49 protein-coding genes (2 of these 49 cut by a window edge) are annotated in these 115,343 nt (G+C 66.5%); 15 read left to right on the forward strand and 34 right to left on the reverse strand.

What is annotated here, in order from left to right:
• From ACQPYR_RS34725 to ACQPYR_RS34755, 7 genes are all read right to left on the reverse strand, one after another.
• Window positions 1-67,513, reverse strand: partial view of a LacI family DNA-binding transcriptional regulator gene (locus tag ACQPYR_RS34725; protein ID WP_433635445.1) — the 5' portion only. Its footprint begins 50,687 nt before the window's first position; the window shows 67,513 of its 118,200 coding nt (coding positions 1-67,513); its start codon is at window positions 67,511-67,513; its stop codon lies beyond the left edge, outside the window.
• Window positions 67,514-67,522: 9 nt separating this feature from the next.
• A complete protein-coding gene (locus tag ACQPYR_RS34730; RefSeq protein ID WP_433623127.1) occupies window positions 67,523-68,002 on the reverse strand; it encodes a YbaB/EbfC family nucleoid-associated protein in 480 nt (159 codons plus the stop codon).
• A complete protein-coding gene (locus ACQPYR_RS34735; RefSeq protein WP_433623129.1) occupies window positions 67,999-68,352 on the reverse strand; it encodes a hypothetical protein in 354 nt (117 codons plus the stop codon). The genes ACQPYR_RS34730 and ACQPYR_RS34735 overlap by 4 nt, the downstream gene beginning before the upstream one ends.
• A gap of 42 nt (window positions 68,353-68,394) precedes the next feature.
• Window positions 68,395-69,909 carry a hypothetical protein gene (locus ACQPYR_RS34740; protein ID WP_433623131.1) on the reverse strand — a complete coding sequence of 505 codons (1,515 nt, stop codon included), beginning with the start codon at window positions 69,907-69,909 and terminating at the stop codon, window positions 68,395-68,397.
• A 472-nt stretch (window positions 69,910-70,381) separates the two neighbouring features.
• Window positions 70,382-71,224: a transglutaminase family protein gene (locus tag ACQPYR_RS34745; protein WP_433623133.1), complete on the reverse strand. Its 843-nt coding sequence runs from the start codon at window positions 71,222-71,224 to the stop codon at window positions 70,382-70,384.
• Complete coding sequence (locus ACQPYR_RS34750; RefSeq protein ID WP_063046805.1) at window positions 71,221-72,195, reverse strand: alpha-E domain-containing protein; 975 nt, start codon at window positions 72,193-72,195, stop codon at window positions 71,221-71,223. Before ACQPYR_RS34750 ends, ACQPYR_RS34745 begins: the two co-directional genes overlap by 4 nt.
• Window positions 72,195-73,781 carry a circularly permuted type 2 ATP-grasp protein gene (locus tag ACQPYR_RS34755; RefSeq protein WP_433635320.1) on the reverse strand — a complete coding sequence of 529 codons (1,587 nt, stop codon included), beginning with the start codon at window positions 73,779-73,781 and terminating at the stop codon, window positions 72,195-72,197. The genes ACQPYR_RS34750 and ACQPYR_RS34755 overlap by 1 nt, the downstream gene beginning before the upstream one ends.
• A 432-nt stretch (window positions 73,782-74,213) precedes the next feature.
• Here ACQPYR_RS34755 and rpsT point away from each other — a divergent pair, with 432 nt between their 5' ends.
• Both rpsT and ACQPYR_RS34765 read left to right on the forward strand, forming a co-directional pair.
• Window positions 74,214-74,474 carry a 30S ribosomal protein S20 gene (gene rpsT / locus ACQPYR_RS34760; protein WP_040687883.1) on the forward strand — a complete coding sequence of 87 codons (261 nt, stop codon included), beginning with the start codon at window positions 74,214-74,216 and terminating at the stop codon, window positions 74,472-74,474.
• Window positions 74,475-74,835: 361 nt separating this feature from the next.
• Complete coding sequence (locus tag ACQPYR_RS34765) at window positions 74,836-75,081, forward strand: hypothetical protein (protein WP_040687907.1); 246 nt, start codon at window positions 74,836-74,838, stop codon at window positions 75,079-75,081.
• 49 nt (window positions 75,082-75,130) lie between these two features.
• Here ACQPYR_RS34765 and ACQPYR_RS34770 read toward each other — a convergent pair whose 3' ends face one another.
• The gene (locus ACQPYR_RS34770) at window positions 75,131-75,985 is read right to left on the reverse strand and encodes a helix-turn-helix domain-containing protein (RefSeq protein ID WP_433623135.1); all 855 of its coding nucleotides are present in this window, start codon (window positions 75,983-75,985) and stop codon (window positions 75,131-75,133) included.
• Between the two features lie 180 nt (window positions 75,986-76,165).
• On the opposite strand from ACQPYR_RS34770, the gene ACQPYR_RS34775 reads away from it, so the two are divergent.
• Both ACQPYR_RS34775 and ACQPYR_RS34780 read left to right on the forward strand, forming a co-directional pair.
• Window positions 76,166-77,236 carry an aldo/keto reductase gene (locus ACQPYR_RS34775; protein WP_433623137.1) on the forward strand — a complete coding sequence of 357 codons (1,071 nt, stop codon included), beginning with the start codon at window positions 76,166-76,168 and terminating at the stop codon, window positions 77,234-77,236.
• 351 nt (window positions 77,237-77,587) lie between these two features.
• A complete protein-coding gene (locus ACQPYR_RS34780; protein ID WP_433623139.1) occupies window positions 77,588-77,695 on the forward strand; it encodes a toxin-antitoxin system HicB family antitoxin in 108 nt (35 codons plus the stop codon).
• Window positions 77,696-77,787: 92 nt separating this feature from the next.
• Here ACQPYR_RS34780 and holA read toward each other — a convergent pair whose 3' ends face one another.
• The 4 genes from holA to ACQPYR_RS34800 form a co-directional block, all read right to left on the reverse strand.
• Window positions 77,788-78,759, reverse strand: coding sequence for a DNA polymerase III subunit delta (holA, locus tag ACQPYR_RS34785; protein WP_433623141.1), 972 nt, complete (start codon window positions 78,757-78,759; stop codon window positions 77,788-77,790).
• Between the two features lie 236 nt (window positions 78,760-78,995).
• Window positions 78,996-81,572 carry a ComEC/Rec2 family competence protein gene (locus ACQPYR_RS34790; RefSeq protein WP_433623143.1) on the reverse strand — a complete coding sequence of 859 codons (2,577 nt, stop codon included), beginning with the start codon at window positions 81,570-81,572 and terminating at the stop codon, window positions 78,996-78,998.
• Complete coding sequence (locus tag ACQPYR_RS34795; RefSeq protein ID WP_433623145.1) at window positions 81,569-82,657, reverse strand: helix-hairpin-helix domain-containing protein; 1,089 nt, start codon at window positions 82,655-82,657, stop codon at window positions 81,569-81,571. The genes ACQPYR_RS34790 and ACQPYR_RS34795 overlap by 4 nt, the downstream gene beginning before the upstream one ends.
• Before the next feature lie 280 nt (window positions 82,658-82,937).
• Complete coding sequence (locus tag ACQPYR_RS34800; RefSeq protein ID WP_433623147.1) at window positions 82,938-83,753, reverse strand: class I SAM-dependent methyltransferase; 816 nt, start codon at window positions 83,751-83,753, stop codon at window positions 82,938-82,940.
• 61 nt (window positions 83,754-83,814) lie between these two features.
• On the opposite strand from ACQPYR_RS34800, the gene ACQPYR_RS34805 reads away from it, so the two are divergent.
• The gene (locus ACQPYR_RS34805; protein ID WP_433623149.1) at window positions 83,815-84,402 is read left to right on the forward strand and encodes a TetR/AcrR family transcriptional regulator; all 588 of its coding nucleotides are present in this window, start codon (window positions 83,815-83,817) and stop codon (window positions 84,400-84,402) included.
• On the opposite strand, the gene ACQPYR_RS34810 is transcribed toward ACQPYR_RS34805, so the two are convergent.
• On the reverse strand, window positions 84,395-84,775 hold the full coding sequence (locus ACQPYR_RS34810) for a histidine phosphatase family protein (protein WP_433623150.1): 381 nt from the start codon (window positions 84,773-84,775) through the stop codon (window positions 84,395-84,397). The two genes, ACQPYR_RS34805 and ACQPYR_RS34810, sit on opposite strands and share 8 nt — an antisense overlap.
• A 193-nt stretch (window positions 84,776-84,968) precedes the next feature.
• Here ACQPYR_RS34810 and ligD point away from each other — a divergent pair, with 193 nt between their 5' ends.
• Genes ligD through ACQPYR_RS34825 form a run of 3 tightly spaced genes read left to right on the forward strand, consistent with a single transcriptional unit; the run spans window position 84,969 to window position 86,776 of the window.
• Window positions 84,969-85,919, forward strand: a complete 951-nt coding sequence (gene ligD, locus ACQPYR_RS34815) for a non-homologous end-joining DNA ligase (protein WP_433623152.1) — start codon at window positions 84,969-84,971, stop codon at window positions 85,917-85,919.
• A 33-nt stretch (window positions 85,920-85,952) separates the two neighbouring features.
• A complete protein-coding gene (locus ACQPYR_RS34820) occupies window positions 85,953-86,270 on the forward strand; it encodes an ArsR/SmtB family transcription factor (RefSeq protein ID WP_433623154.1) in 318 nt (105 codons plus the stop codon).
• On the forward strand, window positions 86,267-86,776 hold the full coding sequence (locus ACQPYR_RS34825; protein ID WP_433623156.1) for an SRPBCC domain-containing protein: 510 nt from the start codon (window positions 86,267-86,269) through the stop codon (window positions 86,774-86,776). The genes ACQPYR_RS34820 and ACQPYR_RS34825 overlap by 4 nt, the downstream gene beginning before the upstream one ends.
• Before the next feature lie 148 nt (window positions 86,777-86,924).
• Here ACQPYR_RS34825 and ACQPYR_RS34830 read toward each other — a convergent pair whose 3' ends face one another.
• Entirely contained in the window at window positions 86,925-87,416 is a 492-nt protein-coding gene (locus tag ACQPYR_RS34830) for an FBP domain-containing protein (RefSeq protein ID WP_433623158.1), read from the reverse strand.
• Window positions 87,417-87,500: 84 nt separating this feature from the next.
• On the reverse strand, window positions 87,501-88,160 hold the full coding sequence (gene lexA / locus ACQPYR_RS34835) for a transcriptional repressor LexA (RefSeq protein ID WP_433623160.1): 660 nt from the start codon (window positions 88,158-88,160) through the stop codon (window positions 87,501-87,503).
• A 106-nt stretch (window positions 88,161-88,266) separates the two neighbouring features.
• Between lexA and ACQPYR_RS34840 the strand changes: the two genes are divergently transcribed.
• Both ACQPYR_RS34840 and thrS read left to right on the forward strand, forming a co-directional pair.
• A complete protein-coding gene (locus tag ACQPYR_RS34840; RefSeq protein ID WP_433623162.1) occupies window positions 88,267-89,022 on the forward strand; it encodes an SDR family oxidoreductase in 756 nt (251 codons plus the stop codon).
• A 205-nt stretch (window positions 89,023-89,227) separates the two neighbouring features.
• Window positions 89,228-90,436, forward strand: a complete 1,209-nt coding sequence (thrS, locus tag ACQPYR_RS34845) for a threonine--tRNA ligase (RefSeq protein WP_433623164.1) — start codon at window positions 89,228-89,230, stop codon at window positions 90,434-90,436.
• A 3-nt stretch (window positions 90,437-90,439) separates the two neighbouring features.
• On the opposite strand, the gene ACQPYR_RS34850 is transcribed toward thrS, so the two are convergent.
• The 9 genes from ACQPYR_RS34850 to ACQPYR_RS34890 form a co-directional block, all read right to left on the reverse strand.
• Complete coding sequence (locus ACQPYR_RS34850; RefSeq protein WP_433623166.1) at window positions 90,440-90,886, reverse strand: HIT family protein; 447 nt, start codon at window positions 90,884-90,886, stop codon at window positions 90,440-90,442.
• A gap of 165 nt (window positions 90,887-91,051) precedes the next feature.
• Complete coding sequence (locus ACQPYR_RS34855; RefSeq protein ID WP_433623168.1) at window positions 91,052-91,537, reverse strand: GNAT family N-acetyltransferase; 486 nt, start codon at window positions 91,535-91,537, stop codon at window positions 91,052-91,054.
• A 121-nt stretch (window positions 91,538-91,658) separates the two neighbouring features.
• Window positions 91,659-92,501, reverse strand: coding sequence for a DegV family protein (locus ACQPYR_RS34860; protein WP_433623170.1), 843 nt, complete (start codon window positions 92,499-92,501; stop codon window positions 91,659-91,661).
• Between the two features lie 3 nt (window positions 92,502-92,504).
• Window positions 92,505-93,200: a diglucosylglycerate octanoyltransferase gene (gene octT, locus ACQPYR_RS34865; RefSeq protein ID WP_433635321.1), complete on the reverse strand. Its 696-nt coding sequence runs from the start codon at window positions 93,198-93,200 to the stop codon at window positions 92,505-92,507.
• Between the two features lie 496 nt (window positions 93,201-93,696).
• Window positions 93,697-94,356, reverse strand: coding sequence for a histidine phosphatase family protein (locus tag ACQPYR_RS34870; protein WP_433623172.1), 660 nt, complete (start codon window positions 94,354-94,356; stop codon window positions 93,697-93,699).
• Window positions 94,353-94,790, reverse strand: a complete 438-nt coding sequence (gene rsfS / locus ACQPYR_RS34875) for a ribosome silencing factor (RefSeq protein ID WP_433623174.1) — start codon at window positions 94,788-94,790, stop codon at window positions 94,353-94,355. The genes ACQPYR_RS34870 and rsfS overlap by 4 nt, the downstream gene beginning before the upstream one ends.
• 76 nt (window positions 94,791-94,866) lie before the next feature.
• Window positions 94,867-95,511: a nicotinate-nucleotide adenylyltransferase gene (gene nadD / locus ACQPYR_RS34880; protein WP_433623176.1), complete on the reverse strand. Its 645-nt coding sequence runs from the start codon at window positions 95,509-95,511 to the stop codon at window positions 94,867-94,869.
• A gap of 48 nt (window positions 95,512-95,559) precedes the next feature.
• Complete coding sequence (locus ACQPYR_RS34885) at window positions 95,560-96,246, reverse strand: RsiV family protein (protein ID WP_433623178.1); 687 nt, start codon at window positions 96,244-96,246, stop codon at window positions 95,560-95,562.
• 65 nt (window positions 96,247-96,311) lie between these two features.
• Entirely contained in the window at window positions 96,312-96,839 is a 528-nt protein-coding gene (locus ACQPYR_RS34890) for an RsiV family protein (protein ID WP_433623180.1), read from the reverse strand.
• A 52-nt stretch (window positions 96,840-96,891) separates the two neighbouring features.
• Between ACQPYR_RS34890 and ACQPYR_RS34895 the strand changes: the two genes are divergently transcribed.
• Window positions 96,892-97,170, forward strand: coding sequence for a hypothetical protein (locus tag ACQPYR_RS34895; RefSeq protein WP_433623182.1), 279 nt, complete (start codon window positions 96,892-96,894; stop codon window positions 97,168-97,170).
• Between the two features lie 47 nt (window positions 97,171-97,217).
• Here ACQPYR_RS34895 and ACQPYR_RS34900 read toward each other — a convergent pair whose 3' ends face one another.
• The 5 genes from ACQPYR_RS34900 to ACQPYR_RS34920 all read right to left on the reverse strand — a co-directional run bounded on the left by ACQPYR_RS34900 (window position 97,218) and on the right by ACQPYR_RS34920 (window position 104,767).
• Window positions 97,218-99,170: a hypothetical protein gene (locus ACQPYR_RS34900; RefSeq protein ID WP_433623184.1), complete on the reverse strand. Its 1,953-nt coding sequence runs from the start codon at window positions 99,168-99,170 to the stop codon at window positions 97,218-97,220.
• 1 nt (window position 99,171) lies between these two features.
• Window positions 99,172-101,025 carry an HSP90 family protein gene (locus tag ACQPYR_RS34905; protein WP_433623186.1) on the reverse strand — a complete coding sequence of 618 codons (1,854 nt, stop codon included), beginning with the start codon at window positions 101,023-101,025 and terminating at the stop codon, window positions 99,172-99,174.
• Between the two features lie 91 nt (window positions 101,026-101,116).
• Window positions 101,117-102,532, reverse strand: coding sequence for a vWA domain-containing protein (locus ACQPYR_RS34910; protein ID WP_433623188.1), 1,416 nt, complete (start codon window positions 102,530-102,532; stop codon window positions 101,117-101,119).
• 3 nt (window positions 102,533-102,535) lie between these two features.
• Window positions 102,536-103,417, reverse strand: coding sequence for an AAA family ATPase (locus ACQPYR_RS34915; RefSeq protein WP_433623190.1), 882 nt, complete (start codon window positions 103,415-103,417; stop codon window positions 102,536-102,538).
• A gap of 84 nt (window positions 103,418-103,501) precedes the next feature.
• Window positions 103,502-104,767, reverse strand: coding sequence for a glutamate-5-semialdehyde dehydrogenase (locus ACQPYR_RS34920; RefSeq protein ID WP_433623192.1), 1,266 nt, complete (start codon window positions 104,765-104,767; stop codon window positions 103,502-103,504).
• A 464-nt stretch (window positions 104,768-105,231) separates the two neighbouring features.
• On the opposite strand from ACQPYR_RS34920, the gene ACQPYR_RS34925 reads away from it, so the two are divergent.
• Window positions 105,232-106,629 (forward strand): PQQ-binding-like beta-propeller repeat protein, encoded by a 1,398-nt coding sequence (locus tag ACQPYR_RS34925; protein WP_433623194.1) that lies wholly within the window; start codon window positions 105,232-105,234, stop codon window positions 106,627-106,629.
• A gap of 281 nt (window positions 106,630-106,910) precedes the next feature.
• Here the strand turns inward: ACQPYR_RS34925 and ACQPYR_RS34930 are convergent, their stop codons facing one another.
• From ACQPYR_RS34930 to ACQPYR_RS34940, 3 genes are read right to left on the reverse strand one after another with little or no spacing between them, the layout of a single operon-like run.
• Window positions 106,911-107,165 (reverse strand): hypothetical protein, encoded by a 255-nt coding sequence (locus tag ACQPYR_RS34930; protein ID WP_433623196.1) that lies wholly within the window; start codon window positions 107,163-107,165, stop codon window positions 106,911-106,913.
• Between the two features lie 10 nt (window positions 107,166-107,175).
• Window positions 107,176-107,505, reverse strand: a complete 330-nt coding sequence (locus tag ACQPYR_RS34935) for a hypothetical protein (protein ID WP_433623198.1) — start codon at window positions 107,503-107,505, stop codon at window positions 107,176-107,178.
• Window positions 107,505-107,873: a hypothetical protein gene (locus ACQPYR_RS34940; protein WP_433623200.1), complete on the reverse strand. Its 369-nt coding sequence runs from the start codon at window positions 107,871-107,873 to the stop codon at window positions 107,505-107,507. Before ACQPYR_RS34940 ends, ACQPYR_RS34935 begins: the two co-directional genes overlap by 1 nt.
• Before the next feature lie 225 nt (window positions 107,874-108,098).
• Here ACQPYR_RS34940 and ACQPYR_RS34945 point away from each other — a divergent pair, with 225 nt between their 5' ends.
• Both ACQPYR_RS34945 and ACQPYR_RS34950 read left to right on the forward strand, forming a co-directional pair.
• Window positions 108,099-109,007: a helix-turn-helix domain-containing protein gene (locus tag ACQPYR_RS34945; protein WP_433623202.1), complete on the forward strand. Its 909-nt coding sequence runs from the start codon at window positions 108,099-108,101 to the stop codon at window positions 109,005-109,007.
• Window positions 108,997-109,209 (forward strand): DUF397 domain-containing protein, encoded by a 213-nt coding sequence (locus ACQPYR_RS34950; protein WP_433623204.1) that lies wholly within the window; start codon window positions 108,997-108,999, stop codon window positions 109,207-109,209. Before ACQPYR_RS34945 ends, ACQPYR_RS34950 begins: the two co-directional genes overlap by 11 nt.
• A gap of 214 nt (window positions 109,210-109,423) precedes the next feature.
• On the opposite strand, the gene ACQPYR_RS34955 is transcribed toward ACQPYR_RS34950, so the two are convergent.
• Entirely contained in the window at window positions 109,424-110,458 is a 1,035-nt protein-coding gene (locus tag ACQPYR_RS34955; RefSeq protein WP_433623206.1) for an alpha/beta hydrolase, read from the reverse strand.
• 293 nt (window positions 110,459-110,751) lie between these two features.
• Window positions 110,752-114,180: a protein kinase domain-containing protein gene (locus tag ACQPYR_RS34960; RefSeq protein WP_433623208.1), complete on the reverse strand. Its 3,429-nt coding sequence runs from the start codon at window positions 114,178-114,180 to the stop codon at window positions 110,752-110,754.
• Window positions 114,181-114,419: 239 nt separating this feature from the next.
• Between ACQPYR_RS34960 and ACQPYR_RS34965 the strand changes: the two genes are divergently transcribed.
• Window positions 114,420-115,343: the 5' portion of a glutamine synthetase gene (locus tag ACQPYR_RS34965; protein WP_433623210.1), read on the forward strand. The gene runs 450 nt beyond the window's last position; the window shows 924 of its 1,374 coding nt (coding positions 1-924); it begins with the start codon at window positions 114,420-114,422; the stop codon falls past the right edge of the window.

Raw genomic sequence — 115,343 nt, forward strand, 5'->3', positions numbered from 1 at the left:
CGGCGGTCGGCTGCCACTCCGTCAAATCCAGATCCAGGAACTCCCGCATCAATTGCAGGATGTATCCGAATTCGGTGGTGGACTTCGTGCACTGCGCGAATTTCTGCAATTCGGCTTCGATATCACCGAAGCGGAAGTCCTCGATGCGTGGATAGGTCCGGGATCCTGGTAGCGGCTCCTTGCGCCCGAGAATCCGCATCAGATCCCGCTGCGAATCGTCGGCCCGAGAGAACTGGGCTCCGATCACATCGGTCTCGGTTCCGATGCGATATTCGTGCTCGATGCGATCCGCGATCCACTTCCCGAGCTGGTCCGGTCGGCCCATTGAGCGGATGAAGCTCCAATCCCGGAACTCGAACTGCCGCAACTGTTCACCGACGATCCACAGCGCCCGCCGCAACCGCTCCTGGGTGAACAGCTCCGCAATCCCACCGATCCGGCTGCGCAACGTCAGCGCCAGCGCCCGCGCCTGCGGATTGCGCTGTTCCGCGGTGTCGGGGAACGGGGAGTCGTCCGCGCGAGCCCCGATCACGGCACGCTCTTTCAACCCGACGGGCTTGCGGCCGCGCAGCGGGATCTCCGGATCGCGAGGGCTGTCGAAGACGATGGCATCCACATCACCGACACCGATACCGGCGGCTGCTACCCATGCGTCGATCGCGGTCTCGCCGATGATCCACCGGCCCTCGACCGCACCCGGGAAACCGTTGTCGTGCACCACGACATCACCGATCTCGACCAGACCGCTCTGGACCAGACCACGCAGGTCCGGATTCTCATCGAGCAACTTCTGCGTCACCCGCACCACGGCAAAGGCATGATGACCGGTGCCGCCGAGGTTCATCACACCCGCGATGGCGTGCTTACCGGACCGGACCTCCGCCACCGCAGCAGCCAGACCGGCGCGTCCCACCCCCAACGGCTCATCGCGGAAGTCAGCGTCCAGACCCGCGGCGAACGCCAGATCCGACATGCCATGCGCGCGAATGGTTTCATCATCGACCGAGGCCGGATTCATTCGCGCGGTGACGGTCTCGTCCACCACCGCACGAATCACTCCCTGCACCAACGGACCACAGATCTTCGGCCCGGTGGTCGTGCGATGGTCGGCCGGCACATACGGGCGTTGGTAATCGGCCGTATCGACAACGTCCACGGCTGGTTCGACCGCCGGCGCGGGGACACGCGCGGCCGCAGCCGCGGCGCGGCGCTGCTGTCGTGCCGTTGCATCGGACTGGGTTTTGACAATCCGCTGCACATCTGCACGGCGGGCCGCACGTTCGGCGAAGAAGCTTTCGCCGAGTAGGTCATGGAATTCGACACCGGGCTTCAGGACGCCGAATGCCTTGGCCCGGGCCATGATCAGCGATGCCCACGCCCCATGCGGCGGGCCTGCGATGCGGCCGCTGCCGCCGGCAGCCTCCCCCCTGTGCACTCCACCGCCACCGTCCACCTGACGGCCGAGCCGCTGCACGGCGGTCAGGTATTCCTCGTGGGACACCGCGGCCATGGCAAGTGCCACTCGGACTTGGTCGGGGTGGATGGCGCCCGTGGTGTGCATGCCATTGGCGATGCTGATGTCGTGCTCGTTGATCAGCCCTTCATGCAGTTCGGCAACGATGGCGCCGTAGTCCTTCGCGGTCTGCTCGATCTGAGGCTCAGGCGCCTTGTCGAAAAATTCCCAGCCCGGACCGCTGAGCAGATATTCGCGTTCGAAATGAATTTCCCCGTCGACCTCACGGCGCACCACCGCGCCGAGAATCGCCGCCATGTCCCTGACCGCATCACCGGCCATGGTGTCGTAGATGGTGCGATTCTTCGCCCGGTTGATGCCGAAAGCGGCGGACAGGTCGGCCGATCCGACCTCGAGCCACAGCACCAGGCCGGGGTACTCGTCCATCAACTCCTTGATTGCGGCATTGGCGCCCACCCGGGTTCGCGGATCCGCGAAATCACCGGTCTCGATGATCGGCACCGCATATTGGATCAGATTGTGCGCGGTGTTCAACTCTGCGATGGTGTCCAGGAATCGATGTGACATCGGGTCCAGGGTGGTGAATTTCGGCAGCACATAACCGGTGATCAGATTCGCGTGTTCGCCGAGTCGCTCGACCAATTCGATGATGTGCTCCGGGGTGCGTACCCGGACGAACACCAGCGGCCGCGGTCCTTTCCCGGTGCGCGCGTATAGCGTGAACTCTTCGACGAGGTTGTCCAAGCCTTCGCGGACTTTTTCGGCTGGAATGCTGTCTTCCAGGTCGTAAACCAGTGCCGGAACCCCGGTTCGGCCCCATTTCTCGATTTTCTTCGCGATATTCGATTGCGTCGACGGCCCGTACAGCGTGGTGCTTGCCGCATTGGCCAGCGCCCACCGCTGGGACTCCGGTCCGAATGGCTGCGGCAGCTGCTCGAACAGCTCTGCGAGCTGCTCCGGCGGAATGTGATTGAAGTGCGTGATGGTGTGCTCGTTCGACCCGGCGGAGTCCATCCTCGGGTGGCGGTACCGGACTGCTCTGGACTCCACAGCCTCCGGCACGGTCGGACGTCGACCGCCCGTATCCGGAGCCGGTGCGCTCGATCGCGCCCGATGCTCCGATGCGCCGTCGAGGATGCCACGCACCGCCCGGCCCGCCGTATTGCCGAGGGCGTCCACCGCGTCGGGTTCGATGCCCACGGTTCGCGCAACGACCTCCGTGTCGGACAGTCCCTGCAAGTACACCAGGTCGCAGTACATCTGCTGGTCCGACGGCAGCTGCGCAATCGCATCCAACAGTGATTCGAGATCACCAGCCATCGCATGACGGACCTCGTCGGGGACGCGCGACCCGACAGCGCCCAACAGGGCGACCCGCTCTATCTGCCGGAGGTCCTCGAGGCGATCCACACCCAGCCGGAACACCGGGGTCCCATCCTGCGCCGGGGGCTGTGCGGCATCGAAGTCGACGAACGCGTCCGCGAGCTGGGCAGTCAACTCGCCCAGTTCCCGACCGGCATCGAGGTGTCGGTGGACCAGATCCGCCACCAGATCGAGCTGTTGTCGATCGATCCCGGGCACCGCATGCAGCAGGTCGAGCAGATCCACGCTCACCGCGGGGGGACTGTGGTCGAAGTCCGTACCTGCGATCAGGATGGCAAATTCCTCACCGATCCGCTGCTGCAAGCCTTTCAGCACCGCACGCTGCTCACCGATACGCCGGACGAAAGCCTGCAGCAGCGCCCGCTTCGCTTCGGGCATCGAAACGCGAGCCTGCCCTGCGGCATCGAAAACAATGGCGGTGGTGGACAGCACCTTCGACTGACGTTGCGGCGGGAAGTCATGGACGACAACACCATTCCAGTCGATAACCACCGGGCTGTCGTTATCGAAGATGACCACGTAGGTGTGCGCATCCGGCAGACCGTCTTTCCCGACCAGGGTGTCGGTGACCACCATCAGACTGCCGGGGCCCAGATCGGTCAGGATGGGCTCGATGTCGGCGTGGTCGGCGAGATCCTCCAGCTCGGCGCCCAAAGCGACGGCCAGCTCGAGGCTCGATGTACCCTCACCGTTTCGCTCCAGCAAGCGAATCTTCGGGTTATTCGTCAGCGCCTTGACCACCATGGCCGCGGCCGGCATACAGAAACTCGGCAGATCGACCGCGAGCCCTTGGATGCGCTGCGCCACCGCGCCGGAGATCCGCCGATCCAGCCGCGCCACCAGCGCTTCGGCCTCGGCCAGGGCATCGGCGAGCTCCGACAACTCGGGCGGGCGCGCGATGATATCGGCTGTGTGCCACCCGAGTTCGGTGGATCGGCGCCGGAGATCCGAACGCAGCCGGTGGCGGTCGAGCAGTGCTCGCAGCCGTCGAACGTTCAACTCGTGCAACCGGTCCATCGCCTCGCTGAGACGGCGGTAATTTGTCAGCGCCACCCACAATGGGTGTTGCGGATGGGCCGCATCCACCGACGCGGCTTGGTCGATAACGCGCAATGTCTGCGCCCGGACCGCCGGATCCGACAGATCCACCTCGAGACCGATCCGCGCGGCCGCCGCTTGCGCGTCGGCGAGCTGCTGTCCGCGATCGAGCGAGAATAGATACATCCCCAGCGTGTCGTTGTATCGCCGCGACTCCGGCAGGCTCTCGCTCTGCGGGACACCGGGATTCGCGGCGTCGTTCGGGTAGACCGGGGTGCCGATCGAGTCGTAGACGACGGCATACATTCGGGTGTTGTCGAACACCGCACTGTAACTGGGTGAGCGGTAGTCGTTTTCGGCGTCGAACTCGGATACGTCACCGACGTGCCGGGCGATCTTGACGAGGATTCCGTCCTGATTGGTCACCGTGAAGCGGACGCGGGAGCCGTCGGGTTGTACTTCGACAACCAGCGCCGATGCCTTCGATCCCAACCCGGTCAGCGTCTCGGCCAAGGTTTTCGGCCCGGGCACCCGCAGCAGCCTGCCTCGTGCGCGCGTCTGCAACTCCGCGTCGGACAGGCGGGAAACCGTCAATTCTTCGACGACATCCACCGCGTCGTAGCCGTAGATATCGGCGAGCGACTGCAAAGCCGCCGTGCCGTCCGCGACACCGGGACGACGCGAGGCGGCGTCCGCCGCGGCGGGGTCGAGGACGACGCCGGGATCCTTCAGCCCGGCGGCCATTTCCTTCTCCAGCCTGCGCGCCTGTGCATCCGCCTCTCGATGAGCGGCCGCCGCGTCCACCAGTCGTCGCAATTGCCGAGCCGTCTCGATGTCGCCGTCGCGCTCCAGCCGGTCCGCCCTGGCGGTCATCCGCCGACCGCGCCGCTCGGTGTCGGGCACCTCGACGCCCAACTGCGCGGCCAACTGCCGGGCCTCGGCGCCCCGGGCCACCCGTGCCACCAATGCGGTGGTATGCCGGCTGCTCACCACCCCCAGCCGATGGCGAGCCTCGTCCGCATGGCTGAAGCGCCGAACCTGTTCGATCAGGCGGGACCGGCGAGCATGTGTGAGGACACTGCCCTCGACGCCCTCCAGTCGACGGATCACCTCGTCCGCCGGCAGCTCGCCCGCGTCGATCAACCGCACCGCGTCGAGATAATCGCGCCGCAGAGTGCCGAGTGCCAGCCGGGCGGCTCGCTGCCTTCGGGTCACCTCCGCCAGCCGCAGCGCTTCCGGCGGCGCGCCGATCATTCCGTCCAGGCCGATACTCGGGCGCTCGGCGAAATCGACTACCGCGTCGAGGTTTTCGTCGAACTCGATACCTCCGATCACGGCGTTGCTACCGGCGGTCACGCGTTGCATCCAGGCCGCGATCGCCGTGTCTCCGACGACCCAGCCACCATTGCGGGCCGCAACGGGATCGGCGTTGTCGAACACGACCACATCGCCTTCGCGCAGTTGCGAGTTCGCTGCGGCCAGTGCCTGGTTCACGCGCATGATGGCGAAGGCGTGCGCGCCGATGGCACCGTGATCGACCACGCCCGCGATGGCGGCCCGGTCTCCGGGGCGCACCTCGCCGTTACGCACCGCGTCCAGCGCCTTCTGCAACCCGGTTACGCCCCGGCCGAACGGCTGCTCCCGCCAGCCCGCGGCCAGACCGGCGGCGAAGGACCGGTCGGTCATGCCGTCCATTACCAGCTCGCCGGTCAAGGGTGCGGGAGTGATCCGAGATCCGTTGGCGCCCAGCAGTTGCTGGAATTTCAGCTCTACTTCGCGACCGCATACCTTGGCGTGTTCGGCCGGGGGGCCCATGCGCCTCGCGCCGCGCACCGTTACCGGCGCGCCCAGAAGATCGGCGAATCCGCTTGCGAAACTGGTTGTCCCGACCGGCTTTTCGGTACTCTCCTGATTCACCTGGGGCGGAGCCGTTGCCAGATCCGCATCCGCAACGACTCCGCCGGCTTCGGCCACCGTCACACCGGTGCGTCCCTGCGCGGTTCTGCTCCAGACGGTCAGGGTTCGCTCGCCCGGCGCACCCGATATCGACGCGTGCGCGTACGCGGCACCCGTGGCGACCGCGTCGCGGAGCTGACGGCCGAGAGCGGCCATTGCGGCGTCGGCTGCCTGGCGTGGTGTCACCCAGTCCTGAGTCAGACGGCGAATCACCTGTTCCAGTGCGGTGATACGCCTCGGGTGGCGGTCATCGAGCCGCGCCGATACTTCCAGCGTCGGCTGCTCGCCGCCCACTACCCGCAGGCTCATCCGGGCCGTGCCGGTCTCGGCCATATCCAGCAGATCCAGCCGGTACCCGGTGTACGCGGACTCGTTCTGTCCAGTGCCCGACGAGTCCGGGTCATTCGCGGTGTGCCCGGGCCGGTGCTGTTCGGTGCGCACTTCGCCGGCGGGGTACAGGTCGTAGCGGTAGAGACCGGAGCCGCGCGCCGTACCGGCGGTGACGTCGCGCTCGGCGCCGGTTGCGGGATCGCGCTCCACCTCGAATGCCGATGTCACCACCGCGGTGTCGACGGCAGCTGCCACCAAGGCCCGGGTATCAGGGTCGATATCGGTGTTCTCGGCCAGCAGCGCACGGGTTCCGTAGATGTCGGTGGGTACCGGCCGGAACGGATCGGCTACCGGGGACGTCTCCTGGGCCGGCGCGAAGATGCTGAACCACATCGCCTTGCGGTACGGGTGGTTCCGGCCGCGGACCAGTGCGTATCCGCCCAGCTGATCCATACTCACGGCGACTATGGCGCGGCCGCGGTTACGCTCCACCTTCGGGTCTTCGACCGGCTTCTCGCGTTCCGCTTCGGTGTCGGCGGCCGAGTCTTCGGCCTCGGCCGCCATGAGATCGTCGGCTGCCGACAGATCGAAACCTGACAGGTCGAAGTCGCCGCCTTCTTCGAAGTTTGCCAGGAACAGATCCGCCCGCTCACCGGACGAGGCATCGTCGGGGATGTCGTCGAGCTGTTTCTTCTCCGCCGATTTCCCGCCGCTCGGCATCGGTGGCGGGAAGTGGCCGCTGACATCGAGAACTTCCACCAACACACGCTTCGGAGCCGTCGCATTGCCCGGGGTCTCGATAATCGTCGCGCGTACCAGCACCGGCCCGTGGGTGTGGTCCAACGCATTGGAGCCCCATTCGGAGACCGCCAGCTCGGCCTTGTCTATCGAATCCTGCGGCCACCTGTCCTTTTCCAGGAACGCGACCAGCCAGGCCCGCACCTTCGAGAGGTCGGCACGCCGCGCACCGGTCCCCACACCGACGAGCAGCTGCTCGCGCTTGCGGCGGTCCTCCTCCAGGCCGGTCCCCGGACGCTCCATGAACACGATCCGGAAAGTGTCGGAGTCACTGTCGGATTCGAACCGCCACCGGTCGGGTAGCTCCCCGAGCGCCCGCGACGCCGCGATCATCGACTCGTCGGACAATGCCGCCCCGGTGAAGACGACATCTATCCGCATCTCCCGGCCACCCGCGCTGCCCTCCACACGCGGCCGCAGCGTCACCCGCGCCCCGGGGGTGTGAATGAGCACCATGTCCACGACGGTCGCCGCCAGCCCGAGTACCGCGGGTGGTTTCGGAATCGACTTCGCGGGCAGTCCGTTCGCCGGTTCCGTCGGCGGAAGCGCGGCCCGGGTATCGAGCGAGTCGTGCCAGCCGTACCAATTCATCACGTCGGCGCACTGTTCGAGTACCTCGTGGCGGCGCTGTTGCCAATCGGCGCGATCCAGTGCCGGTGGGGCCAGCGCTCGGATCGCGAGCTCGGCAGCGAGAAGGCTCTGCGCTCGGTCTGCGCTGTGCAGATCCTCGGCGACGGTCAGGCCCTCGAACGGCTGCAGCTGCTCGGGCGTCACATCAGGGTCGCGCTGCACGAAAACCTGCTCGTCGACCCATGTTTCGTGGATCTGCGCGGCGATCAACTCGAGCGCCGACGGTGTGGACAGCTCCACACCCGCCGCCTGTACCGCCAGCGCGATCCGCAATGCGGTCTCGGCCCGGCGCCGGTTCACCTCCTGGAAGTATTGCGGCAGTTTCTCGAAGGTCAGGTTCGCGATATCGACTTGAGCGCTCTTCGGTGTGCCGGCCGGGATCTTCGAACCGTCCGGCATCCGCATCTGTTTGAGGTAGGTCGTCTCGGTGTCGCGGAACAGCTCCCGGAAGCTCTCGTGCAGCTGGACGGCGACCTCGCCGGCCAATTGTTCGATCCGCGCTTCCATGTCGTGCGCGAGCCGGTCGTTATCGCTGTCCGCACCCTCGACCCGATCGACACTGCGCATCAACGCATTCGGGTCCGACAGCAACCGCGCCTCGGTGACGAACGCGCGCACCGCCCGGCGTTCCAGCTCCTCGAGCTCCGATACCGACCGCTGTGTGGCCGCGGCGAGGGTATCCAGATCATGCCGATGGACGTGGTGCTCCCACACGATCCAGCGCTCATCCGGCGATGCCAACGACGCGAGCGCGGCCTGCAGCACCTCGGGCGCGACGGCGGTCAGCGGACCGCCGGGGTGGGATCCCGAAGCCGCACCGGCGATCAGGCTCTCGTCGACCCCGGCCGCGCGCAGGAATGACGCCCACACCCGTTCGGCGAAGGCCTGGCGCGCCCGTTCTTCGGCCACCACCAGGCCGATCTGGCTCATGAACCAGATGTTGGATCGATGCCCCGGCGGCAGTGTCTTGGCGAAGACCAGATCGAAGACCCGCTCCCGCAGCCGGGCCGCTACCTCCTTGTCCGCCACCTCGAACTTCAGCCACTCCAGCAGCGCGGCGTCCTGCGCGGCGCGGAATTCGCGGAGGGCGTCGCGATCTCCGCTCTGCGCGGCGCGCAGCAATGCGGCTCGCCGGTCGTCGGAATCCGGGGCCGACGGCGTGGTGGCACCGTCCTGGGTGGTGCCTGCGGCCTGCTCACCGGCGATTTGCGTCGTCGCCCACTGCGGCAGCATGGCGGCGATCAATTCGACGAAACCGCGCGGACGGCCGGGCGACTCGCCCTCCGGTTGCCGCTGTCCGGGCAGCAGGCCATCCGTACGACCCGGCCCGGCCTCCGGTTCCCGCTGCCCCGGCACAGTGCGGTCCGCACCCGGTGTGCCCTCTGCCCGGCGCTGCCCCGGAACCAGCGGCCCGACGAGCCCGAGTGCATCACGAACGCGCTGTTCGACGGACTCGTTGTGCAACGGCTGACCGTTGCGCACCTTCATGACCGCGTTCACCGAGGTCCCGGCAATCCACGCGACCGCCTCCGGCGTCCGCGGGCGGGGCAGCCGAGACTCGATTCGGGTGGCGGCGCGCCGGATCCGTTGCGCGACACGCTCGTCGATTTCCAGACCTGCCAGCAGGTCCACGACGGTGACCTCGGCTACCCCGGCCTTGTCCGCCACCTTCTTTATGCGGGCATGCTCGGGTAGCTGCTCCAACGCGTCATAAGCGTCGAATTCACCTGCGGCCGAGGATGTTACGCCGTCTCCCACCCCTTCCGGTGGCTGCGCATCCGGCATTCTCCTCGGTGCTATCGCGTATGCCGGTGCCGAGGCGGAAATCAATCCCTCGACACCGCGCGCCGGCTGAGCCTCCCATTCGACCAGCTGCAATATGGTGTCGAAAACCTTCGCCCCGTACTCGGTTTCGACCGAGAGCCGCCCATCGAGCACCCAGACGACAACGTCCTCGTCGACGCGGGCAGCCGCAGCGATCGCCGCGGTTTGGCGCATGGCGGCATGCAGGCTGATCGGCAGGTCCGGGTAGCTCAGCTGCACGGCGGCGGCCAGCACGCGACGGTTCGACAGGTCGTGCACCGACGCACGCCGGGACACCACCTCTCGCACCGTCGCGGGCGAAACCCCCGCTGCCGCAGCCACATCCCACGACGTCGCCCATGGATCGGACTCGGTCTCCAATTCCGGGTCCGCCGACACCGGCGCGGTCAGCTCCAGGCCGTGCAGGTCCGCCGCCGCGGCGACCCGTGCGCCGATCGGGCCGGGTACCGGCATTCCCTTGACCACGGACAACACCGTCCGGACCGACACCGCGGCATCCACGGCCACAGCACGCCACAGCGGCAGTTGTGGTGGGTCTTCCCCACCGGAGTGTTCGTTCGGAGGCCCGGCCATTCGCACACCCACCGGTTCGGCGGGTCCAAGCAGCGACAACGGTTGCCGATCGCCCAATCTCCGCTTCGGTGCGCCGTCGTCACCGAACAGCAGGCGGTGCACCTTCCGCACATCCGGACCGGCGCGGTGTATCCACCGGGTGATCGCGACATCACCGATGATCCACCCATCGTCGGTCTCGTCGTACCCATTGTCGAACACCGCGACTCGACCGATCTGCCCCTCCAATTGCGGGAACTCGTCGATCAGCGCCTGATTCACCCGCACCACGGCGACCGCGTGCGCGAAACCCTGACCGCTGATATCCAGCACCGCCGCGGCCATGGACACATCGTTGTCGTCCAGACCGACCTGCCACACCAGCTCGGCCAGCGCCGCCGACCCCTTCAGTGGCGAATTCGACTCCCAGTTCGCATCCAGCCCCTTCGCGAACGCCGATCCGGTCATCCCCCCGGTGATGATCTTCCAGTCATCGACCGAAGCCGGCTTCATTCCGGCGGCCTGCTCGCCCGCACCGGCTACGATGACGGCCTGCACCATCGGGCCGCACACCAGCGCCGGACTGTGACGCTCCTCGAAATCGTATTCAGTCGTGGCCATCTCGGACTCCGGCACGACGCCCGACCGGATCGCGGGCGCAGCCGGTGGCCGCGGAGCCATTGCGGGCCGGTACTTTTCGGTGATCTCGGACAGCACCGTCACGAGCTGTTCATCCGCCCACACGTCCAGGTCGAGGCCGAGGCCGACGGCGAAACCGGCAACCTCGTCGTCGAGCGCGACATCCGCGTTGCGAGCGGCGGCCAGCAGCTCTGCTCGATGCACCAACCACCGCAACTTCTCATCGGCTTCGGAAAACCTCTTCGAGCTCTCCAGCAGTCCTTTCAGACCGCGGAGCCGACGTTCCAGCCCGGACAACTCGCCCACGCGCGGGTCATTCATGGATTTCAGGAACTCGATCGCGACGTGTATGCGACGCAGTTCCAGTTCTCGCTCGGATAGCCGCAACCGTTCACCGAGATCCCGGAGCAATTCGTCATACAGTCTGCTCACCCGATCGGGGTTGATGCCCGTGCCGGCGGGCACATTCAGGGCCCCGCACTGACCATCCAATCCCCGTCGCAGGGCAGCACGATACGTATAGGCCTCCGACACAGCATTTTCCAGAGTGCCCACACTCGACATCTCGACAGCGTCGCGGGTCCGGGAGCGCAGATAAGCGGCTTCGATATCGATAGCCGTCAATTCGGCTGCCAGGCCGATCAATTCGGTGACGCGATCCCGGTGCTCGGAGGTGTGCGCCGAGGCCGACAGTTCCGCCACCCAGTCCCGTATCCGGTCCAGGTTCAGCTCGTTCAGCGTTTCCAGCGTCCAGAGCTCGGAGGTCTCGTCCAGATCGATAGTGCTGTCGGACAACGCTCCCTGCACCAAATCAGCGATCCGAACCGCGAGCACCTGACGCCCGGCGAGCACACTCACCGCTTCCCGGACCTGCGGGCGGTTGTCCAGATCCGTCCAGAACTGTGCGTCACGTCCTGTTTGCCGATCCTTGCCGAGGTGGTTCCCCAGGACGACGGCCAGTCGCAATTGTGCTGCGAGCCGGACACATTCGCCGAGAATCTCGGCGTTGCCCGCAGCAGGACGTCTCGCGGCGGCCAGATCCTGCAAGGTGTCATCGATCCGGTCGAGTTCCAACGCCTGCGCGGGCAGCCGCGCAGCGGCACCGCCGAATCGCAGGTTTCCGATCAGTCGTTCGATCTCGCCGTGGATTTCGGCCACCTCTGCCCGAGCATCCGCCAGCAGCAGCGCAATGCTCCCGACGGGGTTCTCGGACCGGACGGGGGCCGAATCCCCGGACACCAGGTCGATCTCACCCCGCCGGTACAGCAGCCGCGCGGCGTGCAGTACCCCGGGCACACCGGCCGGCAGGCCGACAAGGTGGTTGTACGGGCGCTGTTCGTACGGGTGCAACGCGCGGCGGGCAGCATTGTCGGCCACGATCTCGAGTACGAACCGCTCCGCGGCCGATTCGGCGGCGGCCGTGGCCGATTCGGCCACCCGGCCCGAACCCGCAGACCGATCGGTGTCGGCCCCCTGGACGATGAAGACCAGTGCGGCATCGGGCGACGACTGGCGCAGCGTCCGGAACTGCGTGACTGCCAGCGAGATCGGCGTACTCGGACTGCCTGGCTTCGCGGCGCCCAGCACGAGCCTTTGCACTTTGCCCGCAGTACTGGGCCTTCCGAGGCCGATCATCAGTTCGAAATCGCCGTCCGGGGTGCGGGTGCGGGACAACAACTGAATCTCATCCTCGTCCAGTTCCCGCCGCAGGAGCTGTCGAGCCAGTTTCATCGCTCGGTCCGTGTCATTGACCTCCGCCAGTCGCTGCCGGTGTGCGGCGCCGGATGACTCCCCAGCGGCGTTTGCGGCGTCGACCGCGGCCATGTCGGCCGCCAATGTTGATTGGTTCGCTTTGTGACGTACCTCGTCGGGTAGACCGACGGCCTGGGCCAATACATCGGGATGGTGCTTGCTGAGCACTTCTTGCACGTAGCTCGGCCACCCGCGCCACCGCTTCGCGTTGGCCGCACCCATCTCGGCCGCATCGGCAAAGGTGGCACCGGCGGGCAGCACCATGTCCTGGATGCTCGACATCCCGGCCCACCGCAATGCGTCCCGGATGATGTTTTCCGGATCGTTCACCGGCAGCACCATCGCCTCGGGAATGGATGCGCTCGAGGAAACCTCATTGCGCTGCCTGCTCAAGTCGACGCGGTTCAGGCGACGTATCACCTGACGGGAAGCCTCGTCGTGCCCGATCACCGTGATATCGGAGTCCGACCGGCCGCTTATGCCGCGTGCGGGCGCCAGCCCCCGCACAAACGCCTCGAGTGCCGCCGCGTCCCGGCCGAACCACAGCGCCGCGCCCGGCGTCGCCCGCGAGGCGTGGTTCAGTACCGCGTTCAGACCGTCATCGGCTGCCGCGTCGGACTCGCTGTCATAGACGTGGATCTGGACCTCGGGCACCTGCGCGGATCGCAGGTCGCCGACGGTGAGCACCAACTGCCGCGAGTCACCGGAGTCCAAGCGCAGCAACCGAACCCGCGGATGACCAGGCAGGTGGGTTACCCACCGCTCCGCGATCCGCAATCGGTTGATCCAGTTGTCGACCTCGGCCAGGTCCCGCACATTCTCGGCAGTGGGCTGCTCGATACCCGCCAACTCCTGCCTGCGCCGGGCGAGCAGCATCCGGTTCAGCTCGTCGGCCATCGACTCCGGCAGCTGCTCGGCGGTCGGCAGAGGTGCACCAGCGGTTTCCGCCAACCACCGTTCCACCGGGTCACTCAGCAGCCCCACGATCTGCTGCTGGACCGCCGCGGGCAGATCCTTCCACCGCTGCTCCATCACCAACCGCAACAGATCCGCCGCCAGCGGGTTGAGGTCGTCGAAGCCCGTGCTGCCCGCCAGGTCCGCCTCGGCGATCACACCCGCCCAGAAGTTCTCCCACTGATGCGCCGAAACCTCACTCGGTATCGCCGGTACAGCGGGCCGCGGCTCCACATGATCATCCGGTTCCGGCGCGGGCACACCGACCCGAACATGCTCGAATACCCGTGCCGCAGCTGGCAATTCCCTACTGACCGGGACATCGTCGGCAGCCGAACCCGTCATCCGCATGGCCACGACCACCGGCTCCCCGTCGGCATCGCGGATCACGCCCGCCGGCGGCTCCCACTCCTCGAATGCCACACCCTCCCCGGTCATTCCCTCTTCGAACACCCGCACGACCCCATCGACGCCGCGCTTGATACTCACCGCATGCCCCCACTGCGGCGGCTGCCCATCGACACCCTCGAACACCAGCACCGCAACCACCGCGCCGCCGTCATGCGCCACCCGGTACCGCGCACCCGCCAACGAGGTGATGCTCTCGTCGAATCCGACGCCCACCACCCCGGGCGCATCCCGCAGCAACACACCGTTGGGCCCGGCGGTAAACCCGGCCAACCCGTCCGGCACCGGACGCCCGACCGCCGCCCACGCATTCCGTGCCGCGACGGGGAGACAGTTCTTGGGGCCGTCCGCATGGACATGGTCGGGTGACAACGGAACGGATGGAGTCACATCCGCAACCGCCGGGTCGCCGTCCCTCCGCGCAGCGGTCGGCCCGCCCATGGCGGCGACGCCGGCGCGGGTGGCGTAACCCGGTCCATCCACATCCAGCAGCGAGCTGGGCGAAGGTGCCGTCCCTCGCGGCCGCTCGAGATCGGCATCCCCGCGATACGGCGAGTACCAGTAGCCGATCCGATCGGCGGCAGCGAACACCCGTAGCGCGGTGTCGGTATCGGGTGAATCCGCCCCCGTCAGCACCTGGCTGACAACCCGCTTGCCACCGTCCACATTCGCGGCATCCGCCACGTCATCTTGGGTGGGCTGTTCACGGAATCGCCCGGGGACGAACTGTCCGTCGACGAACCTGGGCGCAATGAACCTGGTGCGGATGAATTCCGGGTCGATGGCGCGTTGAAGGCCCTCAGGAATGCGCACGCCGACCAGTGCCGCCGCGGCGAGTACCCGCTGTTCGGCTTCGGTGTAGACCGGGGTGCGGCGTCGAAGCACCCTGGACACGGTCGCGGGAGTCACTCCGGACAGACGTGAGATGTCGAGCTGGTTCGGCTTCCTGTTCACCTCGTCGCTCGTCACCGCCAGGAAGCATTGAGCAACCTCGATCACGTTCCCCGCCATCGGCACGGCTCGTTCGCCGGTATTCGGGGCGTTCAGCAGCTGCCATACCCGGCCACGGGTCACATTCGCCGGATCCATCTCCAGCAGCTCGGCCAGTTGCGTACGCAACGCCCATACCTGCTCGACATCGACGGGCTGTGCCGACGGCAGGTCCCCGGTGAAGACCGTTGGGAGCGAATCGTTTTCGGTGCCGGAGTCCGGGACTTGATCCATGTCCGCGGCGGCCGGATCTGCGCGACGAGCGACAGCCGCGAGCAACCGTTGCTGCGTTTGCCGGTCGGCCCGGTCACCCGAGAACGCGTCGCGCACCGCACTGGTGGTCCATTCCAGCTCCGTCGCGAGATCACCGACGAATTGCTCCGGCAGTTGAATACCGGACAGGACCTCCGGTGTCATCGGGAAGTCGAGGTCGATCGCTGCGGCCAGTACCGCCCGCAATCGTTGCGGCCCCACCCGGCGACCGTTGAAGACACTCGACACCGTCGCAACGCTGACCCCGGCCACCTGGGCGATCTGCGCGTAGGTCGGCCGTGGAGCAGACGGCAGGTCTGCCACCGCAGCCAGCAATTGCTGACGCAACTCCTCATGCCGGTTGTCCGCGTCCTGGCTCGAAAATGCGTCGCGCACCACATCTTCGGACACGTCGGCCGCCCGGGCCAGAGCCGCGACGAACGCGTCGTGCAGACGTATCCGGGACAACACCTCCCCAGATAGCGGAAAGCCGAGCCCAAACGCTGCGGCCAGCACCGCACGCAACCGTTCCGGACGCACCTCGCGACCATTGAAGACGTTGGCCACGGCCGCCTCGTTCACTCCGGCCAGCTCGGCGATCTGCCCGTAGGTCGGCCGATCGGGGGCCGGCGGCAGCTCGGTCACCGCAGCCAACAACCGCTCCCGCAACTGCACGTATCGAACGTCGATGGTCCGGCCCGCGAACACCGCACGCACAACGTCACCGGGTACATCGGCCGCCTCGGACAACGCCGCCACGAACTCATCGCGCAGATGAATCCGGGACAACACCTCGGGAGATAGCGGGAAGCCCAGCCGGATCGCGGCGGAAAGCACCGCTCGTGTCGTTTCCGCCGCCACCCAGACCCCGGTGAACGTCTCATGAGCCGCGCTGAGTGTGAGCCCCGCTTCCCGCGCCACCGACGAGTACGTCATACGGCGGGAGAGTTCCTGCCGGAGAGCGGATTCCGATAGCGATGAGCGATCGGTCATCCGTGCGGCCTGCAACACCCAGTGCCGCAGTTGCTCGTTCACATCCTGACCCGCGAACACCCGGCGCACGATCTCGTCGGATACCCCGACCTCGACCGCCAGGTCCGCGACACAGAGATCCGGCAGTTGGAACTGCGACAGGACACTCGCGGTCATCGGTACTCCGGCCCGGAAGGCTGCGGCAAGCACCACTCGCATCCTGTCCGGGAACACCGGTCTACCCGCGAAGGCGCTCCGCACCGTCCGGGTATCGACCCCAGCCAACCGAGCGACATCCGCAAACGACGGCTGCCTGGGCAGCAATCCGAGTCGCATGGCCGCATCACGCACCTGCATCCACGAGATCGCATCCACATCCCGGCCCGCGAACACCCGGTGCACGATCTCCGGCGGCACGCCGGCCGCATCGGCCAGATCTGCCGCGAACTGCTGCGGCAGTTGGATTTTGGCCAGCGCATCCGGGGTCAGCGGGTACCCGAGTATGGTCGCCGCTCGCAGCACCGACGTCATCGTCTCGGGCAGCACCCGTGCACCGTTGAACGCCTTGTGCACGACGCTGACGGCAACCCCCGCCTCCCGAGCCACCTCGGTCAGGGTGACCTTGCGTCGGGGCACGGGTCGGTTCCGGACCTCCTCGGGTACCGGGACACCGAGACGGTCTGCCGTCGCCAGTACACGCTGCCGCAGTTGCGGGTCCACATCCGCGTTCGCGAACACACGGACGACCGTGGAGTACGACACTCCGGCCTCCCGGGCGATATCGGCTTTGCCCAGCCGCCGCGGTGGTTGGGCCGGCGCAGGCGGAATCCGATCCACGAGTTCGGGTACGAGGGCGCGCATCGCCTCGATCACCCGAGCGCGCTGTTCCGGAGAAACCCACTGTCCGTTCCGCACACGGCGAACAGTGACCTTCGATGTCCCTGCCCTGCGCGCGATTTCACTGGTATTCCACCAAATCGGTGGTTGCAGAGCTGCTTCGGGAAGTTCGAAACCTATCCGCACAGCCGCATCGAGGACCGCGCGCCACGTGGCATGAGTGACACGATAGCCGTTGAGTACCCGGGCGACTTCCGTGGTGGATACGCCCGCCTCATCAGCCAATTGCGCTTGCGAGGGCGGCGACTGTGGCGGGGGCGCCAACAGCTCTGCCGGGAGCTCGATCCCGAGCCGGGCGGCCGCTGCGACGATCAACTCGTGAGTGCGTGCCGACACCCGCCCGCCCGCGAGCAGGTGACGCAGGGTGCCCCTTTCGACTCCGGCTTCCCGGGCAAGGGTCGTCCACTTGAACCTGGGCGTGAATGCGTATTTCGAGGCCACAGCACCGTCACGGAACTCGTATTCGAGCTCCCGCATCACAACCGATACACGCTCCCGCATCGTTTCGGGAACCGTTCCCGCACCGGAAACTTCGCGGGCCATCCGCCTTACGACGGTCACCGGCACTCGCGCACGACGTGACACCACAAACTCGGAAACCGGCTTCGGTAGTTGCTGTGGCTGCTCGACCTCCTCGGACAGTTCGAATCCGATGCGCTGCGCTGCCGCGACCACTTGCTCGTGCAGCCGCGGGCTGACCGCCTTCCTGTTCAGCACCAGAATGACGATGCTGAGCGGGACACCCGCAACACGTGCCACGTCTGTTGCCGTAGGCGGCGAACTCGGCGTGAAATCGATTGCGGTCGAACCGCTTTCATCGCCCTCTTCCATCGGTTCCCGCGGAACATCCGCGGCCGGACCCTGCTCCACGCCGGGCTCGGATGTCACAGTGCCGGGCCGGTCGCCGGCGAGCAGATCAACCAGCCGCGCCATCGCAACTCGCTTCACGCCGTACGCGGTATGCCGAGTCAGCATCAGTGCCCGGCTCGCGTCGAGAAGCGACTCATCATGCAAGATCGTCAGATAGCACATGGCCATCTGCTGCGGCCCGAGAAATGCGATGGCCTGCGCCAAAGTTGTGATATCGCCGGCAACGATCTGCGCGAGCTCCGGCGAGAGTCGCTCCATCACTTCTGCTACACGCCGGTCGTAATCCTGCCCCGGTTCGGGAAGCCGGCTCAGCCAGTCGTCGAAATCGACTACCGGCGGCTCGGGTGCCTCGAGGAGCGAAATCATCAAGTGGTCGCTAACGCGCGAGAGTAGCGATGCCTCGCCCGCATCTGCAAGGCCCAAGGTGTTCATAACCTGGCCTTGGGAAAGACCGCGCAAGAACCGGAGATTGCAATATTCGGCACTGCGGCCTGTCAGTCCCGCGACCGCATCTCGCAAACGAGCCAGGTCACCACCGATGGTATCCACTACTTCTGCAGGGAAACGATGGGTCACCAACAGGTTCAGTAATTCGTATTCCGGTGTGCCCGATGCCGGAAGGTCGTGCAGTGAGATCGGGAAGATCGCCATCAGGACATCTGCCAGTGCGCGCTTCGCGCTCTGGTCGAGCGCGGCCATGTCGGTGGCCCATCCGAGCTTCGCCACCAGAGGTTCCACCGTCTCCCGCGGAAGTGCCATGCCGACCCGTCGGCGCAGCCATTCCCGTTGTGGTCCACGGGAGATTCCGTTCAGTGCCTGCGTGATCAATGCTGGATGCGCCGACGCCACAGCCTGTGCGCGCATCGGTGCGTGGGCGGCGGTATCGGGATCGTCGCTCGACTCGTCTTCTCGCAGCCGGTCCAGAACCACGGCTCGAATGCGTTGGGCGATCCGGCGTTCCACCGCCATCGGCGCGATCTCGAGCAACCATTCACCGATGGCCTGCCCGGCGGGCGCGGTCCAGTTGTGCTGTGCCGCAGTGGCGAGCACGTCATCGGTGGCGGCACGCGCCAGGGGCGCTGCCTGCCGATCATTGAGCCGGCCCAGCACGTGCTGGAAGACCTGCTGTCCGAATATGCTCGCCAGACCTCGCAAAGCCTCTTGTCGCCGAGCGGGATCCGCAGCATCTCCAGCACGCACGACAGCCAGCAACTCGCCGACGTCGCCGCCGGACTTGCTGACGTAGAAGTCCTCGGTACTGGTGCGCACCACACCATCCGCATCCGCGAACTCCACCCGCTGACCACGGGCATCGAGGAACATACCGAACACCACATGCTCGTCTGCCTCCCGCGACGGCACGAAATTCGGCTGGAACACCCCCATACCCGGATCACGCTTCTCGATCCGAACCCGCCCATCCGCATCCACCCTGCGAACCAGCGAATACGCATGCCCCACATCGCCATGCGCACCGGTGCCATCGACATGCGTCGGATCGAGCACCAGCAGGACCACCTCGGCCTCGGGCACGACCATGTCACGGGGGTCGCCCTCCGGATCGATGCCCTTGCGCCACGCCCTGTCCGGATCGATGCCCTGGTTCGCGGCATCGACCCGCCAACCCCAGTCCGCCAACCGCGAAACAGCCTCACCGATATTCGCGAAAGCCTGCTTGGGCCCACCCAACTTCTCTTCGATAACGCTGACCCGCATACCCGCGAGCCCAGCGGTGAACCCACCCAGATCATCGCGGCCCGTCACCACACCGATGTCGCGCATCGTCAACGGACCACACTGATTATCCGCATGCGGCCGGCGCGGGTCCGGGTGCACGTAGGCCGTATCGCCTTCGTCGGCGGGCGCATCGCCGCGCACTTGCGCCAGCGACGGCTGGAGACCGGCCATGGTGTCCCGGTTGACCGCGTGCGCCAGTGCCCAGTCCGCCATCGTCCTGGCGTAATCGCCGCCGTCGAGGCCGTGCGAGAAGGCATACACGATCCTCGACGGATCGGTCAGCGGCAGCGAACGATCTCGTCCCCCGGTTGCGGCGCCTTCGGCAAATGCCTCCAGGTCGTTCAGCTTTCCGCGTTTACCTTTTTCGAAGGCATAACGCGGCAGCCGCTGCAGCCAAGTGGGGAAGTCCTCGTCCACGCGCAGGACCGGATGGCGCCGATAAACGTGGTAGGCGTTGCGGAGTTCCTTGCGGAGCGTGCCGCGGGCGGTCAGTTGGAGAGCCTGGTCGACGGCATGCAAGAACTCGTGGACCAGATAGCCGGTGATCGGCTTACCCGGCAACTTGCCCCACACACCCTTCGCTTGCGCCTCCCGCACGGCCTTCGCGGTCAATCTCCGCTCGGTGACGATTCGTCGATCGACAGAGATATCGGAGAAGACCTGCCCGCCCGCCGACATGAGACGCCACAGGGCGCGGGGGGCACGGTCCTCTTTGCTGCCGAAGACGGGGGTCCTGGCATCAACAGCACGCATGCCTTCCTCATCGAGGAGACGTATTTCAGTGAGGGTGTGTGTTCCGCGGTATTCCGCAAACAGCTCGCGCAGGGTGTGATCGAAGGTCACCAGGGCGTCGAGAGGAACATCCGAGTACTCCCAACCCGTCAACTGGACTCCGTGATCTTCCCGGAGCTTGATGACCACTGCTCGTTTTTCTCGGTAGTCGTGTGCGGCGAGGACTCGCGCCGCCTCACGCACCGAGTCACGATGCACCACAAAACGATCCACGGCCTCGGGTTGTGCGTCGGTTCCGAGGGCCTCGCGCAGGTTGCGCAGCGGCTCGCGCCGATTCTCCACCGCGACAGCATGATTCGTCAGCAACCGATGCTGTTCCGGCGCATCCTCCGGCCGCACGGCACCGAGCTCCTCGAGTCGGCGGATCATGGCACCGACCTCGTGGTAATGCATGGTCGTCGCCCAGAGCTCAGCCGAGAGGGCGGCGCCGGAGGCCCCCTGCATGTCCAGACGGCGCCGCACGGTTTCCAATGCCTGCTCGTATTGATGCGACTGCAGATACTTCACGGCGGCATTCGCCTTGCGCGCCGTCTCGGTCAACTCGACGAGCGCTTGGTCTTGTTCGGCGATCAACTCCTCATATGTCGTCCGGAACTCTGCCGGAATGACGACCAGTTCGCGGGGCTCCTCAGCGGGTGTCGACTGCTCCGATACCGGATCTGCGGTTCCGTCACCGACCCATGGCAGCGCCTGCCGCTGCTCGTCCGGCGCGCGGTTCTCCTCGGCAGCCCTGCTGGCACGTGCGGTGGCGAGTATGACCGCCACATCGTCGTCCATGCGGGCACCGATGCGGACGTTGCGGAAGTCCCGGCCCGCCACCGCAGCCGACTCACCGTTCGGGCCCAATGCCCGCGCGGCGACACCGCCGGGCAGCAGCTCCATACCACCCAGACGCGCGACCCGATCCGGCGGGATCCAGTTCTCGAACGCTGTCTCCGCACCGTTCTCGACCACCATCACCTGCCGGCGTTCGGCATCCCACTTCACACATACCGCGTGCGCGCCGACCTCGTTCTCGTTCGTGAAGCCCTCGAACGCCATAACAGCGACGATCGCGCCCTTGTTCGCGAGCACACGGTGGTAGAGCTCATCCCACGAGTAGAAGCCGTTGTCGTGCCAGTCCGCGCCGACAATTCCCGCCGCATCCGCCGCTGCCACACCGTCCGGGCCCGCGACAAGACCCGCCAAACCGGCAGGCATTGTCCCGCCTACCGCAGCCCACGCTGCCCGCGCTGCCTCCGGCAAGCAGTTCTTCGGCCCGTCGGCCAGCAGGTGTTCGAGCCCGCCCGGACGCTGGTAGTCCCCGGTGGCATCGGCGGTCGTTTCCTGCGGGTGCAGATCGGACAAACCGGCACGCAGCGCCGCGTCGAGCCGATCGATCTCGGCGAGCGCCGCGGCGTAATCGACTGCGGCATCGAGCATCTCGCCGGTCGTCAGGGCCTGCATGGCCAAGAACTCCAGCTCGACGTCGTGCTGTCCGGTTTCGGGATCGGTCAGCGGGCCCGTCCCACTGGGTTGATACACCATCTGGTGGATCAAGGCGATCGGCAGCGAGTGGTGCTCGTCGGTCTCCGGCGCCTCGATACCCATATCCCGAGCGATTTTCCGGTTCAGCTCACGGGCGAGGTCACGTTGGAGTTGGTACCGTCTCTTGCGCAGCTCCGTGGGTACCTCGGCGGTGAAATTCCAGTAACCGTGCTTGCCCTTGGACAGCTCTCGCAGCGTTAGTTCGGCCTTCTCGCTGCGGCTCGCCGCCGCGTGGCGACGGCGAGCCAAGTCCGTGAGCTCGCTCGCCTGCTGGTCCAGCGCAGCCGCCCGCGCGGCGTGACGCCGATAGTCGTAGGCAAGCTCGAACAACTTGCCGAGCGAGCCACGGCGACGGCCCCAGCTGCTTCTCCACGCGTCGAGCAGTGTGGACGACTCCTCCAATGCGGTGCTCAACACGTCTTCGTCACGCGGGTACCGGGCCAGATGCTCGGCCCGCCGAGCATCGAATACCGCTTCGGTTACCGCTGCCCGGGAATGGGCCCGGCGCTGTTCCGCCTGCAGTACGACGATGCCGCCAATCCGGGCGACTGCGTCCAGCAGCCTGGTGATATCCGTGATCGCCTTCGCCGGATCGGTGACATACGGCCGTATCCCCAACTCCATCAGCCGTGGGTCGGCCAGGCGTTCGCCCTCACGACGGAGCTCATCCACCGCGGCGGCGTCCAGGGTCTCCGCGTCGAGATCCCGAATCGCCATGTCGAGGCGGATTCGTACACCGTTATCCGACAGCGCCCCTGGTAGTTCGGCGCGATCTTCCGCCGCGATATCGGCGAGCCTGGCCAGCGAATCACTCAATACGACTCGGGCGCTCGGGTTCTCGGCGGCCGGTCCGAGCGCGGCCTCGATCGCTCGATCGAACTTGCTGGTGAGCTCCTGCAGTCGCGCATCCCGCTGTTCGACCGTCTCGGCATACGCGAGCACTGCCTGGCAGTCCTCGAATGCCACTGCGAGCTCGTACTTTTGCTGCTCTCGCTCCGGATCCCGGGTCCGCACTTTGTTCGACAACGGGTCCGGCGTCAGCGATTCCAGCTCGTCGACGCGCATGTTCGCCGGATCACTGCCCAGCAACTCCTGCAGCCGCTCACGGGTCTCGTCGTAGCGGGCCCGCACCTTCGCCAAGGTCTCCTGCGCTACCCGCATACTCGGGCGCATGCAATAGAAGTCCGTAATGTCCCGGTCCCGGACAATCTCCATTTCCGGGATCGTGTCTTCGGTCTTCTGGACAAGCCCCGCCAATTCGCCTAGGCCCGCAATCCGATCGGCCATCTCCCGCACCGAGGCAGCCGAATCCAGCCTCATTTCGTAGCGCGTATATGCGTCGGCAAGTTCGTCTTCCAACACATCGATACGGCGGGCCCTGAGGGTGTACCGATCGATTTCCGCGATCTTCTCCATCACCTCGAAAAGGCGGAAGAAATCGACCGCAAGGTCTTTCACCGTCTGGGTGAATTCGACGGACCCCAGCACTTTGCCGACCTCTTCATGCACCCGCGCCTGGTCGGTCAAATGCCGCTCGGCGATTTTCACCTGCTCGGCCAGCTCTTGCCGCAGGTTGGTGAGCTCTTGCTCGAATGCGCTCCGGGTCTCCGATTTCGGGTTCAGCAACTGCGAGCCCCGGTCACCGAATGGGGCTACCAGATCGCGGAACTCTTGATGCAGCTCGGCGAGCCGTTTGTCGTCGTGGCGGCGCAGTTCGACCAGAGCCGGTGTCAGCTGGGGAGCGACAACCGGTGTGGCCCTGATCTTTCCGCGCAACAACTGTGCCAGGCGTTCCCGGAAGCCTGGTTGAGGCGCGTCGGTGCGGAGCGATTGCGCCGGCGTTCCCGGTTCCGCAGTGCCGGACTTGCCGACATAGAAGTCCTCGGTGCTGGTACTTACCACACCATCGGCGTCGGCGACCACCACCCGCTGCCCACGCGGATCAAGGAACATGCCGTACACCGGATGCCCAGTCGACTCCGCCGACGGCACGAAATTGGGCTGGAACACACCCATACCCGGATCACGCTTCTCGATACGGACATCTCCATCCGCATCCACCCGACGCACCAACCAATACGCATGCCCGATATCACCATGCGCACCGCTGCCATCCGTATGCGTCGGATCGAATACCAGAAGCCCCACCTCGGCCTCGGGCTCAACCATGTACCGGGGGTCACCCGGCGCATCAATACCCTTGCGCCACGCCCTCTTCGGATCGATCCCCTGATTCTCCGCATCGGTCCGCCAACCGAAAGCCTCCAACCGCGCAACAGCCGTATCGATATCGGCGAAAGCCTGCTTGAGCCCGCCCATCTTCTCTTCGATGACGCTGACCCGCATACCGCCGAGCCCGGCAGTGAACCCGCCGAGATCATCCCGGCCGGTCTCCTCACCGATGTCCTGCATCGTCAACGGACCACACTGGTTGTCCGCATGCGGCCAGTGTGTTTGTGGACGTTGATAATCCGCGTAGCTCTCGCCGTGTAGACCGGACAGTTGGTCGCCTACCTCCGCGGCCGGCCGCAGGACTCCGCGGGCGGCGCGGTTGGCCTGGTGCGCTTGCTCCCAATTCGCCATGGTCTTCGCGAACACCGCCGGGTCGAGTCGATGCGACATTGCATACGCAACCCGTGACGGGTGCAGCAACGGCAGCGTCCGGTCGAGCGCACCGCCGGCACTGCCTTCCGCCAGCATCTCGAGCGGCTTGAACTCCTTGATCCAACTTCCATCGGCGATCTTGCGGAAGCGGGCATATTTCGGCGCTGCCTTCCGCAGCCAGCCAGCGATGTCGGGGTTCGGATGCACCAACGAGCGGTTTCGGTATTCAGTGAGGGCCGCTTCCAACCCTCTTGTCATGGCAGCGCCGTCCAGGTAATTGATCCCGTGGAACCGATCCACAGCATGGATGAATTCATGCCGCAGGAGGTGGGCTACCAAGGACCTTGCCGACCGGCTGAACCAGCCAACATTCTGATTCTTCCGCAGGGTTTTCTCGGACCATTCCCGATCGACCAACGCCCGGCGGTCGATCTCGATGACCGAATAGAAATCAGGGCTGTCCTTCTCGTGACTGGTCCCAGGGGAATACGTCACTGCCAAATCCCCGGCGAGCGTGCTTGCTTCAACGAAGCGAATCTCCCGAAGATTGTGCCTACCACCATATTCCGCGATCAGCGCACGCAATTCGCGATCGGCGTCGGCCAAAGCATCCAGATTCGCGTCTTCCCATCCGAGCAACCGAACATGCTGATCGTCATATAGTTTCTCGACGATCTTTCGGCAGGCTTCGAACGGCGATCCAGCCCCCTCGTCACCATCGACGAGGCCGCGGGTGGATTCATCCCGGTCGCGGGACTCTTCGAAATACGCCCAGACCTCGCCGTGCGACTCGACCCCCGACCTGGTAGCAGCCAGCAGTGACCGGTGCACCTCCTCACCCACCGCCGCAGCACTGTGCTGCGGAATTGCCCAAGCCCCATCCGCGTATTCGACTTGCCCAAGTGGACGGTACTGATCGCATTCGACGGACACCTGCAGCGATCGGACATCGGCATCTTCGGAGAATCGCACCTGCAATCGCATGGTCGGCCGAAGCAGAGCCTGGTTGTCCGGGACCGTCCGCTGTCCTTCGAGGCGAACGAATTCCTGAGTTCGAGTGAACTCGTCAGCGGCGCCCTCCTGCCAGATTTCCGATTCCTCAGGGAAGTCCGCGATGAACTGCAGCACTTCACGTCCAGCGCTGCGCGCTGTCTCCATTGCCGCCGCGATCTTGTCCTCGTCACGCCAGCCGAACGCCCGCAGCCTGGCCCCCAACCCGCGGACAGCCTTGTCCAGTAACTGCCCCTGCCCCCAGCCGAACAGCACTGTCTGGTCACGTTCGGCGAACAAGCCCTCGACAAGCGAGTCCCAGTCCACGCTCGGATCCAGAGTGTCGACGCGACTTTCCCGCACCGTGTCGTGCACGGCGATGGCGCGGTCGATCTCTCTGATCTCTGCCGTCAAACTGACGTATTGCGCGGCCGAGGAGTGCAGTTCGCCGTGAATGGACTCGGGAATTTCGCCCTGCAAGCGGGCAACTTCGGCGGTAAATCGTTCCTCCGACCGCAGCGCGGTCAGGTCGATCTCCGTGGCCCCCGCGGCTTCGGCGGCGGCAGCAGCAGCCTGTAGCTTCTGGTGCTGGCGCGTCCATTCAGCCACGCGCTCTGCGTGAGCATTCAGCAGTCGGTATCGCCACGGGGCCGTATGCGAGGAGCCAGCCAGTTCCTCGAGCCGGTGGACCACGGAGTTGAGCTCGTGATAACGAAGGGTCGCCGCGCGCAACTCGGTGTCATAGCGGGCGGAGTCGAGGACCCCCTGTTCGCCCATCCGGCGTCGTGAGGCCGTCAGCTCCTCGTCGAATCGATCCGACGACAAAGCATCGACGTTGGCGTCGATCCTGGCAGCCAGTTTCGCCAGATCCGCTGCGGCACCGGCACGTTCGGAAATCACCTGCCGATAGGTGGACAGGAATTTCTCCGGAATCGTGTCCAGCGCGCCGGCCTCCCCGGACGCGGCCGTTGCAGCTCTGCCCTTTCCTCGGAAGACTCGCGCCAGACGTCTGCGCCAACCGGGTTGAGATTCACCGTCGCCGACCGCTCCCGACTGCTCGCGCGCCGGCACGCCCGTGCCGTCGCCGACCTCGGGCAGCTCCTGCCCAGCCCGGCCCCGCCATTGCCGCCCGATCCGGGTCTTCGGCATGTCGCGGCCCGCGACCGCCGACCCCGGCACATGCTCGACCGCCGGGCGGCCGTCGCCGTGACGCAGGATGGCGTAGGTCTGCCGCACATCGGCCTTACGCTGCCCGCGGACGTGGTCGTAGGTGATGCCGATGGGTTCCGGGCGCTGAATCTTGTTGCGCTGCACCGGGTTTTCCCAGGTCCAGTCGCGGACCTTCACCGTCTTGCCGTCCTCGGCGACATACATTTCGTAGGTGTGCGAGCCCACGACGTCGGGGTTCTCGGGGTCGAAACCGAGGTATTCGTCGGTCACCGCGGCGGTCGCACCCGGTCCCATGGTGAGCAGTTCGTCGGCGATCTTGTCGTGTACGGTGCGGCCGCCGTCCGGGTCGGCGTGGAAACCGCCCGGATGCCAGCCGGCGCGAAGCAGCTCCGCGTATTCGTCGGCCGTGCGGCCGTGCAGGCCGGGCGCATCCACCGGCGCCGGAACCCGGTCCGGCCACCGACGATGTTGGGACCAGGCCACATTCGTGCTGCAGTTCGCCGGATTGCCCTCCAAGGCGTATTCGATCAGCGGCACCTCGAAGGAAGTGTCCGGAATCCGGTAGGCGGCCAGGTCCGCGCGGTCCACCTGCTCGAAATCGCCCCAGTCGATATCGACATCTGCGAACAGGGACCGTGCCAGCGTCCGATCCCGCGCGGTGTTGGTCAGATCCATGCCCTCGGGCAGTGCCAGGACCTCCACCCACGGCAGGGATACTTTCAGCGCCCTGCGAGTCTGCAACAGACTGTTGATGTCGTAGAGCAACCTCTGCGAGGTGGCAATGTCGACGCCGTCCGCACCGAAGTACACGACCGTCGCATGCCTGCGCTGGGAGTCGCTGTCGCGCGCGTTCTCATCGAAGTTGGCCGCGGCGTGGCGCAATCCGTCTGCCAGCGAGCCATTGGTGACATGTCCTGCCACCGTGACAGTGACGCGGGTGGCGGTGTCGACGTCACCGAACGCGACCATCAGCCGGCGGTCGGTCCCGGTCAAACCGAGTGAAAGCACATGGACCGGTGGGTGGCCGGGCAACGTGGCGGCCAGCTCTTCGGCTTGGATCAACTCCGCCAGCCGCTGCCGCAGCTCGATCAACATGGCGCTGTCGCTTGCGGACAGCCCGGAATCCGCCGCTGCCAACGACTCCAGCCGGAACAGCTCGCGCTGGAGCAACCTCCGATTGGCACGGTCGCGCCATCGCGCGGCGACTCCCCGCTCATACCGCGAATCGACGATCAGCTCCGGCTTCCCTTCGACCAGAGTCCAGCGGTCGTCCCAGGTCAGCTTCCGCCAGATCGTCGCTATTTCCTCCGGCCGCAGGCGCCAGCCGGGGGCGCCGAAATTCTGTTCCCAGATGAGATCGGACCGCGTCAGCGCTGTGGGATCCACCAGGTCATCCGGCAAAACCTGCCGTTGCGCAACGCTATTCGCGGTGTCGCCGCCCTGCGGTGGGGTTCGATCTGTCCGGCGCGGTACCTCCGGGCGCAGGTAACCCTCGACGCGCCGGTGTGTTTCCTGCTCGAATTCTGCACGGTAGCCGTCGAACCGCTCGTGCTCGAATGCGGCACGCGTCAGGGCCTTGTCGGCGTCATCCACCACGACGATGCGGATCTGCGGCTCGGCGGCATTCTCCCGGCCCGCACGAACCCTGGCGTCCTCGACCAGCGAAACCAGGTCGCGGGCCAGCCGTTGCGGGTCGGTTCCCTGCCACACCACCGCGGCACGCCGGAGATCCGGGCGACGCTGCGGCAAACCATCCTGCAGGCCGAGCTCATGAGTGGCGTGGCGCAGGCCGGTGCGCATCGCATCGGGCGTCGGATCCGCTGCCGTGACGAACACGGTGATCTCGTCGGCGGTGCCCACCTCGCCGATCGACACGAATGAGCGTTCCTCCGAGACACTTTCACCCAGCGGGAGCGCGATCGGCAGCAGCGGCCGTTCCGGTTCGGTCAGCCGGCCGCCCCGGTTCAATGCCGCCAGGAAAGCGCGCAGACGTGCCACCTGCGTCGACTCGAATGCGTCGAGCCGATCGTTCATCGCGCGCGCGAACAGCCGCATCACCGCATCGGCACGGAAGGTATCCAGGATGCCGTCGGTGCCGGCGACCAGGTCCGCGGCGGCCTGGGCGAGCGCGCGGCGTTGAGCCGATGGCAACTCCTGCCACAGTGCCGCCACCACATCCGCTGTGTCACTATGGCGTTCCAGCCCCACCCTCGCCAGATCGACCGGAGCGGCGTCGGCCGGGGCGTCTTCGTAGTCCGACAGTACGAACGCCGCAGGCGCCGGGTCCACGCCACGCGGCGCTTCCGCCACGGTGACGTTGCCGTCCAGCTGCGGCTCTGCCTCCCGCGTCACGACGGCCCCGTCACCGTCGCCGATCAGTACGATCTGCGGCTGCCGGTCACCGATGGCGGCGGTCAGGTGTGCTACCAGTGCGTCGGCGTCCAGGCCCACCAGATCCACGTCATGTGGCGCCCGGCCGTGATCGGCATGGTCGTGATCGATGGGCAGGGTCGCGATCATCGCCACCGACCCGCGCCACACCTGTTCGGCGGCAAAGAAATCGACGAGCGACCGGGTAATCGTGCCGATATCGCCATCGTTGTGCGCGGTGCGCGCCGCGTAGCCGAGGACGGTGTCCGCGGTGGCCGGGTCTCCGAATTGGAGCACGATCCGGCCGCGGCTACCGTCCTCAGTCGTGCCGTCATAGGACCGGACGTACACCGGCGTCGTCACGTGACTGGCGTCGAGACGCATTGTCAGCGCGCCGAAAGCCAGGAACGCCGCGCGCACCTCGACCCGGCGCTGCACCTCCTCGGGGGGTGCCGGTGTGCTCCTGGATTGCAGCTGCCGCAGGTCGCGATGGGTTCGGTCCAGGGCTGCGTCCAGCGCTTCGGGTTCCCTGGACCCCAGATTCCCACGCTTGCCGAAGCCACGCCTGAGCGCCACGACCGACTTCTCACCGTCGGCCAGCGGGGTTTGGGCGGTATGCCTCTCCTTCGTGACGACACCGTCCCCGGCCGTCGCGCGCTTCATGACGATGCCTTCAACGGCCTTCACATGCTGTGGCTGGTCCCACTCCTCGAAGGTGCAGTGGACGATTCCGTCCTTGCCCTTTTCGTAGACCATCACCTGGCCGTCGTCCGCCATGTACATGAGGAAGACGTGCCCGCCGACCGCACGCCGCCTGCGCCCGGCGTACTGCACCGCGCCATACACCGCGCCGCCATGATCGCGCACATGTTCGGCGATCGCGGCGACGGAATCGAATCCCTCTGCGCGCCAGTCCGCGTGCGCCGCCTCGGCGAACTCACCCCACCCCATGCCGGCGACCGCGATCCGCGGGTCGTCCAGGGCGGGCGGGCTCACCTGGTGCCCCAGCTGCTGCCGGCCGAAGTGCAGCACGGCCGGACCGCAGTTGAACGGCCCTTCGCCTGCCAGGTGGTGTTGCGCGGCAACGGTTCGCGGCTTGGCGACCACCTCGGAGTCGGCGCTAACGGAATCGATCGGCTGCTGCGGCACCCATCCGGCCAGCGGTCGTATCGACGGGCGCGGACCGTCGGCGCCCGCATGCGGCACGGTCGGATCGATGTAGACGATGTGGTGTGCCTGATCGATCACGATCAGCTCACGCAGGCCGCGGATCGGCTTGCGGCGCAACTGGTCACCGATCTGTTCCGCGCTGACGCTCGTATCGGAAAGGTTGACGATGATCCGGTCGGCCTGCTCCTCGTTCACCTTCTCCCACACCCGGTACATGACGTTGCGGAGTTTGCTGGTGGTGGGGGCGTAATGATCGAAGATCCGGCCCTCGATGCGGTAATCGGGGTTCTTGGGGCCGGGCACATCCGGGTTCTGCTCGACGTCGTAACCGAGCTGGGCGAGCAGCTGAGCGGCCTCGTTCTCCCGCTCCAATTGCTGACGGCCGATCGCATCGGTCGTGTTGACCTGGGTGCGCCGCCCGGTCGGCGCGCGCAATGGATCGGGTTCCGCGGATGGCAGGGTAACGGCCGGCCGATCTGCGGACGCACCGTCACCGACCCATGGAATGGCCCGCCGGTCCGGGTTCAGTGTGCCGCCGTCCTCGGCAGCATCCACGGCAAGCCCGATCCGAGTCTTCGGCTTGGGGACGCCGGTGGCTTCCGGGTCGTAGGCGACGGTCGGGGTGCCGTCGGGCAGGCGGAAGATGACGAAGGTTTCCTCGACGCCCTCCTTGGGGGTGCCGTCGGATGTATGGATCTGATCGAGCTCGTGGCGGATGGGACGTTGAACGACGTGGCGGTGGTCCGCCGGTTCGGTGTACTTCCAATCACGCACTCGCACAATACGATCGCGGTCGACATACATCTCGTATGTGTGCGCGCCGACCTTGTCGGGGCTGTTCGGGTCGAGGTGGGTGTTCTCGTCGACCACCACCGCGACTGCACCGGAGCCCAGCACCAGCAGCCTCGCCGCGATCCGGTCGTGCGCGGTCTGCCCGCCGATCACTTCGCTGGTGAACGACTCGGGATGCCAACCGGCCCGCAGGAGTTCGGTGAACTCGTCCGCCGATCGGCCGTCCGGACCGACATCTTCCGCGACCGGCAGATTCAGGTGCTGCCAGTCGGGGTTGCGGCGCTGGGAGTGGGATACGTAGGTGGTGCAATTGGCGTCGAAACCTTCCAGCACATCGTCCCACCGCGTGGGATCGAAGGTGTCCGGTCGCTGGTAGCCGCCCGACGAATCCCCGGTTTCGCGGCCGGACTGTTCCCACTCGAGCAGAGCCTTGGCTTCGTCCGACAACAGGTCCGCATACGTTTGCGCGGAGTCGGCGATACTCGCTCCAGCGGGCATCGCGCGCACCTCGACCCGGGCCAGACCGCTGGCCGGTCGGTGGTGGCGCTGAACCACCGTCATGTCTTCCAGGTCGAGAGCCAGCTCCGAACCTGCTTGCACCGCACCCACATTCGCACCGATGTAGGCAACCGAGGCCTGTGTTCCGCTCGGATCGAATGCCTCCGCGGCGGCCTCCATGGCGTCGATCGGCGACACCATGTCCCGGCGCGCCGGAACCGATGGCAACTCGCCCGCCACGGTGACCGTGATCCCACTCGCGGTATCCGGATCGTTGTAGGCCGCGATCATCCGGTGCGGACGCCCGCTACCGACCAGCCCCAGCGACGGGATATCCACACCCAGCGACAGCACATATACGTGAGGGTGGCCCGGCAGCATCGTGGCGTTCTCTGCAGCCACTTCCAAAGCGTCCAGACGGTTGCTCAGCTGCTCCAGTTCGATTATCCCGCCGGGGATTTCGTCGATCCGGCCCGCCGCCTGCAGGGTCGACAGGTAGTCGAGTCGCTGGGCGAGCAGCATCCGGTTGGCGCGGTCGCGCCACCGCACCGGGGCCCCCGGCTGCTCGGCGAGCTTCTCCGGTGCCCCCTCCACCAGCAACCACCGGTCGTCCCGGCTCACCTTCTCCCACCGCCCCTGGAAGGTGTCGCGATCGATCACCGTGGCATCGCCGAAAAGCGAGCGCCACAACACATGCGCTCGCTGGTCCACGCCGGGTTCGCTGGGCAATCGGGGCAGCGTGGGTCGCGGCTCAGCCCTGCCGCGGACCGGGTTGGCAGGCCGCTGGCCGGCCGGTGTGGAAGCAGGCTGCTCCGGATCGCCGGGGTCCTGATCCCGCACGACATCGGAGAAGTCAACGTCGACCAGCGGGGCCGCGTCGCTGTCGAATCGATCCTGGTACTGGACCATTCGGGCGTCGGTCATGGCCGCACGCACCAGCTCGAGGTCACCGGTTGTCGTGCTGATCAGCCGAATCGACACATTATCGGGATGAGCCGCAGCCACCTTGGCCAGGTCCTCGGCCAGTCTTTCCGAATCGGTGCCCTGCCACAGAGCTACCGACTGCGGCCCGAGTTCCCCACGCGCCACTTGTTTTTCGAACTCCCGGCGGGTGCGGTCCAACCCCGCGCGCAACGCCTCCGGAGTGGACCGGACGGCGTCGACGAATACCGTGATCTCTTCGATCTCTTCGGGGGCGGCCAGTCCGGTCGACACGAAGGACCGTGCGCGCGGCTCCTCTCGCACCGGCAGCGCCAACAGGCGGGTAGTGAACTCGAAATCGGGCGCCCAATTCTCCTGCAGTGCGCCGGTGAATCGGTTGAGCCTGTTCAGGCACTCCACCAACGCCTGCAGCCGGCTCAGCTCGGCGCGCTCACCGGTGGCCTGTTGCCGGGTCACCGTCGCCGCCAGCCACCGCATCCAGGCGTCGGCATATCCGGGTTCGGTGAAGCCGCCCAGTTCGGCATCCATTTCGGCACCGCGGATGACGGCGGCCAGATCCGCCAGTACGGCTTCGGTGATCTCCGTCGGCAGCCGCGGCTGATAGCTCGGTAGATCGAAGGCGTCCGTGGGCATTTCCCGCACGTTGCCGTCGAGCGCATCATCGGCCAGCTCGATGTAGCGCACACTGCCGCCGGGCGTGTTATCGGCGGGCCCGGCCAGCCGGGCATGCACCAGGCGCGCTACTTCGACACCGTCACCGATGCCGCCGATCTCGATCACAGGGAGATTCGCCCCACTGCGCGAGGACGCTGCGCGACGCTCATACAGCTGCGACAACTCCAGGGTCAGCGCGTCCGCATCGCTGCCGATCAGGTCGACCGTATGGTGGGCCCGGCCTTCGGGGAGCAGATCGTCGTCGTAGCGCAGCACCACAATGACCGCGACCGATCCGCGCGCTTGCTGGTCGGCGGTATACCCGACGAGCGATTCAGCGGTTTTCGCCAGCCGATACAGGTCATTTTCCGTATGCGCCACAAGACCGATCACGGTGTCCGCGGTGGCCGTGTCGCCGTATTCCAGCACGATGCGGCCCCGGCCATCGACCCGATCGCCACGGCTGTAGTCCAGCAGGAGTACCGGGTCGAATTCGCGCCGGATGGCCTCGCGATCGGCATCGCGCAGGACCTCGACCACCGCTTCGACCTCGGCCAGGCGCGACCGATCGTCGCTGCTGTCGAGCGCGAGGTCCTCTGTGTGGAGGTCCGTCCGGTTCTGGCGATCCCGTTCCACGGGGCCCGGCGGGCCACGGTCGTCGCGCGGCAGCCCGGTGAGGGCGACATTCGGTGTGTCGTCCTCGATCGCGAAGCGCGTTCCTTCCACGAACGGGATCACGGCATGGCCGTCGGCGTCGGCGACGATGCCGTGCACCCGCAAGACATTCAGCTTGTTGCGCTCGGTCAGCCACTCCCGCACCTCGCCGTCGCGGAAGACCTTGCGCTGCCCATCCACCCACTCGTGCACCAGCAGATGGCCGTCGTCGTCGACTTCGACCTCGAACATGTGCCCGCCGACCCGGCGGCCGTTGCGGTAGGTGACGGCACCCGCGATCGCACCACCATGGGCACTTACGTGGGCGATGAGTTCATTCAACGACGCGAACCGTTGCCAGTCGCCGTCGGCCTCCTTCGCCACCTCGTCCTCGTTCACCCCGGCGAGGCCGACATTCGGCAGCACAGACTCGGGTACCGCGAATGCACCGCCGTTGCGCCGGATACGCTCCGCGCGGAATTCCAGGAACCGCCGCACCGCCACCGGTGCGCAGATCGGCGGCGGCATGTGTTCCGGGAAGTCCGGCACGACCGCGGTGGGATCGCTCGACTCGACTTGCCCGATGATTTCCGCAGCGAGGACATGCATTTCGGCGTCAACGTCGGCACGCGCCTCATCGTCGAGATCCGCACCGAGTTTGCGGGCCAGCGTCTCGAGCCGTCCGGCCTGCTCGACCAGACGGTCGTAGCGGTGACCCGCACGCACGTACGCGTCGATCGCCGCGGTCACTTCCATCTGGTTCAGATATCGGCGGATCGCGGCTGCCGTGTACTGCTGCTCGAGCGCGGCCGCGGTGCCGTGTTGAGCAGAGGGCATCTGGAGCCCGCGAAGGTGCTTGCGCAGGTACCTCTCATTCAATGCCGACGTCGGTTTTTTCAGAAGAGCGGCCAGATCCCGCAGCAGCTCGGCGCGCCTGGCTCGCGCCTGCCGCACCGCGTCGGAATCCAAAGTGTCGGCATTGACGTCGTAGGCGGCAAGGTCAAGGCGCAGGAATGCCCGTTCGGTGTTGGCCTGGCTCACCTGGTCGGACAGGGAGGCGATACCTTCGCTGCCGGCCCACCACTTCAAGTGTGCGATTTCGGCATCCGCGATGACGAAATCCGGTATCTCCTCGATGAATTGGGCGATCCGCGCGACGTGGTCGGCGGACCGCGCCCGTCCGAGCAGGTTGGTCAGCACGTCGCGCAGCCGATCGGCGGACAGGTCCTCCATACTCAACGGCAGCCCCAGGGCCTCGGTCACCTGGGCGCGTTCTTCTGCGCCCAGGTGACCGGTCATCTCGGCGGCCAAACCCTCGACGCGGGCGAGGAACTGCATGCCCTGCACCAAATGCCGCGCCTGCGCGGCCGGTAGCTCCCATTCCACCTCGATCCCAGGCATCCGCTGCGGACCGGCGGCTTCGAGATACCGCTCGAATCGACGCACCTGCGCATCCGCGAGCACCAGTTTCGAGGCGTTGTCGAACAGATCGGCCAGGGTTGCCAAGTTGTCCAGATCGGTGGCGATCGTGGGCAGCGGACGAATCGTCTCGAGCACCCGGCCGGGTTCGAGGGCGGCCGGGTCCGGTTCCCTGTCGACCGGCAACTGGCTCATCGACTCGGCAACGCGCTCGGCGGCTGCGGCGCGGTCGATACGCGCGGCCCCGAGCTTCCCCCGGATCTCGAGTTGTGATCCAGTTGGGGCGGAAGCGATTTGGACCGTCGCGGCGCCCGCCATCCGCACCTGGGTGACCGCGCGTGACGTGCCGGTGAGGTGGTTTGCCGGTCCGAAGCCGTACGGATGCAGCGCTCGGCGCATGCCGTTGCGCTCGGCGATCGTGCGTTCCAACTGTTGCGCGGCCGCAGCGGCCCGTTCCTCGGGGGAGGTGACCGGGTTGTCCCCATGGCCACGAACCACCGCGATCAGCGCGGTATCGGGCCCCATGCCGGAGTCGGCGAAACCGTTGAACAGGTCGTTTGCCGCGCGCAATCCCGTCAGCAGCTCGGCATTGTCGAAGACCGCCCACTGGACCCGCGTCGCGGTGTCCGGATCACCGAACGCCACGGTGACTTCTACTTCTCCGGTGTCGGGGTCCACACGCTGCGACAGCGTCCGCGGTACCGCTTCGCGCTTCATCGTGTCCATCGCAATGTCGATGTCCCGATAGCCCTGGCGAACCGACCGCGGTTCGTCCGTATTCAGCGAAGCGACCCGCTTGGATCGGACCGACTCTTGGGCTATGTCGCAGGCCTCGAGGGGCAGTCCGGGAGCGTTGGCGATGATGTCCGGATGGTCTCTCACCAGGATGTAGTGCACGTACGGCGGCCAGGTGCGCCATAGCCGAGCGTTGGCCTCGGCGCGGCGGCCTATCTCGGCGAGATCGGCGCCTTCGGGCACCAGAAGTTCTTGCAGACTGCCCATTCCGGCCCACGCCAGGGCGGTTGAAACCACATCCGGTCGCGCGGCGGACCTGTTCGTGAGAGTGAACTCCACCGCCTCCGATGCGCTCAGCCCGCGCTGCTGGACAGGTGGCGGCGCGAAAACCTCGTCTACGGGCTCACTTGCGAACAAAGCACACGGAATCGATAACAACTCCCCGTAGCTGCCGGACAAGGGTGCGCTTGCGAATGGGTCGTCGGGGATTGCGAATGGGTCGTCGGGGATTGCGGGCGAGTCGTCGGCGGTTTCGAACGAATCATCGGGGGTTCCGAAAGTGCCGTGATCGGTTTCGAATACGCCGTCGTCGACTCCGGGGAGGTCGGCGGAGGGTGCGGTCAGTTCGAAGGCACGGAAGGCGAGGGTCAGGGCATCGTTGCTTTCGGCCCTCAGCAGGACATTCTGCAAGGGTTCGGCGGTTTCGTCCCTGGTCGCGATGAGGTCTGTGACTTGGCGGCGCAGGGTGGCGCCGTCACCGGCAGGGAAAGCCAGTACCACCGTGACGGGCTCGACTTCACCGGCGAAGCCGGTCAGCTCGTTGATCAGCAGCGCCAGTTCGGGATCCGTGATCGAGGGCCTTCTGCGCTCGATCAGTTGGAAGCCAGGTCCGAAGAAGAAATCCGCCCGGCGGACCGGCAGCTTCGGCGCCGTTATTGTCCTGTCGCGGACGTGTACGGACAGTTTCGGCGTCGTGGCCATGTTGCCGACCGACATCATCGGGATCCCCGGCTCACCCGGGCGCGGGAACACCAGCAGTCGCACCGCCAGGTCCCCGGATACGTGCGCGACCCAGCGTTCGGCGACGGTCAGCCGGTCGGCCCACACGTCGAGTTCCGCGAGCCGGGCCACATTCTCGGCAGTCGGTTCGGCGGTGCGCAACCGGTCGCGCTCGAATACCAAGCGCAGCCGATTCACCTTGTCGCGCAACATGTCCGGGATATCTTCACCGGCCATCTCATCGGCGATGGTATGCAGGATCGCGTCCTGTTCCGCGAAATCGAGTACGCTCCATCGCCATTCGATCTGCTTCAGGCGCATTCTGCGCCGTGCATGCACCCGCTCGCCGGGAGCCACCTCGTCGAATTCGCCATCGGCCTCGGCTCCGGCAACCGCGGCATCGGCTCGCCAGAGCAGACCCTGCCACCTCTCCCGTAACACGTCCGGACCCACGCGGATACCGAGTTCGACAGCGGCCCGGTCGATGGTCGGCAATCCCGGACGCGGCGGAACATACCCGGGTATCTCGCCCCTGCGAGCACCGATGCGGACATTCTTGAAGTCCAGGCCGGCGATCGCCCGCGAAGTACCGTCCGGACCGAGCGATATAGCCCCGGTTCCGTCGGCCTTCAGCGCCATACCGGCGAGGCTGTCCACGCCCCGCTGACGCGACGCCCATTCGTGGAACTCGGTCTCGGTATCCCCATCGATCACCATTACCGTATCGCCGTCCAGGTACACAGCGACCGCGTGCGAACCGATCTCCTCGGATTTGTCGAAACCGCGATAACCCAGCACCGCTACGACGACGTCCCCGGTGTCACGAACCCGGTCGTGCAGCGCCCGGAACGAGGCGAAACCGCCCTTTTCCCAATCGGATCCGACGAACTGCGGCGCCAGCCGGGCATCGGTTCCCGCCAGGCCGCTCAGGTCGACCGGTCGCTTCGGTGGCTGCTTGCCCAGTTTGCGATAGGCGGCATCGGTGGCGTCCGGCAGGCACATGCCCAGCCGCTCGCCGCCGGCGAGATCCGTTCCCCGGAGGTGGTTCCGGGTCGCGGTATCCGGATATTCGTAGGCCGACATGTCCCCGGGACGATCGCCGGTGCGCAGCGCGGTGAGCTGCGCGCCGAATCCGTCGTCCAGCGCCGCGTCGATGCGGGCCAGCTGCTCGGTGATGCTCTCCACCGAGATCGATGCCGTGAGTGCCTCGTCCAGTTGCCGGAAGCTCTCGAGTTGCGCGTCGAGCGCCGCCCGTTCCGCCGCAGTGCGACCGGCATCCAGCAGCGCGGCAGCCTGCACCACGGTGAGATGTTCGGCCGACAGCCCGTGGCGTGCCAGCACCGATGCACCGATCGTGGCGGCCAGGGTGGCCCGCACATCCGCATGAGCCCAGCGCAGCTGGTCGCTATGCGCGACTTGCACACGCTGCCAACCCATTTCCACACTCAACGGCGACGCAACCAGTGCAGCCTCGGCCGCGTGCAGCTGCTCGGCCACCCGCATCCGCTCAGCGGCGAGCGTCCCGAGCCGCTCGACATGCGTGCGTACCCGGCGCAGCTGAGCGACGGCGGCGTCCCGCTTCCCGGCCTTGCTGCCCGGCTGCTGTTCGTCGGCAACGTCGATCCGTGCCTGCGCTTGCGCCATGGCGGCGTGCAGGTTGCGCAGACGGGCCATTCTGTCGCCGATCGCGACGGACTGCTGCAGCATCGCGATGTCTTCGTCCGCGATCTGGCAATTCATCGCGTGAAATTCGCGCTGGCCCTCAGCATGTTGAGCGGTGAACCGACCGTACAGCTGCTCCACTCGGGCCGGGGTGAGCTGTGCCAGCGGTACACCGGATTCTCGCGCCAAACCCGCGGCGTGCGTGCGGCGGAGCTCGCGGCTGTGGTCCAGGCGTATCCGCTGCGAGTCGAGATCGGCGAAGGTGCGGTATTCACTTCCGGGGTGGGCGGTGTGCAGGTCGGTGCGCTGTTGTTCGAGCATCTCCCCCAGCAGCCGCATTCCGGGGCTGTCGGTGTCGGAGGGTGCAGTGTCTGCACCGAGCACCCCGAACTCCCGTGCCATCCGGGTCAACTGATCCAACTGGGTATCGAGTTCGGCGTCGAGCCGGGCCAGGTCGGCGGGGTCGCTGTCATCCGAGCTCGATACGCGGCGCTCATCGATCACCGCGGCCCGCTCACTCACCTCATTCAGTTCGCTCATCAAGAGCCGGTACCGGCGGCGAGTCAGCAATCCGAGCTCGACCTGCGCCGATGCACGGAATATGACGGATTCGACCAGGTCGATCTTCGCTGCGCGGGCACGCGATTCCGCACGCGTGGTCCGGCGTACCTCATCGAGGGGAGCACTCAGTTGTGGCTCGACGGTCCGCGGCGACGGCCCGCCGCGCAACATGCGATAGGTCTCGGCCGCCGTCGTCGCAGCCGCGACGATCCGGTTGGTGTGCCGAGTGGCACCGAGCGGTACCGGCCGGGTGAAGCCGGTGCGGTGTTCGGCCATCAGCGGATCGGCCATTGCGGCCCGCACGAGGGCACGATCTCCCCGGTCGGCCTGCAGCGCGATCTTGCCCGCCCCGGTCCGGCCGGTGGCCAGATCGGCGAGATCGGCGGCCAGCAGGCTCGGATGGTCGGTTTGCGCCAGTATCACCGCCACCGTGCGGCCCGGATGCGCCCGGAGTTCGGCAGCATACAGACCGGCCGCATCGCGCAGTCCGTCGCGCGGCGACTGCGCACCCGGCCGACCGCTCACCACCACTGCCACATGATCGGCGGTACGCGGGTCGCCGAAGGTCGCGAATGTCGTTGGTGTCGACCGTAATTCGAATGCCGGAGCGCCGGGCAGAATCCGCGCCCACTGCCGGGCCCGGTACACGGCTGGTTCGAGATCGGTACCGGCCTCCGGCAGCCGATCCGCCACCCGCCACCACACCTGCGCGCCGTCGCCCTGCGCGATGACTTCTACAGTCGGCACGGGCTGGCGCGGCGACCGCATTTCATGCATCGCTTGGCCCGAGGCGATTCGGTATACCAGGTCGTCGCCGATCATGCCGACGGTTGCGTCGGTCCGCCCCGCGGCGCCGTAGCGCAACACCGCGATCGTGGCGGTGACCCGGTCGGGCTGGTTCTCCGCCTTCGCGATATCGGCGGCCTCGCCGACCCGCGCGGCCAACTCCGATGACCCGTCGGCGTTCGGCGGTACCCACCAGATCTGGTGTTGCGCTACGGCTTTTCGATCACCGAACTCGATCACCAGCACGCCGTCGGCGGCGGAGACCAGGTGCACGGGCGTCCCGATCTTCCGCCCATGTGCGACGGCGGCCTCCCACGCCGCCAGGATCTGGCGCAACTCCTGCCGCCGGGCAACTCCGGCGGCATCGAGGTTCGGCCGCTTCTCGAGCTCGTACAGTTCGATCGCCAGGTCGCCCCGGTTCTTGTCACTCTGTTCACTGCTCGGCACTACTTCGGCAGCCTTGAAGATCTCCGGATGTTCCGATTTGAGTTCCCGGCGGGCTGCCCAGTCGTTGTGGAGGAGGTTGTCCCAGAGGTCGACCGCACCGCGAGCCCTGCGCCGCACGTCCGCGACATCGACGGCACCGCCCGCAAGCAACTCGGTTATGTCGGACAGACCCGCAGCAGCCACCGCGGCCTGCAAACGTTCACGACCCAGCGCCCCGTCTTCCGGACTACCAGCCACGGGTGCCTCGACCAGCCGCCCCTCGTCTTCCAGGCCCGGCATATCGACCCCGACCATGCCGGGCGACTCGCCGTCGAGCAGCGGATGGCGCCGTTGCCCCACCGGCCCGAGCACAATGCCGTGCAGCCTCCCACCCGGCTTGTCCCACTTGGCAAACGAAACGTCGATGACCTCATGGCCCTTGCGTTCGTGCACCATCACCGTGCCGTCGGCGGCGCGATACATCACGAACATATGCGCCCCGGCCGCACCGTGAGTGACGGTGCCGAGGACGATCTCGCCTTCGGCGGCCAGCGCCCGCATCTCTTCGAAATCGGCGAAGCCGTTCTCTTTCCACTTGGCGTGGACGGTCTCGGCTATCTGAGAGGGCAGCATACCGTTGGCCTGGATCGCGGTGGCGAACATCGACGGTGGGTCGATAGCGACACCGAGCACTTCCTTGACGAACCACATCGCATCGACGGCACAGAGTTTCGGCACACCGGCGAGATGCAGTTCCTGCGCATCGCTCAGCGGCCCGGACCATTCGACGACACTGTCGAACATCGCGGCGACCGGGTCGACCGGCGGCGGCTGCACCGGCGCCGACCGCACCCCATCGGTGGGCGCCACCGGTGGCGGGGTGCGTTGCGCGGGTGTCGCGGCGTCCTGGGCCAGGTTGGCAAGCAGGTTGTCGAATACCCTGTTCAGCACGTGTGTGCTGGTGTCGAGTCCGGCTTCCCGCTCCGCGATGGACAAGAGCTGCTGCAACTCCGCAGCCTGGTTTTCCGACTGCATGTCACCGGCAAAGGCCAGCTCCAAATCGGCGATTTCCTGCAACTCGGCCATCGCGCTCCGGCTGCGCCGCAACGTGACGGTGTCGGCGTCGTGCTCAGTCAGCAACGCCTGTTCTTTATCGGTCAGCGAGCCACGTCGCCGTTCGACTGCGGCCAGATCATCCGAAACCCGGGACAGTTCCTCAGCTCGCGCGGCAAACCTGTCGAAGTCCTCGGTGCTGTCGTTATCGGCGCGCGCACGCCCTTTCGCTGCCCGTATCCCCTTGTCCACCAACAGAAGTCGGTGGATGCGGGATTCGAGACGGTCGAGTTCGCCGACCAGTTCGGTCAGCTCGAGGTACCGGCGGAATCTACCGGAGGCCTGCACCTTCTCCGAATCCAGCTGCCAGGCATGGTTGTCGTCGAGATCGACCAGCTCCTGCACCGCCAGCAGCGGGTCGGCCAGCACCTGCGACAAGTGTTCGGTCTGCTCCAGGATCTGCTCCGCGGTGGCGTTCGCGCCGACCCGGTCGCGCGCCAGCAGCCCGGCGAGCTCGTCGCGGGCGCGCCGGTGTCGATGCTGTAAGTCCTCGCGCACGGGCCCGGGCTGCAGCAACCCATGACCATCCAGCCCGGCGTTGGCGCCCGCCGCCCATATCTTGTTGGTGGTGTAGACGAAATCGCGCGCAGTGCCCACGGCCCTTGTGAGCAACCCGCGCGGGAACCCGGACTCCGGGTTCAACTCTGCTGGTGCACTGATCGCGAGCGCCGGGTAATTCCAATCCTCTCCTGCCAGCACGCCCCGTAATACATCGGCCTGGCACACCGCGGTGATGGCATCGATGAGCTGCTGCAGGCTATCTCCGTGGTACGCGAGCGAAGCCACCCGGGCCGGCGTGGCCGCGCCGGCGAGCGCCGCCAGTGCCCTGTGGTGACCGTCGACAGTCCATTGCAGAGCACTGTGCAGCTCGTTACTGCCGAACGATACGGTGAACTCCATCTGGGTGGCATCGGCCAAGTCACCGATGGCGACCACCGAACCGTCCTTGGCCAGCAACATCGGCTCCGGCGAACCCGGCAGTCGGTGGGCGGTGCGATGGAAGTCGCGCAGCGTGTGATGCAGATCGTCGAGCTGGTTCGCCTGCTCGGGATGCTGTTGCGGCGCGGCAATATATCCCAGCAGCGCGGCAATGTGGCGAGCCCGTACCGGGGCGCCCGGCAGCTGCGCGATCAGCTCGGGATGGACCTCGGCCACATTCTCCAGATCCTGTGCGGTACCACCGGTTTCGCGCAGCAGCGAAATAACCTGCCAGACCGTGGGTTCGGGTCCGAGCATCCGCAACCGCCGCGTGAGCTGTTCCACCTCGGCCGGGGCAGCAGTGCGTGTTTGCCGCCGTTGCGCTATCGGGTCCCACAACTCACGGACATCGACCTCGTGGTACTCCCCGGCCAGCTCCCCGCTCGCCCAGACGTTGTTGACCACTTCGGCGGCATCGCGGCGGCCGACCAGCACCACTCGTTCTCGCGGCTCCCCGTGCGCGGCCTCGTAGGCAGCGTTCATCGCAGCCACTTGGTGCCCAAAGGTCGCGGAGTCCTCATGGTCGCGCTCTGCCACGATGCGATCCCAGGACATCGATGGCCGGGTGATCGCGGCGAAGTCGTAGTCGATGGTCAAGACCATCGCCTCCGAGTCGGGGTCGGTGCCGTCCCGATGCGAGCGGAGGAACTCTCCTGCCTCCCGCGCGGCCGGCGCTATCGCCTCGGTATCGGAAACGGTGCCCGCTCGGTAATGGATCAGCGCCCGAGCATCGCGCACGTCACCGACGGCGACCTGGATCCGCCAGCGGCCGGCTTCACCGCCATCGGTGAGCATCTCGCACGAGAGCAACCGCACGGAGGTATCCGTGCCGCGCACGACCTCCTCGGTGGACTCGACCACCGCCGACAACGCCTGGTCGATCGCCGACCACTTCGGCAACAGATCCTGCTCGGCCGGGTGCAATGCATCCTTGGGCACCCGCAGCAGCCCCATCAGCCGCTCTCCGACCATGCCCTGAACATGCTCGTGCAGCGCGCTTTCGGGCACGACTCCGGTCATCTCATACAACTGCGGATATTCGCGCAGCAGATCCGAGGTCAGATCGGCTTCCTCAGCTGCCTGCCACAGATTCATCGCACCGCGGCCGGCCGCGCGGGCCGTCTCGACATCGGCCGGAGCGAATGTGTCAGCGTCCAGCAGCGATCGCACCGCGCTACCGTCGACACCGTTAACCGCGGCGCGCACCAATGTCACAAGTTCCGGTGTGGCAGCCGTCAATTCGATCCAGGCGACCCGCCCGGAATCGGTCCGTGTCACACCGGAACGGTAGTACTGCTCGATCTTCCTCCCCGGCCCCGCGAACGTGCGCGACAGCGAGTCACTGCCATCGTCGATTATGGCGATCCGCACGGTGTCATCGGAAACGTTCACCTCAACGCGAACTTCTTCTCGACCGTCGAATTGCAGTTGATCAAGGGCACTTTCGAGGGCGACGCGAGCCACGCGGGCGTAGTGTCCCGGCCAGCCGAGCACATGCGTTTTCAGCCGTCGCCGCACCGTAGAACGCATCTCTTCGAGATCGTCCAGACCGACTGTCACCTCGAATCCCCGGCCCCGATCGAACGGCGACCGTCGGGCACCGGTGCGGTCGATATCCTCGGTCGGCGCCGGACTATCGACCGCCCAGCCCAGCTGCGACTCGGCCAGCCAGGCACCGATCCGTTCGTGCAGGCGCCGCATCGCGGGCGCGAGCGCCTCGGCGTGAGCGCCCATTTCGACCAACCGGTAGGTGGCGGCCATCGGACTACCGCCGAATTCCACGATGATCCGAGCCTGATGCCCATCTTGATCGATGCTCAGCCCGATGGCCGTTCCTGCGGGCAGGACTTCGACCTGGGTGACACCGACCCGGAACTGCTTGCCGTCGACGGTGTCCGTGCCTGCGAATACCAGGTCCGCATTCTCGGCCTGCCACTCCCATAGACCGCCCACCGACAGGTCGTCGTCGGGCACCTCACCGGTGCGCCATATCGCGCCCTGGGCGGGCACGGTTGCGCCTCCAGGGTCCGCACTCCCCCCTTGGGTAACAACAGGATCCGGTACGGCCGGCTGTTGCGGCGCCTGCCCCGCTTTGTCCGGCGCCGGCTTGCGCAGCGGTCGACCGTCTTCGTCGAAATCCCTACCGACCCGGTAGTTCTCGTCATCGGTACGTACCTGCGGCGCCCGGTCACCATCGGCCACCCGGCACGCTCTGCCCTGGTTGTCCAGGAACAGGGCCAGAACCGGCTGCCCCCGTTCGTCCGGGGACACGACGAGATCCGGCTGACGCACCAGCAGGCCGAGGTCCCGGCGCTCGACGTGCACCTCACCGTGCTCGTCCACCGACCTAGTCAGCCAGAAGGTGTGGCCGAGCCCGCCGTGCCGGTCATCACCGGCCAGGTTCGGAACGAAGACCACGACACCGACTCGATCGCCGCTCCCGGCCTGCTGCCCTTCGCGCTGAATGGCCCACTCGCGCAACATCCTTTCCACCGTGGCGAGATCGGCCACATGCTGTGCCCGCAGTGCCTCGTCATCGTCGGAACGGGTCTGCCCCTCCACCGGCAACTGCGGCAGCGCTGCCTCGACTTGGCTGATGAGCGATCCGGCCAGGGGACGCTGCTGCTCACCCAGCGCCGACAACAGGTCTTCGATCGAAAGCCCGTAGTAGGCGGCGATATCACGGAGTGTGTGCTGCGCGCACTGAGCCAGTTCATGTGCGGAGATCGAACCCGGCGGGGTGATCAACTCACCGGTATCGGGGTGCTGGTAGGCCACGACACCACCTCCGGCGCCCTCGGCGACAGCCGCGAATGCCGCCGCCACACTCTGGACCCCGATCAAGGCCCCGTCCAGCTGTGATTCGAGGTGGCCCAATTCCTGGGACAGCGCGAAGTATTCGTCGGCCAGCTCGATCATCGAGGCCAGCTGGTCGATGCGCCGTGCTTCGGAACCGATATCGGGTTGCGGGGCGGCGGACTGGTTTTCCGGGCTTTGCGCCGTGAACAGTTCCACGATTGCCGCGTCGCGCAGTCGACGTAGCGTGGTGGCGCGTTCCCTCGGATTCGCCACGTCCGCCGCAGGCACTCCGAATTGTTTTGCTCGCCCGAGCAATTGCGCGTCGGCCGCATCGAGCCTTTCACGAACGTCGCGCCGCCGGCCGGCCACACTGTCGAGCTGCCGCGCCTGCGCATCCAGTCGTGCGGTGAGCAGCGTCCAGTGCCGGAGCTGCTCACCTGCCGCGAGCAAATCCGTCAGCGCCGCCCGGCGTTGCTCCGACTCCGCACGCCGGTGCCGGAGATCGAGGAAACGCGTTCGATCCGGCTGTTGGGCGAATGCGCGCAGCTCTTCGAGTTCACCGAGTTCTCCGCAATGCTGCGGAGGTTGATCGGCATCCGGGAACATCCGGCGGTAGCGATCACGGGCGACGGCGTACCGGTTGTCGGCCGCCCGCCGATGGGCACCGGCATATCGCAGGGCCTGGCCCAACACCGTGACCCCGCGAAACCAACTGTCCGACCGGACGAACTCGGTGTGGTAGGTCAGCAATACATCGAGGGCGAGATAGATCCGGGCAAGTGGTCCATTCCCCTCGAGCCCTTCCAGCTCGAGCACCCACTGCACCCTGGCAAGGGTCAAGTCGGCCGGGTTCACTCCCAGGGATTCGGCAAGCTCACCACGCACCTGCGAGTGCCACAGTCTCAACCGCGCGACGTCGGCAGCCTTCGGCTCCGCCGGGATTCCCCGGTACCGCCCGTCTCCGACCTTCGCCAACTCCTGAGCCGAATCCACAACGGAGTGCGACAACTTCGCACGTGCGTCGGGCCAATCCTCTCCAAACCTGGTCAGCTCGGCACCGAACCGACCATCGGAAAACGATCCCGGCGTCAGCAGCGTCGCCCAGCCCAGGTCGAATGCCTCGGTCGCCGCACGCAGCCTGTCGATACGCTCGGCGTTGGCAGCGAGCGCGTCGATGAGCGTCCGCAACTCGGCATGTCTGCGGGCGCTGGCCGCCGTCTCGGTGTCCGGAGCGGGATCGCGCCCGGTGGACGGCTTCAATTCATCTTCGGCGTCCAACAGTTCACGCGACAGCCGCAGCAGGGTCTGTCGCCCGGGTACCGTGCTCTGGTCTTCGTAAGTCAGCCCGTAGTCTTCCGGGTCCATATGCTTGGTGGCTTCGAAGACGATGTCCCTCGGCACACTTCTGGCTTCTTCGACCTGCCGCGCCAGCTCCTCGAGCCGAATCGCGTCGGCAACCAGCGATCGATACGCTTGCGCGCCATGAGGTGCACCCTGCGAGTGCTGAGCGTAGGAATCGTGCAGCGCCGCATCCAGCGATTCGATATGCCGAACCCAGGCACCCAGTCGCGTCGCGTCTTCGACGATTACCGCTTCGTTGTGCCACAGCGCGAAATTGCCCGCGAGATCCACTATCACGGCAGGTTGGCCGTCCCGCTCCTGGAGCCACTCCCGAATATTGGCCAGCACCCGCATGACCTGCAGGGCGTCGGACAGATCCGCGGGCAGAGTGAACTCGGCACGACGTGACTCGACCTCGGGAATGCGCGCGATCATCTCGTTCAGGCGCGTACGCGCCGCATCTCGCTGCGCCAGTACCCAGTCACGCACAGCAGAAGTAGGGGCGGCCAGTTCCGACCGGTCGAATGCGTACCCGGCAATGTCGGTGGGAAGTTGTTCCAGCAGCTGCTTGGATACCGTGCTCAGCACGGACCGTTGCAGACCTCCGAACTGCCACCGCAGTCGCGCCAGCACCGGCCCGACACCCACCGCGCCGGGGTCGGCCGGAAGTTCCGGTGGGGTCGAGTCGTCCAGGCCTTCGTTGTCGGGACCTTCGTTGTCGGGACCTTCAGACTCGAAACGCCGGCTCAGGTTGCGTCGCGGATGGTCGACGCCTGGGTTGTCGGGCGGTATTTCACCCTGCTCCAGCTTGTGCAGCGGTTGCTTGTCTTTGCCGAAAGCGATGCCGTACAAGGGACCTTCGGGCTTATCCCACTCGTCGAACCGCACATCGTCGACCCGGTTGACGGTGACGTCGCCATCGAGTTCGGCGACCAGTTCGTGCACTCGGACTTCGCCGTCACTGCCCTGGTACACGACGAACATGTGTGCACCGATGTCACCGAAGTCGACCGCGCCGAAGACCGTGCCGCCCTGTGCCGCGATCACGTACATCTCATCGAGCGAGGAGAACCCGCCCGGATACCATTTGGCATTCGCCGCCAGCGCCGCATCTTTCGGGCTCGTGCCCTGCAGTTGCATCAAGCGGTCCTGCATCGACGGCGGTCGTACCGGCAGGCCGAGTACATTCACGCCGAACGACATGCTTTCTGCGACGCATACCTGCGGAACTCCATTGAGCAGGTGCCGCGCCTGGGGCTTGGTGGGGCGCAGCGGCGTCGTGGTGCCGTCGGCATCCGACCCATCGAGCAGCTTGGCATGGTGACCGGGTTTACGCCGGTGCCGACCACGGCCGGCGCCGGTCGGCGGGCGTGGCGTGCGGCCGGCATCGTCGGCCGGGCGCGCGTGTGCAGGGGACCGGCGCACACCATCGGTCGGGCCGGTGACCACAGCGCCAGTGCTTTCCGGCGAGTCGGCGAGGATGTGGTCGATGTCGGCAGCGGCCCGGTCCAGCGCTTCGGTCAGCGCGGTCTCGTATCCGGTTATCTGCTCGGACAATTCCTGGCGGCCAGCGATCGCAGCCTCGTGATCGTCGGCCTGCGCCTGCGCGGCGAGTTCCTCGGCTCGACGCAGCATCCGAGCGGTCTGCTCGAGAAGTTCGGTGTGGCTGTCGAGGGTGGCGACCCGCCGCGCGGCGGCCACGCACGCCTCGGCGGCGTCGGCGAGGTCGAGCAGGATGCGCGACAACCGCAGCTGCTCCGAATCCCGTGTGGACATGGCGAGCAATTCCCCGTGCGCCCGCAGCTCACTGCGCCAGATCGCACTCGTCCAGTCCTGCTCGATGCCGACGATTCGGGCGAGTTCGCTCGACCGATCGGCGTGCGCGGTGCGCAACAAATCGGCGAATTTCACTCGCGCGCGGTCATTGTCGATTTCAGCCCGGCGAATGGCCGCGGATAATGCTTCGAGGCGGGTGATCCGCTCGCCGGCGGCCTGGTACTGCTCGCTACTGATCGCGGCGAGATCCGTGTTCACGTTCGCCGCCGGCGCGTCCTGCCGATACCGCACCCGGACCGCGGCGTTCGCACGGCTGATGCGAACCAGTTCCGGGCCGAGTGCTCCACGCCGCGTGACCGGTGTCCGGTCGTGATCGCGCACTGCCTCCGCCAGGCCGCTGTCAAGTAGTTCGTCGAGTGTCCGTGCAGTGGTGGCGTGCTCGTCGAGGTCCAGATTCCGTTCGAGCTCGTCGCGTACCTCGAGGAATTCGCTTGCCCGCCTGGCATGTTCGATCGAATGATCATCGGGCGCGGCGGGGTGCTCCGCGAGTTCCACCAACTGCGCACGACGCATATGGGTCGGCGGGATATCGCCGTCCAGCACAGCGTTCAACATCATGGCGGTGCGGTTGTAAGTATCGCGGAGATCGGTCTCCAGCCTGGTCTGTTCCGCTCGGCTCCGGCGCGTGTGCGACAGCACCGGATCCGCATCGAGCCGTTCCAGGTCTCCGGCGAGTTCCTCGAGCCGGGCAAGCTGCGCAGTCAACCGGCGGTACTCGTCGGTGGCGCCGCCGTTGCGAACCCGGGCGGCGGCGGCGCGCAACCGCTGCCGCAATTGCGTGATCTGCCCGGCTCGCGTCTGAATCCGGTCGATCCGCCGCAGGATGCGCGTGGTGTCGTAGCGCCAGCGGAATTCCTGCTCGGCTGCGGCGAGCGCCGGCGATTTATCGGTCCGGTCTCTCAGGTCCGCCAGTTCCTGGGCGGCCAATACGTCATCGGCCAGCACCGAGGCCGATATCCCCAGCAACTCGGCCAATTGCTCGCGGGCCGCGGCGAACCGGGTGTTCCACGCCGTGCGCGACGGGGAAGCCGGCGTCAGCACGTTCCTCGGGTTCAACCAGCTGTCCCGCACGATCATGTCCAGCCGGTGGGCCATCATCTGCGTGTGCACCATGCGCGCCAAATCCGGCACCACGGTGCGGGGTTCATTCAACAGGCGGGTGAGCCCCGACCCGAGGTTGCCACCACCAGGACCGAAGTTGCCACCACCAGGTCCCGAGCCGCCCCCACCAGGACCGAAGTTGCCACCACCGGCTCCGAACGCGACGTCCGGGGCACGAGGCATCTGGGCCCTGCCCATATTCGCGATCGGGAACGCCATACCCGCGACACCGTGGCTCTTGTTGTCCGGGCCGAGCGGCACCGCCGCGGTCCCATCGGCATTGAAGACGATGCCGTGCAGCCCGGCCACACCGACCTGCTGGGCACGCCAGACCTCGAAATCGACCGGCGCCCGATTTCCGTCGCGCACCATGACCCGGCCATGTTCACGGTAAATCTCCACCGCGTGCGCACCGACGACACCCCGCTGCTGGAAGCCCTCGAACGCCACCGCCCCGATCATCACCCCGCCCTCGGGCACCGCGGCAGCCATCGCATCGAAATCCGCGAACTCGTCCGGATGCCAGTCCGCGCCCACCAGCATCGCGCCGTGGTCGCCGGATACCCCGAACTCGGGTGCGGACATCAACTCCAGCATCCGGAGCCGGTTGCGCAGATCGGCCACCACCGAATCGGTGTCGGGATCCACGCCCGGCACGCGCAATCGTGCCGCCAGCGCACGCCGCAAGGCACCCCGAGCCGCCTGCGGGAAACAGTCGTTGGCAACACCTTCCACGCGATGCGAAGGCAGCCATGTCAGGACAGCCTGGTCCGGGTGCTCGGTCCGGATCCGGTCGCGGTGACCGGCCATGGCGTCATCAGCGCGGATGTCCTCCACGAAGGCAGTGGCGGCGGCCGCATCGTCGTGGTAGCCGACCAACCGCACCGTCGACTCCGGAGATCCGGCGCCGGGCCGGGCGTCCAGTAGCCCGGCGACGGATTGCGCCAAGGTCGTGGCCGGCCCGATGCACACCACCGCCGCGGCGGGCTGTTCGGATGAGGCGACCGCGCTCACCGCCGCGGCGGTTGCCCGACGCAGCGCCTCCTCCGGGGAGCCGGAATTCGCGTCCACCGCATGGACACTCATATGTGCCGCAGTGTCCGGATCACCGATCACCAGTACCGTGCCGGTGGTGCCGAGCATCTGCACCGCCGGATGCCCCGGCACCTGCGCGGCCCACCTTTCGGCGGCGGCCAGCAGATCGGCCCTGGCATTCAGCAACGCCGATCGTTCGTGCTGTTCGAGGGTGAGATTGTGCGCCGCGGGCAATGGATTCCGGTTGCGGCGCAACAGCACCCGCATCGCCTCGTCGCGCGCCGCGCGCGGGAATCCCTCGGTGGCGACGACCTCTTCGGGCGTCGCCAGGATCATCGCCGCTCGAGTGCCCGGATCGGTCCACTCCCATGCGATTTCCTGATCGGCCGCCGTTCGCGCCCAGGACCGGATATTGCGCCAGCGATCCGCCGCTCGATTGTGCTGCTGCTGACTGTATTCCACATCCTCGGGCAGCGCCGGACGCGGCTGGACACGAACGGAGTCCACCCCCTGTCCGTGCTCCGAGATGCGACGTTCCAAGGCATCGATCCGGCCGCGGGTGCGGTGATACCGCTCGGTCGAGGCGATCACCCACTGCAACCGTCGAGCCGGATCCGTATCGGGGTCGAGTTCCGCCAGGGATTGCCGAACTCTGCCCAGGGCGTCGTGGTAGTTGTCACCCCTCAGCTCCGATTCGGAGACCGACAGTTCATCGACGACAGCAGCGGGCAACTGTCCGAGCATGTCGACCACCGCCTGCCCGGCACTGCGCAGTTCGACTGTCAGTGCGCGATATCCGACGCGCAGGCCGGGTGGGATCTCCAGCGACCCATCACGGGAGTAGATATCGGTGAGAGTCCACTTCGCCCATCGGACGCCGGCCTCGGCGGCGGCGAGATCACGGTGCGCCGCGGTGATCTCGGGATGTTCCCGGGACAGGTACAGGAAATTCGCCGCTTCGACGTCCTGTGCCCGATGCACTGCGGCGGACCATTCCGCCATCGCGGCAACATAATTCGTCTCGTCATCGGTCCAGCGGGATTCGGGCCGGTCGCTGATCTCGTGGAACCACTCCCCGAATTCCTGGAGCCGTTCACCCAACTGGTGCAAGTGCTTGGTCGCAATTTCCAGCAGGATCGGCACATTCGCGGCCGCGGCCGTGAGGGTTTCGTGGGCGAACCGGATTTCGTCGGCGACCCGGTCCGGTACAGCCAGATGGTCCAGACTCACCCTCGGTTGCCACTCGACCAGGTGGCGCAGCCGTGACCAGGCGCGGTCGTAGTCGTCGACCAGACGCTGATAGTGCCCACGCACATCGGCGGGAACCCCGTCGCGCGGTGCCGGCAGCCTGCGGGGCAGCGGTTCGGACTCCGCGCACGACACCGCGAACACCGAGACATTGTCGTGGCCGCCGATGAGCAGCGCACGATGGAGTATCCAGTCGACCATCGACCGCAAGTCACCGTTACGGCCGTTGTCCTGCAGCCGTCCCAGCTCGAACGGATTCTCGGGATCCAGCAACCTGATCCCGTCGGTATCGACGTAGATGACATCGGTCGCCGACACCGGACCGGACCGGATGTAGGTTCCCACCGCGTGCTCTCGCATATTCTCCGGCGGCGGTCCATTGCGACGGCCGAGCGCGAAGGTGATGTTGTGGCGGTCCTCCTTGCGACGCGCCTCCTCATCGGACATGCCGTGCAGCCGATACCAATTCAGCCTCGAGTGGTCGGTCGTGAGCAGCTCCGCGGTGCCGTCCGCATGCGCCTGCTGAACTTGGCTGTCACCCACCCAGCCGCTGACCTGGTGGCCCGGTCGCCCGTTCCGGCCCGGCAGCACCATGACCGCCGCGATCGTGCTGGCCGGCGGATTGTCATCATCGGGATAGTCGCGATCCGACATCGCGACCACCGCTGCCTGGGCGGCATCGATCGCCGCTCGCATCGCATCGCGCATCCGCCGCTGGACCTCGTCATCCGACAGTCGCGCGGGGAGCCCGCGCGCGAATTCCTCCAGGTGCCCACGGGCCGCCGCCGCGGCTACCTCGGCGGCGCGGTGCGCGTCCGTCGACGAGGACAGGCCGTCACACACGATCGCGATCCGCACCGGCCCATAGGGGGTCTGCACCACCGCGGCGGCGATGCTGTCCTCGTTGCGCGATTTCCTCGCACCGAGCTCGCTGACCCCTACGATCGAACCGAGATCGAGCTCGACACGATCGATCGCGGTACCGTCATCTCCCACTGAAAAACGTTGCGCAGGAATATCATCCAGCTCGATTCCGCCCGTCCAGAGGCCACGTAGTTCCGCGAGAGGCCGCAGTGCGAGGTCTGCGGCCAGCGGCCGGATGGTCTCCGTGACCGAGTCCTTGGCAGCCGCGTTGCGCTGCCAGACGTCAGCCTCCTCATCGTGCAGCTCCAGAGACCACTTCGGCCCCTTCCGTGCTTTTTCGATCCGTCGAAACGCGTCGAACCAGACGTGCCATTCCTCCACGGCGGCCCCGTACCGCACGAGCGCATGACGCTGTCGCGGCGACAGCGGCTCATTCTGCAGCGCACCCAGCTGGTCGGCGAAGGCGGCGACTCGCTCTTCCTGCTGCTCGAAGCGTTGCACCGCTCGCCGCATCGCCGGGATGGCCGCCAGCTCCGCCGGGCCCCGGGGGTTGGGGTCGACGGGATGTCCCCGCTCCGCGGCACGCTCACGTGCCAGCGCATCATCTTTACGTGCCTGCGAAAGGTCCGCGGCGGCGGCCTCCATTGCACGTCGCGCCCGGTGGTAGTCGCGCAGAGCCTGCAGTCCCTCGTGCAACTGCTCCCTCGGAACGGGCGCATCCGTGGGTTCGTGCGGGGCGCCCAGTATCGCGATGCCGGTGGTGTTGTCCTTTGTGCCGTCGTCGAGTTCGGTGTCCGCCAGCGTGTGGAGTGCGGCGGTCAGATCACCGTTGTGCGCGGCGAGGGCCCGTGCGAACGCCGGTGCCTGGCGGTTCTCACCGCCGAACCCGTCGGAGCGGACGAACACGACTTCGTGCGCGGCAACCTCGCCGTCGGTGAGGTAACGGTAGTGGCGCTGTTCACCTTTCACCGGCGGGCCACCACGAGCGCCGTAGCCGGCCGCGTTCTGCAGGCCGAGCCCGAGCACGTTCATCAGTGCGCCGCGGCTCTTCGCCGCCTCACCGGCAACCTGCGAAACCTCTTCGACCAGTTGGGCATTCGACTTCTCGAGATCGATCACTGCGGCCGCGTCCACCGCGTCGTAGAGCATGTCCATGCCGACCCGCGTATGGTCGAAGGTCGCCGTGCGCGACCTGCTCGGGTCGGTCGGGTCGAGCACGTCGACGCGGCTGTCACCGACCCAGCCCGCTGTGTACTTACCCGGCTTCCCGTCCTGACCGGGGTCCACCAGTACCACTGCGATGGTGGCCTGCGGCGGCCGTACGAGCGCCTGCGGGTCGGCGCCATTGTCGAGATCCGCGAGGGCCTGATCGCGGATACCGGCGTATTCATCGTCGGTCAGTTTCATGACGGCGGCTTGGGCGGCAGCGATGGCATCGGCGACCATTTGCCGGCGCTGCTCATCACTGATCGGCTTATAGGGGGTGTGGTCTCGCAACGCCTCGCGCAGGCTCTTGCGGGCCGCAGTGACCGCCACGGATGCCGCGCGCTCGCCATCCACCGATACCGACACCCCGTCGGACACGATCGCGAATCGGATCGGCCTGCCGCCGAGCATGATGACCTCGGCCGCCATCGCATCCTGATTGCCGTGGTATTCCGGGCCCCGTTCACTCACCCCGACAATGGATCCCAGATCCAGGGTTTCCCTGGCGAGTTGCGCCCAAGTCGCCTGCAGCGGATCGATCGCGGCGCTCACCCGGCGAATGAGGGCGCGTCCCTGCGCCGGGTCGACCCGGCCGAGCGCCGCGTCGCGCACATCCTGCACCGCGTCGGACCAGGCCGGCAGCGCGGTGGCATAGCGCCCGGCCGCGGCGAGCCACTCCGGCGAATGCTGTCGCTGTTCGCCTGTCTTGCGCCCGCCGTCCCTGGTCTCCCCGGGATGCTGCCTCCCCATCTCGTGGAGCAGTACCTTCGTCTGGGCGGCCATGCCGTCCAGCTCGTGGTAGTGGTTGGTGTGCACGGCCAGCTCATGCCATCCGGGCAGCGGGCTGCGCGGCGGCGGGGCGGGCAACTCGGCGTCCGGCGAATCGGGCGCCAACGCCCGCAGCCGCTCGAGTTCACCGGCATAGTCCTGCGATTGCAGCGCCACCCGCGAAGCATTGTCCACTCTGACGACACCATCCGCGTTCATCACGTCGATTGCGGCGGCCATATGCCGGCGGGCATCGTCCCGGCGCGCTGTGATGTCGTCCAGCGCCTCCTGCAACAGAATCCGCGTACGTTCCAGCCCAGGTGGTGAATTGTCGAAAGGAACCCCAAGAGGGGCAACGGCTTCCGGCCGTGCGCCGATATTCGCGATCGGGTACGCGACGCCGGCCATCCCCGGCGTCCTGCCGTCCTCGTCCAATGCGACGGCAGGTGACCCGTCGGCATTGATGACAATGCCGTGCCATCCGATCACACCGGACAGTCCCGCCCGCCACGACTCGAAGGTGACCGCAGGCCCTGTCCCGTCCCGCACCATGACCCGGCCGTTTTCCCGGAAGAGCATCACCGCGTGCGCACCGACCGTCCCCCGCTGCTGGAAGCCGTCGAACGCCACCGCCCCGATCATCACCCCGCCCTCGGGCACCGCGGCAGCCATCGCATCGAAATCCGCGAACCCGTCCGGATGCCAACCGGCGCCGAGCAATTGGGCGAGCAAGGGACCGCTCAGACCGTTCTCCGGCACTCCGAACAGCCGCAGCATCGACAGCCGATGGTGCAGTTCGTCGATCACGTCGGGATCGGCATCGGGATTGTCTTCCAGGCCGGCCAGTATCCGCGCCAGCCCGGCCTCACCGGCTACCCGGCCACAGTCGTTGGCCACACCTTCCACCCGATGCGACGGTTCCCAGCGCACCACGCCCGGCTCCGGCGCGTCGACATCGATCCGGTCCCGATGTTCGGCCAGTGCCGCGTCGTCCCATGCGTGCAACACCAGATCCGGATCGGCCTGCGGCATGCCCTCGAACTGCGGGCCACGCGCGGCGGCCACGTCCTCATGCCCCACCAGCACCATATCCGGCAGCGAAAGTCCGTTGTCGGCAAGTTCTTCCGCTATTGCGGCGACCTCGGCGGCCAGGGCGGCGCCGTCCGCACCGATCCACACCACCGCGGCGGCCGGCCGTCGCGACGCCGCGACGCCGTCGACCGCGGCGGCCGTCGCCTGCATCACGGTCCCCACCGCGTCCCGGCTGTTCTGGTCCACCGCGTGGAAGCGGATCTCCTGCGCGGCGTGCAGATCGCCGATCACCAACAGCGTTCCGGCGCGGCCGGTCATCTGCACCGTCGGATGTCCCGGAACCTGCGCCGCCCACCGCTGCGCCGCATTCACCAGATCGGCCTGGAAGTTCGCCCGCGCCAATCGATTCGCATCCGGATCGGGCTGCTGCCGCAACGTTTCCTGCTCGCGATGCAAGCTCAGCCGCGCGGCTTCATCGCGCACTTCGCGTGGGAGCCCCTCGGTGCGAGCCAGCGCTTCGGGCAGGTGCTGGATCAGCGCCCGCCTGGTCGGGTGATCGGTCATATCCCACATGACCTGGAAATCGGCGGGTTCGCGCGCGAACATCAGGATGGCCCGCCACCGGCGCACGGCCTGCGCGCGCTGTTCATCGGTGAGCGCGGCCTCCGCGGCCAAGACCTCCGCGGCCACCAGTGGTCGCGGCTGGGCATTCACCGAGCCCACCCCGTCACCGTGTGTTCGGATGAACCGCTCCAGTGCCGCTATCCGGTCGCCGGCCCGGTGGAATCGCCGCGTGGCGTGAACCAGCCAGTCGACGGTGATGTGCAGCGCTTCCCGGTCGCCGAATTCCTCGGCTGCAATCTGCTGCAACGCGTCGAGGGTGCCGTGGTGGTCCTCGCCCATCAGGTCCTCGACGCCCACCAGCTGCTGGACGGCGACCGGCAACGAACCCCGCAGCTCGGCCAGGATCTCCTGTGCGTCCCGCTGTTCGGCGACCAGTGCCCGGTACCCGCGCCGCAACGCGGCCGGGATCTCCAAACGCCCGTCGCGCGAACGAGTGTCATCGAGTTGCCGCACGGTCCGGTGGACTTCGTCCAACGCATCGGTATAACGCCGCGTGGCGGCCATCACATCCCGATCACCCACGGCCAAGGCAAGCCCCGGGTTGGGCAATTCGCGCAACACCGCCACCTGGCCGGAATCCCCGTCCGCCCATGCTTCGTCGACAGCGGTCTGCGTCGCCTCCCACAACTCGCGCAGCGTCACCGACCAAACCGACAATGCGGCAAGGTATTCCGCATCATCGGCGGTCCACTGCGCCGGTGCCCGGCCTTCGACCCGATCGAGCCACCGCCCGAACTCACCCAGCCGCTCGCGGAACGCGTGGAAATGCCGCGCCGCGGACTCCAACCGGTCCACGGCCGGATCGTCACCCAGGCGATGTACTTCACCGAGGAACCCATCCCGCGACGCCACGAGTTCCGGATTCGCCCCCGCTTGCTCTGCCAACCGCCACAACTCGGCGCGAGCGCGCTGGTACTCGTCGGCCAGGACCCGGTAGTGGCGCCTGAACCCGACCGGAATGCCCATGGGCGGTGGGGGCAGCAGTCGCGGCGTCGACTCCGTGGGCGCGCCGGATATCAATGTGAACGTGGTGTGGTCTGCCCCGCCGTTGAGCAGTGCCCGGTTCAGCATCCGGGTCCGCATCCGCAGCAGATCGGTATCGCGGCCGGCATCGAGGAAGACGGCCATCTCGTCGGCCTCGGGGTTGGTATTCCACAGACCGTCGGTGCAGATCACCATGACGTCGTCGGCAGACAATGTGCCCTGGAAGATGTACTCCGAGAACACCGCATCGTCGGCCGCGGGCGGACCGGCGTCCACGCCGAGCGAATGCATGATCCCATGGGCTTCCGGGTCCCGGAGCAGCTCGCGCTGCGACGTGCGATCCTCGGGCGGCAGCTCCTCCTCTGTCTTCTGGAGGTACCCGGCCATGGTGTGGTCCGTGGTCACTGCCTCCGACCTGCCGTCGGCGCGCAGCCTGAGCACCCGGGTGTCACCGACCCCACCCGCCGTGTACTGCCCCGGCCGGCCGTCGCGTTCAGCTGTGACCATCACCGCCGCGATCGTGGTCCGCGGCGGTTTGTCGGCGTCGGCGTACTCCGTTTCGCTCAACCGAACCACCGCGGCCTGCGCGGCGTCGATGGCCGCCCGCATCGCCAGATCGGCGTCCTCGGCGGTGAACATGCCCTGGTGCTGGGCGGCGAATCCTGCCAGATGCGCGCGGGCGGCCTCGGCGGCGACCCGTGCGGCGCGGTGACCGTCGATCGTCGATCCAACGCCGTCACACACCACCGAGATCCGGACCGGCCCGTTCGGGGTGTTGACCACCACCGATTCCATCCAGTCCTGGTTGTGTGGCTTGTTCGCGTTCGCGCCCTTGTCGGTGACTCCGACGATCGTGTCGAGATCGACGGCGAAATGGTCGACCGATTCGTTGGAATCGGCTGCGCCCGTGGCGATTCCGGACAGGATCTCAACGGTCGGATCGACCGGGCCCCACCCGCCGTCCAGTTCGGCGACCGGGCGCAATTCGGCAACGGTGGCCAGGCGCTGCGCGGCGGCGTGCAGCCGGCGAGTGGCCGTCTCGTGGCGCTGCGTCAACGCCTCGTAGCCCTCGGTGTGCGGATCCGCATCCGCCATCTCGTCATCGACGGCGCGCCACTGCGCCACCGCGGCAGCGAAATCGTGCAGCCACTGTCGCTGCTGCGCCGGAATCCCTTGCGGCAGATCGGCTCCGAGCAGATCGAAGAAGGCGTCGACGCGTTGTTGGGCGGCTTGCAGCCGCGCCACCGCCGCCTCGGCGGCCCCGCGCACCCGCTGCTCCTCCGGACCGGGGCCGTCGTCCTCGGGGCGCTCCGCCATCCCGTCTTCGTAGCTGGACTCGTCCAGCTCACGCGCTGCGCGCACCTCGCCTGCTGCGGCTGTCATCTCCTGGCGCGCAACGTGATAGGCGACCAGGTCGGACAGCCCGGCCTGCACCTGTGACGTATCGATGTGCTCCGGTAGCGATGACGCGGAAGGTGCCGGCTCGCCGCTCCCGGTCTCACCCCGCAGTGGCCGATTGTCCACGGCCGCATCGGATTCGGTGGTCAGGGCCTCCGGCGGCGGCTTCGGAACATCTCCATCTCCCACCACTGCCCGCGGGTCGTCGGCGCCGATCTCCCCGGCCAATGCCGCCGCCAGATTCGCCGCGGCATCGATCTCCGCCAGCAGGGTCGTGAGCTGTGCGGGGTCCGCGCCCGCATTATCCCGCTCCCGCGCGAGTTCATCCCGTTTCCGGTCCAGCACGACGAAGCAGGCGAGCTCGCGCACCTCGGCCGCCAAGCCCTCGGCCCGCATGACGACCTCGGGATGGGCCGCTGTAAATGCGTCTCGCTCATCGACATTCAACTGCTGCCACAGCTGGACCATCACATCGGCCTCGGCCGATGCCAGATCCTCGATCAGCACATCCAGCCGCGCCAAGGCCGCATCCAGCAGCGCGGCGTTGTCCTGCCCGCGGCTGGCTGTCTCCCTGGCGCGCTCGCGGGTCGCGGCGATCCGCCTCCGATCGTGCGCGGAAAGCCCGCTGGCGACCAGCTCCGCCGCCATGTGCTGCACTGCCTCGATCCGGCCCCGCAGCGTCGCGAGCCGTTCGGTGTGCGGGCCGGGCGCACCCGCCCGCGATGCCTGAGATGCCGTGTCGCGCTGCTGCAGCTCGGCCAGCACTTCCCGCGCCAGCGCCAACCACGTCGCACACTCGGCTGCGTGTACTTGCGGGTCGAGCCCCTCGGCCCGCACCAACAGAATCAGGTGCTGCTCAACGAACAGCTGTTGCTCGAACGTCGTCAGCCTCGGCCACAGTTCCGCGATCTGCTGCCCACCGTTGCGCGCGTCCGCGGCAAGCTCCTCGAGCGTCACCCCCTCCCGCTGCAGCCTCGTGGCCAGAATGCGCTGCCGCCCAACATCTCCCAGCAGGTCATACGCTGCCGCGCGCGCATCGTCCGGGAGGGCTTGGTCCATCGCCACGATCTCCGGATGCAGCTGCATCAGCGCCGCCTGCTCGCGGCCGGTCAGCTCCGACCACAGTTCGGCGAGCATGCCGCCACCGGAGCGGGCGTTCTCGACCAGGTCTTCCAGTTCCACCGACCACCACGCCAACGCCCGGTTCACGGTGAACGTCGCCGCGATGTTCTCCACCGTCGCGATCCGGGTGCGCAGCAGCAGGGTTCGCCCGTCGAGCAGGCCGGCCGCACCTCCCTGCATGGCCTGAGCCATCGCGTCGCGCTGTTCCTGGGCGGCCAACTCTTCCCGCGCCCGCACCAACCACTTCTCGCACTCGGCGGCGCGCATTTCGGGGTCCAGCCCCTCGGCCTGTATCACCAGGAGCGGGTGGGCCTCCAAGAATGCCCGCTGCTCGAGCTTCGTCAGCTTCGGCCATAGTCGTGCGAGCTGCCGCCCGCCGTTGTGCACATCCTCGGTCAGCTCCTCGAGCGACACGCCCGCCCGCCAGAGCGCTTGGGCCAGAATCAGCTGCCGCTCGGCATCTCCCAGCGGAGCGGGACCGTCATGCGCGGTATCGGGCGCCTCCTGCGCCACGACTTTCCGGTACCACACCTTGCCGTCGAAATCGACAATGCACTGCGTAGTTTCGATCTCGTAGAGCGCCTTCATCCAAGGCGGCAACCCACCCTCGCCGAACGACCTCTCCGTCGGCTTCTTACCGGACGACCTCTGGATCGCCTCGTCGACCATCCGATCCGGTTGCGCCCCGACAACCAGCACCGTTTTCTCGTCGACGAGCAACTGCATCCCGTCGCCGAGCGGCATCGCCTTCGCCTGGTCGGTAAGGGAGTCGAGCAACTCCTCCGAGGCCGCCTGCGTCATCCGCTCCAGCAGCTCATCGGCCTGCCGCTGGGCCGCCCGCACACCTTGGGCTTCCCGGCCGAATTCGGTCAGTTCCGTGGCCAATGCGTCGGCCTGCAGCTCCGCCGCCAAGATCTCGCCCGATTCCACCTCGCCTCGGGTAGTCGCTTCGGCACGGGCGAGCCTGATCCGCAGCACGGCATTGGTGAGCGCAGCCTGCAACCCGGCGATCCCCGCGCCGATCGTGCCCGGCACCGCCAGATCCCCTTCGAGCCCGCCGAGGAACTGCTCGATCCGGGCGCGCAGTTCGGCCTCGGCAGCCTGCACCATCTGCCCATAAGCCCCCGCCAGCTGTTGCAGATCCATCTCGGCCACCCCGGCCGGAGCGACACTTGCCTGCACCACACGTCTGCGCAGCGCCATCAGCTCGAGCGCGTAGCGGCGGCGCACGTGCTGCAGCAGTTTCTTGTCCTGCTGGATACGCCGCTCCAGCCGACCCGACTTGAACGGGGTCGCCGTCGGCTGCGCCGCGGTCCAGCCGGCCGACAGGCCCGGGAACCAGGGCTGGGGTTGGGTCTCGGAAGTCGCCTGGGCCGCTTCACCTTTGACATTCGCGGCGGTGGTGGTCGTTCCCGACGTCCCGCCTGCGACGCCGGCCGTGAGGACGACCGTGTTCTGATCGGCATGGGGATTCGACACGTCCAAAGGCAGAACAAGCTGCTCGGCATTCGGATCGGTCTCCGCCCGTGCACCATCGGATGCGGGCGCCACGGCGGCGGTCGAAGAATCGCCCGAAGTCCCTTCCTCGACCGAGGACACCAACGGCTGCCCGCCGTCACCGGCATCGGCCGGCGGCTGCGACTGCTCCTCGACCAGGGTGAAAGCACCGGTCAGGTCTCCCGGTGCCTGCTGGGAGTCGGACCGTTCCCCTGGCTGGGTCTGTGTCGCGTCAGCGTTCGCCCCGGCGGCGGGGGCACCCTGGTCCCCACCTGGAGCGCGAGTCCCCCGCTCGCCACCCGAAGACACTGTGGCCGAACCGGTCCCCGCTGCTCCGGTGCCATTCGTCCCGGGTAGTACCGTGCCCCGCGATGGCGCACCCGCCGACTGAGCGGCCGGTGCTCCCGCCGCCTGCTGCGCAGCCGGCGTGGCAGCCGCGGCCTGCGCTGCTGGTGCTGCGACCTGCACGGCCGGCGCCTGCGCAGCGGCCGCAACGAACTGCTCGACGTCGGCGACGAACTGCTGGGCCGCCACCCCCATGCCCGACGTATTGCTGAGAGCCACGCCGAGCTGGTGCGCTTCGGCTGCCCGCTGGATCTCGGTCAGCTCATTCTTGATCTGCTGCTCGGCAGCCATCCGCTCCAGCGGATCGTCGGTGGTTCTCCACCGCTCGACCACCACCGCCATCGGATGATCAGGGGGAAGCATGTCCAAGAACGCGCTATCGCGTGTCGAGAAGAAAATGGCCTCACCGGGCTGCCCACTTCGCCCGGCCCGATACATTGCCTGAATATCGACGGCCGCGAGATGCGAGTGCTCGGAAACGATCACATGCAGACCACCCCGGGCCAGTGCCTCCCTGCTGGGCTTGATGTCCACCCCGCGGGCGTCTTCCATCGTGAAGACGCTGACCGCTTTCAATTCACCGGCCTCGGCGTAAATCCGCGCCCGCTCCGCATCAGCGGACGTCCCCGAATTCGGATCCTCCCACTTCGCGACATTGTTCGGACCGGTCGTCTCCACTTTGATGCCCTGGCGCTCGAGCATCCGCGCGATTTTGCGTACCAGCCGGGGATCGTGGACGAACACCGCGATCGGCTGCTCGGTCCGGCCATGCACCGACAGCACCTGCTCGACGATCGCCTCGTCCCGCTCCTGCCGGGTGGTCGAGAATATCGTTTCAGGGCGGTTGTCATTGGCCTCGTTCAACCTGCTCGGAGCGAACCGGCTGATCGCAGTGGTCTCCCCCAGGCCGAGCTTCTTCAACTGACCCGACACCGCTTTGGCGGTACCCGAAGCACCGGTACGCAGGTCGTAATGCTCCTTGGTGAACGTCTCGTCGATGGTCTGCGTCTGCGAATATTTCGTATTATTGTGAATCTCCATATTCCAGCGCGCCTCGAGCGCTTGGGCGATATTTTCCCACCGGGTTATATTGGAGATCCCCTTGCCCATCATCAACTTATGCGTCACCTGATCGATGATCAGGATCTGACCTCGACGGATCCCCCTCCGAACAACACCGTCTTCCCCCACCTCCAATTTCTGCGGTTCACCGTGAAGGATGTAATGCTTTCCGCGGACGAACTCCCAGCGAGCAAGCGCGGCCGTATCCAACAGCTCCCGCTCTTCGGGGATCAACTCCCGCTTGAGCCGATCCCGCTCTTGGGGGGTCAATTCCTGCCCGCGGTCTTGCTCCTCCTGCTTGATCCGCTCCTGCCACAGGAAATCCTCGACCTTCGCTTTACCTTCCTCGGTTAAACGCGCCGAACCTTCCTCTTGGTGCAGCTTCCGCCCGAAATCTTCATGAGTCAGAATCTTTTCCCGCATGACACGGGTGAGGAATTTGTCCGCCCATCGGATCTGCGCCTCGATATGCGGCGGGGCAAGGTCGTTGACCCCATCGGAACTACTCCATTTGGAGCTGCCGTATATCAACGCCTCGTCGATCTCGTCGCCTATGAAATTGCGACTGGGCACCGGATGACCATGCATCCGGGACACCACCACATCTTCGACATCACCGACATAGATGGTGGGTTCCCCCTCCACCGGCTCTGGCATCTTCATATTCGAGTCGATCCGAATGATCTTGTACCCACGGTGACCGAAAGCCGCCACCAATTCCTGGATTTCGCGGTCGACCAGGTTGGCCTTGGTGATGTACTGGACCGAGCCCTTCTCCGCGGCCAGCCTGCTCAGAAAGGCGTGGTACATCATCGACTTACCCTCGCCCGCATCCTGATTGACCGGGCCGTACTTCATCGCCTCACCGGCCGCGTACTGCGTCCAGCGCAGCGCCTTGCCGTCCCCACCCTCCAACACCGCGGTGGTGCGGCGCAGAATCTCCGTGGCCGCCATCCGGGATTCCAGCGCGTTGCCGTGCCGCTGCATATGGGTCAGCACCTCGTCCGAGACGGTCTGGATACCGCCGCCCACCGCGACGGCGTTGGCTACCAGCATCCGGTAATGCCGTTCCAGCGCACGGCCCGCGGCCTCGGCCGCCTCCTGCCGCCCGATAGCCGAGGCTCCCACTTCCCGGATCCGCTCGGTCACGATGAGTCCGTGCGCGGTCTCCCGCTCGATCACCACCTGCCGCTCGAACTCCGGGCGGATCTCCGCGATCTCGGCCACCAGCTCCTGGCGGCGCGCCCGAAGCTGCTCCTCCAGCAAATCCCACCGTTCGGCCCTCTGGGTACGCAACTCACGAATCCGCTCCCCCAGCTCACGTCGCGCAGCCGGATCGGTCTGCTCCCGCGCCTCCTGCCGCAGTTGCTGCTCCGACTCCCACAGCTGCCGCACTCGCCTGCGCGCCTGCTCACGGAACCTGTCCTCGTCGCGACGCGCCTGCTCCCGCAGCTCGACCATCCGTCGCCGAGACTCCAGCTCCGCCAACCGCTCTCGCTCGACCGCCTCGATCGCGCCTATCCGCTCCTGCGCGATCTGCGTCGCCACCTTGCGGCGCTCGGTCCCCACCTCCTTCTCCATGGCCTCGCGTTCGGTGGCGACCGCGGCATCCGCTTCCGCACGCACCTCGGCGATCTGCTCGCGCAACCTCGCCCGCGCCTCGGCCACCCGCACCTGCGCCTCGCGCACCTCCGCCCGCGCCTGTGCCTCATGCACCTGCGCCTGCGCCATCTCGTCCCGCGCGTGGTCCGGCGCCACCCCGTCCCGCGCCCCGCCCGACACGTCTCGGGTCAGCTGCGCGTCCCGCGCCGCCCTGGCCCGAGCCACCACGTCCTCCGCCGCACGCACCGGCGCCCCGGCCGCAGCCTCGTCCGCCCTGGCCTGAGCCAACACGTCCTCCGCCGCACGCACCCGCGCCCGCGCCCAGGCCGCACCGTCGTCCGCCCTGGCCTGAGCCAGGGCGTCTTCCGCCGCACGCACCCGCGCTCCGGCCGCACCCTCGAGCTCCCTGGCCCGAGCCAACGCGTCTTCTGCTACTCGCACCCGGGCCCCGGCCGGACTCCCCTCAGCCCTGGCCCGAGCCAATGCGTCCTCGACCGCACGCACCCGCGACTCGGCCGCAGCCTCGTCCGCCCTGGCCTGAGCCAACACGTCCTCCGCCGCACGCACCCGCGCCCGCGCCCAGGCCGCACCGTCGTCCGCCCTGGCCTGAGCCAACGCGTTCTCCGCCGCACGCGCTCGTTCCCCCGCCGCGCCTTCTTCCGCCCTGGCCTGCCAGAGCTCCCGCTGAGCCCGTGCCACGTCTGTCGGATGCGACGCGTCCCGCAGGCGCTGCTGTGCCTGCGCCAAACGCCGGCGCGCGGCAGCTTCCTCCGCGCGCGCCTCGCGAAGGTCGTGCTGCGCGTCGCTTTGCAGTTGGCGGACCTTCGCCTGCTCCGCGGCCCGGATCTCCGCGATATGCTGCTCGGTCCTGCGCTGGCGCATCCGCTGCGTCTGCTCCGAAAGGGTGCGCATATCGGCGACCTGGTCGCCGACCCGGGCCGACACCTCCTGCCGGTACACGGATTCGACCTGGCGACGGTCCGCGTTGTGCGCCTCGTTCACCTCATAGGAGTTGTGGAGCTGGACCTGTGTCCGAAGCTCGCCCGGAGCATCGGACACAACCAGCTCGACCCTGACGAAATGGTCACTCCCATTCTGGGTAGCCACCAGGATCATCCCGTTGGTGCCCACCGCCTCGGGCGTGACGCCGAAGGTGGAACAAACCTCCTCGGTAGCCATCCGCTCCGCGGTGTTCTGCCGGTGATCGGACTCGGCTACCTTCGCCTCGTACGCGTCGAACTCGGCAACCATCTCGTCGAGCATCTTGTTCGCCCGTGCCGCCTGCGCGTCGGTCCCGACCCGCTCCAACCGAGCTCGCTCCGCCGCCTCCCACTCCCGGAACCGTTCCGCCACAGAACGTTCCGGCGCACCCGCCGGTTCGGGTGCCAGCACATCGAGCCGATCCCGGATGGCCACCTCGGCTCGCATCCGTTCCGACAGTGCTCGGGTGAACGCGCGCAGTCGCCGCCGCAACCGGTTCGACGGCTCGTGCGTATTCGGCTCGTTCGCCGAATTCTCTTGCTGCGCGGTGGATTCCTCCTTCGCGGCGGGAGATTCATCCTTCGCCGCGGCGGAGTGCTCCTTCATCGGCTTTTCGGCATCCAGCCCGGAATCCGGATACCGCTGCCCCGCAGCGGCTTCCTCCTTCGCGGCGGGCTCGTGAACATTCAACCCGGATTCCGTGACCTGCGCCCGCGCAGCGGCTTCCTCCTTCGCGGGCTTGCCGGCATCCAGCCCGGAATTCGGATATCGCTGTGCCTCAGCGGATTCCTCCCGCGCGGGCTTGTGCGGCGCAGTCCCATCCTTCACACCGGCCGCCGGGCCGGCGGATTCGGTCCGCCCCGCCGTCGACGCTCCCCCTCGTGCTCCGCTTTCCGGCGCGGCGCCGGCCCGTGCCTGGGATTGGGCCGGCGCGCCATCACTCGACGCACGGGGGACACCGGCCTCCGGGCTTGCCGTCCTTCCCGCCTGCACCGGTGACGCGGCGTCGATACCACCCCACGCCTTGACACCCCCGCTCGCGGGTCCGGTCGCAACACGCGGGGTCGACGACGACGCCCCGCCCTCGACCGCCACCTGGAATTCCTTGCCCAGGACATTCACGGTGGTGGTCTGCGGCGCGACGGCCGGCGCCGCCGCGGCCTGGCCCTGGGCCTCGACCGTCGCCGTATGCGCGACGCCGGCAGTACCGTCGCCCGGATGCTGCACCGCATGGTCATGTGCTTGGTATTGAAGGGTTTTCAGTGTCTGGATGTCGTTGCTCGCGGCCGCGGTGTCGAACTTTTCCCGGAAGTCGGAGGTCGGCAGCCCATCGGAGACTTTGAGGTCGGCCTCGATCGACTTCACCAGGTCGGCATGCTCCACCTTGCCTGCCATGTTCAGCGGCGTGACACCAGCATTGGCGTGCCGAGTGGCGGACATACCGCCTCGGGCACCGCTCGCCGCACCCAGCGCGCCCATGTAGCCCAAGGAGAACATGTCCCACTGGCTGTGCAGCGCCCCGATAGCCACTGCGGTCGTCAGGCCTGTCGCGAACCCGGTCACCATGGGCGCCATGCGCCCCAGGCCGATTCGCATGGCCGCCGGGCCGAAGATCCCGGCAGCTGTGTGTCCGGCCACGCCGCCCACACCCCAGGCCAGTGCCGCATCACCGATCTTGGCCAGATCGAGGTCCTGGCCGGTGGCCAGTTGGACACCGGCGGTGAGCCCCGCACCGACGCCCGCCAGCTTCAACCCGGAGCCGAGCCCCTTGAAGACGAGCTCCACGAACTTCTCGAGACTTTCCAGCCCCATCCGGCTCAGCCCGCGCAGCAGCAGCTGTTCGCCGAACCATCGCCCGGCGGCGGCACCGAGCCTTTCCATCATCTGCGCGCGTGCCCGGGCGAAGGTGATCCGCCCGATCATGACGACGACCGATGCTTCCATCTCCGCAAAACCGGCCAACAATCCACCGGACGCGGCCACTTCGGCAGACAGCCTGGCGAATTCCGCAGCACCCCACGCGGCGAAGATGGATTCGGTGACGCGGTCGCCGTCGATGCTCGCGTTGGCTTCGGAGGCGAATTCGGGCACCGCCTCCATCGCCTTGATGAGGTGGTGGATCGAATACTTGCCGTCGGTCAGCTTTTTGAGCGATTTGGCGGCCGCTTCGCCACCGTGCCCCTCATACCACTTCTCCGTCTGATGGATGATCCGATTGAACTCGGGAAGAAGTGCGGTCAGCGAATCGGCGGCCTCGGCATAGTTGTTGCCGAGTTCGGTGACCCCATCGAGATCCCAGGTCCACGGATCCTTACTGGGCGCGACGCCACCGAAAATATCTATGAACAGCGCTAGGCCATCCGGAATCACGGCCGATCCTTACCAGCTGGATTCGGTGACCTCCGGCCCGGCGCCGCGGGCACCCCGGCGCGCGGCGCCGGGCTGCTCACGTTCGACCGAGGCCCGTGGCGTGGTCGGCGCCGCGACGGGGGTGGGAAAACTGTTCAATTCATCCGAAATTCCGGGTAACAGATCGGAGAGTTTCGGCATTCCGACGTGACGTTCCCGCATCGGCGCGACCAATTCGTCGGTTTTGCGCTTCATCTCGGCGAATGCCTGCTGCGCCGCCGCGGTCACGGCCTCGGCGATCTGCTCCGGGGACAGCTCGACGATCTCGTCGTCCATCCGCGTTTCGATGACGACCCCGTCCGCGTTCACCACGACCGTAACCTGCTTGTCGGCGGCCGTTCCGGTACCGGTGAGCTGGGCGCGCTGTTCATACGCCTCGCGCAGTGATGCCATATTCGCCTGGACGGTCTGCATCATCTCCGCCAAGAGTTCCTCATCGGCGGCGCTCACGCTTTATAGCTCCTCATGATCTTGTCGATCTCTGTCTTGTTCTTGCCTTCCATCTTGTCGAGCAGCTTTGCACCGTCATCGAAATTGGTGGCGAAGTCGCCCTCCAAGATCTTCACGTAGGAGGCACCGACATCGTGAATGGCATCGCGCTGTGAGTCGTAGTCCCGCTTGAAATTCTCACCCGGCTCATGCGTCCCCTGCACGGGCCGCGCCTCGAGCGGATCGTTGGCCGCCTTCAAGTTGTTCATGATCGTGCGAATCTTGCCTGCGAGATCTGTCAAATCGCCTGACAGCTCACGCATGTTGGCGGCCTCGACCTTAAGCTTCTGCCCGTCGAAACTGCTACTCATGGCGTCCTCCGTTCACTCGCCCCCGGATACCGGACCGCGTCGTCACGCGGTCGCGCCCTGTCGCTCCTGGAAACGCTGTTCGAAACCCTTCACGAACGTGGTCGGAGCGACCGACGAGGACGAATGCTCCAGCACGCCGTCGTCCGCGATGTAGAAGATGGCGCGGCCGATCGCGATCTCACCGCGCGGTACCGGTACGTACACCATCCAGCCGCAACTGAATCGGTCGGCGGTCAGCTGATCCAGGGGGTATCCCGACGTGTCGAGACCGCGCCCCTCGATGTACGTGCGCACTCGGAAGATCGCCTCTTCCTCCGGCATCTGCTCGGGCAGCGACGCGACGACACCGGCCAGCGTCAGCTGGTACATCGCACCGTCGATATCGAAGCGGTCGTCGTCGAACAGGTTCTCCACGGTCTCCCGGGTGACCACACCGACTTCGGCGGCCGCGATCAAAGCCGCTGCGGCGGAACGCTGTTCAGCGCTCGGCGGCTGCGCGGCCAGTCCGGCGACGATGCCGACCGCGGTGTTCGCGGTCCACACGCCGGGCACCGCGGTCGCGCACTGCTCCGCGGACGGGGATTCGCCCCGATACCAGCGGCCACCTTCCCACCAGTAGACGAACGACATCAGCCCGGTCGCCGCGCGCGGATTCAACACCGGATTGGCAACCCATTCCGGCGCGCCCGCATAGAATTTCGGCATATCGACACCGTCGTTGTAGGCGGCATCCAAGTTCGCGGACTCCCACACACCACCGGAGAGCACCGCCCTGCCACCCGGCAGCGAGTACAGCGTGCTACCACCGCGGCGCGAGCTCTCGAACCATCCCATCGCCGGCAGGACCCTTGGGCCCCAGTCGGATCCGGCGGCCACGAATGCCGCGGAGACGACCGCCCACCGCGCCCACATCTCCGGGAAGTCGGGGAATTCGTTCTCCGCCAGCACCGGCCACACCTTCGCGGCCTTATCCGCGCGTGCGGCGGCGGCGGCGTCCTGCGGGGTTCTGGTCTGACGGTTGTCGTGACCGATATATGCCGCGAGCCACACCGGCAGGGTTTCGCGCGGATACTCCTCCAGATCGGCGCGATAGACCTCGGGATCGAACAGCTGCCCGTCCGGGAACGGCTCGTCGCCGAAGTCGTAGTCGACTTCGAACTCACCCTCAGCGCTCAACCGCACCAGCAGTCGCCACCACGGCTCACCGTCGAGCTCGGCGACCAGCGCCCGATGCGCGCGCACGCGCTCCAGCACCGGTGCGGCCGGTTCGGTCCGCATTGTCTGGCCGGCTCCGCTGTAGACGACCTCGGCAACCCCGGTCGTGGTAGTCAGCACGAAAACCGCGTCGAGCTGCTGCCATCCGGGCGGGCCGACCTCGCCCAGCGCGTCGGCGATCTCGCGGGCCAGTTGCCGATCCCGGCTCTCGGCGCCGGAATCCTCACTTGCCGCAGCGACGCCCTCGGGTTCGACTGTGCCGCCCGGAGACATACTGAACCCGACATCGGGGGTCTCGTCACTGTTGTCGGCCTCGCCCGGCTTCCCGTTCTTGTCGCTCACAGTCCGCTTCCACCGATCCTCATCGTGTGCATTCCTCCCCAAATCTTGGCATCTCCGACGCAGAATTCCCAGGAGGGGGAAGTCGGAAGATTCGGCGCGATCACGCTCCGCCGGAATGTATGCCCGTAGATACCCCCTGTGTCCGAAATCTTGTGCGCGCGACCAGCGAACCGCTATCACGAAAAAGACAGGCAACCCGACTCGGCTGCGGCGAAGATCGCAACAGGGTCGAACTGCCCGACTATCAGACTCGTCCTACCGAACGAGGCAGCAGTCGCCACCTGCCGGACGGCACCGGATCACCGCTGGACGTGAACACTGCCTCCGCCATGGATTGTGCCCGGCCTCGTCTCCCACCACCGCGGTGGCGGCGAACAGCGCGCCGCAGGCCGCGGCCGCGGGGGTTACCGTCACCCGGGACAACCGGCGGCGCATGCCGCGACCTACTCCGCCAGGGACCGGACAGCGGAGCCTAGGCAAGACGGGTTATCTCCACGACAACCTCCAGATCGGTCGAACCGCCGCCGGAGAAGATGCCTTTCAGCGGCGGCACATCCGCATAGTCGCGGCCGACGCCGACGGATATGTGCTGTTCGTTGATGGCGATATTGTTGGTCGGGTCGTAGCCCCACCAGGCACCGGTCCAGGCCTCGATCCAGGCGTGCGACTGTCCGGCGACCGTCGTATTGATCTCGGCGGCCGGATTGGGATGCAGATATCCGGAGACGTATCGGCTGGGAATCCCCATGCTGCGCAATAGAACCAGGGTCAGATGCGCGTAATCCTGGCATACGCCTTGACGTTCGGCGAAGGCCTGCAAGGCCGAGGTGTGCACCGAGGTGGTGCCCGCGATGTAATTCATTTCGCCGTGCACCCATTCGGCCGCGCGCACAACGGCTTTCGCGGGCGGAACACCGCGCGCGAGCTGTTTCGCGATCGCGGCCAGTTTCTTGTCCCGCGGCACATAGGCGGTGGGCGAGAGCATTTCGTCGAAACGGTCACCGATGTGATCGGAGTTCAACTCCTCCCAGGACAGCTCCTCGGCCGGACCGGCGAACGGTTCGGTCTCCACCACCGATGATCCGGTGACCTCCAATTCGGTATGCGGCGCGTACAGATCGAAGGAGGTGACCGCGGTGCCCCAGTAGTCGGTGTAGCGATAGGACCGGGTGGAGGGCACCGTCTCGACCCGATTCAGGATGACGTTCTGTCTGCTGTCCGCGCGCGGAGTGAGCCGAGCCTCGTTGAACGACCGGGTGACCGGGGCGTCGTAAACATAACCGGTGGTGTGCACCACCCTGATCCGCCAGCTCACAGCTCTCCCTCCACTTGCGCATGGTTATCGTGACTGCTGCGCAGATCGGTCCAGGCCACCCACGGCGCGGCGTGGAAGTACTGCAGTGCGATCGCCTCGCTGACCTCGCGACAGGTCTTCTGCAGCGAAAGCAGGCGATTCTGCAGATCCTCCAGCAGCGCACCCGGCGGCAGGAATTCGAGTTCGCTGCGGGCCCTGCCGAGCAGCCGCTGCGCCTCGTGTCGCGCGCCGACCCGGCTGCTGGGGCGCTGATCGAGTTCGGCGAGGCAGGCCTCGGCCACCCGCACCGAATGAAACACCGAACGCGGGAAAAGCCGGTCCAGCAGGATGAATTCGGCGACCAGATTGGCGTCGAGAGCGCCGCGATGGGTGCGCAGATAGGTGTCGTGCGCGCCCGCTGAGCGCAAAACCGTCACCCAGGCCGGTGACGAGGTGCGGTCGCCCGCGCGCGAAAGCAGCAGGCGCACAGTCATATCCACGCGTTCTATGGAGCGGCCGAGCAGCAGGAAGCGATAGCCGTCGTCGCGGCTGAGGGTGGAATCGGAGAGTCCGGCGAACATCGCCGCCCGATCCTTGATGTAGTGGAAGAATTCGTGCGGGCCGAGACCACGGGCGGCCTTCTCGGTGGCCGTGAGCCCGATATAGGTGGCATTCAGGCACTCCCACATCTCGCTGGAGGTGACTTCGCGTGCGCCCCTGGCATTTTCGCGAGCATTGGCAATCGAGTCGACAATGGAGTTGCCGTGGTCGTGGCTGAAGGCCACCAGGTCGGTGACCGACCAGACATCGAGTTCGACGTCGGGCGGTTCGATTCCCAACACCCGCAACAGGACTCGCGAGGTTCGGTCGGGATCCACCGTGGCGTCCTCGAGCAACTGATGCACCGCGACGTCGAGGATGCGCGCAGTGTCGTCTGCGCGTTCGACGTACCGTCCGATCCAGTAAAGGGATTCGGCGTTGCGGGCCAGCATCAGCGCGTCACCCCGCTCTGCTGCTGACCCGTACCTAGTCGCTGACTCTGTCGCATCGATCCCAGCCGCTGCTCCTGTTGTTGCTGCTGCTGTTGCTGATTCGACTGCGCTGCGGTCAATTCCCGGCCTAACTCACGCTGATCGGATTGTGGCGGGTCGCTCACCAACTCCTCGCCCGCGAGCTCACGGTCGGCGGGTGAGGCGCGCCCGGCCAGCACCCAGGTGTCCTTACTGCCGCCGCCCTGACTCGAATTGACGACCAGCGAACCCTCCGGCAATGCCACCCGCGTCAAACCGCCCGGCAGCACCCAGATGTCGTCGCCGTCATTGACCGCGAAGGGCCGCAGGTCGACATGGCGGGGCACCAGCTCGTTACCGATCTTGGTCGGCACGGTGGACAGCTGCACCACCGGCTGGGCGATCCAACCCCGCGGATCCGACTTGATCTTGCGCCGGACCGTATCCAATTCCCGTGGCGTCGCTACCGGACCGATGACGATGCCGTAGCCGCCGGACCCCTCGACCGGTTTGATCACCAGTTCGGCGATGCGATCCAGCACCTCCTCGCGCTCGTCGTCGAGCCAGCAGCGATAGGTATCGACATTGGGCAGCACCGGTTTCTCGGCGAGGTAGTACTCGATGATCGTCGGCACGTACGCGTAGGTCAGCTTGTCGTCGCCGACGCCGTTGCCGATCGCGCTGGAGATGACCACATTGCCCGCCCGCGCGGCATTCACCAGTCCGGCGACGCCGAGCACCGAATCGGGCCGGAAGTGCATGGGGTCGAGGAAGGTGTCATCGATGCGGCGATAGATCACGTCGACCTGGCGCTCCCCCGCCGTGGTCCGCATGTAGACGACATTGTCGCGGCAGAACAGGTCGCGCCCCTCGACCAGTTCTACCCCCATCTGCCTGGCCAGCAGCGAATGTTCGAAGTAGGCCGAGTTGTAGACGCCGGGCGTGAGCACGACGACCGTCGGATCGGCCTCGTTCGGCGCGGCCGAGGCGCGCAGCGCGGCCAGCAGATGCGTCGGATAGTCGCCGACCGCGCGCACCCGGTGCGAGGAGAACAGGTCCGGGAAGACCCGTGCCATGGTGCGCCGGTTCTCCATGACATAGGAAACCCCAGACGGTGAGCGCAGATTGTCCTCGAGCACCCGGAAGTCGCCGCGCTCGTCGCGGATGAGGTCGATACCCGCCACATGGATGCGCACCCCGTTGGGCGGCACCAGTCCGGCGGCCTCGCGGTGGAAGTGCTGACACGAGGTGACCAGCCGCTTCGGGATGACCTCGTCACGCAGGATGTTCTGTTCACCGTAGACATCGGCGAGGAACAGCTCCAGCGCCGTCACCCGCTGCTTGATCCCGCGCTCCAGCTTGGCCCATTCGGCGGCGGCGATCACCCGGGGCACCAGATCGAGCGGGAAGGGCCGCTCCTGTCCGGAAAGCGAGAAGGTGATGCCCTGATCGATGAAGGCGCGGTCGAGCGCGTCCGAGCGGGCCGCGAGATCGGCCACGTCGATCGGCGCGAGCGCCGAGAAGATTCCCCTATATGGCTGACGCACCCGGCCCTGTCCGTCGAACATCTCGTCGAAGGCGTCCGCGTACCGGCCGGGACGGTAGCCCGCGAATAGTCCGGATGTGGTTGCTCTGCCGTTGCCGTTCGCATGCCCGTTCGACCGGACACTGGTCGGCGCAGAAGGACGCGCCGAACGTGGCGGCGAGGCGGGAGTCATGCAAAAATCGTGCTACACGCAGCGTCGACGCCGTGTGAGACACAGGTAAATTTCTTGCATCACTCCGGGTTTACGCCCCCTTACAGCGGTCGGTAGCGTTGCCGGTCGAGCCGTTCGCGCGGTAGCGATTTCGCGTGCCGCGGCGGTGGTGATTTCGTGTGCGACGCGGCGGCTGGTACCCTCGATCTTCGGCGTCGCGTTACCTGATTACTCCGGTTTCCAACGCGCGCTCGCGAACTTTTCAGCACAGTCCACCAGCGACAGGAACACGAGGAAACAGGCGTGGCCAACATCAAGTCCCAGATGAAGCGGATCCGTACCAACGAGGCGGCGCGCCAGCGCAACCAGTCGGTCAAGTCCGAGCTGCGCACCGAGATCCGCAAGGTCCGCGAGGCCTTCGCGGCCGGCGACAAGGCGAAGGCCACCGATCTGGTTGTCAGTGCCAGCCGCAAGCTGGACAAGGCCGCCTCGAAGGGCGTCATCCACGCCAACCAGGCCGCCAACAAGAAGTCGGCTCTCGCGCTGGCGCTGAACAAGCTCTGATCGCACCGGTACCGCCCGCGGTACCACCCATACGTTGACGCAGCCGCTGTGGCCTCGATGACCACGGCGGCTTTTGTCGTCGCTGATCGACTATTGCGAGGATCACTTTTTCGGTCCGGCAGCCTGAATTCAGGTACTTCTTCAGCAATACTTCAGCAATCACTCGCTTCGGCGTCGATGCGGCCCCCTGGGCGTTGAGCGGCACCGTCCCGACAGATGCCAGGTCATCGAGACTGCCCTGGGCAAATCGGCAGGAAAGTGGCGTCCCCGCCAACATCCCCAGGTCATCCCCGCATCCCGTTCCTGAAGCCGAATTCTGATCGGGCACCACATGTCGGAGGTTCCCGCTACGATTCGGCGCATGGTTACCGTGTACGCCAATCAGACACCGGTTCGCTCCGAAGATCTGCCGGACATCATCCGCGCAGCTGAGGTCCTCGGCATCGGACTGAAGATCGAGAACGTCATGGTCCCCGATGAGGAAGGCGGCTACTCGCTGGAGTGGATCGTCACCAGGGACGAGGAAATTCCGGTCTACGAGGAGTGGGAGGGCCGGTACGAGGAGTCCGAAGAGGACATCGAACTGGTTCTCAGCTCGGTCGAATAGATCCCCGTGAATCCGCACCCGCACCGAGCGGGTGCGGATCTCTGAGTGCTCAATCCAGGGCGGCGTTCAAACGATCCAGCGCGGCCTGGGACTCCGCATCGGCCGCGCGATAGATGATGATGCGCTGGTCCGGATCCTGTAGCGGCATGAGCACTTCGAAATCGACCACCAGCGGCCCGACCTCCGGGTGGCGCAGCGGCTTCCTGCCGCGCCCCTGCACCCGGACGTCGTGTCTGGCCCACCCCTGCGCGAACTCCTCGCTGCGTGCGGTGAACTCGGCGACCAGATCGGCAAGTTCCTGATCATCCGGATGGGCCGCCCACGCGGCGCGCAGATCGGCGATGCCCTCGCGAATGATCCGATCCCGGTCGCAGTAGAAATCGCGCATCGCGGGATCCAATAGGCACAGCCACATGGAGTTGCGCTGCCGTGGCGGCAGGGCACCGAAGTCGACGACCAACCGCGCCATTTCCGGATTCCACGCCAGGATGTCGTAGCGGTGGTTGACCAGCATCGCGGGCAATGGCGACAGATCGTGCACCAGCAGCTCCAGCACGGGCGCGGCGACGGTGCTCGGTTTCCCGGCATTCGGCTGGCGCTGCTGGGCCAGATCGAAGAGGTAGGCGCGCTCGTCGGTATCGAGGCGCAGCGCGCGTGCGAGCGCCTCCAGGACGTCCGCGGATGGGCGCAGGCCGCGCCCCTGTTCCAGCCGCACGATGTAGTCGGTGCTCACGCCCGCGAGCTCGGCGACTTCCTCACGGCGCAAACCAGGGGTGCGCCGAGCCTGTTTGCGCGGGGGCAGCCCCAAGTCTCCGGGATTCAATCGCTCGCGCCGAGCGCGCAGAAAGGCCGCGAGTGCTTGTGCCCAATTCGCGGAGCTTCCTGGCCCGCCGTGGTCACGCAAGCTACCGCCTCCGGGCCTGAGCTCGCTCCGCTGTGTCGCATTCACCGTGCTCGTCATCGCCCTCGATCTTACGGCTGACTAGGACTGGCCTTCCCAGGAAAGACCTTCCCTTACCCACACTCTCGCGCCGTTCCAGACTCGATGACACCGGAAACAAAGTACGAACGACAGGAGCACGACATGTCCGGAGCCCGCACCCTCGATACCTACCGGTTGCTCGGCCGCTCGGGTCTTCGGGTGTCTCCGCTGTGCCTCGGGACCATGACGTTCGGCGCCGATTGGGGTTGGGGCGCCGATAAGGACGAGGCCCGCAAGATCTTCGACACCTACGTCGAGCGCGGTGGCAACTTCATCGATACCGCGAGCCAGTACACCAACGGCACCTCCGAGCAGTTGCTCGGCGAGTTCAGCGCCGCGAACCGCGAAAGTCTGGTGCTGGCAACGAAATACACGATGCTGCGGCGGCCGACCGATCCCAACTCCGGCGGCAATCACCGCAAGAGCATGGTCGGTTCGGTGGAGGCCAGCCTGCGTCGGCTGAACACCGACTACATCGACCTGCTGTACCTGCACGCCTGGGACTTTTTGACCCCGGTCGAGGAGATCCTGCGCGCGATGGACGATCTGGTCCGCGCCGGGAAGGTGCTCTATGTCGGCATCTCCGACGCACCGGCCTGGCAGGTCGCACGCATGCAGACCATCGCCGACCTGCGCGGCTGGTCCCCACTGATCGCGCTGCAGATCGAGTACAGCCTGATCGAGCGGACCGTCGAACGCGATCTCATTCCGATGGCGCAAGAACTCGGCCTCGGCGTGGTGCCTTGGTCGCCGCTGGCCAGCGGGGTGCTCACCGGCAAGTACAGCCGCGCCGATTTGGCACACGACACCGACAGCTCACCGGAGGGCACCCGCAAGAACGTGGCGGCCGCCAACGGGTCGCTCACCGAACGCGGCCTGGTGATCGCCGACGTGGTGAAAGATGTTGCGGCACAACTGGGTAAGACGCCGTCACAGGTAGCGCTCGCCTGGACACTGCAGAATCCGGGCGTCACGGCGCCGATCATCGGTGCACGAACGGCCGCGCAGTTGGAGGACAACCTCGGAGCGCTCGAGGTCGAATTCGACACCGCGCAGCTGGACCGGCTGCAGCAGGCCAGTGCGATCGAGTTGGGTTTCCCCCACGACATGCTCGCCCGCCCGATGACCCGCGGCGTGACCTTCGGCGACCTGAAAATCGAAGGCCGCAACTGAGTTTCGCCTCATGTGGTGGGTGCGAGTGCTGCTCGCACCCACCACATCGGTACGTCGGTGACCTATCAACAAGATTTCGCTGAACTCGAGCCAATGCGATATCACGGGTAATATCACTGGGCGCCTTCGGTCGAGAAGTCGCTCCAGAAGATGGCGGAAAGTCCGACCAACATCCGTTACGACGAGCTACACAAGGTGTGCTGCGAGCACGCCGCGCCAGGAAGGCACCAGCCATGCGGTGTTCGAAACACCGCGGGCGGGCGATCCACGGGTGAATATCCAGCGAGGAGACGGCGGTAAAGCCAAGACCGATCAGGTCGAACAGGTGCTTGCGGCGATCGTCACTTCGCATTGCGCATGTCGCCTGCGCTGCATCGACGACTGGCTATGGAGGCGGCCGAGCACGGTGTGAGCATCAATAAATGGGTAAATGAGAAGTTGGCGACGACCGAGCGGTAAATTCCGGATCCCGTCGACCCGGAGCGGACAAACATCGCCGTCAGTCTGTGCTCAGCGGCTATCCGCTGCGGAAATGTTGTCGCGGGGCCGTGTCAGGTTGCGGAGTGCAGGTCCAGGATCTGCGTCAGTGCGTGTTCCAAGGCGTAGTTGGCGTCGGCGGCACCGCCCTTGACGTCGGCATTCAGCGCGGCGACGACTTGCAGGGCCGTACCGATGCTGGCCTGGTTCCAGCCCCGCGCTTGGGCTTGGGCCTTCTTCACCTTCCAGGGCGGCATGCCCAATTGCTGGGCCAGCTTGAACGGGTCGCCGCGGCCCGCGGATCCGACGCGGGCAATGGTGTGGACGGAGTCGGCGAGAGCATCGGCGAGCAGTACATGCGGTACGCCGCGGTCATTGGCCCAGCGCAATGCCTCCATGGCACCGGGGCGATCGCCGGCCACCGCGAGTTCCGCGACATCGAAACCGGAGACCTCGGCCTTGCCGGAGTAGTAGCGGCGCACCGCCGCGATATCGATCTTGCCGCCGGTATCGGCGGCCAATTGCGAACAGGCCGCGGACAATTCCCGCAGATCCGAGCCGACCGCCTCCAGCATCACCTGCACGACCTCGCCCGAAACCCGCACCCCGGCATTGCGGAATTCCCCGCGCACGAACTCGACCCGCTCGGCCGCCTTCGTCAACTTGGCGCAGTCATGTACCTGTGCACCCGACTTCTGCAGCGCAGGGGCCAGCGCCTTGGCTCGGCCGCCCCCGGAGTGCAGCACCACGAGCACCACACCTTCGGGCGGATCCGCGGCGGCGTCGGTGATCACCGCGACCGCCTCCTTACCCGCCTCCGCCGCCGACTCGAGCACGATCACCCGGTCCTCGGCGAACAGTGAAGGGCTCAACAACTCCGCTAGCTCCGCGGTGCTGGCATCCCCGGCCCGCAGTCGATCAACGGGTACCGCGTCGGGGTCCGGCGCATTGGCCCGCACCTGCGCCGCAATCCCCGCGATGGCCCGTTCGACCAACAGCTCTTCATCGCCGAGCACCAGGTGCACTGCCGCAGTCCGTTCGCTCACGCGAGCATCCTACGGTCCGTCACCGACACGTCCTCACACCTCACAGGCACCTCCGATTTGCCACCGTAGGTATTCGAACTCGGATCCCTGTCGTCCGGCTGTCCCTTCTTCATCCACAACCAGACGCTGCAGTCGGCAGATAACTGTCCCGACTTCGTCCGGACACGGGGTCCAACCAAGACCTGCGCTCGGAAGCTGCCCCGAGTCGATCAGCTTTGTCCAGATCGGCGCGCGGACTATCGGGACGGCGATCTGGCTCGTCGAGACGTCAGGGTTCGCAGCTGACGACCCTCACCTAGGACCACGACGTGGCCTTGTTGATCAGTCCGGGCAACAGTGACGCCCAGCTCGGCCAGATCCGCGAGCACACCGGGGTTCGGATGGCCGAAGGTGTTGTCGGCGCCGACACTGATCAAGGCGAGTCGAGGATGGACGGCGGCGATGAATTCCTTGGTGGTCGTTCGGGATCCATGGTGTGGCACCTTCAGAACGTCGGCCTGAAGGGGAGCACCCGAGTGGAGCAGTCGTTGTTGCGCCGGCGCCTCGATATCGCCGGTGAGCAGAACTCGGCCCGCGGCAGTGGTGGCGGCGATGACAATCGAGCGGTCGTTGGCGTCTTCGGTGCTCGGTGGGCCGGTCGGGCGGTGCGCGAGTGGGGCCGGGGCCAGTACGTTCAGTTCGACAGCGCCGAAACGCAATACCTGTCCCGAAGACAGCTCCAGCACGGGGATGTGGGCCTGTGCTGCGAGACTGGCGACTTGCTCCGGACCGGTGACCGATGCGCCCCGATCTCGCGAGGAACGCGGTCCGTTGGACGTGGCTGTCGACTCGCCTGAATCCGCCTCGGATCCGATCGAATTCGATATTCGCACCGCGCTGGTGCTTGCGGATTCGACGTCGACCGTTGTTCCGGACAGCTCGCCAGGCCCGACACCCAGGGCGTCGACCGTCCGGCCTTGTAAGGCGCCGGCCAGACCAGCGATGTGGTCGGCGTGTGGATGCGTCAGTACGAGAAGCGAGATCCGGTTGATGCGCAAGCGATTCAGACAGGTCCGCATGATGCGCGGGTCCGGACCGACATCGATGACAACCGCCGTGTGATTACCGACAGACAATGCGAGTCCGTCACCCTGTCCGACATCACAGACAGCCAACACCCAGCCAGCGGGTGGCCAGCCCGGATGCCATACCCGCACCGGAATCAACACGACCGCGACACCGAGCAGAACGGCGGCGGCAAGGCGACGCATGATCGCCGACCGCAATGCCAGCACAACGAGAACTACTGCCGCACAGGCGATTGCCCCGCCGGTGAGCCCACCGCGCACGGAGATCTCCGCGCCAGGCACATTCGCCGCGTGTTCGGCGACGAACAGCAGCCACCACAGTGGCGGTTGCGCGCAACGCAGTATCAGTTCGGCTAGCGGGGGCCAGGCCGCGGCGAGCGCGGCGCCGACAGCCCCGAGCACCGTGATCGGTGCGATTACCGGCTCGACCAGGATATTCGCGAGGATCGCAACTAAACTGAGCCGTCCGGTCAGCGCGACCACCAGCGGTGTCGTCACCACAAACGCGGCGGCCGATACCGCGACGATCTCGGCCGGCACCCGCCACCAGCCGCGGGCGCGCAACCAGTCCGCCCAACTCGGCGCCAAGAGGATCAGTCCGGCGGTCGCCAGTACCGACAGTCCGAATCCCGCGCGCACCGCCAGTTCCGGCCACAGCGCGAGCAGACCGATGACCGCCGTGCAGAGCGCGGGCAATGCCTGCTTGCGGCGTCCGGTTATCAAGGCGAGCAAGGTAATCGCCCCCATTGCCCCAGCCCGCAGCACACTCGGATCCGGACGTGCCACCACAATGAACATCAGCAGCGCCGCCGCCGCGACCGCCGCACCGACGCGCGGGCCCAGGGTGAGTAGCCGCACCGCACCGAGTACAACCGCCAACAAGATCGTGAAATTGGCCCCGCTGACCACGCATATATGCTCCAGCCCAGCGATTTCGAACTCCTCGCGGACTTCGCCGGACAGCGCGGACGTGTCGCCCACCACCAGCGCGGGCAGCAGCCCGGCCTGTTGTTCGGGCAGTACGCGTGCGGCCGACGCGAGGTCGGTGCGCACTGCTGCGGCTATCCGTTGCCACCAGGGCAACGCGCCGACCACCACCGGCGGTCCCTGGGCGCGCAGCGTGGCGACAGTGAGATCGCGGTGCCACGGGAGCTCCGGCTTGGCCCGAAACTCCACCGCCCGTCCGGGCAGCAGCTCGCCCCAATCCGCACCGGATCCGAGAACCACCACGGTGCCACCCGCCCGTACCGTCGAACCGCCCTGGCGGTAGTCGCGCAAGTGTGCCCGCACCGTCCACCGTTGCTCACCCCCAAATGCGCTGGACCGCACCGGTTTCGGATCATCGACGGGTGTGACGACCACACGCACCGAAGCCGCTGTGTTCCGCAACGGATGCGTCGCCACCCGATGCTCGCGCCACGCCCCGGCCACCGCGAACCCGGCACCGAGCAGCAGCGCGGCAAGTGTCGCAACGGCGACTACCCGCCACCGCTCGCTGGGATGGGCCACTGCGCGCAACAGCGCCACCCAGAGCCCGATCGCGAGCAGTACCAGCACCGACGCCAGCACCAGACCGGCCACCCATCCCACCGTCAGTGCGACAATCGTTGCACCCCAACAACTCAGCGCCGCAGGCAGCAACCGTGCGTCGAGCACCGGTACCGCCTCCATCGACGGCTCGCCATCCTCGGCAGCCCGGCGATCGATATCGCCCTGTCCGTCCGACACACCCTCGAATGCGGTCATACCGTCACCAGATCGCGCAGACGGGCGAGGCGGGCCGGGCCGATGCCGTCGACCTCGCCGAGTTGGGCGACATCGGTGAATCGTCCATTCGTGGTGCGCCAGGTGACGATGGCGCGGGCGGTGACCGGCCCGATGCCGGGGAGGGCATCCAGTTCGGCTTCGGTTGCGGTATTGAGGTCGACTTTGCTCGATGGACGTTGTGCCGCAGCGGAATTCGAAGTGGTGCCGCCTGGCAGCCGCCCGCCTGCACTGATCGTGGCGCTGCCGAGTTGCGGCCCCGCATTCGGAGCACTTGGACCAACGAGAACCTGGTCGCCGTCCTGGAGACGCTGTGCGAGATTGAGTCCGCTCAGATCCGCGCCGTCCTTGGCACCACCAGCGGCGTTGAGTGCGTCGGCGACCCGTGCCCCGGGGGGCAATCGAACCAGGCCGCCGCGATGCACGAGGCCGACCACACTGATCACTAATTCCGTTGTGGGACTGGTGGTTACCGGAACGACGGACGGTCCAGCTCCGGATGATGCCGCCATGCTGGCGCCGGGCAACCCAGCCGGTACCGTGCCGGCGCTGATGCGCACCGCCGACGGCAGCGGCACCGTCTGCGCGACCGGCCGCTCACGCAACACCACGACGGCAGCGACGACCACCGCCGCCAGTCCGACCGCGACGAGCGTCACCAGTCCCCGCCACCCCGGATCCAGTCGAGTTCCCCGAAATCGTTCCGGCACAAGCCGATCCCGCCAAGCCGAGCGCCGCTGTGGCACATCCAGCCAACTCGGTGCCCGCACCTCGCCGACCCCGTCGTCATCATCCTCGAGGTCGGACCCGGCCGCCTCGGTATACGAAACCTCGGGATCGGACTCCACCGCCTCGGATAACTCCTCGTCATCCCAGCGCCCACCGCGAACCGGCGGCTTGCTTCGCCCCGATCGCTTCCCGGACCTCGACGAGCGCGGCGAACTTCGACACGGCTCGGCGTCGGTACGCGCCGGACTTCCGGCGCCGATCGTTCGGCTGGCACCGACTCGCTCGGTCAACACGCTCAGTCGTCGGCGAATCCGTTCGCGTTCGTCATGTCGGGACATGGCGGCGACGCTAGTCCGGCCACAAGGTCGGGAATGAGTGCCGACCAGGCGAAATAAAAAGTCTGTTGATAACTCCGAGCCTGTGGATAACTTCGCCCGAGAAGGCGCGAAATTCCTTGTTCCGCAAGCACGTTCACTACTCTGATCGTTCCGACCGAATCAGCGAAGTCAGTGACGCCATGCCCGAGGCGGAGCTGGTACGGATGACGCCCGAGCGCGCCGCGTCGCTCACGGGTGGCCCCATCACCGAGCTCGCGCGCGGCACCGGGGCAACATGGAGTCAGATCCGCAGCGCCGTGACTACGGTCGTCATAAACCGCATCGTGAAGGAACCGCCCGCCGCGTCGATGGCTGCCCCCACGCCTTCCAGCACCTCTTCCTCTGTGGCAGCGGAGAATTGGGCATGGCCGCCGGTCGTCGGTAGTTGGTCCAACCACTCGTCCCGGGTGTAGATTCGCTCCCAGTCGAAGTTCCACTGCACGGGATCACCGAAGCCACCTGCCGCCTGGATCCCCTCGATCACCTTTGTGATCGGCGTCGAATATGCGGTCGTCGCTGCCGAAGCCCAGCGGGCAGCGAGCGAGTCGGGGGCGACCCGTTGATAGACCTCGGCGAAGGCTTGGGCCAAATCCGTCGGCGGTTGGCCCGCATTCCAAAAGACGGCCAGCCGTCCACCTGGTCGCAGCGCTTCAGCGGCTTTCGCGGCACCAGCGACCGGGTCCACCCAGTGCCAGGTCTGGCCGGAGATGACGGCGTCGAAGATTCGGCCCGCGGGGTCCCAGTTCTCGAAGGCAGACACTTCGACCTCGAAACCGTACTTTCGCGCCCACTCACCCATCCGCGCATCGACCTCCACGCCCAGCACATGGCAACCCGCCGCCCGGAACTGCCGGGCCGCGATGCCGGTGCCGATACCGACATCGACGATCTCGGGTCCGGGGCTGGCGGCAACGATCGCATCGACCATGGCAGCCGGATATCTGGGCCGGGCGCGGTCATAGCGTTCCGGATCCGAGCCGAACGATTCGGCCAGCTCACGGGCTCGATGGGATTCGCGTTGGTCGGAGGACGTGGGCTCCGAAGGTAGAGTGGGCATGTGCCCACCATAGTGGGCACATGCCCACTTGCCAACGGGTGCGCCCGAGAGGGGAGATACCGTGCCGACAGGCGTGGCCATGCGCGATCCGCGCGAGCAGCTATTCGAGGCTGCCGAGCGAATCCTGTTGCGAGACGGTCCGAATGCGCTGACCAGCCGCGCTGTCACCACCGAAGCGGGCTGCGCCAAGGGCGTCCTGCACCGGCACTTCGCCGACTTCGACGCCTTCCTCGCCGACCTCGTACTCGACCGCATCCGCCGCATCGATCAGCAGTCCGCCGCCTTGTGCGAATCGGCAGGCACCAGCACAGTCACCGACAATCTCACCGACGCCCTGACCACCGTCTTCGAATCGGTCGCGGTAGCCATAGTCAGCCTCGTCACCTTCCGCGACGAACTCCGCACCCGCCTGCGCCAGGTCCGCCCCTCCGGCGTACCCGTACTCACCGAAGCGACAACCATGCTCGCGTCCTACCTCACCGCCGAACAGACCCTCGGCCGCATCGCCCCCGAGGCCGACACCGACACCCTTGCCCTGACCCTCATCGGCAGCGCCCACCTCCTCTTCGCCGACCGCAGCAACCCCACGCCAACCCCCGAGGCCACCCGCAAAGTCGTAACCACCGTCATCGCAAGCACTCTCAGATGAGATGGCGGGTATCACCGAGGCTGACGACCTGGCGGTTGCGGAAGTAGTCATCCTCGCGCAACTCCGTGATACTTCCCGGAGCAGCATGGAACCGGGCATAACCGAGTGATTCGATCGGCAACATCGTCCACGCCGCAATAACGAAAGTGATTGCGCCACCGTGCGTCACGACGATCTGACGGTCGCAGTCGCGCTCCCGGATCGCGTCCATCGCCGAATAGATGCGCCGCGCGAATGCGGCAATGGTCTCCGATCCCGGTATGCCTTCATCATGGCCCATTCGCTCCCCGACGGCGGGCGGCGGCACGAATCGCTGATCCAGCCATTGCTGGTGCGTCGACTCTGGATGAGCGATGACATAGATGGTTCGCACGGCCCGATCCTCGCCGACGTGGTCGTGACTTCGGGCGCGGACCGTGCCAGGCAGGGGGCGGAGGCGACGAACGACGACAACAAGAGGCCCAGCCGGAAAACGGGCAGCGACCAATCAGCTATCCAGACCAATCGGTACTATTCAACTGATCTTCATCTCCGGCGGAAGGCCAGGCGATGGTGTCGAGGCGAATGTGACAAGGCTGCCCCGCTACGCGGCGATGCTGGCGCTCGCGGGCCGCCTCCCCCGCGATGACCAACGCTGGGCATACGAGGTGAAATTCGACGGTATTCGCGCCATCGGGCACGTCGACCGCGATCTGCGCCTGATCTCACGCAACGGCAACGACATCACTGCCGCGTGGCCCGAACTCGCCGATCTTGCCCCGGCGACCCCGCCCTTCGTCATCGATGGCGAAATCGTCACCTTCACCGCCGATGGACGCAGCTCCTTCGAGGCGCTGCAACCACGCATGCACCAGCGCAATCCCGCAGCGATTCGAAGCCTCGCCAAGTCCGTGAAAGCGACTTACCTCATCTTCGATCTACTCCATATCGGCACCCGCTCTCTGATCGATCTGCCTTACGAGCAGCGTCGACAACTACTGGAACAACTCGACCTCCAGGGCCCGCACTGGCGGGTTCCGCCGCGTCTGCACGGCTCCGGCGCCGACGTCCTCGCCGAATCGCGACGGCTCGGCCTCGAAGGGATCGTGTGCAAGCGACTCGACAGCCCCTACCTGCCCGGGCGACGCAGCCCGCTATGGACCAAGGTCAAGAACGTCAACGACCAGGAAGTCGTCATCATCGGTTGGCGCCCGGGTACCGGCCGCCGGGCCGGGCACATCGGCTCATTGCTCATGGGCATCTACGACGACGCAGGAAAGCTGACCTATATCGGCAATGTCGGCACCGGATTCACCCAGACAATGCTCGACGAGCTGAAGGCGAGACTCCAACCACTGCAACGCACGACACCCACCGTCGACACCATTGTTCCCGACGCCGTCTGGGTCGAGCCCCAGCTTGTCGGTGAGGTGTCGTTCGCCGAATGGACCGGTGACGACCGACTTCGACACCCGTCCTGGCGCGGACTCCGTCTCGACAAGCAACCACGACAAGTGACACGAGAGTATATTCCTTGACAGTTATATAACTGATGAGGAATAGTTGGTCGCGTGACGACGCCGAAGGCATTTCAGGCGCTGGCCGAGCCGAATCGACTGGCCATCCTCGAGGTGCTGCGCGAGGGAGAGCAACCGGTGGGAGTGTTGGCACAACGGTTGAGCCTGAGCCAGCCCGCGGTGTCGAAACATCTGCGCATGCTCAAGGATGTCGGGCTGGTCGAGGTGCGCTCGGATGCCCAACGTCGTCTCTACCGCATCAGGCTCGATCCGCTGGTCGAACTCGACGACTGGCTCGAGCCCTACCGCCGGTTGTGGAGCGCGCGCCTGGACCGACTGGAAGAACATCTCAACCGACGGAGGCAATCGTGACCGACGCTCAACTGATTACCGATGGCGCACGACCGGCCGTACGACTGGAGCGCCGGCTACCCGACCCGCCGAAAGTGGTGTGGCAGGCCATCACCCAGCGAGAACAGCTCAAATCCTGGTTCCCCTGCGACGTCATCGTGGACGGCGAGGTCTGGCGAGTTGGCGCCGCGATAACATTCCGCTTCCCGAGCGATGTCGTCGACATGACGCTCAGCGGCGAGGTGTTGGCCGTGGACGAGCCGAATCTTTTGTCCTTCACCTGGGGCGAAGAGATTTTGCGCTTCGAGCTGAGCGAGTACGAAGGCGGTACCCGCCTGGTGCTGGTCGACGAACTCCCACCGGGCGCGGCGGCACGCAATGCCGCGGGTTGGGACGAGTGCCTGGACCGGCTTGTCGGGGTTGCGCCGGCACCCGATGCCTGGAAATCCCGCTTCGCGGTCTACTCGGCGGCATTCGAGTCGGCTCTCGGTCCCCAGGAAGGCCCACCGCCCGATTACAAGGGCTGACCCGAAGAGTGATTCCTCTCCGGATGAGTGGGTCCGGACCGGATCCGGGCCTGCTCAACCGGAGAGGAATCCTGGGCATTCCGAGTTCTGTTGAGTGTCGGCACATGGCATCTACCTCCATTTCATTGCTGGGACCGAATAGACGGATCTAGGTGAACAGCCTGGTGACGAAGGCGTTCATATTGTCTCGGACCCGCTCGATCTTGGTCTCCTCGGTGATGAGGTCTTCGCGGTACCGATTGCCGAGGGCGGGCGTTCGCTTACCGCGCGCGTAGAGCGAACACGCCAGATCGGTGCACATATAGGTACCGACCGAGTTGCCCCGGCGTCCGGATTCACCGGCCTTGTGCGCGGTCATCAGCGAGACACCCCCACCGGTATGCGAGGTCAGGCAGATCGCGCACATCTGAGTGCGACCGGATCTGCCCGTTTCGTAGCGCAGCGCGATGCCGACGATGCGATCGTCCTGCGGCACAACGAGATACCCGCGGCCGGGCAGCGACGGATCGCTCCAGCCGAGGAAATCCAGGTCATCCCAGGGCTGTGCGTCCAGGTCCCGGGGCACGGGCAGTTTCTTGGCGGTCGTCTTGGAACAGTTGATGAACGACGACCTGATGTCGCGTTCGGTGACGGCTTTCATGACGGCATCGACTCCTTCGATAGATCGGTTGACAAACCGAAGGAACGCTACAGCTGGTCATTAGCCCAGGCAACGGAATTTCGCTCACACGCGGCGCATCACCGACACGACCTTCCCGAGCACAACTGCCTCGTCACCATCGATCACGTCGTAGGCGGGATTGCGCGGTTCCAGATAGACATGGCCATTGCGACGCCGATAGACCTTGACCGTCGCCTCCCCATCGATCATCGCGGCGACGATGTCACCGGAATGCGCCTCGTGCTGTTTGCGGATCACCACCAGGTCGCCGTCGCAGATCGCCGCATCGATCATCGAATCGCCGCGCACGCGCAGCCCGAAAACCGTTCCGCGACCCACGAGTTCACGCGGCAGCGTCATCATGTCGTCGGCGTGCTCCTCGGCGAGGATGGGCGTACCCGCCGCTATATCGCCGACGACCGGAACCGCGACCGAATCCTCGGCCTGCTCCGGAACCGCGGACGCCCGCAGGAACATGCGCACATCGATCGGCCGCGACATGGTCTCGCTGCGCCGCAGAAATCCCCTGTCCTCCAAGGACTTCAGATGCTTGGAGACCGAGGACGAGGACCGCAGGCCGACCGCATCGCCGATCTCCCTGGTGTTCGGCGCGTACCCGTACCGCAGCACCCAGTCCCGGATCGTGGCGAGGATCCGCTGCTGGCGCGGCGGCAGGGTCGAGGTATCGAGGTGCTCGAAGGCATCGTGGTCGTAACCGGTCACCCGGGAATCCTAGAGGTGCGTGCGGACAATTCCCCGCTTTGTCACACCAGGCCCGCCTGCGTCGTCATACCGGTGAAGACAAGCACATGCGAACTTCGGAGGAATCATGACGACCATCCTGCTGACCGGCGGCACCGGCACACTCGGCCGCCACGTCACACCACTGCTGGTCGAAGCCGGTTTCAAGATTCGAATGCTCAGCCGCAATGCCCACGAATCGAGCGACGGCATCGAATTCGTGACCGGTGATCTGCTGGCGGGCACCGGCGTCGAGGCCGCTGTCGACGGCGCGGAGATCATCCTGCATCTCGCGGGCGGCCCCAAGGGCGACGACATCGCGACCCGGCATCTGGCTGACGCCGCCGCCAAGGCGGGCGTGCAGCACATCGTCTACATCGGCGTGGTCGGCGCCGGAAAGCTGCCGATCGGCTACTTCCGGGCCAAGTTCGCCGCCGAACAAGCCATCATCGAATCGGGCGTGCCGTACACCATCCTGCGCGCGGCCCAATTCCACGACCTCGCCCTGAAGACCGCACAAGCCATGGCGAAGAGCCCGATCGTTCCCGCACCGGGCGTGATCCTGTGGCAGCCGGTCGATTCGCGGGAGGTGGCCGCGCGGCTCGTGGAGCTGACCCGCGGCGCACCGGCCGGACTGGTAGCGGATCTGGTCGGGCCGACGGTGTACACGATGGCCGAGCTGATCCGCGGATACCTGAAGGCCGAGGGCAAGCGGCGGTTGCTCCTGCCGGTTCCGGTGCCGGGCAAGGTCGGGCGCGCGTATCGCGCGAAGGAGAATCTGACCCTCGCTGGTGCGACGGTCGGCAAGCTCACCTGGGAGAACTTCCTCGCCGAGCAGGTGTGACAGCGAATCTCCTCGCGCAACCGCAGGAAAAGTGATGTGCCGACGCCGCGACTGCTCTGCTACCGTGGCCGACATGAAGCGCGCTGCTGTGACGACGACGCCGGAGACCGTCCCGGCGCGCTGATTGCTGTCCAGATCGAAGGCCCCGGGCGAGTGCCCGGGGCTTCGTCTTGTGGTCACTCGCCCGCTATCCGCGAGGAGACCCGTGCACGACCACCGCAAACTCGGCCGCGAACTCGGCCTGTTCGATACCGATCCGCTGATCGGATCCGGCCTGCCGTACTGGCTGCCCGATGGCGCCACCGTGCGCCACGCACTCGAGGAGTTCATCCGCGCCGCGGAACGACGCGCCGGGTACCGGCACGTGTACTCACCGGCGCTCGGGAAGCGAGAGCTCTACGAAATATCCGGGCACTGGTCGCACTACCGCGACGACATGTTCCCGCCCATGCAGTTGGGCGGCGAGCAGGTGCTGCTGCGCCCGAGCCTGTGTCCGCATCACGCGGTAATGTTCCGTTCCCGCTCGCACAGCTACCGCGAATTGCCTTTGCGGATGGCGGAATTGGGCGGGATGTATCGAGCGGAACTCTCCGGCGTACTCGGCGGACTCACCCGTGTCCGCGCGATCCAGCTCAATGACGCACACATCTTCTGCACCGTGGATCAGCTCGCCGACGAGGTCGCGGGCGCGCTGGAACTGATTCGATCGGCACACGCGGCCATGGGCATCCGGTCCACCCGATACCGCCTCTCGCTACCCGGACCGGGCGGGAAATACGTTGCGGCCCCGGAACTCTGGCAGCAGTCGATCGCCATGCTCACCGATGTGCTCGACCGCTCCGGCCTGCCCTACGAAGCAGCCGAAGGTGAGGCCGCCTTCTACGGCCCGAAGATCGATATCCAGTTCACCGACAGCGCGGGCCGCGAATTCACCCTGTCCACCGTGCAGGTCGACTTCCACCAACCGGAGCAATTCGATCTGCACTACATCGGTGCGGACGGCGCCGAACACCGGCCGGTCATGGCGCACCGCAGCATTATCGGCAGCGTCGAGCGGGCTGTCGCGCACCTGATCGAGGTGCACGGCGGTGCGTTCCCGGCCTGGCTTGCCCCGACTCAGTTGGTCGTCCTACCGGTTTCGGCGGCCGAGTCGGCACCTGCCGAAGCGCTCGTCGAACGCTGCCTCGAGCTGGGGCTGCGCGCCGAGATCGCCGATCACGAACTCGGCAGTCTCGGCGCGCGCATTCGCCAGGTCCGCCTGGTCCCCTACCAAGTCGTGATAGGTCCGAAGGAGGTCGCGAATGATCTTGTCGCGGTGCGGCTTCGGGACGGACAACGCCTCGAACCGCTACCGGCCGACGAATTGCTTTCCCGTATAACCGAACTCATCGCAGCGCACAGCACCCTGCTGTGACCCTCAGTGCTCGGTGACGAAATGGATCGCCAAGCGGTCGCACAGCTCGCCGAGTGCGCACGCGTCTATGCGTGGCGCGTCCGGCCACGCATCGGCGTTCGTCCACGGCACCGAGGCGGGAGTGCCGTGCGGACGAGCGAATACGTGCTGATGGAAATGCGCGACGCTCAATCCGGTGATCGCGGAAAACACGAATTCCGGTGCCAGCTCGACGTGTAACGCGTGCGCGGCGCGTCGAGCGGCCCAGCCCACCGCCCGGGCCTCGGCGTCGGTCAGGGTAGACAACGTCGGTGCGTGCCGCCGGGTCTCCACGAAGAGGTACCCCGGCACCGGCGCGCCCTCGGTGAGCGGCCGATGCGTGACCAATACCAGGTCGTCCGCGTAGATCACCGGACCGACCAGCGCACCGATCCCCCGATGCTTATCGCAGATCGGACATTCGTTCCCCACCTCGTCACCATAGCTGCCGTACACCGCCTCGATACCGAAGCTCGGCCATCCCACTCGATATCGCCGAGCACCCTTGCGGCACTTGGTGTTATCCCGCTGATGAGGTCGGGTCGGGCGGTGCCGCCTGGCGGCACCGCCGCACATTGTGGATCGTGGCATCGGCGATCAGGTCAGAGCCTTGGCGAAGCAGTTGGACAGGGGCAGGGATTCATAGGGCGAGAAGATCGGGATGCGGTGGTAGCCGCTGCGTTCATAGAAGCGAACCGCCTCGGGCTGCAGGTGGCCGGTCTGCAGGATCAGCCGGGGCAGCTCGAGTGCACGGGCGGCGGCCTCGGCAGCCGAAAGCAGCAGCGGCGCAACGCCGGAACCGCGGTAACCAGGACGCACGAACATCCGTTTCAACTCGAGCTCACCCGCATTCCAGCGCACGGCGGCGTGCCCGACCGGATCGCCGCAATATGCGACGAAGGTGCGATGTACGGTGGCGGGATCGACGGCATTCGGCTTATCTCGCATATGTTTCGCCAGATAGGCGTAGCGCGGACCGACCTCGGCGGCCATCTCATCGCGCAGGATGACCGCGTCCGGATGCGCCCACTCGACCGATTCGATGGTCAGCGGCGGATTGATCGGAGTTGCGGAACTCGTCATGCCGCGACGTTAGTCACCTCCGCTGCCGACCGAAGGGGTTGCGATCACGCAGAAATTATTACGCTCATCATGCCATTCGACCGGAGATGCGGCACACCCGCGAGTTCTGGACCGTAGCCGATCAGGCGCAGCCGCCGGGGACGACCAACACACCGACCGCACCGACGCCGAGATGGACGGCCAGCGTCGGCCCGAATTCCGCGACGATCAGTTCGCGGATGCCGGGCAGCAACTCGCGCAGTTGGGTAGCGACGGTATTCGCGGCATCCTCGGCATCCAGGTGTTGTACGGCGACGGCGGCGCCATCGTCACCCGCCGCATCCACAGCTGCCGCAACGAGTTTGGCGTACGCCTTTGAGCGGGTACGAACCTTTTCGCGCAGTTCCAGGCGGCCCTCGACGATCTGCAGCAGCGGTTTGCTCACCAGTTCGCTGCCGAAAAAGGCTGCGGCGCTGCTCAATCGGCCGCCACGGCGCAACTGCTCGGTGCGGTTCACCAGGATGAAGGTGCGTGATCGACTGGCCGCCGCGACGGCGGTGTCATAGACGACATCCAATGTCGCGCCACTGTGCGCGCGGCGCGCGGCGGCGAGCACCGGCAAGCCGGTAGCCAGGCCTGCACCGAGTGAATCGACCAAACGGACCTGATCGGCGGCATCCATATCGCGGACCGCCTGCCGTCCCGCCTCCCAGGTACCGGAGAGTTGGCGCGAAAGATGTACCGCGACAACGCCGTCCCCATTGCTGCGCTCCAGCGCCCGCTCGTAGACGGCACGCAGCTCACCGGGTGAGGCCGCCGAGGTCGTCACGGTATCCGAACCGTAGTCGATATCGATGGCGTCGACGCCTTCGCGGATGGTGCGGTCGCCGACCAGCACATGCAGTGGGACAACGGCGATGTCCAACTCAGCGACGAGTTCGGCAGGGAGGCTGGCGGACGAATCGGTGACGACCACAACGGCCACGGACTACCGAACCTCCTGCAAGGTCTTCACCATCGAATTCGCCACCGCGGTATGTCCGGCCCAGCCCCAGTGAATGCCGTCCGGATTCGCGTCGCCGGAGAAGATGTCCTCGCGCACCGCTTCACCGAGATCGACCAGCGGGACAGAAGTCTTGTCAGACCACGCGCGCAGTGCCTTGACCGCGGGCTGCCGGCCACTGTGCACATGCCCGTAGGCGGCGCAGTTGTGCACGGACGGCAGTACCGCGACGACCGGCAGATCCGGACGCAACTGGGCCAGCGCCTCGCGCGACTGCTCCAGGTAGTCCACGCTCACCTTCGGCGGCAATGCCACGGGACGACCGAGTTTCGACAGCTTGGGCTGCAGCCAGTTGTAGGTGGCGCGGACCCCACGACGCAGCACGGGCGGACGCACATAGCGGATCAACTCGCGCAGCGCGGTCGGCAGCGGCGAGGGCAAGGTATCCATGCCGCCGACCGCGAAGACGACCGCACCCGCGCGCGGCACCGCGGCCCACACCCGGGGGTCACCGATCAGTGCCCAGTACGCGTCCCGGCAGGTCCAGCCGATCCGCCCGATCAGCTCGACGTCCCAATCGAGTTCGGCGCCGACCAGATTCGGCCAGATCTTCGGATGGTCCGCGGGCAGGCCGCCCTTCGGACCGAAGTAGGACAGCGAGTCCGCGATCACCAGCAGCACCGGACGATCCGATTCCGCGGTCGAAGCCGGTTCGGCCGCAACCTCGTCGCCGGCAACCGATTCGAGCGAGGGATCGTCGACGACCGAATCCACTGTGGATTCGTCACCGCTTGTCGAAAACGCAGCCGTGAGGTCGGGCTCGGATTCCGCTGCGGAGCTAATGGATTCGTCTTCGGATTCAGCGCCGATCGTCGACGCCGCGATATCCGTATCGGAAGCCGCCGCAACACCTTCCGGTGGTTCACTTGCTGGTTCCGCCGGCTCCGCACCGGTTCCGAACTCGGTCGTGTATGCGGCGGGCTCCTCGTCACCTTCCCCGGAGTCGGCGGCGGCAACCGATTCGTCGCTGCCGGACTCGGCCGACTGCGACTCGGCCGGTTCCTCCGACTCGACCGTCTTCACCGGGGGAGGTCCGAACAGCGCGTCCGGGATCGCCCGTTCGGGCTTCGCCGAAACCCGACGGAACAATTCATCCGGTACCTGCCGAACCGGTTCTTCAGAGGACATCCGGGGCCACCTTCGCCGCTGCATTCCACACATCCAGGCGCCAACCGGGCTGATCGATGCTCGGACCGTGACTGCTCAGCTGCACCCAGCTGGTATTGGCCAATCCCCCTAGGGCAGGCCAGTTCCGCGGCGGCAGGTCGAGCAGCGCGGCCGTTAGGGCGGCGATCAGCCCGCCGTGCGCCACCAGGATGATAGTCCGGCCTGGCCAATCCTGCCGCTCGGCGAACAATTCTCGAACAACGGGTAGGGACCGAGCGCCGACCTCGAGCTTGCTCTCACCGCCGGGCGGGGTATAGGCCGCATCCAAGCGCCACGCGACCCGCGCGCCCGGATAGTCGGCGTCGACCTCCAGATGGGTCAACCCCTCCCAGTCGCCGAGGTGGGTTTCACGCAGCCGCCGATCCGGGACCACCGGAACATCGGTGTGGTCGGCCAGTGCCGAGGCGGTATCGAAGGCGCGCCGCAGATCGGAGGAGACGATGGCGATCGCATTGCGCGAAACCAGTTCGCGCGCGGCCTCTTTCGCCTGACGACGACCGAGCTCGGTGAGATCGGTGTCGATCTGCCCCTGCATCCGGTCGGAAGCATTCCACTCGGTCTGCCCGTGCCGCAGCAGGATCAGCGTGCGGACGCCGGCATACTTGTTCACTCGCGTTCTTCCCCCGCTTCACCACGCATCACGACGCCCTCGGACTCGGTGTGCTTGAACACCTCGTTCCCGGCCGCGATCCCGTCCACCGGAACCGCCGGACAATCCTTCCAGAGCCGTTCCAGCGCATAGAAATTGCGTTCGTCATTGTGCTGGATGTGCACGACGATGTCGACGTAATCCAGCAGTGCCCACCGGCCCTCGCGGGTCCCCTCGCGCCGGACCGGCTTGTGCCCGGCTTCGCGGAGCTTCTCCTCGACATTGTCGACGATGGCATTGACCTGACGCTCGTTCGGCGCGGAGGCGATCACGAAGCAGTCGGTGATCACCAACTGTTCGGAGACGTCGAGCACCACGACGTCGGTGGCCAGTTTCTCGTCCGCCGCGCGCGCGGCGACCTGCGCCATCTCCACCGATTCGACAGATGCGCTCATGCCTCCACCTCGCGGGCCCTCGGCACCGGCATGACCGCATCAGCGGCTCCGTTATTGGTTCGCTCGCTGCGCTCGCTCACGCCTTACCTTCCACTCCTACGGGCACGTATAAATGCCGCTTCGATATGTACTGCACGACGCCGTCGGGCACGAGGTACCACACCGGCCGGTTCTCCGCGGCGCGACGACGGCATTCACTCGATGAGATCGCCAACGCCGGGATCTCGATCATGGTCACCGCATCGACCGGCAGGTCACGCAGATGCTCCTCGAGATGATCGGTGTTCAGCTCATACCCCGGTCGGCTAACCCCGACGAATTTCGCCAGTTCGAACAACTCCGCCCAATCCTGCCACGTCAAGATGTTGGCGAGCGCGTCAGCTCCGGTGATGAAGTACAGCTCGGCGTCGGGATGCTTGGTGCGCATCTCACGCAGGGTGTCGACGGTGTAGGTGACCTTGCCCCGGTCGATATCGGCCCGGCTGACCGAGAACCGGGGGTTGGAAGCGGTCGCGATCACGGTCATGAGGTAGCGATCCTCGGCCGGGCTGACCTGCTTATCGGCCTTCTGCCACGGCTGTCCGGTCGGGACGAAGATCACTTCGTCCAGTTCGAACCGGTTCGCGACCTCGCTGGCGGCGACGAGGTGGCCGTGGTGGATGGGGTCGAATGTGCCACCCATCACCCCCAGCTTGCGTCGACGCCGACCGTTCTCCTGCATGAGAGCCGAGCTTAACCGGTCGGTTCGGTCCGAGCGGGGGCCGGACGGTCAACTGCTGACGACCGCCCGCAGACCTGGCTTCAGCACCCCGTCGAGTTCGGACCACGGGATCGTGATGTCGATATAGCCCAGCGCGTGCGAGGCGATCTCCCCGAGGTAGACGCGCAGACCGTCGGGCATGGCCAGCCAGTCCTTGAAGTTCTCCACGGCCGGTGCGATGCGCTGCTTGTCGTAGGGGTTCGTGCCGACGCGGGTCTTGGGGATCTGCACCTCCGCCTGCGCCGACAGCCGATCGAGGGCCTTCGGCAGATCGGTGAACAGATCCGGCAGGGTGAGCGCCTTGCCGGTGTCGACATCGGTCACGTGGGTGCGTTTGAAGGTGGTCGGATGCAGCTTGCCGCCGTCGACCTCGACCTCGATGCCGAGCACACCGCTGAGCACATGGCGGCCGATATGCGCGACCTCACTCTTGTACCCCTTCACCGCCCGATCCTGCGCGGCGGCCCGCAGGTACGGATCCAGCTCGGCGCGCAAGCCGTCGTTGAATTCGGTGCGCGCAGCCTCGGTTCCGCCTTCGACCTGCGGCAGGTCGAAGGAGTACCAGGGGCCCTCCAGCCGAATCGAGGTCGCCGTGAAGGGCGGTGCCGGGGGCGAATCGGCCCGGTCGGCGGCCCCGCACGCCGTCAGTACGGCGAACAGGACGCCGACCAGGACAGCGGCAGCGGTCTTCCTCATTTCGCCTCCCCGAATAGCTCGCGTTCGTGCCCGAGAACGTACCACCGCGAGCTGTCGAGGGTTCGTCAGCTGCTGACGACCGCGCGCATCCCCGGCTTCAGCACGCCGTCCAGCGCGGACCACGGCACGGTGACATCGATATTGCCCGCGGCGTGCGAGGCGATTTCACCGAGATAGATCCGCATACCCTCCGGCGTGGCGACCCAGGTCTGGAAGTGTTCGGCGACCGGGGTGAGCAGGCTGTTGCTGTAGCCGGTCGCGCGCGGATTCTGCTGCACCTGGGCCTCGGCCTGAGTCGAGAGCGTGTTCAGGCCCTGCTGCAGATCGGTGAACAGGTCGAGCAGGGTGATGGCCTTGCCGGTATCGATGTTGGTGACATGCGCGGCGTCGAAGCTGTTCGGGTGCGCGGCGCCCTCGGAGTACATGATGACGACCAGGTGTCCGCTGAGGACCTGCGACCCGATGCGGACGACCTGACTGTCACCACCGGTGACCGAATCGCCCGGACGGCTGATGCGGCCGATCCACTCCTGCGCCCCGGCCTGCACGGCCGCGTTGAATTCGGCTCTGGCATCGGCCTTTCCACCGCTCACCTGAGGCACGTCGATCTTGTACCCGGCACCCTCGAGATGAACTGTTGTCGCGGTGAAGGTTTCGGCGCGAGGCGATCCGGCGACCGTCGTCGACGCGGCCGGCGTCGCCGTCACCGACGCGGCCGGTGTCGCCGTCGCCGACGCGGCCGGTGTCACAGTCGCCGACGATCCGCCCCCGGTCGTCGGCGATTCGTCCGGCCCACAGGCCGTGAGTACTGCGGCGCTGGCCAGCGCGCCGATAACAGCAGCGGTCTTCTTCATCCGGAGCTCCGAATCGACAACGCACCGAGCCGATCTCGGTGTCCTCCCCAACAATGCCGATGCCACCTAACAGTTTTCTTATCGTGCGCAAATCATCGCGAGCTGGTCGCTGGGTGATCAGTGGTCGTCGTCGCGCTGCATGTCGGCGAGTTGGGTACGGGTGTTGAGGAGTTCGGTGGCTACCTCGGGCGAGGGGGATGTTTCGGCGATGCTTTCCAGTTCGGCGAGTAGGTCGCGCATGGTGGTGAGCCAGGGGCGGTCGGATTCCAGGCCGGCGCCGTAGAGCTGTAGCCAGGCGGCGGAGCGTAGGCATTTGGCTCGGGGGCCGACGCGATCGAGGGTGCCCCAGAGGTGGGCGGCGCGGAGGAAGGCGACGACAGCTTGTTCGTCTTCGCCGCAGTAGTCCAGCACCGAGGCGGCCGACCAGGCGAGCTCGGCTTGGAGTTCGACGCGGTCGGGGTCGTTGTGGACCAGACGGGCCGCTTCGACGAATTGCTGTGCCGCATCACGGAATCGGTTGAGCTTGCGCAGGGATTCGCCGTATTGGCGGCGCACGATCGCCATTTCGGCGGGCGGGTACGGCTGCTCACCGGTCGCGAGGGACTGCTCGAAGAGGGCCGCCGCCTCCCCGTGCCGTCCGGCCCGGTGGCAGGCTCGCGCGGCGACGACGGTGAGGTGTATCGCATCCGCCGTCGAAATCGGTTCCCACCGAGCGGCCGCGGTGAGCGCCGCATCGGCCAGTTCGTATTCCCGGCCCTGCTGTCCGGAGAGCACCATGACGAGCTGAGAACTCAACCGAGCGATATGTTCGGCGGGCAACGCGGTCGCGCCGACCGAAAGTGCTCGGCGCAGATACTGTTCAGCATCCTTCGGGTTGTCGACGAGGCGTACCGCAGCGAGCTCGGCCAGCTGCAGTGCGTCCTCGGCTCGTTCCTCGACGGTCGCGCTCTCCGCAGGCAGGGTATCGGTAGCCTTGCGCGGCAACGTGTTTCGCGCACCGAGCGGAAGATGTTCGACCAGCGGTTGTCGCGCGAGCCGCGCCGCGACGCGCTCGCTGACCACCGTATTGCCATTGCGCGCGTCATAGCGTGCGGTGAGCTCGCCGATTTCGACGCTCAGCTTGTCACGTACCGAGTCCACCGTGCCCACACCGACTTCGAGTGCACCGCGATCCAGCTCGGCCAGCCGCCGCAACAGCACGCACACTCCCGAAATGAAGGCCAGCCGAATGGCGGCGTCCGCGCCGGGATCGGTCAGCCACGCCGCATGCTCGGCCAGTATCTCCAGACCGCGCGCCTCGTTTCCGGTCAATGCGCAGAACTCGATGTGCTCACCGACCGAGCGCCGCAGATCCGGAAGGTGGCGCACCAGTGGATAACCCGTCAAATGCGCACTGCGCGCCGCGGCGGTGCGCCCAGTGCGCAGCATCGGCAGCAAGGCCTGCCCGAGCACCCGATGCGGCTCTTCGGCACAGCTGCGCGCACCGTCGATGACCGGACGCCAGCTCTCCAATGCGGACTCGTCGTCACCGGCCTGCGCGTAGTTCGCTCCCCACTGGTTGCGTTCACAGGCATCACAATCGGACATGCCGTCGCGCGGTGCCGCACGCGCGGCGTCCAGCAGCTCGGCGGCCAAGCCGTCCTGACCCAGTTCCCGCGCCAGGTCGGAGCGCAAGGCGAGCACCGGGCGCGCACTGTATCCCCGCTGCCGGTAACGACTTTCGAGCTCGTCGAGCCAGCGGTAGGTGGTCGGCAGCGGCACCGCGGGATTCTCGATCAGGCCCCAGGTCAGCCATTTCAGATACCAGTGCACCGAATGCGTCATCGGGCCGAGTTCGGCCGGGAAATCGTCGTAGATCCGCAACAGCCTGCCGTAGGCGACCGGTGCCAGATCGCGTTCGCCCGCATAGGCATACGCCTGGGCAAGCTCCAACAGCACACTCCCCTCCAGCGCACGGTCCGCACCCGACTTCGCCTCGGCGGCAAGCCTTTCCAGTCGTTCGGTGCGGCCGCGCCCGTGTGGCAGCGAACGGCTCTGCGCCAGCGCGGATTGGATCTCGGAGGTATCCATTTCAGGCCTCCTCCGCGGTCTCGCCCGCCGCACGCCGGGTCGCCCAGCTGAGGAATTCGCCGAAAGCGCGATTGAGCAGCGCGGTATCAGCCGGTCGCAGCGGCCGGTGGGTCATCAATAAGGCTTGGCCGTAGAGCGATTCGACCGCGGTCCGCAGGAAGGCGGGGTCGTCGATCCGGCTCAAGCGTCGGACCACCGGGCTGTTGTGGTTCAACACCAGTTGAGCACGGGGTGCGCTCGCCTCCAGCGCGCCGAGGATTTCGGTCCAGAGCTCATCCGCGCCGACGGTGGTCTCGACCCGTGCTCGCTCATTACGCGCACCCCGACTGTCCAGATGCAGTGCGGGCACCGAAACCGGATGGAACGCACGCAGAATCACATCGCAGGACAGCGAATCCAGTGCGGTGCGCGCCGCGGCGAGCACCGGAGCCAACAAGAGTTCCTGGGCGGGATCCACCAGGTCGAGGGCGGCCGTAACCGCGGCCGCGTCCAGCTCGGTCACCGTGACACCAGGCAGGATCGTCGGCAGCAGCGCGACGAGTTCCGCATCGTAGGTATAGCCGCCGTTGACGACGCCGATGCCTTGCGCGGCCGCGGTGGCGGCCACTTGACGGAATTCCTCCACCGTCGCCGTCACGCGCACGGTCGGGTGGTTGCGCGCGAATTCGGTCAGCGGTACCCGGCCGTCGGTGGTCTCGAACAGCAAGTGCGGCACCATGATCCGCAGCATGTCCGGCGAATGCCGCGCCATCGCCTTGACACCGAGAGCGTGCACGGACAGGAATGCGGCGAGCCGCTCGGGCTGTTCGGCGGCGATTTCGGTGAGCCAGTCGCGGATTCGCTCGCCGAGGCTGTCGCGGACGATGGCGAGGCGTTCGTCTTCGTAGAGGCCCTCACGCGAGGCAGTCGGGCGCAGGCTGTCGGTATCGATGACACAGCGCACGAAGAAGGCCCAGTCCGGCAGCAGTCCGCGCACCGCGTCACCGAGCAGCATGCCCTTGAGATACACCCGGTGTGCACTGCTTTCGGCGGGATTGCCCGGCTGTGACAGCACGAAGGCGACCCCGCTGACCCCCGCCAATTCGGCATCGAGATCGATCACATCCAGCGGGGTGAACCCGAGGACGCGCTCGCCGTACTCGAACAGCGCCGCACGCCGCTGGGCCGGGGATGCGTAGGCGCGCCGCCACACCGGCGGACCGTCGGTCGCGCGCAGTCCGGCACCATTCGCCTCGACCGTCACCTCGTAGGGCAGCAGCGAACCATAATCGCGGACCAGGTCGAGCACCCGCCCCGGTGTGAACCACGCCTGCGCACCGGCACGCGGCGTGAGATGCACCGTGGTGCCCGGCTCTTGCTGACCTGCCGGATCGAGCAGACGCAGCGAGTAGGTGCCGTCGGCGGCGGCCAGCCATTCCACGGGCGGAGCATCCGGGTCGATGGCCGAGCGGGTGACCACGCGGATCGTTTCGGCCACGGTGAAGCACGCCAGCAGCCCGATACCGAACTGCCCGAGGAACTCTCGGCGCGCACCCTCGATTTCGTCACGCTTCGACGAATGCCCGATGGTGGCGAGGAAGCGGTGCACGTCCGCCTCGGTGAGACCGATGCCGTGATCGGTGATCCGCAGTCCTGATTCGTCGACGACCAGCCGAATCGCGGTGGGCGCCAACGCATCGCGCTGCCTGCGCGCGGTGACGGCATCGACCGCGTTCTGCAGTAACTCACGGATGTAGACCCGGGGACTCGAATACAAGTGGTGCGAGAGCAGATCGACGATTCCGCGCAGATCGACCTGGAACGAATAATCCCCACCACCGCTGCGGCCAGACCCGGCCGGCGCGTTGTTCACCATGGACCGAATCCTGGTGCGCAGCGCCAATAGTTCCCTTAACGAATGCTGATGGTGTTAACGGAGACCGATAATGAGTTCGGTCACAATCGCGTCACACCGGTAGCAGCCGGGACACCACCGCGGTCAGTTGTTTGGCCGAGCGGCACTCGTGCATCTCGATCACTTCGCGATACCTGTCGGCGGCGGAATCGCCGGTGCCCCAGTTGCTTTCCTTCTCCGGATTGAGCCAATGCGCGTGCTTGGCGGTGCGCACCAGCCCGCGCAGCGCATTCAGATCCGGATCACGGTAATTGGTGCGGGCATCGCCGAGAATCAGCAGCGAGCTGCGCGAGGTCACCGCATCGGGCCATTGCTCGACGAAGGTCGACAGGGCATGGCCGTAGTCGGAGTGCCCGTCCAGGCCGACCACCTTGCCCTCGGTGAAGATGCGGGCCATGGACTGGTCCAGCTGGGTGTGCGGATCGAAGAACCGGGTCACCTCATCGGTCCGGTCCACGAAGGCGAATATCCGCACCCGGGAGAACTGTTCGCGTAGCGAATTGACCAGCAAGAGAGTGAAGTTGCTGAATCCGGCCACTGACCCGGATACGTCGCAGAGCAGCACCAACTCGGGTCGCCCCGGTCGCGGTTTGCGATTCACCAGGTCGATGGGCACGCCGCCGGTCGACATGGATTTACGCAGCGTCTTGCGCAGATCGATCTCACCGCGACGAGAATGCCTGCGCCGCACGGCAAGTCGGGACGCCAGGATTCGGGCCAGTCGCTGGGTGCTGCGCCGCATCTCCGCCAGCTCGGTTTCGGAGGCACGCAGGAAATCGACATCCTCGACTTGGCGAGCGACGGCATAGCTCGCGACGCGCTCCTTGCCGATATTCTCGGCCACCCGCCGGTGCGTTTCGGCCTCCACGATGGCGCGGAATCCGGCGATGCGCTGCCGGCCGATGCGGCGGGCGATCTCGGTGTCGAATTCGCTGGTATCCGGTCCGGCGGCCAAACCCTGCAGAATCCTGGCCAGCAGTGTTTCCGGCTGTACCTCGCGCAGCGTCCGGTACGCGGAGAAGGAGGGCCCGCGTGAGGATTCGTACTGACCGAGCTGTTCGACCAGCTGTGCGGCGATCATTTCCTGCTGCTGCGTCGAGTCCTCCCTGGTCAGCAGGTCCGCGAGTAGTCCGCGCAGCGCGGGAATGTCGATCTCACCGGACGGCGTGCGCGGAACCTCGAGATCATCCGCGGTGCTGCTACGCGCGCCGAGGGCCGCCGGGAACCACAGGTCGAACAGGCCGTCGAAAGTACTGCGATGGGTGGTGCGGCGCAGTAGCGAGCAGGCCAGACCCTCGCGCACGACCTCGCGGTCCATCAGATCCAGCACCGACACCACACGGCCCGCGTCCACCGTCTCCGAGGGACCGACCGGGATGCCGCGCGCCCGCAATGCCTCGACGAAACCGACGAGATGTCCCGAAATCCCGTGCGGCGCTTCGAGTGTGGGCTGCGATCCGGCCGCCATGGCTCAGGCCGGCTTCAGCTCGGCCAGCGCGCGCTGGTGGTCGGCCTGGTGCTTGAGCACGACACCGAGGGTGGCGCGCACCGTGGTTTCATCGAGATCCTGCAGACCCAGCGCGAGCAGGGTGCGTCCCCAGTCGATCGATTCCGCGACGCTCGGCAGCTTCTTCAGCTGCATCCCGCGCAGCACGTGCACGATCCGAACCAACTGGGCGGCGACCGAGGCGGACAGCTCCGGAACACGGCTGGCCAGGATGCGGCGCTCGAGTTCCTCGTCCGGGAAGTCCAGGTGCAGGTAGAGGCAGCGGCGCTTGAGCGCTTCGGACAGTTCGCGCGTCGCGTTGGAGGTCAGCACCACGAACGGTTTGCGGCTGGCGGTAATCGTGCCGAGTTCGGGGACGGTGACCGCGAAATCACTGAGCACCTCGAGCAGCAGACCCTCGATCTCGACATCGGCCTTATCGGTTTCATCGATGAGCAGCACGGTCGGATCCGCGCGGCGGATCGCGGTCAGCAGCGGGCGCGAGAGCAGGAATTCCTCGGTAAAGACGTCGGCCTTGGTCTCTTCCCAGTCGTTCTCGCTGGACGCCTGGATCCGCAGAATCTGCTTGGCGTGATTCCACTCGTACAGCGCTCGGGCCTCGTCGACGCCCTCGTAGCACTGCAGACGCACCAGCTCCGCATCCGCGGTCTGCGCGACCGCCCTGGCCAGTTCGGTCTTGCCGACACCGGCCGGCCCCTCGATCAGCAGCGGCTTACCGAGCCGATCGGCCAGGAATACCGAGGTCGCCGTCGCCTTATCGGCCAGGTAACCGGTCGTGGCCAGCCGCTCGATCACATCGTCGACCGAGGTGAAGATCGGCTCCTGCACTGCGCTTTCGGTACCCACGTAGCGTCCTTCCATTCATTCCCACCCCTAACGCTACGGGAGCACCCGAAGCAAGCGCTCGGCGGTTCTTACACCGAACGAAATCTAGACCGGCCGGATCTGGCCGTCGCCCCACACGATCCACTTGGTCGAGGTCAGTTCCGGCAGCGCCATCGGGCCGCGGGCGTGCAGTTTCTGCGTGGAGATGCCGATCTCCGCGCCGAAGCCGAACTGCTCACCGTCGGTGAAGGCGGTGGAGGCGTTCACCATCACGGCGGCGGCATCGACGCGGTTGGTGAATTCGCGCGCCGCGGCCAGCTCAGCGGTGACGATGGCCTCGGTGTGGCCGGTGCCCCAGGTGTTGATGTGCTCGACCGCCTCGTCGAGATCCTTGACGACCTTGAGCGCGATATCGAGGGTGAGGTACTCCTCGCCCCAGTCCTGATCGTTGGCGGGCACCAGTCCGGGCAGGTCGCCGTGCACGGTGACGCCATGACGTTCCAGCGCCTCGATCAGCCGGGGCACGGCGGTGGTGGCGATCGCGTCATCGATGAGAACCGTCTCGGCGGCATTGCACACGCTGGGACGGCGGGTCTTGGCATTGATCAGGATCTGCTCGGCCATCTCCAGATCGGCGGCTTCGTGCACGTAGACGTGGCAGTTGCCGGTACCGGTCTCGATGGTTGGCACCTGGGCGTCACGGACCACCGCATTGATCAGGCCCGCACCGCCGCGTGGGATGACCACGTCGACCAGGCCGCGAGCCTGGATCAGATGGGTCACGCTGGAGCGATCGTGGCTGGGCAGCAGCTGTACCGCGTCGGCCGGAATGCCCAGTGCGACAAGGGCTTCCCGCAGCACGGTGACGAGTGCGGCGTTGGAGTGCGCGGCCGAGGAGGAACCGCGCAGCAGCGCCGCATTACCGGATTTGAGCGCGAGTCCGAATGCGTCGACGGTGACATTCGGGCGGGCCTCATAGACCATTCCCACCACGCCGAGCGGCACCCGGACCTGACGGATCTCCAGACCGTTCGGCAGCGTCGACCCGCGCACGACCACACCGACCGGATCCGGCAGCCCGGCCACCTGACGCAGCCCGGACGCGATGCCGTCGATGCGCGCCTTCGTCAGCCGCAGCCGGTCCAGCAGGGACTCCTCGGTCCCCGCCGCCTGCGCGGTCGCGATGTCCTCGGCATTGGCGGCGAGCACGGTATCGGCCGCCGCGAGCAACGCATCCGCGGCCGCATGCAGCGCCTCGTTCTTCTGCGCCGCGGTCAGCTGTGCGAGCGTGCGCGAAGCCACCCGAGCCTTGCGCGCCGCATCGTGCACTGCTTCGCGGATATCCTGGCCGGTCGTCGTCCCTACCGTCATAGGTGACAGCCTACTGACCGGGTGCAGTGGCCTCAGCACCCATTCCCGCGAGTGTGTGGAGTCGACCAGCGCCTTCGATATCCAACCGCCCGACAGCACTGGTTCGCTCAGCAACGGTTCCTGCATCCGCCGCAAGTGCCCCGTCCGGATGGGTAGCCGCGTATCAGGTCCAGCTCGCACGCCGAGCGCAGTCGAAAACGCGGCACGCCCCGCAGCGCCGGTCACACGACTGCGCTCGACGGCTCGCTTACCTCGGAAGGCACTGGTCCCCAGTTCTGTGCCATTCGGCTGGCAGGTCGCACCGGCGGCCTGAACATGGTTCCGGCCGAAACACGCTGCGCGGCAGGGTGAAACCGGCACCTCAGGCTCGGTCCGGCCCGAGTTCTCAGCTTTGACAAGCCGATACCTTGCGTATTGGATCGACCGGCGCCGGGGCCCGATAGCTGCGTGAAGGAGAACTCCGAGTGAACAAGGCGGCAAGGCGGCTCACCGATCAGTGGAGGATCTGGCTCACGGTGCTGGTCGTGGCTGTGGTGGCGGGTACCACTGCGGTTGTGTGGGTGAACCGATCGCCAGTGCAGCCGCAGGAGGTATCCGCGGTTGGCGGCCGGTTCCAGATTTCGCACCGGCTCGACTCCACTCCGGTGCCGCAGTGGACATTGCGCGCTGCCGACTTGTCCGACGAGCCCGGTGCGGTGTTGCTGGACGCGCCGCATACCCTGAGTCGCTACTACGGCTACGGCTCGCCGATGGACGCCGAGACGATGATCGTCGCGGCAACCGCGGTGCCCGGCGCGCCTGCGCCGGGCGAAAGTGCTGGACTGGCCGTTGGTCGGGTGCGGATGCACGGCATCGATCCGGACGCCGGCCAGGTGCGATGGACGACCGATGTCGGCGAACTCCTCGGCTGCCGCGAGGAGGTATTCGATGGAAAGATCGCCTGCCACGGCACGCATCGGGTGTTGATCATCGAGGCCGCCACGGGCGCGGTGCTCGGGGACCATACGACGGACTTCGAGGTCATGGACGTGATGGCGCGCGACGGCGCAGTTTCGGTGACCGGCCGAACCGCGGACTGGATGACCGCCGTCGTGACGCGCGGGACGATTTCCGCGATCGACGCCACCTGGCGGCGGACGTATCCGACGCCCGTTCCCGGCGACCCGGTCAGGCCCAGGATCGTGGAGGACTACTTCATGGACGGGCACGACAATGGCGTTCGCGTCTACGATCTGCGCACCGGCGAGTTGCTGTGCACCGGACCTGTTCACTACACGTTCGACGGCGGCCTCCTCGCATCGCAGGTGATCGACCGCGGCTGGAGCGCGGGGCGGGTCACGCTGCTCGATCGCAATGGTCACCCGATCACCGAGGTCAGCAATGCGAGTTTCCTCCTCGAGTGGTACCCGACCGCGACCGCGACGCCGCCGCCGATCCTCACCGGCGAAAGTGCCTACGAGCGAACGACCGGCCGCGTCCTCTGGACCAATGCGCAGATCGGTATCGACGAGCACACCGGACGTATGAGCGCCGTCGAAGGAGTAGTGGCCCACACTGTGATCGTTCGATCGCTCGATGGATCAGAGCTGGCCGGCCTCGATCTCACCGACGGACACCAAATCTGGCAGCAGCCGACGCCGTTCGCGAACACGGCGCGCTACGACGGCATAGCCGACGCACGTCATCTCATCCTGACCGACGGCACCGCTGTGCACGCGATCGACGCCGGAGACGGTTCGACTGCTTGGTCGATGCCCTTACCGCCCAGTGGTAGACCCAACTTTCGCTCGGCGGTCGAGGCAATGGGTGGCCGCATGGTCACGGTGACCGCGCAAGAATTCACCGGATACGCTGCGGCATAAGATCTTCGAAATTCAGCCGCAGCCGCATCGGTGAATTCGGTTGCGATCGCAAGGGGCCCCGAACAGCCGGGCCAGCAGCTGGTTCCGATCCAGACAGCTTCTGCCCGTATCGCTGTTCGGGCCGTGGGTTCCGTCGAAGGTAGTCGAATGGTGGTCGCCAACGCCGAATTCGACCGCAATATCACTAGCTCGGCGAGCTGCCGGAGGCGAATAGCGCAGCAAGCAAGCTGGACGCGGCAATGGTTCCGACCTATACCCGTGCGCGCAATCCACGTGATCGATCAGTCAGACCGTGCGCCGTTGCTCCCGGGGCCGAGGGATTTCACCCAATATTCGTGCCGTACCGCGTCCCACAAGCGCGCCAGTTCCGGGAACCGCTCGCGGACCTGCACCAGATCCGGCGCGGCGACGACGCTGGACACCGACATCACTGGCTCCGCTTCGGATAGCTTGCGCACCAATATCATTCGAATGCAGCAGTTGTCGATCCGCCAGATTGCCTGCCAGCCGTCCACCTCGGTGCGATGCTCGCTCATCCCGGATCGTCTACCTGTGGCCACCACCGTCCGTGCCGGGCAGCGCTAGTTCGTTGAGTTTGTCCAGCACCTCACGCAAGGTTTGCAAGGTCGGCCCATCGCCCGCGTGCACCTGAGTGTCGACCGGTGGGAACTCGAGACCCCTCGCGGCAGCACGCTCCCGCGGCGTCGACGACTGCGGCGCAAGGCGACCCGCGTCGACCAGCGTGTAATACGCCGCCGCTTTCCACACGCATCGGCCGATCCGACAGGCGCGGTGCTCGCGCATCTGCTCGTGCGCCAAGTCGATATCGGCATACCCGCAAACACTCGGCGGTGCCAGGATCGTGTCCTCCCCCATCACGCCGCTCCCGTCTCCATGGCTGGGTGTGCGACCCTGGCCCATGTGGTTGCGGGACAGACGGTTTCGAGATCGAAGTCCTCACAGATCCGCGCCGGTTGATCATCGACCTGCGCCAGGTCGTAGACCACGATCGCTGCCACACCGAGCCCGGCCGCGATGCCGAGGGCGTACCCGATCGGATCGGGGGTGTCCTGCGGCGGCCGTACCGTGTACACGTATTGATAGCCGAGTAGCCGGGCGTGTTGCATGACTGCGCTCGCGTGCCGGGGTGCGGCGAGTCCGGATACGTCACCGCGCACGAATCCGACAGCTTTCGGCGAGTCGAATCGCCCGGTATCTGGTTCTGCCACTTGATTTTTCGTCATCGCTCCGCCCCTTCGGTCGATGGATTACGGTGGGTGGCGGCCGAGCGGGTCTCGTGCCTCGACAGTTCTCGAACGCCGTCCACAGCACAGCATCAGCAACTGCTCGCGGTCAGCAGAAATGAGAACTCGATTGCGATTGCTCCAAAGCGCCAGAACGGGACTCGGTTCCGCGATGAAAACAGGCTCAGTTTCCGATCCGACATGACTCGATTCCAGGAGACCTCCGTGACCAGCACCGAAGAGGATGGCCCATCGTCAACCCTGCCGCGCCGCCAGCTCGGCCGGTTCCTTCGCGAGCGTCGCGAAGCAACCGGATTCACCATCGCCGAAGCCGCCAAATTGGTCGACCTATCGCGAGCCGTGCTGCAGCGCATCGAGACCGGACAGATTCAGAAGGTCCAGCGGCAGGATGTGCAGGCGCTATGCGAGGTGTACGACGTAGGGCGCGAAGACACCCGCGCGGCAGTCGATCTCGCGACCCAGGCCCGGTTCAAGAATTGGTACCACGTATACGGTGGCCTGTTCAGCAACGCCTTCAACATGTATGCCGGGCTGGAAGCCGCCGCCCGCCGACTCACCACCTACCACGAGCAACACGTCCCCGGCCTGCTCCAGACGGCCGACTACGCGCGCGCAATCATCAGCGCGGTCCCCCAGTTCACCAGCCCCGACGACGTCGACCGGCGCGTCGAGCACCGGATGAAACGGCAAGCGCTCGTCACACGCAAGACGAACCCGATCCAGTTGGACGTGATACTGCACGAGTCGGTGCTTCACCGAGTGATCGGCACCCCCAGCATCATGGCCGCGCAGCTGAAGCACCTCGCCGAAATGTCCAAGCGCCCCAACATCACATTGCGGATACATCCATTCAGGGCTGGTTTGACTTGGGGGACGCCCTACAGCTCGTTCATCATCCTGGGGTTCGAGCGTTCCGCCAAAGGAGAACCCGTCGAGCCTCCCGTGGTATTCATCGACGGCGGAGCTGCACAAGATCTATATCTCGAGAAGCCCGAGGACGTGCGGTTCTATAGTGAGCTTGCTACGGCCATCCAGGATGCATGTCTGGGTGAGGTGGAAAGTAGAAACCTGTTGCGGCAGGTGGCGAAGGAGCACGAGCGTCGTGAACGTTGACCTATCCAGGATGAACTGGTTCAAGAGCAGCTACAGCGAAGGCAGCGGGCAGTGCGTCGAGGTTGCCTGGCTCGAGGGAGGCAGCGTCGGCGTCCGCGACTCGAAAAACCCAACCGGACCAGCACTGATATTCACCCCCGGCGAGTGGGACGCCTTCGCAGCAGGCGTACAAGACGGCGAGTTCACTCGCCCCACCGCGTAACAACTTCCAGTCAACGGCCTCAGTCCCACACGTAATGGACTGAGGCCGTTAGATTTTCATCCCAGCGAATCCAGATCGACCACTGAGCGGCGGCGAGAGACCCTTCGAAGATGCGCGTCGACCTGCCGCTGCTACTCCGGCAGGTCATCCCAGTCCGCGCCTTAGGAAGGCTTCGGCGCTACGAGCCCGACGACCTGAGGCGTGTACCGGCTCCCTACTTGTGGTCCGTGGTCACGAACGACGTGTCGATGTCGAGCGCGTGGGCGATGAGCGGCCAGGACCGGACCAATTCGTCGGCCCAATACGGCCAGGAATGCGTGCCGGTGGGCCGCAGGTTCACCGTCGCGGGAATCCGCAGTTGGTCCAGCCGATCGGAGAGCTTGGCAAGGCATGCGTACGCGCCTGCTTCCAGGGAGCCACCGACGGTGATGGCGTCGGTGAGGTCGTCCACCTTGCCGAGGATATCGTGTTCACCCGGAATCCCGCTGCCGCTGGACAGGTAGATTGCGGTGCCGCGCAGAGCTTCCGCGTGGGTCATGACATCGTGGGCGATCCAGTCGGGATCGTCGGTGGTCCCGAACATGTTGTCGGGGTCGCCACCGTAGGTTTTCACGATCGCACGAGCCTGGGCTTGACCGGCCCCTGGGGCGACGCTGTAACAGCCGCTGTGGGCCGCCACCGCCCGGTAGGCGCCCGGGTTGCGCATCGTCAGCATCATCGCGGCCTCGCCGCCCATCGACACGCCTTCGATTGCCTTGTGCCCGTTGCCCTCGAACTGGGCGTCGATCAGCGGGGGCAGTTCGCGGGTGAGAAAGGTTTCCCATTTGTTGGTGCCCAGGACGGGGTCTCGGCGTTGCCAGTCGGCGTAGAGGTTGGCGGGTCCTCCGGTGGTCAGCACGACGTTGACGTTCTTGTCGGCGAAGAACTCCACCGCGTGCCCGTACTCGGTCCAGCTGCTGGCGTTCTCGGGAGCGCCGCGCCCGTCGAGCATGTACAGGGTGGGCCGCGGCCGGCTGCGGTCGGCCGGGAGCAGCACCTGCACCTGTACGACCCGGTTCATCGACGGCGATTGCACGGACACCCGCAACCAACGGTCGGTGATCGGCTCGATCCTGGTGATGACCGGCTGGGCAGGAAGGCCGGTGCCGCTCTCGGCGGGAGCGTGATATCCGCCCGGCGGGCCGAGGTCCGGGCCCGACGTAGGCGCCTCGGCAGCCGCCGTGCCCACGGCCAGCAGCACTACCGACACTACCGAGGCAACTTCGCAGGCAACCCGCAACGTCGCGGCCCACCACGCTGGACGCTCGAGCCCGATAGTGGCGCTTTCGGGTAATTTATCCCCTTTGCTCCCGACGCCGACCGACCGTGCTGCGGGTTCTCCGAGATAGCAAGACACACCGCTAAGTAAAGATCACGAAGCTACATTTCTCACTACTGGTTTGCACGCGCGAGAAGGACTGGGCGGCCAATGCCGAAGCCAAATGTCTCGACACGAGCGTGGTGAACGTTGCCCCAGGACTGAGGTCGTTACCGTTTCAGCTCTCAGGCGTCGATCTCGTGCAGGATCTGGCGCAGGAAAGGACGGGGTGGGCGGTCGGGTTTCTCCGGGGCGGCGAGCAGGGCTGCCACGACCGGTCCGAGCGCGGGAGCGCTGTCCACGGCCACTCGGAGGAGACCGAGTTCGGCGCAGCGGGAAAGTGCCGGAGTCAGGCAGGCGATCGCCTGATCGGTTCGTCCGGCGGCGGAAAGGCAACCGCCGTAGAGCAATTGAGCCTGTAGCAGAGCGCGGGGGCGAGGTTGGGTACGGATTTCGGCGAGGATCTGTTCGGCGGCGGCGACGCAGCGTTCGGCGGCATCCGGTGACTGTTGGGCGAGTAGGAGACGAATGGCCGACTCGTGGGTGAGCTCGGCGGTGATCGCGAGTGGGTGGTTCGGTTGCCGCTGGTATGCGGGCAGGTGCTCGAGCGTCTGCCGGTCTGCGTCGGTGAGCGGCAGACCCAGTCGTACCCGCTCGTTCACAATGCGCGCGGTCAGTCGTGGCAGGGCGATATGCTCCGCGACCATTTGCCCCTCGTCCAACCGCCTTCGTGCGGCATCGAGATCGCCGCGCATTGCCACCAGCCTGGCGCCGGTCCCGTAGGTGGCGAGCAGGAATTCCATGGCACCGGCCGCGACGCCGGAGTCAGATGTCAGCAGCTCGGCGGCTTCGGCGTATTGCCCTTTCTGGTAGAGCAATTCACCGAGCAGCCCGCTGGCCATCCGGGTCGCGTGGGATTGGCTGCCGGTATTCCGGGCGCGGGTGAGCGCGGAGCGGAAGAGTGCCTCGGCGCCAGCGATGTCGAGTTCTTCGGCGGCGGCTTGGCCCGCGATGCAGGTGCCATAGACCACGCCGGCCGGGCCGTTGATGCGCGTCCGGTAAGGCTCGGCCCATGCGTGCCAGCGGCGGGCGCCAGCGAAGTCGAAACGATAGTAAGCGGCCGCTTCCGCGGTGGTGGCCGCGACGCTGGCGAAGAACGGTCGTACCGGCTGCTGCAGCCATGCCTCGGCGGCAGCCGGGAAATCCTTGAACCGATCCGTCACAAGGTATTCCGCGGCTCGCGTCACATCGGCCTGGATGCGCAGATCCGCGGTCCCGGGATCGTCCGGTGCGGCGGTTGCCAGTGCCGCGTCCACGCGATCCAGCGCGGTCCGGGTGGCGGCGGGGCGCTGCAGCGAGATATTGGCCCAGGCCACCGACAGTTGCAGTTGTGGATCGGCAACCGTGATCGCGGCGGGCAGCTTCTTCACCAGGCCGAGGAAGGTGGCCATGCGGGAATCTTCGATGAGCGTGTCGGCTTGTTCTTGCACCAGTCGTTTCGCCTGCTCGGCGGCGCCGGCCGAGAGTGCGTGATCCACGGCTTCGGTGAGCATTTCGTGCTCGGCGAACCAGGTCGACGCGATCAGATGGAGCTGCTCGAGCAGGCCGGGGTGCTGCTGGATCAGTCTGCGGCGCAAGAAGTCCGCGAAGAGCGCGTGATAGCGGAACCATCGCAGCTCGTCATCGACGCTGCGCAGGAACAGGTCTCGGCGCCGGACCTCCTCGAGCTGTTCCTGCCCGGACCGCACTCCGGTCAGCGCCTCGGCGAGATCTCCACAGATGGTGTCGGTGACGGCGGTCCGCATGACGAACTCGAGCATCGTCGGTTCGAGCTCGGCGACGACGTTTTCCATCAGGTATTCGCCGATGGCGTAGTGCTGCCCGGTGATCTGGTCCAGGTAGCCACCGGGATCCTCCTTGCCGCGCAGTGACAGTGAGGCGAGTTGCAGAGCTGCCACCCAGCCCTCCGTCGACTCGCGCAGCCGGTCCACGTCGGCGTCGGAAAGGTGCAATCTCTTCGCACCGACCAGGAAATCCGTCGCTTCACCGGAATCGAAGCGCAGTGCGGTCTCATCGATTTCCACCAGTTCGTCCTGAACGCTCATGCGCCCCAACGGAAGACCGGTGCGAGTGCGGCTGGTGACGATCAATCGCAGGTAGTCGCCCCCGTTGTCGAGCAGGAACTCCATCGCGGCGAGGGTCGCCGGACTGGTCACCTGGTGCCAATCGTCGATCACGACGGCAATGGGCTCCGCACTGTCGTGGATCTCGTTGATCAAGGCCGTCATCACCTGCTGCGCGGCGGCGGCGGAATGCTCCTCGAGAATCTGCGTCAGTTCGATCGCCAGCTTGGGACGAACCTGGCGAATCGCCTCCACCAAATGGCTCAGGAACCACACGACATTGTTGTCGTCCTCCGCGATCGCCAACCAGGCCGCCCGGACGCCGTCCACGTCGAGCGCGTGCGCCCACTGTGCGGCCAGGCTGCTCTTACCGAAACCGGCCGGGCCATGAATGAGGACCAGCCGTCTGGATTGTCCCTCCCGTAAGGTCTCCAGCAACCGCGGGCGATTCACCAGCCGGCGCAGCGTCGTCGGTGGACGGAACCGGGTCTTCGGGGCCGATTGCGGTGGCAACGCGATCGCGGCGGCCGACATTGTCGACGAGATCGGCCGAGCGCCCGCAACCGACACGGTTTCGACGGATCCGTCGTGTTCCGGGGCGGCCATCGTGTCCACCGGCAGCCCGCAGGAGAACTGCGCGGTGCGCAACCGTTCGCCGAAGTCCCGGGCGGACGGCGGGCGGACGGCGGGGTCGGCGGCCATCGCGGCTTCCAGGATGGCGCACACCACTGCCGGTACGCCGGCGGATCGCAGGTCGGGAACGGGCTCGGAGGTGATGCGCACGAACTGCGCCACCATCGACTCGCCCGCCTGGCGCTCGAATGCGGCGTGGCCGGTGAGAGCCGTGAACAGCGTCGCGCCCAGCCCATACATATCGGAGAGAACCGTCGGAGGTTCGCCGCGTATCACCTCCGGAGCCGTGTAGGCCGGGGTCCCCGCGACGAGCCCGGCCGCTGTCTCGAACGCGCCGCCGACGCGCGCGATACCGAAGTCCGCCAGCTGCGGTTCACCGTAGTCGCTGATCAGCACGTTAGCGGGGTTGACGTCGCGATGGATGACCCCGCAGGCGTGCGCGGTCGCCAGCGCGCCCGCCAGCTTCACGCCCACGGCCAATACCTCCTGCCACGGCAACGGTCCGTCCGCGCGAATCCGCGCATCGAGCGAGCCTCGGGGGTGGTAGGGCATCACGATGAACGGCCGGCCGGTCGGGGTGACGTCGGTCGTCAGCACCTGGACGATGTTCGGGTGGGTCGAGAACTTTCCCAGCGCACGTTGCTCGCGCAGGAAGCGGGTCCGGTCCTCGTCGTCGACCGTGGATCCGAGAACCTTGACCGCCACGTCCCGATCGAGTGCGGACTCGGTGCATCGGTACACGATGCCGAATGCGCCGCGGCCGATCTCTTGGGCATCGGTGAACCCGGCCGCAGCCAGTTCCGCTGCGATGCCGAAAGCCAGGTCGCGCTGCGTCCCCTCGGCCTTGCCGTCGGACACCGACCGCTCACCCGATCACAGGCGCAGACTTCCCGGAAATTCGCGCGTTTGCGGCTGCCTGGCACTCCGACCGCACCGCGAGCGACTCATGTACTTACCTCTCGAGGCGAAAACCAGCTGGTCCCGACAGGTCGATCATAAGCCGCGACGACGGGAGCGGCGTGCCTGCCGTCGAACTGGCCAGATGAGGTGGGCCGAGTCCGTCCCGAAGCGGGCGAGGGCGGATTATCTTGGGACTCATGCCCACCATGCCGGATCGGATACCGGCCGAGGGTGCCCACGATGCGTTGATCGGGCACCTCGAGGCCCATATGGTTGCCCTGACTTTTGTGGACAATGCCGGGATAACCAGGGTGAAGACAGTGCCGAAGGGGCGGTTGGCACAGGCCGCCAAATTCGGCATCGGGGTGTCGCCCTGTTTCGAGACGTTCACCTTCGATGATCTGATGTCCGTCGGGCGGTATCTCGGCGGCCCCGATGGTGATCTGCGGCTGATTCCCGATCTGTCGCGATTGACCGAACTCGCCTGTCAGCCGGGGTGGGCCTGGGCGCCCGCCGATAAGTACACCCAGGACGGCACCCGCTTCGTCGCCTGTCAGCGCGCCTTCGCGACCAGGCAGGCGCAGGCTGCGCAGAAAGCCGGGCTGCGGATTTCGATGGCATTCGAGACGGAGTGGTCGGTCGGGCGCGGGGATGTCGAAAACGATTTCGTCCCAGCGGTATTCGGACCCGCCTACAGCTTGATCCGGTTGAGTCAGGTGGGCGAGTACGCCAGTGATCTCATCGCGGCGCTGGAGCGTCAGGAGGTCGCTGTCGACCAGTTCCATCCGGAGTACGCGCTGTCGCAACTGGAACTGTCGGTCGCACCGAATGATCCGGTCGCTGCCGCGGATGACGCGATCCTGGTGCGGCACACCATCCGGCAGGTGAGCGCGCAATACGGTTGGCGGGCGCTGCTCGCGCCGTGTATCGAGCCCAGCGGTGCGGGTTCGGGTGCGCACCTGCATTTTTCGCTGCACGACGACGAAGGACCACTCTTGGCGCAGGGCGAGGGACCGCACGGCATGCGCCGCGCAGGCCAGGCGTTCCTGGCCGGTGTGCTGCGGGAACTGCCCGCATTGGTCGCGATCGGCGCGGGCAACCCGGCGAGTTTCCTGCGGCTG

It is taken from the genome of Nocardia sp. CA-120079, from assembly GCF_050955745.1.
Taxonomy (GTDB): Bacteria; Actinomycetota; Actinomycetes; order Mycobacteriales; family Mycobacteriaceae; genus Nocardia.

Coding starts and splice junctions, on each gene's coding strand:
- ACQPYR_RS34765 (WP_040687907.1), top strand. CDS start 74,836: ATGGTTACCGTGTACGCCAATCAGACACCGGTTCGCTCCGAAGATCTG.
- ACQPYR_RS34855 (WP_433623168.1), bottom strand. CDS start 91,537: ATGACGAGTTCCGCAACTCCGATCAATCCGCCGCTGACCATCGAATCG.
- ACQPYR_RS34905 (WP_433623186.1), bottom strand. CDS start 101,025: ATGGTGAACAACGCGCCGGCCGGGTCTGGCCGCAGCGGTGGTGGGGAT.
- ACQPYR_RS34795 (WP_433623145.1), bottom strand. CDS start 82,657: ATGTCCCGACATGACGAACGCGAACGGATTCGCCGACGACTGAGCGTG.
- ACQPYR_RS34755 (WP_433635320.1), bottom strand. CDS start 73,781: ATGTTCGACGGACAGGGCCGGGTGCGTCAGCCATATAGGGGAATCTTC.
- ACQPYR_RS34900 (WP_433623184.1), bottom strand. CDS start 99,170: ATGGATACCTCCGAGATCCAATCCGCGCTGGCGCAGAGCCGTTCGCTG.
- rsfS (WP_433623174.1), bottom strand. CDS start 94,790: ATGAGCGCATCTGTCGAATCGGTGGAGATGGCGCAGGTCGCCGCGCGC.
- ACQPYR_RS34920 (WP_433623192.1), bottom strand. CDS start 104,767: ATGACGGTAGGGACGACGACCGGCCAGGATATCCGCGAAGCAGTGCAC.
- ACQPYR_RS34830 (WP_433623158.1), bottom strand. CDS start 87,416: ATGAAAGCCGTCACCGAACGCGACATCAGGTCGTCGTTCATCAACTGT.
- ACQPYR_RS34775 (WP_433623137.1), top strand. CDS start 76,166: ATGTCCGGAGCCCGCACCCTCGATACCTACCGGTTGCTCGGCCGCTCG.
- ACQPYR_RS34930 (WP_433623196.1), bottom strand. CDS start 107,165: ATGAGCGAGCATCGCACCGAGGTGGACGGCTGGCAGGCAATCTGGCGG.
- nadD (WP_433623176.1), bottom strand. CDS start 95,511: ATGCAGGAGAACGGTCGGCGTCGACGCAAGCTGGGGGTGATGGGTGGC.
- ACQPYR_RS34940 (WP_433623200.1), bottom strand. CDS start 107,873: ATGACGAAAAATCAAGTGGCAGAACCAGATACCGGGCGATTCGACTCG.
- ACQPYR_RS34840 (WP_433623162.1), top strand. CDS start 88,267: ATGACGACCATCCTGCTGACCGGCGGCACCGGCACACTCGGCCGCCAC.
- ACQPYR_RS34735 (WP_433623129.1), bottom strand. CDS start 68,352: ATGAGTAGCAGTTTCGACGGGCAGAAGCTTAAGGTCGAGGCCGCCAAC.
- ACQPYR_RS34935 (WP_433623198.1), bottom strand. CDS start 107,505: ATGGGGGAGGACACGATCCTGGCACCGCCGAGTGTTTGCGGGTATGCC.
- ACQPYR_RS34800 (WP_433623147.1), bottom strand. CDS start 83,753: ATGCCCACTCTACCTTCGGAGCCCACGTCCTCCGACCAACGCGAATCC.
- ACQPYR_RS34910 (WP_433623188.1), bottom strand. CDS start 102,532: ATGGCGGCCGGATCGCAGCCCACACTCGAAGCGCCGCACGGGATTTCG.
- ACQPYR_RS34790 (WP_433623143.1), bottom strand. CDS start 81,572: ATGACCGCATTCGAGGGTGTGTCGGACGGACAGGGCGATATCGATCGC.
- ACQPYR_RS34750 (WP_063046805.1), bottom strand. CDS start 72,195: ATGCTGGCCCGCAACGCCGAATCCCTTTACTGGATCGGACGGTACGTC.
- ACQPYR_RS34885 (WP_433623178.1), bottom strand. CDS start 96,246: ATGAGGAAGACCGCTGCCGCTGTCCTGGTCGGCGTCCTGTTCGCCGTA.